We start from the raw sequence: 113,518 nt of genomic DNA, 5'->3' as shown, positions 1-113,518 counted from the left end.
TGGCGTCATTTAACAGCTGGAACGGCAAGCGGGTGCATGGTGATCACTACCTGCTGACCGAAGTATTAAAACAGCAAATGGGCTTTGACGGCTTTGTTATAAGTGACTGGAACGCGCATAAATTTGTTGATGGCTGCGATTTAGAGCAATGCGCCGCGGCCTTTAATGCCGGCGTAGACGTAATGATGGTGCCCGAGCACTTTGAAGCCTTTTACCACAACACCGTGCAACAGGTAAAAGACGGTGTTATTACAACCGCAAGGCTTGATGATGCAGTACGGCGGTTTTTGCGTGCCAAAATACGCTGGGGCGTATTTACGCGTGGCAAACCCTCAAGCCGGCCGGAATCGTTAAAGCCAGAGTGGTTTAATGCGCCTGCACATCGTGAACTGGCCCGGGAAGCGGTAAGAAAATCGCTGGTACTGCTGAAAAACAATAATAATATTCTGCCTGTTTCGCCAAAAAGCCGGGTACTGATTGCCGGTGACGGCGCCGACAATATTGCCAAGCAAGCCGGTGGCTGGAGTGTGTCCTGGCAGGGTACAGATAACACTAATGCTGATTTTCCTAACGCTACGTAAGTTTATGCCGGCTTACGCCAGCAAATTGAAGCCGCCGGTGGTACGGTAGAACTCAGCGAAGACGGCAAATACAGCAGCAAGCCAGATGTGGCCATAGTGGTTATTGGCGAAGAGCCCTATGCAGAATGGTTTGGCGATATTCAGTTGCTGGAATATCAGCATGGCAATAAGCGCGATTTAGCGCTGCTGCAACGCTTAAAGCAGCAGAATATTCCTGTGGTAACAGTGTTTCTAAGCGGCCGGCCGCTGTGGGTAAATAAAGAACTGAACGCTTCTGATGCTTTTGTCGCAGCCTGGTTACCCGGCTCGGAAGGGCAGGGTATTGCCGATGTGTTACTGAGAGATAGCAAAGGCAACATCCAGCATGACTTTAGCGGCAAGCTTAGCTTTTCCTGGCCGAAGTATGATGATCAATACCTGCTTAATGTCAAAGATGCGCAGTATGAGCCGTTGTTTGCTTATGGCTACGGCCTTACCTATGCCGACAAGACTATGCTGGCGCAACTTTCAGAAGTGACCCGCGCAGCGCCAAAACAACACAGCGGCGAACAGCTGCCGTTGTTTGTCAGAAACCTGGCCGACGGTTTGGCGTGGGCATTATCAGACAGCACAACAGGGCAAAAAACGGTTAATACGTCGTCAGCGGTGAGTGGCGATGGTAAAAGTTTATCGATGCAGTCCGTTAACTTAGCCTATCAGGAAGATGGCCGTAAGTTTGTCTGGCAAACTGAGGGTGGCAATGCCAGTACCAGCGCAACAGCCAGCCTGAAATACACCGCGCCGCAGCCATTATCCGCGCTTGCAGACAGTAAATTTATGCAGATGAGTATCCGCCTTGATCAAACACCCTCTGCAGATGTCAGCATAGCGCTGATGTGTCAGCAGTCATCATGCCTGCGCTCAGAATCGCTGCTGCCGCTTTTATCTGGCCTTAGCCGTGGCCAATGGCATACTATCGCTTTGCCGCTGTACTGCGAAGGTGCCAGGGCACCGCAAGTAGCAGAAGATGCCATGCGGTTAAGCACAACACAGCCGTTTAGCCTGGCCCTGGCAGATATAGCGCTGGTGACTGCCGTTACCGAAGCAACACAGGTACTTGACTGCGCGCAGTAATCAGGGTGATATCGTGCCTGGTAATAACAGGCACGGCACAATATTTAGCGCTAAGCCTAAGGCAGTGAAGTGATCCTGAACTAAGTGATAGTGAAGTGAAAGTAACTTGATAAAGTTAGAATCAAAAACACAGCTGTTCTGGTTATGCCAATATTGTGGTTGGGTAGCTTATGCTGTGCTTACCGAACTGATGATTAAAATGCCCGGCCAGGAGCCGTGGGCAATTCATCTGCCTCATCTTTTGCTGGATACCTGCTGCGGTTTTTTTATTACCCTGCTGTTAAGGCGGCTATATGCCTGGTTCAGGCAGGAACCGGCCGGTGTAAGCGTTTGCTTGCATATTATCTGTTTACTGGCGGCGTCACTGCTGTGGACCCAGTTTAAATGGCATACATTGCAGTGGTTTTATGGCAGTTGGTGGCAGCCAATGACCTGGTTCGACTTTGGCACCTGGACCTCGGCCTCGCTAACCATGCTGGCAACCTGGACTGCCGGTTACTATGGTATAAAAATCTATCTGGATAATGCTGAGCAAAAGCATAAAGCGGCAGAAGCGCTGCATCTGGCAAAAGAGTCACAGCTTAAAATGTTGCGCTACCAGCTCAACCCGCATTTTATGTTTAACAGTATCAATGCTATTTGTACCCTTATTCTTAAACAGCACAACGCCAATGCGGTAACTATGCTGGAAAAACTCTGTGACTTTTTGCGCTACAGTTTATACACCGATCCGCTGGCAAAAATCACGGTACAGGAAGAAATTGCGCTGTTGCAAACCTATATTGATATTGAACAGTGCCGTTTTCAAAGTGAACTTAATGTACAGATCAGTGCAGACAAAGGCTGCAATTCTGCGCTGATGCCATCTTTACTACTGCAGCCGCTGGTTGAAAATGCCTTGAAACACGGTATTGGCAACAAGAACAATATTGCTATTGCTGTTAATTTTAGCTGTGACGACAGCCGGTTACATATCAGAGTTAGTGATAGCGGTACTGGTTTTAATCTGGCAGAGCCGGCCTCGCGTGGCATTGGTATGAAAAATTGTCAGGACAGACTACAACTGATCTACCCCGGCTCGAGTTGTTTTAAGCTGGGCAATGATGAAAAGGGTGGTGCCTGGATCTGTATGTCAATTCCGCTGGAGACGCTTGAGAGCCTTTGATGAAACCACTGAAAACCTTGCTGGTAGATGACGAATACAGTGCTATCGAAGGGCTGGCCATCAGGCTGGCCGCCTTTTCGCAGATCTCCATCATCGGGCATGCCTGTAGTGTTGATGAGGCCATGGCATTGATCAGTGAATCTGCACCGGATTTGATTTTTCTCGATATTGAAATGCCCGGTAAATCGGGTTTTGAGCTGATTAAACAGCTGCAGCCGGAATCGTGCCCGGCGATTATTTTTGTTACGGCGTTTCATCAATATGCCGTTAAGGCGTTTGAAGTACGGGCACTGGATTATTTGCTTAAACCGGTAAAAAAAGAGCGTTTGGCAGAAGCTATTGCCCGGGTATCATCCAGGTTGGATAGCCCGGCCAATAAGCAGCATATGTTGGAAGTACGCGACATCTTGCTAAATGGTGACACCGCCCGGCTGACTGAGCCTGGCAGTGCATACCGCATTGAGCAGGAAAAACTGGTGATCCAGGACGGCCATCACCCGGCGCAATTGATCCCCTATGCCGATATCTTATGGATAGATGCCGCTGGCGACTATATGTGTGTGCACACCCGGGATGATACCTTTGTGATGCGGGCCAGATTAAAAAGCCTGATCAATGACGTGCTGCCCGATGGCTTTTTGCGTATTCATAAATCAACCATTGTTAACCTGCAACATGTCGCCAGGCTCGAACCGTTAATCAATTCAGAGTACAACCTGACGTTAGTGAACAGTAAATCGCTGAAAGTCAGCAGAACTTACAGCAGGCAGCTAAAGCTCAGTTTGTCTGGCGATAAAGCCGGTTGAGTTGAAGGGAATGCATTACCGGTAGTGCTAACCTGCATAGATAAATCAAACACGCTAAAACTAAAACGCCGCTTAACGGTAATAGCTGAGCGGCGTTTTTTATTTGAATTTATCGGTGCGTGCTACATTTTTTGTCTGGTAACATCAGCCTGTTATGTTAACCGGATGATTGTTGTTTAGAACCAGGTTTCCAGTTCCAGGCCGATAACCCGTGGCGCATCCAACGGTGCATAGAACAGCCCGTCGTTGCCAAATGCCAGGTTTTCAATAGCTAAACCACTGGCTTTTCGCTCATTGGTCAGGTTTTCACCAAACAGCCGTAGCGCAAATTTATTGCCGACGTAGCCTAATTGTAAGCCTAACTTGGTTGTTGCCGCCTGACGGATATCGCCCCTGGCACGTAGCGATGTTTCGCCGGTAAAGCCAACTTCGGTACGTACATAAATGCCGTTGAACCATTGGTAACGTAGTGCCAGGCCGCCATCATATTCCGGTACAAACTGGATGGGCTGATGGCGCACGTTAAGTGTCTCATCCACTTGTAAATCCCGGTATTTGGCGTCGACATAACCTATATGGGCATCCAGTGAAAATGCACTGCTGACTTGCCAATGTCCTTCCAGCTCCAGCCCTTTACTACGGATGGATGCATCTGAACCAATAAAGTCTGAACTGACGGGACGACCTTGTTTATCGGTAGCGATTTGTATTTCCTGCCAATTGTCTGAATTTATGTAAAAAACCGCGCCGGACAGGCGCATTTTTCGATCTGCTGAGCGCCATTTAAAACCGAGTTCACGGCTCCATAAAGTTTCGCTGTCGTAAGAAATAATGTCGTCATCGGCCACCCCTTGCTGCATGGCGACGAGGTTAAAGCCTCCGGGAATATAGCCGCGTGCAGCCGAAGCATGTACGGCCAGGTTGTCTGTCAGTTTGTAATGAAATGCCAGCCGCGGTAGCAAAATATCGTAGGTTTTAGCTAACTGCGCTTCAGGGTATACGACAACTGAGCCAAAGCCTAAATCGAGGGTGCCGGCTTGCTGTACGGTACTGCGTTTGGCCTGATCATAGCGCAAGCCAGCCGTGATGCGTAATTTTGTTGACGCATAGAAATTAGCAGAACCAAATAAACCGAAGTCTTCACTTTTTTTGCGCTGAACCGGTGCAGCAATATAAGCGTTAAGATCGCCCGGGCCAATAAAGGTGGCTTTAATATTGTCGTTTGTTGCCTGGTAATACGAGGCGCCTACCATGTAATCAAAGCTGTCGCTCAGCAAAGAGCTAAAACGAGCTTCAACATTATTAAACGTTTCGTCATTAGCTTCCCGTCCTGCTACGGCGGGGGTGGCAGTCAGGTCAAAGTCGAGGCCTTTATGATCTTTTTCTACCTGCCGGTGAGACGTCGCCAAATCCCATGCACCGTATGCCGCTTGATAGGTAGCACTGAGCCCGGCAACAAACTGCTGTTCGGTAAAATACTTAGGTGCATCTTCGAAGTAGGTCCAGTTATCTGCTAAGCGTCCATCGTTAAACCTGTCGGCATAGAGTTTGTTATATAACGACAGATTAAGCGGAACGTATTGCTGGCCGAAAATACCTGGCGCATCCAGATCCAGCCAGTAGGCGAGGGCATTAACTGTTAACCTGTCGTTAGGGGTCCAGCGTAATCGGCCTTGCAGATAGTGTTCGGTGAATTCGCCGGTTTCGCCGGTAGAGGTTGCTTTATTTTTTAAGTAGGCATCCTCGCGGGCTAAGGTAAAAGCAATTGATCCTGTCAGAGTGCCTGGCAACAGTGAGCCGCTAAGGGCGCCGTCGGTTTCAATACTGTTACCGGACGGAAAGTGCGTGCCTGTGATGCGGATATTGCCTTCAGTTGTTTCAGTTGGCGGTTTGGTGGTCACCAGAATTAACCCTGATTCGGTATTGGCACCGTAGAGTGTTGCCTGCGGCCCGCGCAGCACTTCAACCGATTCGATCTGGTTGAGTACGGAATTGCTCAGTTCCCTGAAAGGGATGCCATCAATATAAACGGCGGCGCGGTTAACGATAAAGGGATTTGACTCTACGCCACGTACGGTAATAAAAATACTACCCCGCTGACCAAACTCAGCGAATTGAACGTTGGGCACCAGATCGTCAATACGGCTGAAATCCCGCAAACGTGCCTGATCAATCGCCGTAATGCCCAGTACGGTAACTGAGGCGTCGCTATCCTGGAGTTCGGTATTGCGTTTGGTGGCTGTAACGACTATCCGTTCGACTTCATCGGTTGTCGTGTTTTCTGATGTGCTGTCATCTGCCCAGGCAAGCGGACCATAGCACAGGAGGAGCGACGCAGAGCAGGCGCCTTGCAGTACGTGTTTAAGCATGATATTCCCTAAATAGGTAAGCGCGGTTATTAATTAGAATTATTTCTGTATTATCCTGACAGCTAAAAAGGGCGCCACTCCAAAACCGGTAGATGCTCCATAGCTGACAAAGTGTTATGGTATATCATTGCAATTTGTAATCAGGGCGCCGGAACAGTAATGCTCAAACGTGACATTGATAGCTATGGCGAGCATGCTGCTCAAATCTTCAGCAGCAGTGACGACTCAACCTTGTTGGTTCGTTCTGCATTCAAAACATTTGAAGGCGAAATCCCTGCCAGCCCCTATCTTCGGATAGGCTTAAATCTCAATGGTGGCGGCCTGCTTAAGCAAAGAATTGGGGCAACGTGGATCGAAAAAACATGGCGCCGGGGAGCCATCACGGTATGGTCTCCTCAACCCTGTTACGCTATATGCCCTTCGGTAGAGATGCTCGGGCTTGCGCTAAACCTTGAGGCATGGTGCCGGGATTGCACTGCGGAACAGTTAAGCATAGCGCCCCTGCAAATTATTAATGATGATTTGGTCTCAGCGATACTGATGGCGCTGTGGCGTAGCGCGCAAATCTATGGTGTATCCACAGTGTTTTTTGAACAGGGTGTGGGGCAAATCCTGGACCGGCTTTTCGCTAAAAATTCACCACCCCCTGCGCTGCAGAAGCGGCGGCCTTTAACGAAAAGAGCTTTAGTCCGCGTTGAGGAATTGGTTAAAGGCAGACTGCAAGCCGGCATTAGTGTGGCGCAAATGGCCGGGTTGCTACAAATGGATGAGACCAGCTTTGCTAAATCTTTCGCCTGTTCTACCGGCTTGACTCCCTTTGCCTATATTACTGCACAAAGAATGGAACAGGCTCAGGCGCTGCTGAAGCGTGGTGTTAGTGTCACCGATGTAGCAACCGCGGTAGGTTATGCCAATCCCAGTAAATTTGCAGCAGCATTTCGCCGTTACGTTGGTATAGCGCCAAGTGTCTGGCGAAAGATGAGCAATTAAAGCGGCGACCTTGTCGCTAATGTGTGCTTTGAAGTGTGTTGACATAGTTATGCAAGGAAAACGATGTCAGGAATTATCACTCCGGTTATTCCATAGCGGGCTGCGCCAATGCTTCCGTGCCTGGCGCTTTAGTTAATTTATTCCTGCAAGCTATTGGCAACTACCGCAACACAGTTGGCGATCATCATCCTTTGCGGCGTGGGTGGGTTGCACAAACAAAATATGGTTCTCCAGCAAAATATGCTGCATTAAATCTTCTTTCAGCTCTTTTAAGCCAATGTACAGTGCGGTCCAGGTATTGCAAGCATCTGCCGGCAACGTGATGTCATTGGTCAGTTGGTCAAGTTTTTCCAGCGCATCGCCATGTTGCAGGTGTTCTTCCTCCATCACACTGATGGGCCCTGCCGGATAAATACCGCCGGCCAGCATCGGAAACAGAATTTGCTCTTCTTTCATCATATGGCTTTCTAATTCCTGATACATATCGCCCAGATGATCGGCCAGGCCTGTCGGGCACTGCGGGTCCAGCGCATGAACATGTTCAACTCTGCGCGCTAACCGACACAGCTCAGGCAGCTGCTGGCGATGCCGCTGATGAAAGCGGGTTAAAATATGTTCGATAAGCTGTTTTACCGGTACTGTGCGCCAATCGATATGCTCAGTGGGTTGCTGCTGCAATGTTTGCAATGCATTCACCACAGCGTCTGCCGGCAACTGCCGTTTGGCCAGGGCTTCGCGCAGGCTAAGTTGGCCGCCACAACAAAAATCCAGTTTGTACTGATGAAATACGGCGGTAGCGCCGGCTACGGAAGTGGCGATCTGGCCTAAAGATTGATCCAATAATGACATAGGTACTCCTGACTAAGTAATTAACATGCCGGGCAAAGCTCCCGTCTGGTTATAAATGGCAAGAGTCAGGCCAAAACTACCACCTTTGATTTATATGGCTTTATTTACAGCTATGGTAAATTGAACCCAGCTAAATCAGGGTTAAAATAACCCAAGGGTCATAACTACCATGTTGGAAGAAAGTTTAATTGCAGATTTGGTGACAGATCTGCCGGCAGCTGTGCGCTTACAGCGTTTAGTCAGCACGTTACGCAATCATTTTGGCTGTGGTGCTGTAGGGTTGCTTAAACTTGAGCACGACATATTAAAGCCGGTGGCTTTACATGGATTAGTGCGCGAAGCACTTGGGCGCCGGTTTATGGTTAGCCAGCATCCGCGGCTGGCTGCTATTTTAGCCAGTCGCAATCCGGTGCGGTTTGAGCCTGACTGCGGCTTGCCGGACCCCTACGATGGTTTATTGGCAGAGCAGCCGGGCCAGGCGCTGCCGGTGCACGATTGTATGGGCATAGCCCTGTACATTGAAGGCCGTTGCTGGGGGGTATTAACGCTGGATGCGTTAGAAGCCGGTAGTTTTTCGGCGGCAGCTGTATTTGAACTGCAGCGTTATAGCTTGCTGGTCGAGGCGGCGGTGCGTACCACTGAGCTGGAGCAGGCTAACCGGGCACTGCGGCTGAATCATCAGGCCGACGAACAGCAATTTGAACCGGCTGCCAAGCTGCGCTATGAACTGATTGGCCAGAGTAAAGTACTGCAGCAAATTTTGCAGGAACTTACCGTAGTGGCAAATTCTGACTTGCCGGTATTGCTGTTGGGCGAAACCGGGGTGGGTAAAGAGCTGTTTGCCCGGCATTTGCACCGCAGTTCAGCCCGGGCAAGTAACCCGATGATTTACCTCAATTGTGCAGCGTTGCCGGAAAGCCTGGCGGAAAGCGAATTGTTTGGTCATAACAAGGGCGCTTTTTCCGGCGCGCACAGTGAACGGGCGGGGCGGTTTGAAGCGGCTGATGGTGGCACTTTGTTTCTGGATGAAGTGGGTGAGCTGCCGCTGTTGGTGCAGGCTAAACTGCTGCGTGTTTTACAAAACGGTGAAATTCAGCGGCTGGGATCTGATAAAACGCGACTGGTGAATGTGCGCCTGGTTGCCGCCACTAACCGTGATTTGAAGCAACAGGTTAAAAGTGGTGAGTTTCGCGCCGATTTATATCACCGTCTGTCGGTCTATCCTTTACCCATCCCGCCTTTACGTGAACGGCGCGATGATATTCCGCTGTTGGCCGGGCATTTTTTAGAGCTGAACCGCAGCCGGCTTGGGCTCAGAGCCCTGCGTTTAGCGCCGGCTGCTGAGCTGGCATTGCTAAGCTATGACTGGCCCGGTAATGTGCGTGAGCTGGAGCATGTTATCAGCCGCGCGGCAATTAAAGCATTAAGCCAGGGGGCGGCACGCAGCGATATTGTCACACTGGGCGCTGAGCTATTGGATATTGACAGCGTAGCGCTAGCAGAGCATCACACGGCGCTGAATAACCCGGTGCAGCATAATGCGGCTATTACACTTAAGCAGGCCGTTAACCAACTGCAGCGGCATATGATACACCAGGCATTAACGCAGCATGAGGGTAGCTGGTCACAGGCCGCAAGACAGTTAGAGCTGGATCCGAGCAACCTGCATAAACTGGCTCAGCGGCTGGGGTTGAAATAATGTGGCATATTACTAAGCTGTTTTTTTGGCGGCTGTTAGCATTAACAAGTTTAATTTTGGGGCTGATCGGTATTCCTTTACCCGGTTTGCCAACGGTACCCTTTATTCTGCTGAGTGCCTGGTCGGCCGGTAAAGGTTGGCCGGCTTTAGAGCAGTGGCTGCTGGCACATTCGCGGTTGGGCCCACCGGTATTAGCCTGGCGCGCCCATGGTATAGTGCCGCGGCGCGCTAAATATCTGGCCGGCGGCATGATGACACTGAGCGCCATACTGATTCAATTCTCAGCTGCTCCGGTAGTACTTAAGTTGTTGTTACCGCTGTTTTTGCTGTTGGTAGCATGCTGGTTGTGGCGCAGGCCTGAACAAATAACACAGGATAACAAGCATGACTAAGCCGTTTAGCCCGCCTCCGCGGAACACGCTTGCACTGAATCAGCAGCAAGCTATGCGCTACAGCCGCCAGCTAATGCTCCCGGCAATGGACTTTCGTGGGCAGGAAGCGTTGCTTGCCAGCAAGGTGCTACTGGTAGGTATGGGTGGGCTCGGCTGCGCCGCCGCACCTTATCTGGTGGCCAGTGGGATCGGCAGTATTACTCTGGTAGATGATGACAATATTGACCGCAGTAACTTACAACGGCAGATCCTGTATCGCGAGGCTGATATCGGGGAAAGTAAAGTACAGCAAGCTGCAGCGAGCTTACAGGCGCTAAACTCTGACATAGCCATTAACGCTTTGCAGCAGCGCTTGACTGCCGATGACTTAGCGCAGCTGGTACCGCAGTTTTCACTGGTACTGGATTGCACCGATAACCTCGCCACCCGCAATGCCATTAACGCCGCTTGCGTGCACGCCAAAGTGCCGCTGGTATCCGGTGCTGCTATCCGCTTTGAAGGCCAGGTCGCCAGTTTTAGTATGCAGGGCGACGGCGCTTGTTATCACTGTTTAAGCCAATTGTTTGGCGAGCAGCAGTTAACCTGTATGGAAGCCGGCATTTTAAGCCCGGTAGTAGGGGTTATCGGCAGCATGCAGGCGCTGGAAGCGGTAAAAATTCTTGCCGGAGTCGGTACGCCGTTATACGGCAAATTACAGCTGTTTGATGCGTTAACCGGCAAATGGCAGCAGTTTAGTTTAAACAAAGATCCGCTATGTAGTGTCTGTGGTTAAATGGTGTTTAAGATACATAGTTTTATAAGGACACGCTGCATTTACAATTGACAGGTTTTTTCTTTCAGTAAGACATTAAGGATGTCGTGGTTCAGTGAATAGTCTACCGGCAGGTCGATAACATGCACGCCGGCAGTGCTCAGGCAGCTGTTCAGAATGTGTTTAAAATGTTCATCATTCCCGATGCGGTAACCTTTAGCACCAAAACTTTGCGCATAGCTGACAAAATCCGGGTTATTGTACTCCAGGCCAAAATTGGCAAAGCCCATATCTTGCTGTTTCCACTTGATCATACCGTAGGCATTGTCGTTCAGGATGATCACCACCAGGTTCAGCTGCAGACGAACTGCGGTTTCTAACTCCTGTGAGTTCATCATAAAACCACCATCACCACATACCGCGACTACCTGGGTTTGAGGCTGCAGCATTTTAGCCACCATTGCACCGGGCAGGCCTGCACCCATTGACGCCAGTGCATTATCCAGCAGCATGGTATTGGCTGAGTAACATTTGTAGTTACGGGCAAACCATAATTTGTAGATGCCGTTATCGAGGCTGACAATGGCATTATCGTCCAGGCGCTGACGCAGCAGATGCACCAGCCGTTGCGGCAACATCGGAAACCGGCTGTCAACAGCGTAGGTGGCCAGATGCTGCTCCAGTTCTGTTTTGATGCGGCTGAAATAGGAAAAATCCCAACGCTGCTTGTTTTGGATAAGTTTCGCCAGTTGTGCTACAGAGAAGGCGATATCGCCAACCACATTAAGCTGCGGAAAATACACCGCATCTACAGCAGCCGGTAAGAAGTTGACATGAATAACCTGCTTGCCGCCATGCTGCATAAAAAACGGCGGTTTCTCCACCACATCGTGGCCAACATTAATAACCAGATCCGATTTAGCAATGGCGCAGTGCAAAAAATCGTGGTCAGACAAGGCCGCCGAACCGAGGTACAACGGGTGGCGCTCATCGACCACGCCTTTGCCCATCTGAGTGGTAAAAAAGGGAATGCCGGTAGCGTCAACAAAGGTGGTCAGCGCCTGACAGACACTTTTGCGGTTAGCTCCGGCGCCAATCAGCAGCAGCGGGCGTTTGGCGGCCTCTATCATGGCTGCTGCTTTGTCCAGTACCTCTTTTGCCGCATGAGGGCGCTGATGGCCAACCACGGGGTAGATGGTGTCTGCGCATTGCTCTGCGGCAATGTCTTCCGGTAATTCCAGATGCACCGCTCCTGGCCTTTCTTCGATGGCCAGCCGGAATGCTTCGCGTACCAGCGGGGCAATGGTATTGCCATTAACAATCTGTTTGCTGAATTTGGTGACTGGACGCATTAAATCCACTACATCGAGGATTTGAAACTGACCTTGCTTACTGGTCTTAATCGGTTTTTGGCCGGTAATCATTAACATTGGCATAGCGCCCAACTGGGCAAAGGCGGCAGGCGTAACCAAGTTGGTGGCGCCGGGGCCAAGGGTAGCTAAACAAACACCAGGCTGGCCGGTTAAACGACCATAGGTAGCGGCCATAAAGCCAGCGCCTTGCTCATGCCGGGTAAGCACGAAGTGGATACTGGAGTTTTTTAGTGAATTGAGAAAATCGAGATTTTCTTCACCCGGAACACCAAAAATAAATTTAACGCCTTCATTTTCCAGTGTTTTTACAAATAAGTCAGATGCTTTCATAGTAGTCTTCCTAATGTAACGGATTTAAAGGACGTCGATATGGGTTTCGTTTGTACAATCAGACGCACTGCTTCACAGTAGCCCTTTCACGGCACATTGCAACAGTATCATTTTAGGGTAAATTTCAGCGGTAGATAAAAAATAATCCCAACGCCGGCTTCACGCTGATTGCCGCCGGGCAAATACGCGCGAACAATGGCGCCGGAACAATAAGTGAGATCAGGCTGGTTTGCCCGGCTGTCCAAGGATATCGCTATGCACCATTTGCAGCAGCTTATAGGCATCGGTTAAACCGCAGTTTTCGTGGTCGCGTTTTTTATAGCCCTGTGAGGTTAGCTCTATATGCCAGGTGGGTACTACGTTTACGGTGGCGAGGGTTTGCTTTACGCAGTTAAGCGGGCAGCCATCTACGGCCAGAATAGGCCGACCGGACTGCGCAACTTTTACCAGCTGTTTTACCTGGCCGCCAACACCGGCAATACAGGACATTTGTGCCGAGCCTTCCCGATCCAGTACCACGGCCAGATCGTTGGCAAGTTGCGCCACGTTAGAGCAGCCAGAGCAGGAGTATACCAGCGGTTTGTTATCGTAATCGATGTTCATTTTTTGTTCCGTCATAGCAAGAGCATTCACCCAGTGTAAAAGCCATGACGGGTTGCGGCTTGATATAAATCAAAGCCGCGGCAGGCTTACCTCTTCAGAGGTAAGGTCACATTAACCTGGCCGGCCGTCTGGCCTTGGCGTGGTTAGCACCGGAAAATACACCAGTACGTATAGTCCATACGCCAGCACCCAGCCGCCTATGCCTAGCCATAGCCATTGCATAGTCTGGGCCGGCCACAGCCAGATTAATACCGTGCGGCTGATGGCTGCAGCCAGTACCAGTAAAAACGCCAGCGACATAATACGGTGCGGTTTGAGCATACGGCCGCTGTGGCCTAATGATACCCGCGCCATCATGCTTAAAATCATGCTGCCCATGGCACCGGCGGTTAACGCGTGCAGCGCTATGCTGTTGCTGATATTTACCCCGGCGTAGCGTGCGCTGTATAGCGCTAACCCCAGCGGTATACACCAGTACGCCAGATGCAGCGACCACAGTAGCGGCACTTTAACCGTAAGCCAGATTTTCCAGCGCAGGCAGCGCAGGGCAGTTAGCAGGGCACTTAAGGCAAATAAGCTGCTGATAGCCAGTGGCGGCAGGTATTTGTTCAGGGCAAAAAAGTGCAGTACAAATATCAGCCATAAAGAACCCAGCGCAGCGCGGTCGAGCCAGACCATGGCTTCAACCTTTTTAGTTTGGGTGCCATTGGCGGTAAACATCGGCAGCACCCGGCCACCGACTATCGCCATCAGCAGCGTAACCAACCAGATGGCGTTTTGGCTGCCCAGCTGCATTAAATCATAGCGATTGTAGGCCACACCGATATACATCAGTGCGTTACAGGCGGTCAGCAGCAACAGCAGCGGTATAAAAAACAGGTTGCGCTGCTGGCCGGTTTTAATCAGAGGTATGGCTAACAATACCGCGCACACCGGCAGAAAGCTTAAATCCACTGCGGCCACCAGATACAGTGGTAAACCCTGGCCAAACAACAACAGCAGACGGGCGCTTAACCACAACAGGCTGATAAACAGCAGGCTTTTACCATGCGGCGCGCGCAGCCCGGTCCAGTTTTGCACCGCGGTCAGTAAAAAACCGATCACAATAGCGGCAACAAAACCAAACAACATTTCATGGCTGTGCCAGAACAGTACATTGGCAAAGGGCTTTAGCTGAATATGGCCGGCCAGAGCCAGGCCCCACAGCAGCATAGCAATGGCACTAAAGGCCGCGCCAAATAAAAACATCGGCCGAAACGCCTGGCGCAACAGTGGCAACAGCTTTTGCTCGGTTGCCAGATCAGTAATTTGCATGGTTTATCCTTAGCTTAAAGAGGTTGATCCTCATCGCGTAAAAAATTCTCTGTACGTGCCTGAGCCAGCTTTTGCTGGTATTGCGCGGCCTGGTTGGCAAAAAACATGGTGATCATGCACAGCGCCAGTACGCTGTATAAAATCATAAAACAGCCGGTGACAATCCCCAGAACATCCTGCGCCACACCAAACAGCACCGGTAGCGTACAGCCCCCGAGGGCACCTATCGCTGCAACAAAGCCACCGGCGCTGCCCATATGGTGCGGGTAATAATCGTGGATCACTTTATACACACTGGCGCGGCCAAAACCCTGGGCCACGCCGATAATAAAAATCAGCAGTGTAAACCACCAGACATTGAGGCCAATCTCCAACTGCACATCTTTTTCCAGGCCATGCACAATCAAGGTAGTAGGTGGGTAGCTAAGAAAGAACAAACACACAAGGCATACCCAGAATACGCTCCAGTTTACTGCGCGGCCACCGTAGCGATCAGCAAACCAGCCGCCCAATGCCCTTACCATGCTTGAGGTGGCGACAAAAAACAGTGTAAACGCCATAGCTTGTTGTGCATTCATGGCATAGGCCTGCATATAGTATTGTGGCAGCCACAACAGCAGCGCTAAAAAACTGCCAAACACAAAGTAGTAGTACAGGGAAAAACGCCAGATACGTGCATCTGATACCAGTGTACGCAGGCTAAGCGCTGCGGCCTGAGTGTAAGCCTGAGCAGGCTCTGCCGGTGACAACAGGGCAAACAGCAGTGCGATCAGTAACATACCTGCAGCATACAGCGGCCCCACCCACTGCCAGCCAAGGTAGGTTACCGCCAGCGGCACCAGCACAAAGGTAATGGCAACACCGGCATTGCCCACGCCAAATAAACCCAGCGCCCGGCCCTGGCGGCTTGAGGCAAACCATACGCTGACATAGCGCACCCCAAAGGTAAAAGACACACCGCTGATACCAAACCAGAGCCCAAGCCATAAATAGCCGCTGTAGCTGTTTACCAGCGGCAGCAGTAACAGCGCCGGTATGACTGCCAGCATCTGGTACAGCCATAAGCGCCGGCTACTGACACGGTCTGCCAGTATGCCAAGCGGCACCCGCAGTAAGGCGCCGCTTAATATAGGTGCCGCCAGCAGTATGCCGTATTGTGTAGCGTTAAGCGCCAGTTGCTGTTGTAACGCTATGCCCATTACGGCGTATAAGGTCCAGACCGAAAAGCAGGCGGCAAAGGCCAGCGTGGCCAGCAGTAGCGCCCGGTTAGCCCGCGGCAGCGTGGCCTGTGCCAGCGTGGTGGGAGTAGTATGCTCCATCGCAAAATATCCGCTAATCAGTATTACAGCTTAGTGTAACGCCAAAGCTAATTGCTGCTGCAGCGCAGAGGGCGTACCTCTGACGCGCTGACTAAGGCGGGGCGGGGCAGGTTATTACGCCAAAGTGGGTAGTGGCTGCTGAAATGCCGTGCCATGGCGGCGGTCGCCGGTCTACCTATAAGTTGGTATCTGTTTGTTTTATAGTAAGAAACTGGCGGTTCGGCTTTGTTTTATATCAATGATTTTGCCGCTTCAGCTCTCTACACTTGGCGCAGTTTATCTGTTAATCCTATGGAGAGTATTATGGCTGGACCTGCTTTAGCTACTGCAAGCGGCAGTAGGTTAAACCTGCTGAATTTCGCTGAGCAAAAAGTAAAAATGCTGCACCTGACCTGGTTTGCCTTCTTTTTAACTTTTGTTATCTGGTTTGCCCATGCGCCGTTGCTGATTCATATTAAAGACGCCCTGGCACTGACCGATGCTCAGGTTAAAGCCCTGTTGATCTTAAACGTGGCGATAACCATCCCGGCACGTATTGTTGTGGGTATGCTGGTCGACCGTTATGGCCCGCGTATTATGTATTCCCTGTTGTTGTTTATCTCAGCACTGCTGTGTATTGGTTTTGCCTTTGCGCAAACTTACGATGCACTGGCATTGTTTCGTTTTTTACTCGGTTTTGTCGGAGCTGGTTTTGTCGTCGGTATCCGCCTGGTAGGCGAGTGGTTTCCGCATCATCAGGTGGGCACTGCTGAAGGTATCTATGGTGGTTGGGGAAACTTTGGCTCCGCCGCTGCAGCCATGACGTTACCGGCGCTGGCGCTGGCTTATGGCGGCGCTGATGGTTGGCGCTATGCTATCGGTACTGTCGGTGTGATCAGCGCAGTGTATGCGCTGGTATTTTACAAATATGCCCGTAATACCCCTAAAGGCTCGGTGTATTTTAAGCCGAAAAAAACCGGGGCTATGGTGGTATCCAGTTGGGGCGCTTTGTGGGGCTTAATCTTAATGAATATCCCTATGCATCTGGCGCTAGGCATGCTGGCCTGGCGTTTGTCACCGGCCGGGGTTAACCTGTTCACCACCGATATGATGTATGCGTTATGGGGCGTGCTGTTGTTGCTATTTATCGTGCAAACCCAGCAAACCTGGCGCATTAATGCTGAGCATTTACGTGCCGGAGTACCGGAGGCGGATAAATACAGCTTTAAGCAGGTGGGGATATTAAATATTGCCTACTTTGCTACCTTTGGCTCTGAGCTGGCAGTGGTGTCGATGCTGCCATTGTACTTTCTGGAAACCTTCGAAGGTTTAAGTGCGGTGAAAGCCGGGTTACTGGCGTCGGGTTTTGCCTTTATGAACCTGGTATCGCGGCCAATGGGCGGCTGGTTTTCTGATAAATTTGGCCGGCGCAAAAGTATGCTGATCTTAATTGGCGGTTTAGCGGCCGGTTATTTCCTGATGGGCCTGATGGACAGCCACTGGTGGATCCCGCTGGCAGTATTGGCCACCATGGCGTGTAGCTTCTTCGTCCAGGCCGGTGAAGGTGCGGTGTTTGCTATAGTGCCGCTGATAAAGCGCAGCATGACCGGGCAAATTGCCGGCATGGCCGGGGCTTACGGTAATGTGGGGGCAGTGGTGTATTTAACGGTACTGAGTTATGTCAGTTACAGTATGTTCTTCTACGTCATTGCCGCCTCTGCCCTGGTGGGCCTGGTTGCGGTCATGTTTTTGGACGACCCGAAAGGCCATATTACCGAAGTAGGAGAAGACGGTACTGTGCACCGGATTAATGTTGGTTAATGTTACTACTGCCGGAAAAAGGACTAACAAGTGAGCGGATCTGAATTGCAACTTCGCTACAGCCATCTCTGTGAGGCGGGTATTAAGCCCGCCAACGAGGATGCGGTGGTAGTCAATGTGGCTCAAGATCCGCACTTGTTAACCTACAAAGGCGCCTGTTTTGCCCTGGCCGATGGCGTCAGCACGGCTGAGGCCGGCCAGCAGGCCAGTGAGCGCGCGGTAAGCCGGTTTTGCCGCGAATACAGCCAGACGCCGGACAGCTGGTCGGTGGCCTACAGCGCCACACAGTTGCTGGCCACCATTAATAATGAGCTGTACGAGCTGAGCCATCAGTTTGTCCACAACCAGAAAGGTTATCTGACCACCTTTACCGCGCTGATTATTAAATCGCAAACGGCGCATTTTTTTCATATTGGCGATAGCCGGCTGTACCACTGGCGTGACGGTGTATTGGTGCAACTTAGCCAGGATCACACCACGGTATTATCCGGGCAGCGTCAGTTTCTTGGCCGGGCGCTGGGCATGGATGCACGGGTTGAGCTGCAGCAGGGTAGCCAGAGTTTACGCCCCGGTGACAGGTTTTTGCTGTGCTCTGACGGCATATCCGATTTTATCAGTGCCGACGAGCTGCAGCGTGCGCTATCAAACGCGGCTGATTTAAACCTGACGGCCGCACAATTAAAGCAGCAGGCTTTGGCGCAGGGCAGTGATGATAATCTCAGCCTGATCCTGGTAGAAGTAACAAGGTTACCGCAGCAAAGCCTGGATGATTTAAACCAACATCTTACCCGGTTGCCGTTTCCGCCGGCGTTAAGCGTGGGCATGAAGCTGGACGGCTATAAAGTGCTGAGCGAGCTGTTTGCCAGCAGCCGCAGCCACTTATATTTGGTAGAAGATGAGGCAAGCGGCCGGCATTTGGTATTAAAATGCCCGTCGCTGAATTACGATGACGATGTCTTATATATCGACCGTTTTATTCGTGAAGAGTGGATTGGCCTGCGCATTGAATCTGATTATGTAGTCAAGGTAGTACGGCAAACCCGGCCCCGCAGCTTTTTGTATTACTTAATGGAATATCTGCCGGGCCAAAGTTTAGAGCAGTGGTTCGAGCGCCAACCTAAGCCGTTAAAGCCGGCACTAGCCATTAAGCTGGTAAAACAAATTGCTGAAGGTTTAACCGCGTTTCATCGCATGGGGGCTATTCATCAGGATTTAAAACCCGGTAATATTATTTACCTTGCTGACGGCCGCTTAAAAATTGTCGACTTTGGTTCGGTGTATGTGGCTGGCCTGGCCGAAATATACAGCCCGCTGCAGCATGAGGCTGCGCTGGGCACGGCAGCGTATTCGGATCCGCACTATTTACTCGGGCATAACTCCGGCGTGCAGGGTGACATTTACGCTCTGGCCACCATTGCCTACGAGCTGTTCAGCGGTGGCCATTTACCCTATGGCAATGCAGTAGAAGAATGCCGCACCGCAGCCGATTACGATAAACTGCGCTATCGCAGTGCCAGTCAGTTTAATCCGGTTATTCCCACCTGGTTTGACCGTGCCTTGCAAAAGGGCGTTAGCCTGGATTTATCGCAGCGCTACCAGAGCATTAACCAACTACTGACGGACTTACAGCAACCGAATCCTGAGTTTTTGCACGAAGAGGTGAAGCAGGAGCATAGAACCAATCCGCTGTTATTCTGGCAACTGCTTTCCGGCTTCTGGTTTATTACCTTATTGCTGGTAGTGTGGTTGTTTTTGCTGCGGCGTTAAGTTGTGCTCTAATGAACTTGCTGCGCTGTCTGGAATCAGATTAGTGTGCTAGGATGTCGCTATATTTACAGTACAGAGGTGATTATGTATCCAGCTGTAAGAACTGTTCGGAAACATCAAAGAAAATCTGAGTTAGATGATAACAAAACCCTGATGGATATTGGCGTTCGAGCATCACGTACTGCGGTGCAACAAGCTTTGGATGCAGGAGTGTCTATTACTTTTGTTGAAAATGGTGAGATGGTGAAATTGGACGCTGGCAACAAAAAAACTTTCTTAAAGCGTGTTACCGTTAAACCTGAGCTAAAACTCAGAGATTTACTTTGCCAAAATTGAGATTGATTGCCGGGCCTAATGGCTCGGGCAAAACAACTTTAACAACACAGTTAAGAGAGCGTTATGCTGTTCGTCTTGGGCAGTATCTTAATCCTGATGATATTGCAAAGCATATTAATTTAACTGAATTGTTGCAGCAATTTTCTAATTCAAAGAACATTGATTTATCAGAAGGTAATACCTATCAAGCTGCTAAGCTAGCGCAACAAATTGCACTTGGTCTTCGTGAGGATTGGATCAGAGATCAGTTGTCTTTTAGCTATGAGTCAGTAATGAGTCACGAGAGCCATCTTGATTTCTTCCAGCGTGCCAATACTGCCGGATATAAAGCCTATCTTTATTACGTGTGTACGTCGGATCCTGAGGTAAATGTTGCCAGGGTTGAGCAGCGGGTTGAACTCGGCGGGCATAGTGTACCCAGAGATAAAATCGTTCAAAGATACGAGAGAAGTCTCAAGCTACTACCTGAAATGGCACGAGCATCGCGCAGAAGCTATTTCTTTGATAATTCCACCCGACAATTAACCTTTATTGCTGAAGTTACACCAGATGGTTACCTTGATATCGTAGAGAAGAACTTTGATCGTGCTCAGCCACTCTGGTTTGCTGAAAGTGTAATTAAACACTGGGCTCGCGATAAAATCCGTCTCAGTAAAGTTTAATATCAGCTTTTCGGCCTGAACGCTTTAATCACCGCCTCATTGCACTGCAAATAAGGCCCGTTCATTAAATCGATGCAGTAAGGCACGGCCGGAAACACCGCATCTAAACACTGGCGAATGGCTTTGGGCTTACCCGGCAGGTTGATAATTAAACTGCTGCCGCGCAAGCCGGCGGTTTGACGTGACAATATGGCCGTTGGTACATATTTTAACGATTCAGTGCGCATCAGCTCGCCAAAGCCGGGCATCATTCGGTCACACACCGCTTCGGTGGCCTCCGGCGTAACGTCGCGTTTGGCCGGGCCGGTACCACCTGTGGTGACAATTAAACAGCAGCCTTGGTCATCACAGAGCTCGCGTAGCGTTTGCTCAATTAACGGCTGTTCATCAGGGATCAGCCGGTATTCGCTTTGCCAATCGCTGGTTAAATAGTCGTTTAAAGTATCGATAATAGCTTTACCGGATAAGTCTTCATAGACGCCTGCACTGGCGCGGTCGCTTACCGTTACTATACCGATTTTAGCAATTTGCCTGGTCATTATTATTCCTGTTGTTGCATTGGGGCGTAATCATACGCCCCTACGGTGGTGTTACGCCGATCGATTTTTATCAGCCGGTTGCCATACCGGCCAGATTCAGCCAGTAGCCGTTGCTATCGGTTGCAGCCAGCGGTTGTGGTGCTGTGCCGTTGATGTTGGCTTTAAACTTTGTCAGCCAGTCAAAGGTGCCTTGTGGTTGTGGGCTTAACCGTACTATATCCACCATGCCTTGCATAGCCGGTAACTGATTAATCAGGTTATAACGGCTGCCGGACTGCGTTTGAATACCGTTTAGCACAAAAACAGCAGTGCCATCCTGGCTGGTTGCCTGGCGCCCCTGGGGGTAGTTAATACAGCACAGCTCACACTGATCTTTACTGCGGTTTTCCGAGCGGGCAGTAAAACAGCGGCCACTCCATGCCAGCGGCAAATGGCCAAAGCCGAATACCTCGGTTTCAAAGCAATCGCGGATATCGCTGATAACACCCTGGCTTAGCAGCGTATCCAGCCAGTGCTGTGATAACTCTACCGGCATTACCCAACGTGTTAGCCCCATCGCAACCAAGTGGCGTAAGCTGTGCTGGTTGTAGCAGTTTATTGCGGCGCCGGCGACAAACGGCAGGTTATGTTGCTGCAGCATGCTAATGGCGCCAACATCATTGGCCTCAACTAAAAACTCACCGTTATCAACATACTTACGTAACTCCCGCAGCTCACCGGGTGCCTCATATAAGGTCATTGACGACAAGCACACTTGTTTGCTGGCTTCGCGCAGCATCTGTGCCAGCGCCATATAGTCATCAAATTTCAGCTCACGCCTTTTGCTGCATACCGTTTCCCCCAGATAAACAATATCTACCGTTGAATCAGCGGCGTCGCGGTAAAACTGCTGCATCTGCGCTTTTGGCCAAAAGTACAGCACAGGCCCCAGAGAAAATTTCATCAGATTATTTCCATTTACGATGATAAGCACCGAGTGTGGTTTGGCTGCCTTCTGCCAAGCCTGCCAGCACCTGTTGCCACTGCTGTTGCACGCTAAAGCGCTGCGGATCAGCCATTACTGCATCAATGGCAGCGCGCCACACTTGAGTAATTTGCGTGACATAAGCCGGGCTGCGCTGGCGTCCTTCAATTTTTAACGACTTAATGCCTTCGGCATAAAGTTGTGGCAGCAAATCCAGGGTGTTTAAACTGGTGGGTTCTTCCAGCGCATGATAAGTGTCTGCGCCAACGTTAAAACGGCCTTTGCACAAGGTCGGGTAGCCGGCAGTTTCGTTTGGTGCAAAGCGATCAATTAATATGCCGTTTAAGCGCGATTCCAGCGTGCCGTTATTATCCTGCCACTGCACAAAAGCCGCCGGTGAGCAGGCGCCAGCGGTGTTGGGCGACTGGCCAGTCATGTAGGAGCTTAAATAACAGCGGCCTTCGGCCATAATGCACAGGCTGCCAAAGGCAAACACCTCCAGGTCAATATCACAGCTTTTTGCCAATGCCCGCACTTGTTGCATTGATAACACCCGCGGTAATACCACACGGCTGATGCCAAACTGGCGGTAAAAATTAATCGCGGCGGCATTGGTGGCGGAGGCCTGCACCGACAAATGCCGCTCTATCTTAGGATAGCGCCCGGCGGCATAGGCCAGCACGGCGATGTCAGCCAGGATCAACACATCGGCACCGGCATTGGCTGCAATATCGACGGCTTGTTGCCAGCGCTGATAGTTATCCGGGTGCGCAAAAGTATTAATGGCTACATGCAGTTTTTTGCCGTGCTGGTGCACAAAGCGCGCAGCTTCTTTTAGCCTGGCTTCGTCAAAATTCAGCCCGGCAAAATGGCGGGCATTGGTATCATCTTTTAAGCCGATATACACGGCATCGGCGCCATGTTCGATGGCCGCCTTTAACGCCGGCATACTGCCGGCGGGGCAGAGCAGCTCCATTTTTACTTCCCTTGCTTAACTTTTTTTACCTTGGCTACCTCCGACAGGGAATAGCCAAATGTGGTTGTGCTGTGGTTTTATTATAGGGCCGGAGACGATAGGAATGCTTATATATGTTTGATATTAAAAGAGTTAACTCTAAGTTGGTAGCGGTTCTACCTACAATGCTGCGCCGGCTTACCCGCTGTGCGCCAAAAGCCGCGCAGACCAGCATGTTACAGTTGGCGTTAAACCGGTTTTTCTATCCGGAACTAAGCACGGGCGAGCTGAGTTTTTTGCAGGATAAGAGCGTGGTGGTAAGTGTGGCAGATATTGCGCTGGAGTTTGGTATCAGCCTTAACGGTAAGCAGTTGCAAGTGCAGTTGCAACCGGCACAACAGGACTTGTTGTTAAAAGCTGAGCTGGCCGATTTTATCGCCATGATCAGTAACCAGGTAGACCCGGATACGCTGTTTTTCCGCCGCCGGCTGCAAATGCTTGGCGATACAGAGCTTGGCCTGTACTGCAAAAACCTGCTCGACAGCATAGGACCGGAGCGTTTACCGCTACCTTTAACGCGCGGCCTGCAATGGCTGGCACAACAACAAGGGGCCGCTGCGTTAGCAGATACCAAGCCCGCGGTGGAACAACGTTAGGCCGGCACTTAGCCAGTCTGCCGGTGGCCTGAGGCAATAACAGAGGTAAAGATGCACACAATTAAATGGGACCCTAAATTAATCAGTAAGTACAATATTAATGGCCCGCGTTATACCTCTTATCCTACTGCACTTTCACTAAGTACAGATTTTGATCTGGGGCTGCTCCAAAGTGCAATAAACCAAAGCCCCGATGAGCTGAGCCTGTACCTGCATATCCCGTTTTGCCATAAGCTGTGTTACTACTGTGGCTGTAATAAAGTCATTACCCGACACCAGCATAAAGCCGATACCTATCTTGATGCCTTAGCAGAAGAGATGGCGTTGTATGCGCCACTGTTAGATAGCAAACGTATTAATCAGCTGCATTTGGGCGGCGGCACCCCCACTTTTTTGACTGAAGTGCAACTTAGCCGTTTAATGGCGCTGTTGCATAAGTTTTTTACGATTAATGCTGATGCTGAAATCAGCATTGAAATAGACCCGCGCAGTTGCAGTGATGACAAGCTGCGTCACCTGAGTACTTTGGGTTTTAACCGCGTTAGCTTTGGCGTGCAGGATTTAGATGAAAAAGTGCAGATTGCCATTAACCGCGTGCAGGACACTGATCTTATCCGTCATCAGGTGCAGCTTAGCCGTGAGCTGGGCTTTAGCTCAATTAATCTGGATTTAATTTACGGCCTGCCATTTCAACAGCCGGCCAGCTTTGGTGAAACCGTTGATGAAATTATCCGGCTTAATCCGCACCGTATTTCGCTGTTTAGCTATGCCCATATCCCGGATCGTTTTGCTGCGCAGCGCAAAATAGATAACAGCAGTTTGCCGGATGCACCGCTAAAGCTGGAGCTGATGCAACTGGCTATCAACCGTTTTGTCGCGGCCGGTTATCAGTTTATCGGTATGGACCACTTTGCCAGACCGGATGACGCGCTGGCCAAAGCACAGCAGGCCGGCAAACTGCAGCGCAATTTTCAGGGTTATACCACCGCAGGCCAGGATGCATTGATTGGCTTGGGCGTATCCAGTATCAGCCAGGTAAGCGGCGTGCTGTGGCAAAACAGCAAAGATTTACCAGCGTATTATGCAGCCATAAATAAAACGCAGCTGCCGATTGAGCGCGGCTTTAGCTTAAATGCAGATGACAAACTACGGGCGGCCTTAATCAGCCAGTTAATTTGCCATTTTGCGCTGGATACAGAAACATTTAGCCGCCAATGGCGTATTACTGGTTTCTGGCAATATTTTGTTGAAGCATTGGCGCGACTGCAACCATTTATGGAAGACGGTTTGGTTGAGGTATACGCTGAGCGCATTAAAGTAACCGATGCCGGCCGGCTGTGGGTGCGCAGTATCTGTGCCTGCTTTGATGCTTACCTAACCCAGGGCCAACAGCGCTATTCAAAAGTGGTGTAATTAAAGTGTATTAGAGTACTTTCACTGTCAATACTCGAAAGAGTTTGACACTGTCAATATTGTGTTATGCTCGACTTTGCCAGAGTTCGTGATTTATTGAGTTTATGTCTGACCTTCAACCGAACACGTTACTAGCCGAAGCCATTTCAGCCATTAACACTATACGTTTTACATCCACTCTTATGCAGCTTTTAGGTGGAGTATGCAGTTTTGATAGTGCAGTAATATTGGGCTACAGCTCGGGTAAACATCCTGTATATCTTTATGATTCACTTGAAAGCAGCCGACATTTATTGTTCCAATGTTATCTCACAAGCACTTTTCAGCAAGATCCATTTTATCATCAGCTGCTTACCCGGCAGCATGGTATTTTTAGCTTGTCGCAGGTTACAGATAAGCATGAGCATAAGGATTATTTGCGCAAGTTCTATGCAGAAACTGGCTGGAAGGATGAGCTATGTTTAGCGATTAATATTGGCCCAGGACGAGATGTACTGATCTTTCTCGGCGTTACCGACATCAACAACCGTTTTACAGCAAACCATATTGCTCTTCTAGAGCGATATTTCCCTGTTTTAAAGGTTTTATGCCAACAACATTGGCAGCAGGCCGCTTTTAATCTGGCGCAACCCCTTGATGAAGTAGTCATCTGCCATACAACCATGCGGCATTATTTGGATGAGTCACTGCAAACATTTGCGCAGGCAGTACTGACTAAACGTGAGCAGCAAATAGCGAGCCTGCTGGTACAGGGAGCCGACAGTACTGAAATCGCCGGGCAACTTGGTTTATCGGTTGGTACGGTTAAAAATCATCGCAAGAAAATCTATGCCCAATTACATATCAAATCGATTAGCGAGCTGTTCCAGTTATTCATCAATCACCTGTTAACGCATTCCTTCGACTAATTACAAAAACTATCCCTAAAGGGACATAGGCACATTCTGGTCATCTGCTTTAGTGTGTCTGTCAGTCACTACAAAGCAGGAGATATTGTGAGTAATACACTGATGGATGATCTAGAGCATCGTGGTTTAATTGCCCAAGCGACGGATATCGTTGCTATAAGAACCTTATTAACAACATCGCAAACGGTGTACTGCGGCTTTGACCCCACAGCAGGCAGTTTGCATATCGGGCACTTAGTCCCGCTGTTGCTTTTAAAGCGATTTAAGGATGCCGGGCATCAGGCTATCGCCTTGCTGGGTGGCGCTACTGGTATGATTGGTGACCCGAGTTTTAAAGCGGCAGAGCGCAGTTTAAATAGTACCACGACAGTAGATGGCTGGGTGCAGGATTTATCCGCGCAAATCCAGAGGCTGATGCAAGCAAAACTGAAAACACCCATGTTGCTGATTAATAATGCAGACTGGTTACAACAGGTAAGCGTGATCAACTTCTTTCGCGATGTCGGTAAACACTTTTCTGTTAACAGCCTGCTTAACCGTGAATCCGTTAAGCAACGTTTGAAGCGACCTGAGCAAGGTATTTCTTTTACTGAATTCAGTTACAGTTTACTTCAGGCTTATGATTTTTCCGAACTTAACCAGCGCTTTGCTTGTCGCCTGCAAATTGGCGGTAATGATCAGTGGGGTAATATTGTCAGTGGGATCGACTTTACACGCCGCATTAGTGGCAACGAGGTGTTTGGTTTAACTCTGCCGTTGATTACCAAAGCGGATGGCACTAAGTTTGGTAAAACTGAAAGTGGTACTGTTTGGCTGGATGCGACTAAGACATCACCATACGCTTTTTACCAGTTTTGGCTAAATACCGCTGATGCTGATGTATATCGTTTTTTGCGCTACTACACCTTTTTAAGCTGTGAGGACATAGCCCGCATCGAAGATGAGGATAAGGCCAGAAAAAGTAAGCCTCAAGCGCAACATGTTTTGGCCGAAGAGCTGACCCACTTTGTTCATGGTGAGACCGGATTAGCCAGTGCACGGCGGATCAGTGAGGCACTGTTTAGTGGAGAAGTTAAGCAGTTACAACTAAGTGAGTTGCAGCAGTTGGAATTGGATGGCTTACCTACGCAGGAAATATGCAGTCAGGATTTGCTTGAAGCTTTGATAAAAGCAGGCTTAGCGTCGTCAAAACGGGCAGCGCGTGAGTTTCTGGCAAGTGACGCGATCCGTGTAAATGGTGACAAAGTCGCGGCCGATCAGAACAATTTGGGATTTGCGCTGTTTGATCAGTATTGGCTGTTACAAAGAGGAAAAAAACACTTTGTATTACTTAAACGGGCTCAGCCATAGTCCCGAAATAATAGGCATCGCAGCGGATAGCTAAACCCTATACCACTGCTTAGTGGCGTTGTTAATACAACGCCACTAATTCACCGGCTTTATTAAAGGTAAGAAAATCGGCAATCATGCCGCCCTGAATTTTTTCCATCATCATCTTAAGCGGCTGGGTGGCTTCATCGCTGTTTGGCGCAAAACCACCGCGGCCGCCAAGGGCTGAAACAAAGGCGATATCCCAGTCGACGCCGGTAGTGGTTGATTCCGCTACCAGGTTGGCGAAATCGTTTACCTCGTCCGGCAGTTTATCCACGCACAACACCGGTGCCAAAGCACCACCCTGGCCTTGTTCAAAGTTGTGTTTTTGCGTATCGGTATAGCCATTTGGCAGCTCGGCCTTGGCAAATACAAACAATAACCGCTGAGGTTCATCTTGCATTGCGGCTGCTTGAATTAAGTCGGGGTAGGATGCAATATTCATATTCAAAGCTCAGTAACAATTTTCCCCAGTGTAACAAAGTTATTTACCGATTATATTAACTATAGGGTAGTACTTAACTAACCACAAAGGGGTAATTACCTTTGCCTGCTCGGCGGTTAGGTATTTTTTACCTAAAATAAGAGTACTTTTCACCATGGAGTTTTGTTTATGAGGCGTTTTATCCGCAATTTGGCTATCAGCCGAAAATTGATGTTATTACTTCTATTACCGGCGTTAGCAGCATTGTGGCTGGCGGGCGGCAGACTAACAACCAGTTGGCAACAGGTAGAGCTCGCCCGGCATATCACTAGTTCAATAGAAGCTTCTGTGACCATGAATGAATTGGTGGGAGCTTTGCAAGCCGAACGCGGCGCCAGTGGGGTGTTTCTGGCCAGCTCCGGTAAGCGTTTTGCCGAGCGGTTGGCTCAGTTACGCCAACAAAGTGATCGGCAGTTGCAGGCATTTATGGCATTGCGTTTACCACAGTTACAACCTTTACAGCAACAGTTGCAGCAGTTATCAGAACTGCGCCGGCAGATTGACCAATTAGCTATGACCAACGCCATATCAGCTGAGCGATATACGGCACTAATTACAGCAATGATAGCGTTAAACCACCAGTTGGAAGTAGACGTACAGCATCGTGAAATGGCCAGACAGCTGGCAACATTAAACCAGTTTATTGAAATGAAAGAACGCGCGGGGCGTGAGCGTGCCATTTTGGGCTTGGTATTTAGCCAAGGTAGTTTTACCGGCGAATTGCTGGCACGCTTTAGCAATAATCTGGGAACTTACAATGCCTATGCGGAAAACTTCTTACGCATGGTTAGCCCGGAGCAACAACTGCACTGGCAGCAGGTAATACAGCATAATAGCTTTGCTGAGGTGGCACGGTTGCAGCAACTGGCGTTTAATACTGCCTTGGGGGAAGCGTTGAACATAGATGACGGCCAGTGGTTTGATATATCTAGCAGCCGACTGGCTCAGATGGGGGAGTTTGAACAGAGCTTAAGCCGGGATATTGCAGCAGCAGCAGAGCAGCTAAATCAGCAAGCGACACGGCAGTTATGGCTTCTTGTAACGGTATTACTGTTGATCGCGGCTGTGTTGGTAATAGTCGCAATGATTACAGTGCGGAGTATCGCGTCTGCCGTACATAGCATAGAAGGCACCATTGCTGCGCTGGCTCAACGCGATCTTACAGCACGCAGTCACTATCAGGGTACAGACGAGTTTGGCCGCATTGCGCACAGTACCAATAGTATGGCGCAGGAGCTGCAACGCATTATTAATGACATCGGTGCTGCAACGGTACAAGTGGCAACGGCGGCAGAGCAATCGTCAGCAGTAACGTTACAAACCAGCAAAGGTGTGCAACAGCAACAACAGGACACCGAGATGGTAGCGACGGCTATGCACGAAATGAGTGCCACTGTGCGGGATGTTGCCAGTAGCACAGCAGAAGCGGCTGAGTTATCTGAGTCGGTGCAGGCAGGTGCGACGCAAGGTCAGGCTAAACTGGAGCAGAGCATAACCCTTATTAACCGTTTGTCAGCACAGGTAGACAGTACGGCTAGAGTGATTGATAAAGTAAAACATGATAGCGATGCCATTACATCGGTACTGGATGTCATACGTGGCATAGCCGAACAAACTAACTTGCTGGCGCTTAATGCTGCCATTGAAGCGGCCCGCGCCGGTGAACAGGGGCGGGGCTTTGCGGTAGTGGCAGACGAAGTTCGCACACTGGCACAGCGTACAGCCCAATCAACCGGCGATATTCAGCGCATGATAGAAGGATTGCAGCAGGGCGCTCAGCAGGCTACAGATGCAATGCGCTTAAGCCTGAGTCAGGCGCAGGAGGGTAGTGATAAAGTCGCAGAAACCGGCACCATACTGGCCGGTGTGTTAAGCGGTATTAGTGGGATAAACGATAAAAATATGCAAATAGCTTCTGCCGCTGAGCAGCAAAGTACTGTTGCCGACGAAATTAACCAGAAAGTACTGAGTATCAGCGATGTTGCCGTGCAAACCAGTGCCGGGGCTGAGCAAACTGCCAGCACCAGCCGCGAACTGGCGCGTTTGGCTGAGCAATTGCAGGCGTTAGTTGGCCGTTTTAAACTTGCCTGATCAGGCCAGCTTGCTGTTAAACAGCGCAGCGATAAGGTCGGACTGGGTAATTATACCAACCAGCTGTTGCTGCGTATTTAGCACCGGAATATGGTGCAGGCCCTGATCTGATAGCATAGGTACCAAGGCGACGATGTGGTCATCTTCATATGCCACGCTAAGGTTGCTGACCATAATCTCCGCTACCTTGCGCTTGTACTGCTTATTGTGGCGGTTTTTCAACAGCAACTCATTAACATGGCGTAACAGCCCCCAGTAATGTGGCACCTGCAAGTTTTTCAGAAAATCTACAGTCGACACGACACCCAGCAGTTGCTGCTCTGTGTCGGTTACTGGCAGGATGCTGATTTTATGCTTGCGCAGCAGCTGCCACGCAGAGGCTACGGCGCTGTTGGGCCCCACGGTAATAAGATCGCGGGACATAATATCACGACAGCGTATCTCACCGCTTTTGCGTTGATAAGCATTAAGCTGTGCATGATGATATAGCCGCTCTAAATCCTGCTCGCTGATATCCACTACGGTATCAAAACTGTTTAACGCACTGAGTAAGTCTTCCGGTTGCAAGCCCAGCCGTTTTAGTGGCGATGCATCCTGGTGCAAATGTACCGGATCATATTTCTGCGTCGGTTTTTGCATGCCGTGTTTAAGCCAGAGTTTCTGCAATACCAGCGCCACCGCCAGCAACACAAACACATTCAGTGCCACCGGATACAGTAAAAACTCATAGCCTAGTACCTGATCGGTAGACGCAATAACTGGTACCAGAGCAGTGGCGCCGCCAGGCGGGTGCATACATTCAAAGATATACATAACAAACAGCACTATGCCGATAGTAACCGCGGCCATCAGGGCTAAATCGGTAAACAGATGCGAGCAGAGCAGACCAACGGTGGCGGAGATAAGATGGCCAGCAGCAAATGACCAGGGCTTCGCCAGTGGGCTGTTAGGTAAGCCGAACAACAACACGGCCGAGGCGCCCATTGAGGCCAGTAGTACAATACTACCGGCCGTATCAGCCAATTGCAGGCTGACCCAGGTCACAATAAATAAGGCGACAAAGGCCGACAGTGCTACCTTTAACCGTTGAGTTAGTGGAATGGCCGACAACTGCTGGCTGTCCCGTTTAATCAGGCCCAGTTGTGCCAGTACGGCAGTAAACAGGTTTTTGGCTTGGTGTTGCAAGGTTAAATCCGCTAGTTGCACCAAAGGGGGGCAATTATAGGGAGTTAACAACAAAAAAGACACCGCTATAAACAACGGTGTCTTTGTGCAGAAGTAATTTAGCTAAGCTGTTGCAACGGCTGCCGGGCAGCTTTGCTGTCAAACACGCCTTTTACCACCTGCCAGCTTACTGCTAAGGCGCCGATGATAAAGATCACATCACCGACAGTGCGCACCCAGCGCAACGTTTTCAGGACGTCGCTTTGCATAAAGGCTTCACTGCGGGCATACCATAAACCTTCGGTGGCGCTGGCGTAAAACTGAATAAAACCAATCGGCAGCAAGCTGGTAAATAGCATCAGCACCAAGCCGCCGTTCATCCACCAAAACGCTGTTTTCATCAGTTTTTCATCAAACACCAGTTGGGGCCGGATATAGCGCAGGATCAATAAACAAAAGCCCAGCGCCAGGAAGCCATAGACACCAAACAGCGCGGCATGGGCATGGGTTGGCGTAGTGTTTAATCCCTGCAGGTAATACAACGCAATAGGCGGGTTGATCATAAAACCAAATACGCCGGCGCCGAGCATATTCCAAAATGCCACCGCGACAAAAAACATAAGCGGCCATTTAATATCGCCCATCCACGGCGCTTTGCTTTTTAAACGCCAGTTTTCCCAAGCTTCATAACCCAGTACCACCAGTGGCACTACTTCCAACGCACTAAAGGTCGCGCCCACTGCCATTACCGGTGTGGTGGTGCCGGAGAAATACAGATGGTGGAAGGTACCTGGTATACCGCCCAGCATAAATAACGATGCCGAGGCTAAGCTGGCACTGGTGGCCACACTGCGCGATACCAGCCCCATGCTGTGGAAAATAAACGCCAGCGATACAGTGGCGAACACTTCAAAGAAGCCTTCAACCCACAGGTGAACCACCCACCAGCGCCAGTATTCCATTACCGATAAATGCGTACGTTCGCCGTAAAACAGGCCGGCGCCATAGAATAAACCGACACAAATTACCGAGGCGGCAAACAGTGCCAGCAGATTTTTGTCTCCCGGTGCTTTAAAGGCCGGTACCACTGCCCGCAGCATCAGCAACAACCAGAACAATACGCCAACGTATTTAATAATTTGCCAGAAGCGGCCAATATCAATGTACTCATAGCCTTGATGGCCAAACCAGAAGCTGTATTGCTGCGGCATAATTTGCATAATGGCAAAGTAGTTACCGGCAAAAGAGCCGGCAACCAGCACCACTAAAGCCCAAAACAGGATATCCACGCCCAGCTTCTGGTATTTCGGATCTTTACCGCCGTTAATAATCGGGGCTAAAAACAAGCCGGCGGCTAAAAAGCCGGTGGCTATCCAGAACATCGCCGCCTGAATATGCCAGGTACGCGCCAGGCTGTAAGGCAGCCATTCGGTGGTGTTCAGGCCATAAAAACCATCGCCCTCTACCGTGTAGTGTGCAGTAAAACCGCCCAGCATTACCTGCAGTGTAAACAAAGCCACCACCACCAGAATATACTTACCCAGTGACTTTTGTGACGGCGTAAGTTTAAGCCGGGCAATAGGGTCATGCCTGGGTACTTCGGGTTCCTCTTCGTCGTGTTGGCGTAAAAACGCCCAGCCCCAGATCAGGCCGCCGACACCGGCGATCAGTAAAATAATACTCACCAAAGACCAGATCAGGTTCTCGGCGGTAGGGCGATTGTCAATTAACGGCTCATGCGGCCAGTTATTGGTGTAGGTGGCGCTATCGGGGTGACGTTCTGTACTGGCAGCCCAGGCGGTCCAGAAGAAAAACTGTGTCATTTCCTGCCGGCGGCTTAAGGAGGGCAGGGTATTATTTTTCATTGCATAGTTGGCGCGGGTTTGCGCCAGCTCAGCAGTATCGCCAAATAAAGCAATATAGTGCTCAGCCGTTTGTGCAATAGCTTGCGCCCGTCTGTCGCTTAGTTGCAGCGTATCGCTGGTTTTGTCATAGCTATTCGTGCGATAGGCCTGCTTTAGGGCAAACTTAAGCGCATGCTGCTGCGTGGCGTTTAGCTCGTCATAGCGTTGGCCATGCTCGTCCTGTGCGGCCAGCTCCAGCCAGGCCATCAGCTCGCGGTGCAGCCAGTCGGCGGTCCAGTCCGGCGCCTGATACGCACCATGGCCCCAGATAGAGCCCAGCTGCATACCGCCAACCGACTGCCAGGCGGTCTGGCCGTTTAAAATGGTCTCGTTAGTCATCAGCACCCGGCCTTGCTGATCAACTACCTGCGCCGGAATGGGCGGTGCCGAGCGATACACCTCGGCGCCAAAATAGCCCAGTACTGAAAAGGTAATGGCTAAAATACCGATTAACAGCCACCAGAGTTTACGATATCCGGCCATACAGCCCCCTTACATCATTGTTATTGCGCCCAAGTGTCATACTTCACTCCTGTTTTCTTATTAAGCGGGCTTTACCCGCCCGGTTAAGCATTACAAGAAATAAGCCAATGATTAAGTTATTGTTATTTATTGTAATTTTGAAATTTATGCTTGCGGGTGGGTGTTTTCAACCTGAGCAGGATGGGGTGGGATCTACCCGTTGGGTAATAAATACCCATGCTGTTTGCCGCGCAGTATTTTCTACCTCTTTGGCGATATAGGCTTAGCGGCAAAGTTGCTTTAAGGTAATGCGCAGCAAAAGCACAGAGGTAGGGCGATATGGAATATTATTTACAGGTAAAACAGTTACATATGTTTTGTGCTTATTTAAGCGCCGGCTTGTTTACTGGCAGGTTGCTGCTGGATATAGCCGGAAAACCCGGCTGGCGGCAAAGCCCGGCGCGTTACTTACCGCATATTAACGACAGCCTGTTATTGACGCTGGCATTCACCTTGCTGGCAATAGGGCCCTGGCAGCCCTTTGTGCACCAGTGGCTTGGGTTTAAAATTTTACTGCTGTTGGGCTATATCGCCTTTGGTATCGGCGCGTTAAAGCAGCGCTTACGCATGCCGGTGCGCATGGTTTGTGCTTTAATAGCGCTGACAAATCTGGCGGGTATTTTTTACCTGGCACGGTTTAAACCGCTGTTGTTTATCTGATGCCATGATTACCTCTTCATAACTGAGGGAAGTGTAGGGGCACCCTTTCTTTCGCCAACAGGTGCCCCAGAATTAATTAACCTGCTTTAAGCGCTGCGTTTTTCCTTAAGGCTGCTTTGTTCCCTCTGATAATGCCGCAAGCTGTGTTCCTGCCGGCGACCGCTGCTAAAAGCCGATACCCGTTTTAAATAGCCGATTACCCGGGTGCCGTAGTCAATATCTTTACTGCCGCAGGCCGGGCAGGCGCACAGTGTACGCTTGTCGATGGCTTCGCAGCTGTTGCAGATGGTAATTTTTACGTTGACACAAAAGTAGTTGCAGCCGGTATGGGCAGCAATATTCAACAGGTTAACGTAGCCGGCCTGATCCAGTTTTTCTGCCAGATTTAAATGCAGTGCCGAACCGCCATCGAGGTAATCTAACAATTGCCGGCCATGCAGCTGAAATTTATCCAGCGTATTGCTGTGCTCATCCTCTACCACATAGAAATACGAGTTATAGCAATCGCGCGGTACAAAGTAGCCATCTTCGCGATCCCACTTGGCATTTTTTACGCCGAGGTTTTCCGCCGGCACAAATTCGGTGTTAAACATATAGCCATATTCGGCCTTAGCGGCTTTATTAGCATCAAAAATGACTTTTAACTGCTGTTGCACAAAATTGATGTACTCAGGGTTATTGCCGGCGGTTAAGCCTTGCGATTCAGCAGCCTCGACCATGCCGTTAATACCAATGGTTAAAAACTGTTTATCCAGGCTGATAAAACCCGCGTCGTATACGGTGAGTAAGCCGGCAGCTTTGTACTCTTCCATTAATTTACGGTACGCCACCTGATACTTATGAATTTTGGCCACTTCCACAGCGAGGTCGCGGCCATCCTGTATTAAGCGGTTCATATTAAGCGTAATAACGTTGATGGAGCCGGTAGCGACACCGCCGGCACCGAGTGAATACGAGAAGGTATTGTCGCTGATTTCACTGCGTAACCGGCAGCAGCTGGCTAAGGAGTCAGCGTTTTCTGATTGATAAATAAAGAACGAATTACCCGCCGCCATTTCACGGGCGATGTCGTTGGCAAAGGCCGCGTCTTTACATTTACCCTTGTCGGTCAGCATCGCTACGGTGACCACCGGAAAGGTCAGTACGGTTTTTTCCCGCTCTTTATTAAACCACTGCAAAAAAAACTGCTGCAGTGCAGACACCGACTGCCACTCTGGTTTGACAAAATCCGGAAACACAAAGTTGCCAAACATGCTGTCGAAGTAGTGCTGGTCGTATATTGAGATATTCCAAAACACACTTTGATAACCGCGGGCAGCCGCCGGCTGGTTTAGCGCATACACTACATGCTGCAGGTGGTTGGCAATTTGCTTGGTATGAGTTTGCAGATAATTATCGCCGTAATCTTTACGGGCAAAGTAATCAAAGTAAGTTAAAAACTCTACTGTGGCCACAGCACCGGCAAACTGGCTGGATACGGCAAACACAAAGTTAACGAAACAGCCGCAGAACGATTCTAAATGCTTGGGTGCCTGCGATTCGCCACCGAGCCTGGTTAAGCCATCGCGTAAAAACGGATACATGGTTACCGACACACAGTACGGCTTTAAGCTGGTTTCGTCGTGCACATAAATTTCATGCTCAGTGATTTGGCGCAGGTATTCCGCCGCCAGTTCCGCGCCAAACAGTGTGCTGATCTTATTGCTGACTAAGGCCCGGTTTACCTGAATAAAATGATCTTTCATCAGTTCCGCTTCTAAGGTGGCGATATTTTTCTGGGTGACGTTAGCATTGGCATCCAGTTTGGAGCCATCGGCCGCATTATTAGCGTGCAGATAGCTTTCGATAAAACTGAGTTTTTGTTGTAGTTGCTGCAAGTTTAGCGCGTGCATAGTGTATCCCTTTGTCATTATTGGATAAAAAGCGGATTCAGGCATTGGCCTGTGCGTAAGTCGGTAAAAACCTGGTTGGTGTCCGGGCTGTTAAGGCCGCCACGTTCTGCCAGCCAGCGGCCGGTTTTCAGGTAAGTCAGCTGTTGTTTCAGTGCCGGGTTGACATCGTCCAACCCGGTATATAAACAGCTATTCAGGCCGGCACGACGTACCATAATTAACAGTGGCAGTAGCGTTTGCGGTTGCCATTCGCCGCCTAAAAACAGTACACAGCTAATCAGGTCCTGATACGTCTGCAGCCGTTGTTGCAGATAGCTGCTGGTTAGCGCTGTACCTTGCCCGCTATGCCAGCTGTAACTGCTGTGGCAGCCTTTGCAGCCCAGCGGACAGCCGGCGATGGTATAAGCCAGTGATACTTCGCCCGGCACTTCCTGAAAGGCAATGTGTTCATCAGTAAATCTAAGCATTTAACCCTCTATATAGTGTTTTATATTTAAATTTGCACTAGATGTTGTGGTTTAGCTTAGCGCTAAGCCCGGAGCAAAGTTTGATCTGGATCATGTTTTTGCAGTTGTGAAAACATCAGCCTGGTGGCAGGGCGCAGTTTTACTGCAGTTATTACCCCATCGGGAGTAAGACGCCGCGCGGGCAGAGTGGCATAGCAAATAAAAAAACCGCCCACTGAAAACCAGGGGCGGTACAGAGGAGCCAACATGCAGTATTGGCCAAGGTGGAGCTATGAGAGAAGAAAAACTTAACGATGGCTACAACTGGTAGCTGAGCATCAACCAGACTTTAGTCGTGTTCACTGCCAGGGTATCAGCGTTGTAATGTGCCAGTTTCAGTAAGGCAGATAATTGCTTATTCACAGCGTAGCTGGCGCTGGCATTCCATTCATCGCCGTATTTGCTGCTACCGGCATCACTGTCAAAGCGATGATACGCCAGCGTTAGTGCCACATCCTTTAGTTTGGTATTGGCTTGCAGCCAGTTATCCCGCAGGCCACTATTGGGGGTAGTTAAAAACATATCGGCAAAGCCGGAAAACGCATGCAGGGTGGCCAGCGGCGTTTGAAAGGCGCTTTGGCCATCACCGGCTAAACGCTCCTGGCCAGCTTCCAGCGTTACGCTATCCAGCGCCCAGCTCAGGCTTAAACGGTGGTAGTGATGGCTGAAACTTAACGGCGCATTATGTGCATCGTCTTGTTTAGCCAGCGCTAACTGCCAGCTAAGCTTAGCTCCGCTGTTAAGCTGGCCCTGATAATCTGCGCCAACGGTGCGGCTGCTGCGTGCTGCCCAGTTATCAAAATCAAAGTCATAGCCAAAAGCAGCCAGCTGATGCGCCGGGTTTAGCTGCCATTGCAGTAGTGCCGTATTGAAGCTGCCGTGTTGATCGGCAGCGGGGCCTTTGGGGCCAAATACCCGGTTAACGTTGTAGTAATGGCCCAGCTCAGCGCTAAAGTTGCTGGCAAATGTTTGTTGCAGGCGGTAGCCATCCAGGGTTTGCTCATTCTGACGCCAGCCAACACCGCCTAAAAAGCGTTGGTTTAGTTGATTAACCAACTGGCGGCCGGCACTAAAGGTGGTGCCGCTGTCGTTCTGATAGCGCAGCAGGGCCTGATTAATATCGGTGCCTTTAGGGTCGGCCACCACGCTGTAATCTGTTTTGCCATTTACTGTGCTGTTGTAATTGTCGTTACCCACCAGGCTGACATTATCAACCTGCAGTAAGGCGCTGACACCATAGGCTTTACCGGTATTAACGCTTAAGCGGCTACGCAGGGTAGAGGCAAAGGCATCATCAAGCTGATTGTCCTGGTCGACATATTCCAGCCGGTAGCGAAAATGTGCTGACACACTGCTTTGTGTCAATGCTTGCCCCAGCTGCTCGCTGGCGCTGTTAGCCTGTGCAGGTGATGATGCGGCGGCAGATAACGCGAAAGTGATGGCAAAAGGTAAAGCAGAAACGGGTGTTTTCATTGCGGGCTTCCTGACAAAAGACGACGGGAAGATCCTAACGCGGAATAGAGTTTTTTATAATTATATTAAATGGTTACCTACCATTCGGTACGCGGTTGCCGTTATTGGTATGGTGGCGGTACTCTGGCTATCAAGTTATTTCAGCACCGGTTCATCCTGCTGCCGCCAAACTCAGGCGGTGTTTACCCAAAGATGGAGCCTGCTATGAGAACAGGTATCAAGAAAACATTGTTAGTTGCAACCTTGCTGACGTTGCCAGCATGGCCAATAAGTGCTCATCAGGGTAGTTATGAGCCCGCAGAAAGGGTAGTGCAGGATGTCGTGGTGTTTACTATGCAACGGGCTGCACAAGAACTGTTGCGTGTGTCGCGGATAGATCCGGTATATCAGGGGTACAGTCGGCATTATGTTAACCGGCAACCCGCGCCACGGCTGGATGAACGCAGTCGTCAGCAATTACGCAAGCTTGCCGCAGACCACCAGCGCAAATTAGCCGGGTTTGAACGTGAGCTCGATCGTGAACTGGATAAACTGGCAAATGAGTATCGGCGTGACAGCAAAAAGGGCAAAGGACATAAGCGCGCCAAAGCCCGTGAGAAATTTCAGCGCAAGGTGGATCAGGCGTATGAGCGGTTTATTGTTAACACCGAGCGCCAACATGATCGCTTTGATCAGCAGCGGGAACGTATCTTAAGTGACGCCTATGCTTATCACAGCCGCCGCTATTAGTGATACAAAGAGGCCGCGACGAGCAGGGCGCAAATATGCGCCCTGCCACTAGCGTTACTGCATTAAAGGTGACGCCGACAGGTTAAAGTCGTAGCCTTCAATGTCTGCAGCAACTATCAGCGTATGAATATATTGTGCTACCGCTTTGCGCCGCACTTTCTCGTTCAGGTATTCGGCTATTTTTTGTTGTACGGCACTAAACGGCAATAGCTTACCCGGCACTTTGCGGGCAATAAACACGATATGAAAACCGTAACGGCTTTCGATACCCTGCGGCAGTAAGCCTGGCTCAGCACTGAATATTTGCCGTTCAAACTCGGGCACTGTCTGGCCACGGCTGATTTGGCCCAGGCTGCCGCCGGTTTCTTTTGACGGGCAGGCCGAGTAGCGTTTAGCCAGCTCAGCCAGGCGGTCGCCTTGTTGCAGTTGCAGGATTAATTGCTCGGATAGTATTTTGGCTTCTACCCTGGCTTTATCATCCTCCGGTGCCGCGGGCAGCAGAATATGGCTGACTTCGAGCAGCGGCGAGCTGGCAAAACGCTGCGGGTTCAGCTTGTAGTATTGTAAGCATTCTTCTTCAGATGCGGTGGGGATCGGCAGTTCGCGACTGAACAGTGCATCAAGAAAGTCATCATCGCTGGCGCTATTCAGCTCGCTTTTAACGCTCAGACCCAGCGTTTTGGCGCGTTGACGTAATAATTCACCGATGATCAGCGATTCAGCGGCTTTAAGCGTAGCCGCGCGTTTGCTGGCGGCCGGGTGGTATTGTACTTCGGCCATAATGGCCGCTTCGCTGATACTGGCATTGTTTACTTGTATCATTTTGAACCTCTGTTATCTGGTGCTGGGTAGCGTGCCGCCAGGCTGCTTTAAGCCGGTATTGCACGCAAAGACGCCGTAAATTCGTCCCTGGAGGCTTCTCTCCGGCATCCATGCCGGAGACGCTTTGCTTAGCAATATCGGCTCGCTGCGAGGCAGGTCAACCGTTCTTGCCAGGCCCGGGTTGGAACCTCGATAGCGCAGCCACAGAGTGTCTGAGCGCAGCGAGTTGCTGTGGCGAGCACAGCGAGTGTTGCAACCGTCAGGGCCCGAAACCAAATCGCTGTTCGCGTCCTTTAACGTACAAAACGCTGGCGTACTATCTGGTGCTGGCGGCGCACGTACTGCACCGGCACACTTAGCATGTGTACCAGGCGGCTAAACGGAAACACCACAAACAGCGTCATACCAAGGAAAACGTGCAGTTTAAAAATCCAGTGCACGCCGCTAATAGCCTCTGCTGCAGCTAAGCTGTTAAAGGTAACGGTGTTTTGCGCCCAGGCCATCAGTTTTAGCATCTCGGCACCATCTAAATGGCCCATTGATACGGTAATACTCAGCAAGCCCAAAATCAGCTGTGCGTAGAGTAAAAACAGAATAGCAATGTCCATCGGGTTGCTGGTGGCGCGGATGCGTGGGTTAAACAAGCGACGTTTAATCAGGATTGTCAGGCCGTAAAAGCAGATTAAGCCAAATAAACCACCGGCGCCAATGGCGATAAGTTGCTTCATCTGGGTGGTAATACCAAACAGGTACCAAATTTCTTTTGGCATCAGTAAACCAAAGAAATGGCCTAAAAAGATACCCAGTACGCCAATGTGAAAAGCAATACTGCCTTTACGCAGCTGTTTGCTTTCCAGTAGCTGGCTGGAGCTGGTTTTCCAGCTGTATTGCTCTCTGTCGTAGCGGATCCAGCTGCCAATCACCATAATGGCGATGGCAATGTAGGGGTAAATGCCAAAGGCAAACAGATTTAAGTGTGCCATGTTAATGCTCCTTTACGCGCGCTTTGCTGCGGCTGCTTTATAAAGTTGTTGCCCGGCTTCTTCACTGCCCAGCAGCTCAGTGCTAAGCGGAATAAACTGATCGCGGCGCTGGCCATCGGTCGGTTTATTGCCACTGCCGCAGGCTGAATTAGCTTGCTCGTTACCGATAAAGCTAACCATTTCCTCTTCCCAGACTTTATCCAGCGCTTTGGGTGTGTCGTCGCGCTGCTCGCCGGCAATTTGCGCTTTAATATCGGCTAAATCGACGTCAGCCTCCGACAGCGCCACCAGGGTGGCAAAAATACCGGCGTAGTCTGACTCACGCTGCTGCAGACGGCACAGCAGTACGGCCAATACCGGTGCGATTTCTTCCAGGCCAATTTGCGCGTTTTGTTCGCCCTGGGTCGATAAAAACTCCAGGTAAAGCGGCAGGTAGTCTGGTAGCTCTTTTACGCCGATATCCAGCCCGGCTTCGCGGTATTGCGCCAGCAGGTTCACCATGGCCTGGCCGCGGTCGCGCGACTCACCATGAATATGCTCAAATATCAGCAAGGACAGTGAGCGACCGCGCTCGAACAGGCCATCGTATTCTGATTGCCAGTCCATCAGCTCACCACTGCAGCGCGCTGTAATAAAAGCATTTAGCTGCTGCTTAAGCTCTGCCGCGATAGCGGCATCGGCCACTATCGCCAGCAATTCAGCTTTGGCATCGATTAACGGCTGCTTCGGGTAGTCCAGCAGTAAGGACAATAGTTGTAGTATTGGCATGCTTGTTGTTGACATCGTATTTAGTCCTTAATCTCAACCGGGATAACCTGACGCACACCTTTGGCTTTAGTGCCAAACAGGTTGACGCCGTTATTGCCATCGCCACAGCCATTACCAAAACTAAAACCACAGCTCGATTTTAAGTCGTAGGCGTTTTCGGCATAGGCGCGGTGACTGGTTGGTATAACAAAGCGGTCTTCATAGTTTGCCAGTGCCATATAGCGGTACATTTCTTCTACCTGCACTGGCGTTAAGCCCACTTGTTTTAACACCTCGGCATCTTCTACACCGTCTACCTGCTGCGCGCGTTTAAAGGCGCGCATGGCTATCATCCGCTCCAGCGCCCGCACCACCGGTGCTTCATCACCGGCTGTCAGCATGTTGGCCAGGTAACGCAGCGGAATACGCAGCGATTTCAGATCCGGAATTTCACCGTTCATGCCAACATGGCCGGCTTGTACCGCGCTTTGGATTGGTGACAATGGCGGCACATACCAGACCATTGGCAGGGTGCGGTATTCCGGGTGCAGTGGCAGGGCCACTTTCCACTCCATCGCCATCATATAAACCGGTGAGCGCTGGGCAGCTTTAATCCAGTTATCGCTGATGCCTTCGGCGCGGGCTGCGGCAATTACTGCCGGATCGTTCGGATCAAGGAAGATATCCAGCTGCGCCTGATATAAGTCTTTCTCGTTTGGCGTATTGGCCGCCACTTCAATTTTATCGGCGTCATACAGCAGCACGCCTAAGTAGCGGATGCGGCCAACACAGGTTTCCGAGCAGACTGTCGGCTGGCCGGCTTCAATGCGCGGGAAGCAGAAAGTACATTTTTCAGATTTCCCGGTTTTCCAGTTGTAATAGATTTTTTTGTACGGGCAGGCCGATACACACATGCGCCAGCCGCGGCATTTGTCCTGATCAATCAGCACTATGCCATCTTCCTCGCGCTTATAAATGGCGCCGGAAGGGCAGGCTGCCACGCAGGCGGGGTTTAAGCAGTGCTCACATAAACGTGGCAGGTACATCATAAAAGTCTTTTCAAACTGACCGTAGATGTCCTTTTGTACCACTTCGTTAAAGTTCTGGTCGACTTTGCGTTTGGCAAATTCGGTACCGAGAATTTCTTCCCAGTTTGGGCCCCATTCAATTTTTTCCATCCGCTGGCCGCTAATAAGCGAGCGCGGCCGTGCTACCGGCTGGTGTTTGGTATCGCCAACATTGTGTAAATGCTGGTAGTCAAAATCGAACGGCTCGTAGTAGTCGTCAATTTCCGGTAAGTCGGGGTTGGCGAAAATATTCGCCAGAATGCGGCGTTTACCGCCGATTTTCAGCTCCAGCTTGCCGCTTTTATTGCGTACCCAGCCGCCGTTCCATTTTTGCTGGTTTTCCCACTCTTTGGGAAAACCAATGCCGGGCTTGGTTTCAACGTTGTTAAACCAGGCGTACTCGACGCCTTCACGCGAGGTCCAGACATTTTTACAAGTGATGGAGCAAGTGTGGCAACCTATGCACTTGTCTAAATTCAGCACCATGCCTATTTGGGCTCTGACTTTCATGTTACTTACTCCAACCTTATTTAGTATCTAACCAGTCAACGTTGTGCATTTTGCGCACGACAACGAATTCATCGCGGTTACAGCCAACGGTGCCGTAGTAGTTAAAGCCGTAGGATTGCTGGGCATAGCCACCGATCATATGCGTCGGTTTCATTACAGCGCGGGTAACCGAGTTATGAATACCACCGCGGGTGCCGGTAAGCTCACTGCCCGGAACGTTTACAATGCGCTCCTGAGCGTGGTACATCATGCTCATGCCTTCCGGTACCCGTTGTGACACGACAGCACGGGCGGCGATGGCGCCGTTAACGTTAAAGATTTCAATCCAGTCGTTATCTTCAATACCGGCTGCGGCAGCGTCGGTTTCACTTAACCAGACGATAGGGCCGCCGCGCGACAGCGTTAGCATTAACAGGTTGTCCGAGTAAGTACTGTGGATACCCCATTTCTGGTGCGGCGTGATCCAGTTCAGTACCACTTCTTTATTGCCGTTCGGTTTTTTATTCAGCACCGGCTGCACGGTTTTTAAGTTAATTGGCGGCTTGTAGCTGCACAGCTGCTCGCCAAAATCGCGCATCCACTCGTGATCCTGATAAAACTGCTGACGGCCGGTAATGGTGCGCCATGGGATCAGCTCGTGTACGTTGGTGTAGCCGGCGTTGTAGGATACATGCTCATCTTCCAGACCTGACCAGGTTGGCGAGCTGATGATCTTACGTGGCTGGGCGACGATATCGTTAAAGCGGATTTTCTCGTCTTCTTTGGGCAGCGCCAAATGGGTGTGGTCACGGCCGGTAATTTTGCCCAGCGCTTCCCAGGCTTTAACCGCGACATGGCCATTGGTTTCTGGCGCCAGGGACAAAATCATCTCGCAGGCGTCGATGGCGCTGTCAATTTTTGCCATACCTTTGTTAGCACCTTCATCGGTATGCACCCGGTTAAGTTTTTTCAGGAAGCTGACTTCCTCTTTAGTGTCCCAGCCGATACCTTTGCCGCCGTTGCCGATTTTTTCCAGTAGTGGCCCAATCGAGGTAAAGCGGGCATAGGTATTAGGGTAGTCACGCTCGACAATATTAATGTGCGGCATGGTCACGCCCGGTATCGCATCGCATTCGCCTTTCCACCAGGCTTTAACGCCATACGGCTGGGCTAGCTCGGCCGGTGTATCGTGGTGCATTGGCGTGGTGACCACATCGGTTTCAACGCCTAAGTGGCCGACGGAAGCTTTGGAAAACGCCTTAGCGATGCCTTTGAATATCTCCCAGTCGCTGCGCGCTTCCCATACCGGGTCAATGGCGGCCGTTAACGGGTGAATAAACGGATGCATGTCCGACGTATTCATGTCGTCTTTTTCATACCAGGTGGCGGTAGGCAGCACGATGTCGGAGTACAGACAGGTGGTGGACATCCTAAAATCCAGCGTTACCCATAAGTCGACCTTGCCTTCGGCACCCTTGTCAGTCCACTCGATATCCTGCGGCTTCTTACCACCGAACTCGCCTAAGTCTTTACCGAGCAAACCATGTTTGGTGCCCAAAAAGTGCTTCAGCATATATTCGTGGCCTTTACCGCTGGAGCCCAGCAGGTTAGAGCGCCAGATAAACATATTACGCGGGAAGTTTTGCGGGCTGTCGGGCTGCTCGCAGGCAAACTTAATGCTGCGATCTTTCAGCTGCTGCAGCACATAGTCTTTTAGCTCAACACCGGCGGTTTTGGCTTTCGCCGCCAGCCCCAGCGGGTTCACGCCCAGTTGTGGTGCTGATGGCAACCAACCCATCCGTTCGGCGCGGGCGTTAAAATCGACGATACTGCCGCTCCACTTTTCTTTGTTCGCCAGCGGAGATACCACTTCGGTCATATCCAGCTTTTCATAGCGCCACTGGCTGGAGTGGTTGTAGAAGAACGAAGTACCGTTCATATGACGCGGTGGGCGCTGCCAGTCCAGTGCAAACGCCAGCGGGGTCCAGCCGGTTTGTGGCCGCAGTTTTTCCTGGCCAACATAGTGCGCCCAGCCGCCGCCGCTTTGGCCGATACAGCCGCACATCATTAACATGTTAATTAAACCGCGGTAGTTCATGTCCATGTGGTACCAGTGGTTTAATGCGGCACCGACAATTACCATAGAACGGCCGCGGGTTTTATCGGCGTTACGGGCAAATTCACGCGCTACCCGAATCACATCTTCCGGGTTAACACCGGTAATCGGCTGCTGCCAACCCGGGGTATAAGGCACGTTGTCTAAGTAGGATTTAGCCCGGCTGTCATCACCAATGCCGTTATCTACGCCATAGTGCGCCAGCATTAAGTCAAATACGGTGGCAACCAGTGCAGTGCTGCCATCGGCCAGTTCGACGCGTTTGGCCGGAATTTTACGAAGTTGTACTTCGTCATGCGCGGTGTGCTGGAAGTATTTGTACTCGTGCGGTGCGCCGCCAAAGTACGGGAAGGCCACCTCGACCAGTTCGTCGCGGTTGTCTTTTAGCGATAACTGTAAGTCGATTTCGCCGTCTTTATCTTTTTGCTCCAGGTTCCATTTGCCGGCCTGGCCCCAGCGATAACCAATGGCACCATTGGGGCTGGTTAAGCGGCCATCACTGTTAATGGCAATGGTTTTCCAGTCCGGGTTATTGTCTTCACCCAGGTTGTTCACTAAATCGGCGGCGCGTAAAAACCGGCCCTGTGTCAGATGTTTGTCACCTTGCTCCAGCATTACCAGCATCGGCATATCGGTGGTGCGTTTTACATAGTCGGTAAAATACGCACTTGGATTATCGACATGGAATTCTTTTAAAATGACATGGCCAAAGGCCATCGCCAAAGCGGCATCAGTACCCTGGCGCGGAGCTAACCAGGTGTCACCAAATTTAGACGCTTCTGAGTAATCCGAGGTAATAACGCAGGTTTTGGTGCCTTTGTAGCGTACTTCGGTTAAAAAGTGTGCGTCGGGAGTACGGGTTTGCGGCACGTTAGAGCCCCAAACAATAATGTAATTTGAGTTATACCAGTCGGCCGATTCAGGCACGTCGGTTTGCTCACCCCACACCTGCGGTGAAGCCGGTGGTAAGTCGCAGTACCAGTCGTAGAAGCTTAAGCAGTTACCGCCAATCAGTGATAAATAACGCGCGCCGGCGGCGTAAGACACCATCGACATCGCCGGAATAGGCGAGAAGCCGGTAACCCGGTCCGGGCCATAGGTTTTAGTGGTGTACACGTTAGAGGCGGCAATCAGCTCGTTTACTTCATCCCAACTAGCGCGGACAAAACCGCCCAAACCGCGGCGCTCTTTGTAGCTTTTTGCTTTTACCGGATCGGTAACAATAGATTCCCAGGCTTTAACCGGGTCTTTATGCACTGCTTTGGCTTCGCGCCACAGTTTCATTAACTGCTGGCGTACCTTAGGGTATTTTAAGCGGTTAGCGCTGTAAATGTACCAGGAGTAACTGGCGCCGCGCGGGCAGCCGCGTGGTTCATGGTTTGGTAAATCCGGCCGGGTGCGCGGATAGTCTGTTTGCTGGGTTTCCCAGGTCACCAGACCGTCTTTAACATAAATTTTCCAGCTGCATGAGCCGGTGCAATTTACGCCGTGGGTAGAGCGCACAATTTTATCGTGCTGCCAGCGCTGGCGGTAACCCTGTTCCCAGCTTCTGTCTTCGTTGGTGGTGACACCGTGGCCATCGGCGAACGGGGTTTTGCGGGTTGTAAAAAACCGCAGTTTGTCGAGTAGGTGACTCATGGTTTACTCCTGGTCTTGTCCTGCATGAACAGACATCTTGCTTTTCTGGTATGCACACTATAGAAACAACGCTGTGATGATGCTTGATTTGGATCAAGCCAGCCAGAGCACTAAATTGCTGATAAAAAACCCAAATACCCACAAGGTGGTAGTGTGGGTAACGCCGTTATCGCCGACAATACGCCAACTTCTACCCACTCCTGTAAGAGGCAGGCAGCTGCGGCGTAGGTAGCAAGGAAAAGGGGGTAGCTCGATTGTGCCAATAGTTTTGGCGTCAAAGCGGCGCAGCGGCAAATATGCAGATATGCTTAGGTAGTAAAGTAAGCGGAGTGATTATGCGACAGTTTTCAATCGTTACCCGGATTAACATCGCCCTGGCCTGCATCGTCACGCTGGCTATCGGTACCATGCTGGCGTCGTACTGGTTGTCGGATAAAACCGATAATGATGCGCATGCGGTAAACGTGGCAGGTTCGCTGCGGATGCAAAGCTATCGGATGGCATGGCTGACCCTGCAGCAAGACCAGCAGCAGCTGCAGGCTGCTCAGGCGCAGTTTAATCAAAGCTGGCAGCATCCGGTATTTAAGCGCTTTATGCATAACGACACTATAGTGTCGCAGTTTGAAGCGGCCAGACAGCATTGGCTGCAACTGGAGCCGCAACTGACACAGTCTCTACTCAGTCCGCAGCAAACTGCGCAGGCGCTCTCTGAGCAAATTGTGCTGCTGGAGCAACTGGTACTGTACATTCAGCAGGATGCAGAGCAAAAGGTACGTAGTTTTCGCACCCTGCAACTGGTGGCGTTGCTGGCAACGGTATTGTTGTCGGCCATTGTTATATATTGGCTGAAGGTTATGGTGCAGCAGCCGCTGGAAGCGCTGACTCAGGGGGCCAAACGCGTGGCGATGGGCGATTTTACCCACCGCCTGAGCATTGAAAACAACGACGAGCTGGGTACGCTGGCGCACAGCTTTAACAAAATGAACGATTCTATTGCCTACATGTATGGCAATCTGGAGCAGCGGGTAGAGCAGCAAACCGAGGCGCTTAAACATACCAATACCACGTTGCGCTTTTTATATAACACCGCTCAGCGCATCAGTGAGCGTGTGCCGGAATATGCCGACTTTAATCACATTGTTACTGAGCTAAAAGCGGTGGTTAAAGTAGATGATCTGGAGCTTTGCCTGTTTACCGAAGAAGGCGATAAACCCTATATGCAGCTGCTGCCGGGTGACGAAGACAGCGCCCCCTGTATTGCCGTGAGCTGTGGCGACTGTTTAAGCCAGCCTCAGACAACCGGCTGTAATACTGAGCAGTACAACTACCTGTTGCAGCGTGAGCAGAAAAAGTACGGTGTATTGGTAGCACGGGTAGCGCCGGGCCAGCCACTGGCGCGCTGGCAACAGCAGCTGTTAACGTCGGTGGCCGATCAGCTGGCACTGGCATTGAGTTCCAAATCAGAAGAGGAGCAACTGCGTCGGCTGGCATTGATGCAAGAGCGCACTGTGATAGCGCGTGAACTGCATGACTCGCTGGCCCAGGCATTGTCGTATCTGAAAATTCAGGTTACCCGCTTAAATAAAGCTACGCAAAAAGACGATAAGGCCATTATTGCCGATGTATCCTCTGAGTTAAAGCAAGGGCTGGATGCTGCCTACCGGCAACTGCGCGAGCTTTTGACCACCTTCCGGCTAAAAGTAGATGGTGCCGGCCTGTTTAGTGCACTGCAAACCACAGTAAAGCAGTTGACCGAACAGTCTGATTTACAGATCCGGCTGGATTATCAGTTAGCGAATGTACCGCTGGCACCGCATGAAGAGATCCATCTGCTGCAAATTATCCGTGAAGCCAGCCAGAATGCTGTGCACCATAGTCAGGGCACTGAGCTGTTGATCAGCCTGCATCACAGCAGCGACGGGATCCGTCTGGCAGTAGAAGATAATGGTATTGGTATACCGGCGTCGGCAGAAAAGCTAAACCATTATGGGTTGGCTATTATGCAGGAGCGCAGTAAACACCTGGGTGGGCAAATCGTAATTAAACCGCGCAGCAGCGGCGGCACCGGTGTGTATTTTAGTTTTACACCGGAATACCTGTTACAGCAGCAAACCGCGTAACAGTGCGTTACTGCGTGCCCCTATTGTATAGGGTCTAGTTAAATGAACACTGAGTAATGTTAGGGATCAGATTGGATCCAAGTGGATTAAGTGGGATCGTAAAGTTGGCCAAAGCTAGGAATTGCAAGGGACTCAAGGGTTTTAAAACTTGGGTCCCTTTTTTATTTAAAGCGTTTTTTAAAATCAGCAGGTTTGAGCAATGAATTTAAAAAGTGCTGATTTGGCCTAGTAAATTGAGCACTGACTTACCGCGTTGGAATACCCTTTAAACCCCGTTTAAACTTTAAATTAATCGCCCAAGTCTTTCGCTATATGGACCACTTGCCCGACGACTTGAAAGTTGTACTGCTCGTGCTTTGGTATATCGTAAGCGCTGTAAAAACTATTGTCGCTTATTAAGCGCCAGGTGCCCAGCACGCTTTGGTAGCGCTTCACAAATAACTCGTCACCGTTTCTGAAAATGTAGATGTGGCCGTCTGCCGGAGTGTTGCGGCCCAGGTGAACGACAAGGGTGTCATTGCTGTGAATGGTTGGCTCCATGCTATCGCCTTTGGCCCACACTATCGCTAACTCATGTTCATTGAAGCCCCTGTACTTCAACCACTTGCGCCTAAATGCCAAATGCCTTACCGGGTTCAGCTGGTCTGGATTTAACGAGCCATGCCCCGCTGATACTTGAATTCTGTAGCCAGGTATTAAAGCAAACTCCTCCAGAAAATCAGAAACAATAGGTATGGATGAATAAGGCTGAGGCGCTTCGTTAATCTGGTCTGCATTGTCACCCAGCAAGCTTCGCTGTGTGTCAGCCGGCAGCAAGCTTATGTGGTATTCCATTGCCTTTGTGCCTCTGCGCTTCCTGCATAGGTGCTCTTTGCCAGCTGCCAAATCCTTTAAATGGTCTCTGGTCCATCTATCGGATGTGGGGAAACTTCCATGCCCTGCCAATTCGGATGCAATAAACCACATCGACCGTTTCATGCCGCCACCAACGGATGCTTGATCCGTTTCTGCCAAACCTGCGTCCGATTCTTTTAACTCTTTGTTTTCACTGTCATTAGTCATTTTTAAATCCAAGGCTTTGAAAAATAGTAACGGATGCCATGGCAAATAAATCATCCGTTGCTATTGACCGATTCATCCATTTGATCAATTATGTAGTTACTAAGTAAAGCAACTTATAAGGGTTACTAAGTTGAGTAATGAATCAGTCTCTCAAAAAAGCGAACAATATGGAAGAGATTGGCATCGGGCCGACATCATTGCTGCGTTAAAAAAACGCGGTTTGTCCGTTCGTCAGCTATCAAGGGACGCAGGGTTAAGCGAAAACACACTGGCTAATGCACTGCGTTCGCCGTGGCCTAAAGGTGAAGAAATTATTGCAACGGCTATAGATATGAAACCCGAAGAGGTTTGGCCCAGCCGTTACAAAGCATTGCGCGCAGCGAGTTAAGGAGGAATTCGTATGTGGCTATTAGCGAGTGAATTAGCAGGCGTTGTTGGCTTGCCGGGATCTGACAGAAATGTGCGCGAGCAATTAAAAAAACTGGCCAGTGAAAATCCGGAACTGGCACGCAAAAGACAAGGGACGAAAGGGACTGAATACCACATCAGCTTATTACCCTCTGCAACACAAACCGCGCTCTACAAAATTAAAGGCCAGATAAAAGTTGGCGAACAGCTGGTAACTATCCCACAAAAGAAAGCGCGTGAAACCTATTGCAGCGAAGCGCTTTGGGCGCGCTGGAACAAGAACAACCACGCCGCTAAAGAGAAAGCACAACAAGCCTTGCTGGCCGTAAAAGCCGTGTTTGCATTAAAGCGTAATGGCGTCAGTTTGATGGATGCCTATGACTCTGTATGTGCGCAATACAATGTAGCGCTTAGCACGCTGCGCCGTCATTGCGCCATGGTCAAAGGTTACGACGAAGCCGACTGGGCACCAGCGCTGCTGCCTAAACATTTTGAAGCGTCACAATCCAAAAAGAAAAACCAGTTTGCGTTTATTACGCCGCAAGCGTGGGAGCTGTTTAAAGCCGACTACCTCAGCCTGGAACAACCAGCCATGACAGTAAGCTACGAGCGTTTACTGGATGCCGCCAAAGGTAAAGGCTGGGAGATACCCAGTTTAAAAAGCCTGGCACGGCGCATGGCCCACGAAGTACCGGCACAGCAATTGGTGCTACTGCGTGAAGGTGAGCACGCCTTGCACCAGCTTTACCCGCCACAAGAACGCACAGTCGAAGGCATCCATGCCATGGAGTGGTTGAACGGCGATGGCTACCAACACAACGTGTTTGTGAAGTGGTTTAACGGCGAAATTCTGCGCCCTAAAACATGGTTCTGGCAGGACATTCGTAGCCGCAAAATCGTGGGTTGGCGCTGTGATATCAGCGAGAACACCGACAGTATCCGCTTGTCGCTGATGGATGTATTTGCAAAGTATGGTGTGCCTAAAGAAATCACCATAGATAACACCCGCGCCGCCGCCAACAAGTGGATGACCGGCGGTGTACCAAACCGGTACCGCTTCAAAGTTAAAGAAGATGATCCGTTAGGCATCATCCCGATGATGGGCATTAACCTGCATTGGTCCAGCGTGATCTTTGGCAAGGGCCACGGCCAGGCCAAACCGATAGAGCGTACCTTTGGCGTGGGTGGCCTTGAAGAATACATCGACAAACACCCTATATGCCGTGGCGCTTACACAGGCCCTAACCCAATGGCAAAGCCAGACAACTACGGCAGCAAAGCCATAGCTGCAGAAGAGTTTTTACAGGCCATTGCCAAGGGTGTTGAAATGTTCAATGCCAAAGCCAACCGCGATACCGAAATTTGCAAAGGCTTTATGAGCTTTGACCAAGCATTTAATGCCAGTTACGAAACCGCTGAAATACGCAAAGCCACCACCGCACAACTGCAGTTAATGATGCTGCAAGCCGAAGCCGTAACTGTGTCGAAGCACGGCACCATAGTGCTTGATGCAGGCGGCAGTTTAAAGGGCCGCAAAAACCGCTACTTCAACGACACCATGATGAACTATGTCGGGCAGAAACTGGTGGCGCGTTTTGACCCGCTAAAGCTGCATGACGCGGTAGAGATTTACGCCCTGAACGGTGTGCATATTTGCACTGCTGAATGCCTAGAAAAAGTGGGCTTTGGTGACACCCAGGCAGCGCGTGAAACCAAGCGTAAACGCACTCAGTTTACCAAGGCAAACAAGCTGGCTGCACAAGCCAAAGTCAGTATCGACTCGCTTGAGCTGGCCGCCATGATGCGCCCTGTTGAAGAAGAAGTTATCCCTGAAAGCAAAGTGGTAATGATGATGCGCCCGGCTGTACGGGGCAACACCGCAACAGCCATTGCCTACGACCATGACCAACTGGCCAACCCCGAGAACGAACACAAAGCAGAGTGCGCCGCCAACTTCAGCGAAAGCGTGGCTTACCTGCGCGAGCTAAAACAGAAAAACCGTATTTAAACCCTATTTGAAACAGCAATAACAAGGACTAATGATGACCAATGTACACAGCCTAGCGAAGGCAGAAAGCCAGCAAACTGAAGTGATTATGCGTGTGACCACATTGATTAGCGCTAAGCGCGTTACGTCAGGGCAAGTTGCACAAGAAATCAGTGTATCGCCCTCCACACTCAGCCAGGTATTGAACGGTTTATACAAAGCCGACCCGTCAAAAATTATTGAAAAGTTAGAAAGCTGGTTGCGTCTGCGTGAACAACGCGACGCCAACCCCAGCACAGACCCTGGCTTTGTAATGACACCAACAGCCAAGCTGATTATGGACGACCTAACGTATGCCCAAATCACTGAATCTATCGTGGTTATTTACGGTGCATCCGGCGTAGGCAAAAGCAAAACACTGGACGAATACCAGCGCACCAACAACAACGTGTGGAAAGTAACCGCCAGCCCAAGCCGCAGCAGCCTTACTGAGTGCCTGTACGAAATTGCTATGGAGCTTGGCATGGAGCAAGCGCCCCGCACCAAAGGGCCACTGGCCCGGGTAATACGCCAGCGCCTTAAAGGCAGCGAAGGCTTGGTAATTGTGGATGAAGCCGATCACCTGGATTACCCCACGCTGGAAGAGCTGCGCATCCTGCAGGAAGAAACCGGCATAGGCATGGCGCTGGTGGGCAACAACAAAGTGTACACCCAGCTAACCGGTGGCCGCCGCAATGAAGACTTTGCCCGGCTGTTTAGCCGCATCGCCAAAAAGCGCGGCATTCACAAAACCAAAGTAACAGACGTGCGCGCCATTGCCGAAGCCTGGAACGTGGGCGGCGGCAGTGAAATGAACGTGATGATCCAAATTAGCGAGCGCCCCGGTGGCCTGCGCCTACTCACCAAAACAATAAAGCTGGCGGCCATGTTTGCCAAAGGCGCGTTGATCACAGAGCAATTGCTACGCACTGCACTTGCTGAACTAGAAACCAACGATTGAGGCAAGCAGCAATGAAAGCAGAAAACATCGTCGACAAACAAAACGTGCAACTAATGCTGCGCCAGCAAGGCTGCCAAGTGCTGCGCGTTACTTCACGCAAAACACGGGCCGTTATCGAAATACAACAGCCATCACCGCAGCTGCAGAAAATCGCAGCAGCATTTACTGAAAACGTGAACGGCCAGCAGCGCCAGGCGTTTTATGCCCAAGTGCGAAGCTGTGTAGTGCATTGGCACCAGGAGGCTCAGGCATGAACCAGCACGAAAGAAAAGCCACAGAGGCTGAGTTGGCAAGGCTGCGTGCCAGACAGCAGCAATATCTGACTAATGCAGCTAGTAAAGGCGCTCCGCTGTATGCCCTGTTTTGCCCTAGCTGCAATGCTACGCAATTAACCACCGCTGCCCAGGCAGACGAATTAACCGCCATTTGCTCCTGTTGCGCCGCCATTTTTGGCGTTCGCAATAGCAGCATTAAAGCAACCCTGTGCCTGTTTGAGCCAGGCATTAAACCTGAATTTAGAGCGTGAGGCAGATATGAGCAATTCAACTACATCAGCACAACAAGCCGCAGTGGCAGCAGCACCAGCCAAGCCGGTAATCCCAACGCCGGAAGGCTATTGGAAAGATGCCAAAGGCAAGCTTACCCACGAATCGTTGGTTCGCCCCATCGACAAAGAGCGGGATAAGTTGGTTAAAGAATTATTCAATAGCTCTCTGGCCGTAAGTGCATGCCTGGCTGAATTTAAAAAGCGCGCCTTTGGTGATATTGAAGCCTTTGTTGCTTTATCGCTTGAGCAGTACCAGGTGGATATTGGCGGCAAGAAAGGCAACGTCACGCTGTATAGCTACGACGGTAAGTACAAAATCATCCGTGCCATTCAGGATTCAGTGAAATTTGATGAACGTATTCTGGCAGCCAAAGAGCTGATTTATCAGTGCGTCACTGAATGGACAGAAGGCGCACGGCCAGAAGCGAAAGCCATCATTGACCACGCCTTCAAAACCGACAACGACGGCAACCTGAGCGTGTCCCGCATCTTGTCACTGCGCAAACTGGACATTAAAGACCCACGCTGGATCCAGGCTATGGATGCCATTAGCGAATCACTGCAAGTGGTTAGCAGCAAAGCCTATGTGCGGGTGTATGAGCGCATCGGTGAAACGGATATGTACCGTCAAGTTCCACTGGATTTAGCGGCGGTGTCGTTATGAGCGCCATCACTGCAATGCCAACCGAAGAGCAAATCCGCGTTGAAATCGCGGTAGCTACCAGCCTGGAAGAAAAGTACGGCACTAACGAACCAACCAAAACCTACGAGCAAGGCGTTGCTGACGCCTTGCTGTGGGTGCTTGGTGGCCAGAAGCCATTCACAGTTGGGGGTAATCAGCCGGTTCGGAGCAAACAATACGAGAACGTTTTACAGCTGTGTGAAGCCGGTGAGGTTGTAGCGCAAAAAGTTGTGGAGCCAGATGTCAGCAGCATCGCGCTACTGGATGCGCAATACGACAACGAGCGCTTAATCCGGTTAGCCAGCGAGTCTCCATCATTGGCGCAAATGGTACGCAATGCTCTGGCAGAAATGGACGAGTACGGCGATCAGCATTTTGCTATTTGGCTGGGCAGCTTTATGGAAGACCGGCCAAAAACGCAGGTTCAGCTTCTGATAACCCAGCATCCGCAATTCACCATAGACGAGGATTAAGCCATGAGCCAACAGAAGCCAGTGAGCTTAATCACTAAAGAGCAATGGGCTGCTATTGAAAAGGAAATGGCGGGTGGCTGGGTGAGTATCAGATTCAGCTATCAAGGGCACGAAATTGGTGTTAGCCGTGAGCGTAAAAGCGAGTCAACAACAGTGCTGGTTGTTTATATAGATGGCGTTATCAAAGGCAGCTGGGCTTGCCGTACTGATAAAAAACCAGACGACATGCCAGAGTTTTTACCGCAGGTGTGGAGCAAAAAAACACTCAGTGTATATACACCTAAAAAAATTGCTGAAATTGAAAAGAACTTTGGTAAGCGTGACGCAAAAAAATACTTTCCGAACCTGCATGCAAAGACGGAAATATTTCTACCTTACTTCTCAAAAGCCTCAGTGCTGTGCCGCCAGTTTAAAAAACTTGAAGGCTTAGAGCTGACCCAAGCTTTGTTTCTGAAAACGCCAGAGACAGAACCCAGTTGATTAAGCGAAACGCCCTGCAGTTTGGGGCGTCTGCCAGTGGTGGTTCACTGGTACTGATGAGCAGCCACTATGCAAAAACCAACTGAGTTTGAAATGGCAACGGCTGAGCAATTAGCAACAGCGCGTGGCCACAGCAAGCCTACGGCTGCAGACACAGAGGATGCTAAGGCATTAGTAGAATCTTGGAATACAAAGCGCCTGCAGCTTGGCCTGCAGCCTTGGGAATAACCGGAGTAATTATGTTAGAGACAGCAGAACGTTTAATTATCAGTGAGATTGGCGACTTTATTGCCAGCTTAGGCCATCCGGGAGAACCGGAAACGCCAGAGCAGATGCAGGCTGAATTAATGGCACGGGTACAGCGTGTATTTGCGGACGTTAGACTGCAGACAGGTACTGATATTGAGCGACAAGATGAAATCGTCGCAATCAAAATTAGGACCATTAAGGAGTTTGAAAAGTTCTTAGACGACACCTTCCCAAACGAGGGCGTTAATTACGCCACTTACGGTTATTGCATTGAACAGTTCCCCAAGATGCTGCTTGAGCAAGCTAAGGCAGGTGCGTGATGCCACTTAAAAAAGATGAAAGAAAACAGAAGTACAGCATCATTATGGGCCTAATGCTTAAAGGCGAAAACAAGAAAGCTTTTGACGAGTTAGCTTGCATGTGTGGCGAGGATACCGGGCTATTTGTTTTGGTAGATTACGATAAGGCTGTCAGTGAAAACCAACTACGCCAGCAAGCCAAGGCAGGTGCCGAATGACCTATATCACAGAAAAGGCCCGGCGTTCCGGCGTTACAGCTGCTGCTGAACAGCGGCGAACCCTGATTAGCATGATCCACATCGCACGCACCCAGCTGGGTATGGATGAAGACAGCTACCGCGCAAACCTTGCGCACTACGCAAAGGGCAAGACCAGCTGCAGCCAGCTAACAGTGCCAGAGCTTTTTACAGTGCTTGAAGCGTTTAAAGACTTGGGTTTTAAACCAACAGCTAATAAGCGTTTAAGCCCACGCACGGCAGATGGCCCGAAGGGCGAGCGCAGTGCTATACGCGCCCTGTGGATTTTTATGCACCGCGCCGGCTTTATTGAAGACGGCAGTGAAGCGGCCCTAAACGCCTGGGTGCAACGCATGACAGCGGCGGCTAACGATGGCACCGGCATTGCCGAGGTGCAGTGGTTACGCGGTGAGGATGCGGCCAGAACCCTTAACAGCTTAAAGCGCTGGGCGCGCCGCTGCTTGTTTGAAAACCTTAAAAAGCGCGGCTACCAGCCTGATCCGAAAGACAGCTACAAAGAGTTGCTGCAACGCTGGGAGCGCATTAACGGGGCCATGCTATGAAATTAAGCCGCTGCCCTGTTTGCCATTCAAATATCCACCTGGATCAACTGGTGGCCGACGATGCTGGCCGCCAGTTGCTGGGCCAGTTTGCGCGTATGAATTACAAGCTGGGTGGCAATATGGTGGCGTATCTGGCGCTGTTCCGGCCAACCAAACAAGACCTAAGCAACAGCAAGGCACTTAGCCTGGTGCAGGAAGCTCTGGCACTAACCAGCAACCACAATGCTTTGGCCGAAGCGCTGGAGCAAACCGTGGCCAGCCTGCAGCAAAACCGCATAAACGGTAACGGCAAACAGCTAACCAACCACAACTACCTGCGCAAAGTGCTTACCACCCGCCTTGGGCAGATAGCCGCTGAAACACCGGCAGGCAGTACCATTGAGTACAAAGCGCAAACCGTAACTAACCCCGAGGAAGACCGCCGCCTGTTTGAAGCGCACATGCTAAAACTGGGTGGCCGCATTATTGAGGTGAACCATGAGTGAGCATAATGCAGCAGACGATACCGGCGATTTCTTTGGTTATGACAATGTCAGCTTAGATGACGTTGAGCGCATAGCCGAAGATGAAGAGTCGCAGCGCTGGCCAGAAGCAATGCGGCAGATTTACGCCATGTTTAAAAACGAACTTGAAACGCATGGTGCCGACACTAAAATTGCTATCGCGTTGCTGAATCGCATTTGCCGCGAGTTCGGCGGCGTGCAGCTGTATCTGCCACGGGGCCGCCAGTTAGAAGCGGAGATTATGAACCTGTCCATCTGGCAGGAGTTTAAGGGCGACAACGTTGAGGAGCTGTCACGCAAGTACGACAAAAGCATGCAGCATATCTATCGGGTTGTTGCTAAGATGCGCAAGCGAGAAGTGAAAAACAGACAACCGGATTTGTTTTAAGGAAAGGTTTATGAAGAAGTTAATGTTGATTGCAGCCCTGATTTCATCACCGATAATGGCAGGCGAAAGTGATTGGGCTCAAACTGATCAGCCTAATGTGTATACCTCATTGGATATCGTGAGCGGTAAATTAAGCGCTATGATAAAAACCTACAAGGATGGTAGTTTGAGGTTCGGCTTATTTCTACCCTATGAGAAATGTTATGTGGCTGAGTCTTACACTGAACCATTTGCAAGCTTGATAGTTGTCGGTGGACATCATGATTTTAAGTTGCAGTGCCTTGGTAAAAATAAGGCTGTCGTTTACTCGGATGATGCTGTAAATGTCGAAATTATTAATGCTCTGATTAAAGACGGTAATGTTTGTTTAACCATTGAAGAAGCTGGCGATTCAGTGAAAATGTGTTTCTCAGGCAAAGGTGTTAAAGAATTAAAAGAACTCGCTCGCGTCAAATAGAACAACCCGCGTTAATTAATCCAGCCCCTAAATAAAAAGCACAATTCGATTAATATACTTAATCAGGTTGTGCTTTTATGCTTTCCGGCTCTCACGCTGCTTTACCACCGGCCAGTTACCCATTTGCTACGGCAGGATATACGCCTGAGTTCTGCCATGCTGTGCGCTTTGTGCTTATTGAAGAAGGCGCACTTAATGCAGCTGGCATACCTTATCCAAACTTAGGTTATGTTAACGACCCCAAAGACGTCGGTGGCGAAACCAAAGGCGGCATTAGCAAGCGCGCTTTTCCTGCGTTGGATATCTCGTCTTTATCGCTGGATAAAATAGTCTCTGTTTACCACACCTACTATTGGAAACCTGCCTACTGCCAGCAATGGGCCGGGCCTGTTGCGCTGTACACCTTCGACGCCGCTGTACAGCATGGCGTAACCAATGCACTTTTAATGCTGCAGGAAATTGCCGGTACTAAAGCCGATGGCAAGATTGGCCCTTTATCCCGCGCTGCTATCCACGGTACTGATGTTGAATATCTGTGTGCACGCTATGGCCTGCGCCGTGCACGTTTTTATGCCCGTATTCTGCTGAAGAACACAACGCAAGGCCGCTTCATTGAGGGCTGGCATAACCGCTTAGTTAGCCTGACCAATGCCGCGTGGGAGATTTACTAATGGGCAGGAACTGGGACTACTCGAAAGCCCAGGGGCGCGCAAAGCGCCTTAGTGCTGAATTGCATTCTCACAACACGGGCCAGCCCGTTCCTGCTCACCCTCCGCTGTTTAGCCACTGCGCCACCATGCAGGCTTATTTTGCTGCTGGCTGGAATAACGTCACTGAGGGCGATATCCGCTTGCATATCTATGTTAATCAAACTGCGGTGCCCGGCGGCACCGACAATCTATCTAAATTCAGGAGTTTAAAACAATGTCTCTTTCAATAATTTTAGGGGCCGCAAAGCTTGCTATGGAGGTTGGCCCGGCGGCCATCCGTGGCATATCGGCCATGTTCGGTGGTAGTGAAACTGCCGAAAAAGTGGCCGGTATGGTCGAGCAAGTGGATAGCGCCTTGGGCATGAGCAGTGCGCAAAAGGAAATGGCGCTTACCCGCGAAATGCAAAAGCTACCGCCAGAAGGCATCGTTGAGCTGGAGCGTATTAAAGTCGAAATGGAAAAGGAAATAACCCGCCGCCAGGAGCTACAGCTTGGCGATAAACAGGCTGAGCACCACGAAACGCAAGAGACCATTCGGGCAGGCGATAAAGCCGAAGACCCGTACATCAGAACTACCCGGCCTAACATGGCGCGTAAGTCAATGTGGGCAACGTTTGTGTACTGCTTTTTGATGGAAGGCTTAAAAGCGTTTGGCTTCGGCACTGGTGTTGATGTTTACGTTGCAATTTTTCTTTCTACCCCGGCCTGGGCTTACATGGGTTTGCGTACCCTGGACGGCTTTGCCCCTCACCCCAAAGGCAGTGGCGCCAAAGTTACAGGTGCATTGGCTGGCCTTGTTAAGGGGCGTCAATGACAGACCTGTTTGATCGCGCCTCAGATGTAGAGCAGGCGTTTAGAGACAATGCCCTTGCACGACAGTTGGATCAAGTTACAGAGCAACCGCTGACAGACAAGCAAGGTGCCCGCTGTTGCGTTGAATGTAGTGAAGAAATCCCGTTACCACGTTTAGCTGCAGTACCTCACGCCGTGCGTTGTATTGGCTGCCAGGCAATTAAGGAGGCGCGCTAATGGAGTGGCTTAAAGCTTACTGGCCCATGCTGTGGGCGGCAATGAGTACTGCAGGCATGGTGATATTAGCGCTGCTATCCAAGACCTACGCCAGGCGTGAAGACCTGGCAAAAGTTGAAAAGAAAGTTGACCAGCTGCAAGCCCATGTAGACAGCTTGCCAACCCAGACGCAAATCACTGAGTTGCTGGTTGCGCTGGAGCGCACCAAAGGAAGTGTAGAAACGCTGGAAGAGAAAATCCGGCCCGTTCAACACCTGGCACAACTGCTATTAGAACAGCGTTTGAAGGATGATAAATAGGGGTTTATATGTCATTTAAAACATTATTAACGGAAGACCAGCGCCTTGTGATCCTGCGCTCTTTGCGTGAGATGCAGGGCTTTGAGGCTAACGAGTCCATTCTGGATTCATGCCTGGAAGCGTATGGCCACAACGTTAGCCGCGACCAGGTGCGCACCCATTTAGCCTGGCTGGCAGAGCAGGATCTAATTACGTTGCGCACGTTGTCTGACTACCAAATAGCCCGCCTGACTGGCCGTGGTGACGATGTAGCCACTGGCCAAGCCACTGTGCCGGGTGTTAAACGCCCACGGGCTTAAGGGGGCGTTATGCAATTATCAGGTAGTCGTAAGTCCAAAGTTAACCTGCTGCCGCAGGTTATCCGCGATCAGCTGCATGCGTTTATCCGCAGTGGCGATATGCATCAAACCGATATCCGTGAAGCTATCAATCAAATGATTGAAGAGGCTGGCTTGCCCGAAGACGCCAAGCTAAGCCGCACCGGATTAAACCGCTATGCCCAAAAGTTTGAAGGTGTGGGTGAGCGCATCCGGCAGTCACGCGAAGTGGCAGAGGTATGGATCAGCAAGCTAGGCCAGGCTCCAACCTCAGACGTGGGCAAGTTGCTGCAGGAGTTCGTGCGCACCATGGCGTTTGAAACCAGCATGAAGCTGATGGACGAAGCCGCCGAAGATGGCGCTGAACCTATATCACCTAAAGCGCTGGGGCAGCTGGCCTTGGTGGTGCAACGCATTGAAGCGGCGTCTATGTCGAGCCTTAAAGTAGAGAAAGAAATCCGTAGTGCCTTTGCGATTGAGGTGGCGGATAAGACTGAAAAAATTGTTAAGACTGCCGGTTTAACCGCAGAAACTGCCGCTGATATTAAGCGTCAGATCTTAGGTATTGCGAAATGACTTCCGTTGCTCAGGCAGAAAATGAACTTCGTAATCAGTCTGCCTCGGCAATTGTTGACGGGCAGTTTGATAAAGACGAAGTTCTGTTACCTTATCAAAAACGTTGGATAGCAGATCAGTCCCAACTAAAGATTGCTGAGAAAAGTCGCCGCACAGGGCTTACGTGGGCCGAAGCTGCAGACGCTGCCTTAAATGGATCTATGTCGGCCAGTGCTGGTGGCTGCGATACATTCTATGTAGGCACTACAAAAGACATGGCCAGAGAGTTTATCGATGCCTGTGCTATGTGGGCAAAAGCATATAACCTGGCAGCGGGTGAAGTTGATGAAGAAGTCTTAGCTGATGAAGATAAGGATATCCTGGTCTATGTAATTAATTTTGCATCAGGGTTCAAGGTCAAAGCACTTAGCTCTAACCCTGCCAACTTACGTGGTATGCAGGGTAACGTTGTTATTGATGAAGGCTCTATTCAAAAAGACTTAGCAGCCCTGCTTAAAGCGGCTATGGCATTAACCATGTGGGGCAGCCGTGTCCGCATCATCTCCACACACAATGGTATTGATAACCTTTTTAATACTCTGATCACTGACAGTCGTGCTGGTAAAAAGCGTTTTAGTGTTCACCGCATTGATATCGAATTGGCTATCGAAGAAGGTCTGTTCAAGCGTATCTGCCAGGTCACAAAGAAAGAATGGAGTCAGGCCGCTCAGGATGAATGGTTAAGCAATCTTTTGCGCGATACAGCCACCGAAGAAGATGCGCTTGAAGAATACTACTGCGTACCGAAGAACGGCGGCGGTGCTTATATCAGCCGTGGCCTGCGTGAACGTGCCGCAATACTTAACGCACCTATCCTGAGATTCACCGGCACCACAGCATTTAACGAAGCCAGTGAGCATGCCCGCATTGGCGAGATGCAAGAGTGGCTGGAGCAGCATGTAGTGCCAGAGCTGAACAAGCTGCCACCGGATTTACGGCACGCCCTGGGCGAAGACTTTGCGCGTAGCGGTGACTTAACGGTATTCGCCCCCATCACTGTTGAAAACGATACAAAGCGCACCGTACCGTTTTTAGTTGAGCTGAAGAACGTACCGTTTAAACAGCAAGAACAGGCGCTTTACTTCATCTGTGACCGGCTGCCACGGCGTGATGGTATTTACCTGGACGCACGCGGCAACGGCCAGTACTTAGCTGAGCAAGCCCGTTACAAGTACGGTGCCGAAGTGGTTGAGGTCATGCTGTCTGTGGCGTTCTACCGCGAGAACATGCCGCGCTTTAAAGCCATGTTTGAAGACAACGAACTGCTGTTACCCAAGCATGAAGACGTGATCACCGACTTAGGCCAGATCCAAATATTCAGAGGCGTGCCTGGTATTGATGACAGCCGCACAGTTGGCAGCGATGGTAACAAAAGACACGGCGACAGCGCTGTGGCTATATTCCTCGCCGTGCTGGCATCTAAGGCAGATATAACCCGCTACGAACTGCACACCATTAAGGCGCATGGGGATGAATCTCACCGCCGCTTCCTTGGTACCGCCGCCGACAACAACCGATTTGATGATATGCCGCAGCATGACTTGCGCGGCAGAGGGATAAGACTATGAGTGCAATCTTAGATGCCAATGGCAAGCCATTTAAAATAGAGCCCGGCGTAATGGCAGAAGATATTGCCAGGGCCTACACCACCGGGGTGCGTAATCCGCGCCCGGCCAGTGTGGCGTCAACACTAACACCACAAAGGCTGGCAGGTATTCTGCGCAGTGTAATCGACGGCAACGATCCTGAAGCCTATATGACGCTGGCAGAAGAAATTGAAGAGCGCGACTTGCATTACTCCGCCCAGCTGCGCACCCGCAAGCTGGCGGTGGCTGCCATTGCGCCAACCGTTGAAGCGGCCAGTGATGACGCCAATGACCTGCTGATGGCAGAGCGTGCACGGGAGATCATGAATGATGACCAAATACCCGAGCTGTTCTTTGATTTACTGGATGGCCTGGGTAAGGGTTTAGCATTGGTGCAAATTCTGTGGGACACCAAATCCACCCCATGGAAACCGCAGGATTACAAATGGGTAGACCCGCGCTACCTGCGTCAGGATCAAGAGACCCTGCAGCAAATTCTGCTGATTAGTGAAGATGCGCCAACCGGTGCCCCACTGGAACCCTACAAGTTTATCTTACATACACCGCGCTCTAAGTCGGGCAGCGTGTGGCGCAATGGTTTAGCGCGGCTTGTGGCTGTGATGTACATGCTTAAGTCATTTACCATCCGCGACTGGTGGGCCTTTGCCGAGGTATTTGGCATTCCGGTGCGCATTGGTAAGTACGGGGCCAACGCCAGCACTGATGATATCAGCACCTTGATTAATGCCATTAGCCGTATTGCCTCAGATGCGGGGGCAGTAATCCCTGAGTCGATGAAGATTGAACTGATTGAAACAGCCAAGGGCAATGGCGGTAATACGCTGTTTGAGAACATGGCGCGCTGGTGTGATGAGCAAGTGTCAAAAGCGGTGCTTGGCCAAACCATGACTGCAGATAATGGTAGCTCACAATCGCAGGCGACGGTGCACAACGAAGTGCGTATTGACATTGCAAAGTGGGATGCGCGGCAGCTTGAATCGTCAGTCAATGAATATTTAATCAAGCCGTATATCATTTTAAACTGGGGTGTTCAGCAACGTTATCCGAAAGTGCGGATTAAGGTGCCAGAGCCGGAAGACTTAAAGATGCTGGTAGAGAGCATCACGCCATTGATTGACCGGGGACTGAAAGTATCAGCCTCAGAAATGGCAGACAAGTTCGGTTTAAGCCTGGTTGAAGACGGTGAAGAAACGTTGCAGCCTCTGCAGTCGGTTGCTATGCAAGGGTATCCTATTGCGACGAACCGCCGTATAGCCATTAACCGTGTGATGAGTACCGCAGATGCAGACGCCGAAATTGACGCACTAATCAACGAGGCTATGAGCGAATGGGAGCAAGTGGCTGAAGAATTTATGAACCCGATTACTGAGCTGGCAAATAAGTCTGCCAGTTATGAAGAGTTCGCTGCAGGTTTACCGGCCTTGCAAGAGCAGCTCGGAGCTGAGCAGTTTATCGCGCAGATGGCACAGTATATGTTTCAGTTGCGGGGTTTAGGAGACAACCAGGATGGCTGAAACTCTGGTCCCAAAAGAAGCGCTGGACTGGTTCAGGCGCAAAGGCATTAAGCCGGGCTTCGATTACCGCGATGTGTGGAAAGAAGAACAGGCCAATGCGTTTACTGTGGCAAAGATGCTTAACGCTGATTTGTTAGTAGACGTTAAGCAAATCGTGCAGGATGCCATTGCAAGTGGCCAAACGTTTGAGCAGTTTCGCAATACCCTTAAGCCCTTGCTGGTAAAGTCTGGTTGGTGGGGTGTGCAGACAATGCAGGACCCATTAACCGAAGAAACAAAGCTGGTGCAACTGGGCAGTGAAGGCCGTATAAAAACCATTTATAAAACCAATATGCGCACCGCCAGAAGTGCAGGCCAGTGGGAGCGTATCCAGAGAACCAAGCGCACAATGCCCTACTTGCTGTATCAGCTGGGGCCAAGTGAGCAGCATAGGGTGGACCATGCGAAGTGGAAGAACACCTTATTACCCGCCGATGATCCATGGTGGGATGTGCACATGACACCAAACGGCTGGGGCTGCAAGTGCTGGATCCGGCAGGTATCGCAATACGAGGCCGACAAGTTGATTGCATCCGGCAAGGTGTCAACCTCTGCACCCGCAAGTAAAGACCGGCAGTGGATAAACCGGCGCACTGGTGAAGTGGAAGTGCTACCGCAAGGCATTGAGCCTGGTTGGAACTATAACCCGGGCAAAGGGCGTGAAAATATGCTGGCCGGGGATCTGGCGGCAAAAGAAGCCCGAATGCGCCAAACGCTCTCTGACGGGTTATAAGGATCTACCTGTCATAAAGTTACCGGCAAAAATGTTTAAACGAATACAGCAGGATTTAAACAGGGTTTAAACAAGGTTTGTTATGATACTTTAGCCTGGTTTGCCGCCACGGGCTTGCCAGGCTGATTTTTTAAGGTAGTCTCTACTGCCTGAACCGGCGCTTTTGCCGCCGTTGCCAAACCGCACCACCTTCCTCATAAGCACTTATCGCCAACCCGCATATTGAGCAATTGACGTTATTTATCGTCAGTTGCTTTTTTTATGCATGCTGAACTCCGTGAACTGATTTTTACGATATTCCACATACCAACCCGACTACAGGAGGTTGCTATGTAACCCTTTACCGGAGTTCCTAAGTGACAATAAAACAGCAGTCAGTCAAAACCATAACTGCGCTTTGCTTCAACATGATGCCGATGGAAGCCGATGCTACAGGCATTTGGCTGCCGATGGTGCCAGCCGGCCCATTTCAGGGGCTTGATGGCCGTTCATGGATGAACAACAACCCTGAAGCTGTCGTGGCCCGCTTTGTTAAAAAGCGCCCATTCGACATGGAGCATTCAACGCATATCAAAGCGCCCCAGGGCGAACCGGCTCCGGCCTATGGTTGGATTACCAAAGTTGAAAACCGCGAGGGTGAAATCTGGGCTTTTGTGGAATGGAATGTTGAAGGCGCTGAAGTTCTTGAAAAGAAGAAGTATGCCTTTTACTCACCCTCGTTTTCTTATGACCCAACGGGTCAGGTGCTGGCATTAGTCAGTGCCGCTTTAACCAATGATCCAAATTTAAATGTACCCGCCCTTAACCGTAAAACAGAGGACAACCCAATGAAGCTGCACCCGCTCATTGTTGCGGCACTCGGCATTGCCGCAGAAGCAACAGAAGAACAGGCCGTTGTGGCAATTAACGCGCTTAAGCAAGACAAAGATATTGCCCTTAACCGCGCTAACCAGCCTGACTTAAACAAGTTCGTACCGATTGAAACCCACACCGTGGCGCTTAATCGTGCGAGCACAGCAGAGGCTGAGCTTAAAGCCATTGCTGATAAAGAAATTGATGCACTGGTGCAAACCGCCATTACCGAAGGCAAGGTTGCGCCGGCTAACAAAGATATGTTTGTCAGCATGTGCCGTGCTGAAGGTGGTATCGAGCAGTTTAAAAAGTTCGTCGGTACCGCGCCTGCTATTGCCACCAATAGCCAGACGAAACAGCCTGTCGATACCAACGGCAAGCCCGTGCTTGAAGAGCATGAAATTGCTATGTGCCGCAAAATGCACGTGACTCAGGAAGAGTACATTGCGGCTAAACAACAACTTAACCTGGGAGCTAAATAATGGCGACTGAAGCGCAGGTGCTTGAAGCACTACAGGCCACTATGTCAGCGGCTTATACCCGTGGCTTAACTGCTGCGAAACCACAATGGTCAATGATTGCCACCGAAGTGCCAAGCACAGGTGCAGCCAACTTTTACGGCTGGTTAAAAGACTTGCCCGGCATTGTGGAATGGACTGGCGCCCGCCAGCTGGCCGATATGGGCAAGCATGGCTATTCCATCGAAAACAAAACCTTTGAAAGCTCTATCTCGGTGTCACGTGACAACGTTGATGATGACCAGATTGGTCACTACAGCGTGGTGGCACAGAACTATGGCGACCAGGTGGCTTACTTCCCTGACACCCTGTGTTATCCAATCCTGGCTGCGGGCTTTAGCACGCTGTGTTTTGACGGCCAGAACTACTTTGACACCGACCATCCGTTAGAAACCACCCCGGCCACTACATTCTCCAACGTGGTGGGTGATCCTTCTACTGACACAGGCGAGCCGTGGTTCCTGATTGATGACACCAAGGTGCTGAAGCCGGTTGTGTTCCAGAACCGCCGGCCATTCGTGTTTAAAAACATGAACCCTAACGAAGAATACACCTGGTTTAACAACAAGTATGCCGCTGGTGTAGATGGTCGTTGCAACGTGGGCTTCTCGTTTCCTCAACTTGCCATTGGCTCTAAGGCCGCATTGACGAAAGCCAACTATGAAGCCGCCAAGAAACAATTGCAGAAGATGAAAAAGGTAGACGGTACGCCAATCGGTGTTCGCCCCACTAAGTTAATTGTGGGACCTGAAAATGAAGCTGCCGCGAAGGCGTTGATTTCAATGATGCTCGTTGATGGTGGCAATACCAACATCTATTACAACGATGTTGAAATTGTCGTTTCTTCTCTGATTACTGCGTAAGCCACTGCCATTCATTGGTATCAGGAATGGCGATGTTACGGCATCGCCATTTTTAAAAGGAGTTCAACGTGAGTGAAAGCCAAAACAAAACCCGCCGCACTGGCTCAAGGGCAAAGCTCCCAGCAAGTGCTGCAGCAGCAAAAACAGTGGCAAAGGATCCTGCCGTCCAAACAGCGCAAGCCGAACAGGACGCGGCAGCACTGAAAGCAAAGGCCGAACAGGACGCGGCAACACTAAAAGCGAAGGCTGATTTAGATGCCTTAGCTCAGGGTGGCACGGCTGGTTCAGTTCCCACTATTAAGGAAGGTAAAAATGATGTGGATAAATCGGAAAGTAAAGATGGTGTTGATGGCGCTGGCCATGACGCTATTGCCATTGTGGGTGCTTTTACGGCCCGTTCTAAGGCAGCCGCTGGCTTTTGGCGCTCCGGCGTGCAGTTCCATCGTCTCAAAGAAACATTGGTGCTTGTGGTTGAGCAAGAGCCGGATGCGGCTGCGGCAGTTTCTGCGCCGGATCATGAGGCAGAGCTTGTGGTGTATCTCACTGCTGAAAAGGCAAAGCGCGTGCACCGCGAACCTAACCTGGTCATAGAAGATATTGACCTTGAAGACCTGATTGATCCGGCTGGCGTTATCAACCCGGACAGCAGCGAATAGTAAGGCGGCGGTGATGGCTATTTATGCAACAAAGCAGGACTTGATAGACCGTGATAACTCCATGCTCTGGAACGTCGCTATCGACAGAGAAACCGGCGAGTTAAACGATACCTATATCAATAACGCACTAGAGCAGGCAGACGACGAAATAAATTCGTTTATGACCCGCTACGTGCTGCCCCTGCCAACTGTGCCGGGCATGCTGAATAAGCTGGCTGTCACCATCGCCTTTTACTGGTTAGCAGACCGTGATCAGCAGGCCACCAACTTGCTGGAAGAGCGCTACAAAATGGCGCTCACTACGTTAAGAGAAATCGGCACGGGCAAGCGTGACTTAGGTTTGCCTGTGGCCGATAAGCCTGCTGAAAGCAGCCTGGGCAAAGTTGAATTAGTCCAGGACAACGAGCGGTTGTTTACCCGCAACAGCTTGCGGGGCGTTCTGTAATGTCAATTAGTGTGCAGGTTAGCGGAGTACAGGAACTACAGCGCTATAACCAGCTGCTGGAAACGCTGGGCGACCCTAAGCACAAAGAAGAATTGTTAGACGCGCTTGGCGGCATTGTTGAAAGCCAGACGCGGCGGCGCATTGCCGATGAAAAAACATCACCCGACGGCAGCCCCTGGGCGGAATGGAGCAGTGCCTATGCAAAGACCCGGCACGGTAATCAGTCTTTGCTGCAGGGTGATGGGGACCTGCTCGATTCGATTCAGTACGTGGTGCAAAGAAACCAAGTACGTGTTGGTTCCCCGCTGGCCTACGCGCCAACGATTCAGGACGGCTTTAGCGGTGTGGTACAGGTAGATGCACACACGCGCTTAATTAAACAAGCCTTTGGTAAGGCATTGGCGTTTCCGGTGTATCAGTCGGTGGGTGCATTTAGCCGGCTGATGAATATGCCAGCGCGTGAGTTCTTAGGTTTAAGCACAGACAACCAGCAAGAGATTTATGCAGTGCTGGGTAACTTTTGGGGCGGGCTGATCCAATGATAAGACCAGATTTTGTTGTAACCGGATCAACGGTGTGGGCCTGTGAACAAATTGTCGCCTACCTCAAGCCAGAGCTTGAAGGCAGTGAGCAGCAGATTGACCGGGTGCAAACTGTTGAGCGCCACATTGGCAAGTTTGACACCCCGGCAGACGTGAAGCGCTGGATAGCAAACCGTGATGGCGGCATTCGGATTGCTGCTCTGCGTGTGCCTAAGTACGAAAGCATTGGCAATCGCATTGTCGGCACCGTGAACTTTGTGGCCTATGTGTTTACAACCGACCAGTTTGGCTATCAGAAAGACTCTCGCGCCGAAGTGATCGCAGGCAAGTTAGCCGGTTTTTTATTGCGCCGTAACGCTTTGCCAAGTGCCTATAGCCGGGCCGATGCAGTGCGCGGTGACAACCTGTACAGCGATAAGGTTGACGAACTGGGCCTTGCTGTGTGGTCAGTGAGTTGGACACAGCAGTGGTACCTGGACGTTGAGCTGGACCCTGCAACGCTGGATGACTTTTTGCGCTTTGGCCTTAAAGCTCAGTTGGCCGAAGGTGCGCCAGAGCTGGAAGGTGTTGTAGATATGCCGCAGTAACCAGGTAAATAACAGTCTCAGTAACGGGATGAAAACAGGAAATAACTATGTTGATCCACATCAAACCCAAAAAAGCAGTGGTGCCAGTGCGTAAGCCAAGTGGTGAATACCTGGCAGAGGCTGGCGAAAAAGTAGAGCGTTCATCCTTTTGGGTGCGCCGCCTGAATGAAGGCGATGTAATTGAATTTAAAGCAACGGCTAAAGCGCCGGCTAAAGCCGATAAAGGAGCATAAATATGGCACTCGGTAGCATTCCTAACGATATTAAAGTCCCTCTCGTTTATATCGAGATTGACAACTCTAACGCGCTATCGGGTACGCCTGCTTTAGCGCAAAAGGTTTTGGTGATCGGCCAGCAGTTGTCCACAGGTAGCGCAACAGCGTTAACGCTGAACCGTATTACCAACAGCGACAGCCAAATGGACGCGCTGTATGGCTATGGCTCTATGATGTCGCGCATGCTGAAGGCCTTCCGCCAATCAAACGACTACACCGATGTGTATGCGCTGGGCGTTGCGGACCTTGACGCAGGTACGGCGGCAAAAGGTGAAATTACAGTGGCTGCAGCCAGTGCGAAAGCCGGTGTAATTGCATTGCTGATTGCCGGTGAGTCGGTGCAGGTGGGCGTTAATGATGCAGATACAACGGCCACTATTGCCACAGCGGTGATTGCCAAAATTAATGCCAACAAAAACCTGCCGGTGACAGCAGCACTTAAAGCGGCCACCACTGAAACGGTTGAGTTAACCTGCAAGTGGAAAGGCTCTACAGGTAACGATATTGATGTACGTTACAACTACTACGATGGCGAAGTGTTGCCAACTGGTGTCACCCTGACCCTGGTCGATATGGCAGGCGGCGCTGGCACACCGGATATGGATGCGGTAATCGCAGCAGTACCTAACGAATGGTACAACCATATTGTGATGCCTTATAACGACACCCAAAGCCTGAACACGCTGCGGGATGAGCTTGTGACTCGCTGGGGTCCGCTCAAGATGATTGAAGGCATTGCTTACACAGCGTTCCGGGGCACCTTTGCTGAGACGGGTGCATTTGGTGTAGCACGTAACGATTACCTGTTTACATGCATGGGTACCAACAAAGCGCCTCACTCGCCTTTTGAGTTTGCTGCCGCCTATGCCGGCCAGGCATCGTACTCGCTTGGTATTGATCCGGCTCGCCCATTACAAACTCTGGTAATGACCGGCCTGCTGCCGCCGGCTAAAGAACTGCAGTGGGATATGACAGAGCGCAACCTGCTGCTGGGCGATGGCATTGCTACCTATATGGTTACGCCAGGCGGCGAAGTGGCCATTGAACGTGAAGTATCTATGTACCGGGAGAATGCCTTTGGTGACCCGGATCCAAGCTATCTGGATATCACCACGCCTGCAACTCTGGGCTATTTGCGGTATTCACTGCGCACTATGGTGACGAACCGTTTCCCACGCCACAAGCTGGCCAATGATGATGTGTTAAACCGGCTTGATCCGGGCCAGCCAGTTGTTACGCCTAAAGTTATGCGCAACGCCATGTTAGAGCTGGCCAACAATGATTGGGTACCTAAGGGCCTGATGGAAGACTTTGACGGCTTTAAAACCACGCTGAACGTGTACCGGGATTCCAGTGATCAGAACCGGCTTAACTGCGTGTTCAACCCCAACATTGTTAATCAGTTCCGCATCTTTGCCGCGCTGATGCAGTTCAAACTTTAATTAGGAGTATAAGCCCATGGGACAAATCCTTGGTGAAGTGGTTATTCGTGCCAACAGCAAACAGCTGAAAACGAAAAAAGGATCAACCTTAAACCCCGGCGGTTACACCCGCACCCCGCACGTTGGGCCGGGTCGTGTTTGGGGCCAGTCGAATGAGTACACAGTGCCCACTATTGCCGTGGTAATTGCTGCTGATGAAGACGTGGACGTGCTGGAAATCAATAGCATCACAAATGCCACACTCACCTGGGAAGGTGACAACGGTGTCGATTATATGATGACGGATTGCGCGCCACAGGCCCCGTTTACTATTTCAGACTCCGGCGATGTTACCGGCACATTCCAGGGCAATAAGGTAGAGCGTATCTAATGGCCGTCATGACTTTTGAATTAACGCATGGCCTTAAGGTGGGTGAGAAAACCCACCTTGAGGTGGGCCTTAAGGAGCTTACATCCGGTGACTACATAGACGCCCAAATTGCTGCTGAAAAAGTAATAGTGCAGGACGGTAAAGCAGTGGCTTATACCAGTGATGTGCTGTACGGGCTGGAGTTGCTGGTACGCCAGGTGGAATACATTGGTGCCGTGCAAGGGCCGGTTAGCGTTAAAGAGCTGCGTAAGTTGCACCAGGAAGATTTTAAGTTATTGCAAGAAAAGGCGTCCGAACTTGACCAATTGATAGCGAAGGAGCTGGAGAACCGGGGGCGACCTTAAGGCGCTGGCGGTAATTTGCGAGGACCTGCAGTTAGCTATCGGGTCCCGCATTCCGTTCAGCGCATCCAGTGCCATGCCACTGCGCCGCCTTGTCCGCACCTACAGAAAGTTAAGAGAGTTAATCCATGGCCCAGCAACTTAAAACCGACATTATCTTAAACCTTGCTGGCAACCTTGCCGCTAAAGCCCGCCAGTATGGCGCCTCTATGAGTGACTTTGCCAAGAAAAACGAAACGGCAATGACCATGGTTAGACGCTCCGCAGCAGCAGCCGGGCGCGGTATTGACACCTTAGGCAATCGTTACGTGGGGGTTGCTGCGGCTTTTGCCACAGGTGCCACTGTGCGCAATATCGGCAACTTCTCTGAACAAATGACCCGCCTGGGCACGAATGCAAAGCTGACTGACGAACAGGTTGCCATGCTAAAAGGCAATATTCTTGAGCTGGCCAACCAACCAGACATCCGCGTTGATACCACTCAATTCACTGCTGCAATAGATGAGCTGATGGGTAAGACCGGAGACTTTGAGTTTGTGAATGACAACCTGGAGAACATGGGTTTATTCATGCAGGCGTTTGGGGCCGATGCTAAATCCAGCGGGGCTTTGTTTGCTCAGTTCCGTGAAAAAGGTATCAGAGACGCGAAGGAGGTAATGAACACCATTGATGATTTATACAGCCAGTTTGCTATAGGCAGTGTAAACGTCAAAGATTTAGCGTCTATTTCAGAACAGCTGTTTGCTACCTACCAGGGCAAAGGCCCTGCGGCCATCACCCAAATGTCGTCGTTAGTGCAGCTGTTTGCCAAAGCCAAGGGCAATGCTAATGAATCGCTGACCTCTATTCAGGGGGTGTTTGCTGCATTTAATGACAAAACAAAAGTGGAGTTTTTGGACAAGCAAGGCATCGCAGTATTTAAAGCCGGCACTAAAGAGATGCGCGAGCCGGTTGAGTTGCTATTAGAGATTTTAGATAAAGCTAAAAATGATCCGATGAAATTAGGTGATGTGTTCGACCAGTCATCATTGCAGGGTCTGGCGGCTTTATATTCGCAAGAGAACAAAGACCTGTTACTTCAGATGAATAAATCGACAGGTGAATACGGTGAAACCCAAAAAGCTGCAGCGAAGAATGCAGCGGAATTTAATAATGCCGTGCAGTCTTTATATACCTCATTTAATAAATTTGCCGAAAGCCGGTTGTCGCAACCTATCAGAGATATCGCTGATGCTATCAACAGCGTGGATGATGAAACCATAGATAACTGGCTGAAATGGGGCGAAGCCGCTCTGTGGGTAGTAGGTGGTTTAGTGGCAGCCAAAAAGGCTGTCGATGTTTATTCGTGGGGGAAGAATGCGTTTGGCGGTAAAGGTAAGCAAGGCGGAGGTGGCCAGGGCGGCTTTGCTGATATGGGCGTGATGCCTGTTTATGTCGTTAACATGGGCGCTGGCGGTATGGGTGGCGCAGCTGGTATCGACATTACTGATGCCATGGATGGTAATAAGAAACCCAACAAAAGCAAATGGGGTAAAGTAGGATCCACAGCGGTAGCTTTGGGAACCGTAGGTTATGCAGCAAGCGTGATTTATGAAAACCCTGACGATTATTTACCATTCAATGTTAGTCGTAAATCCGAAAGAGATCCCTCAATGGCCAACTTTGAAGCCCCCGGCTTGTTAGATGTCGTTGACGAGTTTCGGAGTTTTCGTAAGTGGGCTAAAGCCACCACGTTATCTGACGTGTTACCCAGTGTGTTTGGTGATGAAAAAATTAAAGATGTGTCTGTCAGGGAGCACCGATCTGAAAACATAAGCACCGATGTATCGCCCATGTTAAATGGCCTGACCGGAATGCTTAACCTGAAGCTGGATTTGTCAGACAGCAGACCAAAACTCACCGCGACCAAAACTCCGCCTGGCATCCTTATCGACCCTGACACAGGTGCTAATTAACGTGACTATTAAAGGGCTTGCAAATGGCATTTGAAGACCGTTTAACCGCCTCGTTCAGGGGCGTTGAATTTTTACTTGAAGAGGCCGATGGCGAAAGTGGCCGCCGGGCCATCCCCCATGCTTACCCCAAAAAGGAAGTAGGCTACACCGAAGACAACGGCAAGGTGCTTACCCAGGAGCGCATTAGTGGCCGTGTGGTGGGTGAAGATTACCTTGCTCAGTTAAAGGCCATTCTTGAAGCGCTAAACAAACCCGGCCCAGGTGAATTAATTCATCCGTGGTTTGGTATTCGCAAAGTACAGGTTGGCAAGGTCAGCCATAAGTTAATTAACCGCGTTGATGGCACGGCGACAATTAATTTTGAAGTGTATGAAGTGGGTGAAAACCTGTTTCCTAACTCCAAATCAGACACCGCCACCCAAGTTAAAAGCGAAGCCGAAAAGACAAAAGATGCAGTCAATACAGCCTTTGCTGATGAGTTTGATATCAGCACCCTGGATGGCATGGGCGATATGGTAGACGCCTTCTTAGATGATTTGGACGAGCTAACACGCGGCTTACCCTCGTTACCTGATGACCTGCGCCAGTGGACTGACCGGCTCATGCGCACTAAAGATTCAGTTGGCAAGCTATTGGCCTACCCTGGTGAATTGGCCCGTGAAGCCATGGGGCTGCTGGAAGACATTAAAGGCGTGGTTAAAGACCCCATACGTGCACTGGATGTTTATCAGAACGTGCAAAACCGCTGGAGTGGTATGCGTGCCGAGCTGGGGGCAACAGGTGGTTTGTCGCGCAACATATCAAGCGCTGGTGGTATGGCAGGTTCGGTGCCTAAGCTGGCCAACCCGTCAAAAAACGCCGCTATCCAGGCGAATGCGCAAGCATTTAAAACCCTGACGTTAAATAGCGCCATTGTGGCCAGCTGCTCTGCGTTAGGCGAAGCCGAGATTGTAAAAAAACTGGATGATGAACCCCAGCTGGTTGAGAGCCTGTCAGGCGCAGAGCGCAACGCGATATTAACGGGGCAGCAATTGAAAAGCCTGGGCTACGGTATTGCGGATCAGTTAGCACTTTATGCAGCAGCTGCAGTTGAGTCGAACCGGTCTGCAGTATGGAGACAGATGCGGGCCTTAAGGCAAGCCGTATTGGCTGACACTCGGGCGCGGGCAGAACTGTTACCCCAGGTAAGTATTTATAAGCCCAAAGAGAGTGTGCCGGTTGCTTTGGTGGCATGGCAGCAAACGGGTAATACAGAGCGGCGCGACAGCATAGTGCTGCGCAACGGCTTTAAGAACCCGGCCTTTGTTTTACCAACAGATACGGTTGAGGTGATCGGCTAATGGAAGAAATTGTATTAAAAGCTGGCGGTCAAATTTACCAGGGCTGGACCAAGGTTGGAGTAACCCGATCACTTGATGCGATGTCGGGTAGCTTTGACCTTGAGCTGACATGGAAGTGGCAAGGCAGTGAGCAGCAGTATAAGAAGTTTGTGGAGCCTATCCGGCAAGGCCAGGCGTGCACTGTAGATATTGGCGGTGAACGTGTTATCACTGGTTATGTGGATGATTGGGTGCCAAGTTACGACGAAACGACAGTGACGATTAGCGTCAGTGGCCGCGACAAAACAGCCGACCTGGTGGATTGCTCTATCGACTACCCCAGTGGCCAGTTCAACAATCAGACACTGACGCAGATTGCTGATGTGGTGTGTAAGCCCTTTGGTATTAAGGTGATCGTAAATGCTGACGTGGGCGAGCCATTCCAGCGCATCCAAATCGAACAAGGTGAAACCCCGCACGAACTATTATCTCGCCTGGCTAAACAGCGTGGCGTGCTGTTAACCAGCGATACCTTTGGCAATTTGGTGATCACCCGAGCCAGCAAAGAAAAGGCCGGTGCTTCGTTGATATTGGGCGAGAACATCAAAGCAGCGCGTGGCCGCTTCAGTTGGCGCCAACGCTTTAGCAATTTCACAGTTAAAGCTGCAGGTGCTGCCCACGGCAACTGGGACACTGCACCAATATCTGCTGTTGGAGGCATTAAAGCCGATGTGAAAGACAGTGAGATTAGCCGTTATCGTCCGATGATTATTGTCAACGAAGAGATCACTACCGCAGAGGGTGCCGCCAGGCGCGGCCAGTGGGAACGCCAGCGCAGCATAGGTAAATCCAACACTGCTGAATATACGGTGACAGGCTGGCGCATACCGCAGACGGGCAAGCTTTGGAATATCAATACCATTGTCCCGGTGATTGACGAAATCCTTGAGCTGGATGAAGAAATGCTGATTTTATCTATTATGTTCACCGAGGATGATGCCGGACGTTTAGCGGTAATTAGTGTGGTGCGCCCTGACGCAATGGACATACCGGCGCAAATAGTAAAAGACACTAAACTAGGTGGTGGCCAATGGTAAGTGAGCGCTACATTGACCGCCTGCTGGCACCCATTAAGCGCCGCATTACAGGCATGTTAACCCGGGCAGTTGTCAGCGGCATTGTTGAAGACCTGCAGCGCCAGAACCTGCAGGTGAAGATGCATGCTGATGAGTCAGCAGACAACATTGAGCGCTTTCAGAACTATGGCATTAGTTCGTTCCCGCCAGAAGGGTCTGAAGCCATTGTTGCGGCCCTGGGCGGCTCATTGTCTGGTTTGGTGGCCATAGCAGTAGAAGATAAAAAATGCAGGCCCCAGGGTGAAATTGGTGATGTTTTTCTATACCATCTTGAAGGTCATAAAATCCGCTTAACAAAAGACGGTAAGATCATCCTTACTGCGACAGACGTCATTTTTGAAATCACTAATACTTTCAGCATTGCAGCAACTGACGTTATTTTCGATGTCAGCAACTCATTCACTATTATCTCGCCAGAGACATTAATCCAAGGCCCTCTGCACGTCACTGGTGACATATCAACAGACCTCAGTATTGAAGCCGCCGGAACCATTACCTCAGCCGATGTTGTAACGGGTTCTGATTTAAGTGCTAACGGCATTTCATACTTAGGGCATGTTCACAAAGACGCAGAAGACAGGCCGACTACAACACCAGAGTAGGTTCGATATGAGCGCCATCGTGTTTGACATGATGAACAATGCAGGTTTGATTATCGAGGGTGCTGATATCGGCGAGATATCCACCCTCGCTTTGATCTCGTTGTTTACCGATGCCCGCGCTGATGAATCTGACACCGTGCCAGATGGCTCTACTGACTTACGAGGTTGGCCTGGTGACTCGTTTTATTCAGAGCCATGGGGCTCTAAATTGTGGTTGCTCTACCGCGAAAAAATGACCACGGATTTACGCAATAAAGCTGTTAAGTATGCAGAAGATGCACTGGCCTGGATGCTGCGTGATAACGGTGAAGGTGTTGTTGCTAAAAGCGTGCAAGTAACAGGCTCTATCCCAAAGTTTCAAACTCTGGCGCTGAATGTTGTGATCACTAAACCTGATGATGAAGTGATTTCTTTTACTGTATCAAGACGATGGGAGACGCAAAGTGCCGTTTAATGTACCCACGCTAAGAGCGCTGGTTGAAGGCGGGTTAATCGACATTGAAGCCTCGCTGGATACTATTTTACCAAAGTTTGGTATTGAGCAGGCCCTGAACGCGGCGGTAAGTGGCAGCCTGCGCGACTTGTATGATTATCAAAGCTGGATTGTACGCCAGGTTATCCCATCGTCTGAATCTGAAGACCAAACCATTATTGATACCGCCCGCTATGAAGGCGTGATCCAGAAGCTGGCCAGTTCAGCCATAGGTCCGGTTACTTTTACTGGTAGTTCAGCAATTCCGGTGGACACGGTAATGACGCATGCTGATGGCCGCCTATATCGTGTGACGCTCTCTAATGCGCCGTCTGGCGGTAATGTAGTCGTACAGGTTGAGGCTGAAGTTCCGGGCGCAGCGGGTAACCTGTTAGCTGGTGAAAGCTTAACCTTAGTTTCTACTGTGCCAGGTATTCAACCCAATGGCCAAAGCGGCGGCATTGCTGGCGGTGCTGACTTAGAACCTGTGGCGCAAGTGCTTGAGCGCTTATTGTTTCGCAAACGCAACCCGCCAATGGGCGGCGCTGTGCATGACTATGTTGGCTGGTGTCGCGAAGTGCCGGGCGTTGCTCGTGCCTGGGCAGTCGATAATTATCAAGGGCCAGCTACTGTTGGTTATGCGTTTGTGTTTGATTCACGCCCAGATATTTTACCTACTTACGTGGACCAGGTAGCGATGGCTGACTATATCTATCGCCACAAGGATCCAGCCACTGGCGCAGATGTGGGACGGCCAGGCGGTATTGAGGCTGTTTATATTCCGCTGACGCTAAAAACCACTGCCTTAAGCATCACCTTATTTCCCGACAGTCCTGAGCTACGGCAAAGCGTGCAATCCAGTATTAAAGGCTATTTCAATACGCTTGGCCCAGGCTCTACCTTGCTATTAAGTGCCGTACGCACAGCTATTGGCTCAACTCTGGGCGTTAGTGACTATTTGCTTAATTTGAGCGCTGATGTAGCAGCAGCAGACACAGAGTTACATGCATTAGGAGTCATTACGTGGCTCATTCCGTAGCGCAGTGGACTAACGCTATATTGGCTCAAATGCCACGTGGGCTCTTGTGGCAACGAGCAACATCGTTAGACCTTTATAAATATGCCCAAGGCTATGCGCAAAGATTAGAAAACGCTGAGGCCAGTGCTGACAGCCTACTGTTTGAAATGCGTCCTGAATCTACCCTGCAGTTGCTGGATGAATGGGAAGAGTATTTAGGTTTACCAGAGTGCACTCCAGAAACCGTGTCCAGCATTGAGTATCGACGTTATGCAGTGGTTGAAAAGTATCATCGCAAAGGTGGTCTGCAGGCGTGGAATATCCAGAAGTTTGCTACTGATTTGGGCTTTACCGTGGAAGTGGTTGAAACATTCCCGCACCACTGTTTGCGCTCATGTACTTATCCGCTTTGGGAGCAGAAGTACCGGTACATATTAAGGGTAACAGTTTACGGCATTCCAGGGGCTTACATGACATGTTTAGACAATGTGTTAACCCCATTGCTAACGTCTGATGCCAGAGTTCTGGAGTGTACTCTTCAGCGTTACAAGTTGGGTGGTTTGTATTACGAGTTTTACTACGCCGTTTAGGCATTTCTTAATAACAAAGCCGTTTTAAACGGCGTTCAAAATAGTTTCGATTAGGAGTTTATATGCATCCGTTACGCAATGGTTCGCAAGCAACAGCTCGTCCCGCCGCAAAGCCATTAAGCGGTACGCCAGGCTGGTTCACTGAATCAGGCGAGAACAATGCCCCGAGTTATCCTGGAGCGGATTGGTTTAACCATGCAATTGCTGAATTTCTGAATATGTTGGCAAGTGCTGGTATTGAATTCGATGCGACAAAGGATGATCACTGGGCTCGTGCTTTAGGTTTTTTTGACGAAAAGATCGAAAGTCATATTGAATCACCCACTGCCCATAAATTGGGCGCCATTACCAGAGAAATTAGAAGCGGAATGGAATCAAACCCAGTTAGTGCTGAGCAAAGCATGGACTGGCATGGTGTGTTTGTTGAAGAATTTCGAAAGCCAGACGATCTTTATGACTCAGATGTGATAAATCGGGCGTTAGATTACATCCGCAACCTGCCGTTCACCGGCACAAAGCTGATATTTCAGCCGCGGCGCAGTTACCGGTTTGCTCACACCTGTTGGTTAACCAATATCCACGACTGCCACATTGATTTAAACGGCGCGACTATGCGCCGGGTAAACGGTGTAGATACGTCTTCAACGCTGACAACCGCGCTTACAGTTGCAGGAGGCACCACGTTTACTTTAGCAGCGGTGCCGGCCAACTGGCGCGTTGGTGATGCAGTAACGGCATTTACAGACGACACAGATTTACACACCAGCCAGGACCCGCGCTTAATAACAGATATAAATGGCAACAATGTCACTATTGCCGGCCCGTTTTCGTTTAAAGCTGATAGCGCTGGGCCAGGTGTAGCAATAACCACTTTGCCGGTAGGTACCCGCATAGCAAAAGCATACCAGGCGTTTAGCTCAGAGCCATTGCTTGCTGCAGTAAACCGCCGTGTGTTCATTACCAACGGCAAATTTGATGGCAATAAATTTAACCAGTTTAATGCTTCATGGCGTTTTATCCCTGAACTGTACTTGCAGGGTAACGGCGGGCTGATACAAGACTGCCATTTCTACAATATGGTGTCAGAAACAATAGTGGGGCATGGATTCGACGTAGTGCATAACGTGTTTGAGGATATCGGCGGATCTTGTTATCACCTTTCGGTGCATGACGATGCAATTGCGCAAAGCGGCTTTGGCTTCTTTACGCGCAATACATGTAAGCGCACAAACTTAGCCACAAATGCCAAGGTGGGCCACGCCGAAGGTTTAATCACATTCAGCTGGGGCGCAGGAAACTTGATTGTTTCAGACAACAACTGTGAAGACGGATCAGAGGGGTTTTTAGGTGCGTTTAGCAGCTCAGTGGGGGCAATGGCAGACAGACTGCTAATAGCCAGCGGGAACATAGTTAAACGGTTCCCGTTCATAATAGCAGGCGTAACACCTGACGTTGATGGGGTTAATATAACAGGCAACGTTTTTGACGATTGCGGCGCGAATGATAACCCTGAAAATTTAGGCCCGTACTGGTTAAATCGCCGGGCATCTTGTAATTTCAGTGGCAACGTATTGGCGGGTAATACAGTTGCAGAGCAATGGTCTAAATCAGACAAATTGCTAATTGGCAATGATAAATTTACTGGCTCAGCTCGTTTAAGCCCAACAGTACCGGCGCACATTAAGCAGGGGATAAGTGGTTACAACGTGGCTATTCCAGCCGACATAATGACCGTGCTGGAATCAGATTTAAATGCGTTTTTGGCATTCTTGACACCTGCAGGGAAGGTGTCTGGTTTGGCATTTCATACACCAGGGGGAAACTCGGCAGGTAGCGCGTTAATAGCATGGGGTTCAACAGAGAAAGTACTATCGCTAGGTTCAAACGAATCCGGCGGAAAAACTACCATAAGAGCAGGAGGATATAACAAAAAACTTACTGCGCAAGATGATGGCGTTCAAATAGAATCAATGACAGATGGCGGCAACCAATATTTCTATTTGGGTGATTCTGAAGTTAATGGTACGTGGCGTTTCAGATTGACAGGAGGAAACTTAGAGTTTCAAAAGCGGGTTGCCGGTACATATCAAACGAAAAGCACAATTAGCGGCGCATAGTCTTTACAATAATACTAGAGCAAAGCCTAGCATTCTGAGCAGTAGTGCAAATGCTCAAAATACTAGGCTTTGCTGCTTATTGTTTGCGGCGCGCTACATCCGTCCAATAATTTGCGGCAATGGAATCATTATGTGCCCCTTTAACCTCACTCTCGTAATGCTTTTTTAGGGTATCTTCGTTCAGGTAATGCAGAAACTGCTCTTGGCCGTAAATTTTGCTGTTTGCCAAATTAATGAGGGTGGTGTAGTCGTTAAACCCTTCACCAAACCATTGATGATCAAAACTCGCCTTACCCAACATCATTTTTAACCCTACCCAAGTATGGGCGGTTTCGTGTGCTGTTACATACTTTTCCCAAGTATCAAATGCTCTTCCCAGCTTCATTACAAAGCCGTTTCTGATCCCAAAGCCACCTGCTCCTATTTCTTTTTGATTATTTTGCAGTGCCGATACGGCTAAAAAATAGAATGGAAAATCGGTATCGTTCCAAAACCTGTGGATGCTCGGGAAATAGCTTTCGAAAAAAGGGCTGAGACTGCCCTGCAAGTCATTGCCATACCTATCTTCTTTCGTAGTCACACTGTAATAGGGAATCCCCATAACATTGTATTCCCTAACATCTATATTGTCCCCCATAACAAAGTACACCATTTCGGAAACTTGGTTGTAATCGGCTGAAAGCTTTTCCAATGGATCCCTTTGAGATGGAACAATGGAATTGAAATAGTTGAAGTTTTCGGGATGATCACGCCATATGAAGGATACCAATGGGTTACTTTCATCGGTTATTTCCAAAGTAAATTGCTTATTTACCAACGTTAATAATCCTTTAGTGATAACTGGCCTGAACAGTTCCGTTTGAGATATTACCGTTGGCTGATTCTTGTTAAACGAGCCGTCTATTTCATAGCGGATCTGGTGTTTTTTAGCCCCGTTGTGATGTACGGTGATCTGTCTGGTCGCATGGTCAATCTTGACTACTTCGGGCTGAGTAACACGAATATTTTTGATGACGTTAAATATATCATTCTGTCCGCCAAAACTAGGGTCTCCGAATACAAATACAGTACTGTCCTTTTGGGATGCAGAATATGTCAGTTCGACCTTCAGTGTTGAGTTGTCTCCGTTCCAGCTGAGCACATAATCCATATAGGGTTTTTGTTGCGCATAAGCATGGACACCAAGAGTGGACAGAAGAAAGAATATTAAATAAATTGTTTTCATCTTGATAAGCCTTATGAACTAATTTTTATAAAGTCGTCTGTACTAAATTGCTGTTCCTAAAGGTAGATCCCCCATGGAAGGGAACGCAGTGTAATTTCTGCGAGCAGAGCAATCGCCAAAAAGAATGCATCGATAACCATACTGAGTATAAGCAGAATAACATCAATCAAATCTGGAAATATTATGCCTATGTATAGGTCCATTCGATGCTCTGTTGAAGTAAAGTGATAGCCGTAGCAATTAGGTTTTTCATGCATAAATTCGAGATTTATCATGGCAGATATAGGTGGGGTTTATGGGTAAAAACAGACTGGAAGCCCTGTTTGACGGCGTGCTTGCTATTGTTATCACTATTATGGTGTTGGAAATGCGCAGCCCGGCCGGACACAGCATTGAGGCATTGTGGCCTATGGCGCCGGTGATATTCAGTTATGTGATGAGTTTTATCTACCTGGGTATTTACTGGAACAACCATCATCACATGTTGTACGTCTGTGACAAAGTGACGGGCTCTATTCTTTGGGCCAATCTGCACCTGTTATTCTGGTTGTCTTTAATCCCATTCACTACCGCATGGATGGGGGAAAGCCGCTTCTCAGCTCAGCCGGTAGCGTTGTATGGCTTTGTCTTGCTAATGGCTTCTTTAGCTTATTGGATACTGGAATACAGAATTATTGTATCGCAGGGCGAGCAATCGAGGTTGAAATACGCGGTAGGAAAGGATTGGAAAGGTCGCTTATCTATGCTGTGTTATTTGTCAGGTATACTGTTCTCATTTGTTTCTCAGTGGTTGGCTTTAGCGCTTTACATCGGCATTGCCATACTCTGGTTGATCCCAGACCAGCGCATAGAGCGCAGTCTGAGACATGATACTAACGGCTAAATACTCCGAAACCTCAGCGACTTCTGGCCTGAGTTATATGCAAACGTTCAGTAATCCGAACCAGATCGGTAATTGATTTGGTTTGCATTTTTTCCATTATCTGCCTTTTATGCACTTTTATGGTAATTTCACTCACTTCCAGTTCTGCCGCAATTTGTTTGATCAACAAACCGCCAATAATAAACTCTAGCACCTGTTGCTCACGTGGAGTCAGCAAGTTGTATCGGGCGGTTAGCTCGCATTGCGTAATACGCTGTTGCAGATTAGCTTGATCGGATTCTAACGCGTCAGCCACCGCAGACAACAACGTTTCAGGACAAACAGGTTTGGTGAGAAACTCCCTTGCGCCTGACTTCATCGCCTGCACACTCATCGGGATAGAGCCAAAACCGGTGATAAAAATCACCGGCATTCTTACTTCAATACTGGCCAGCTTTTTAATAATATCCATACCTGTCGTATCTGGCATTTGCATATCCAGCAACAAGCACGCTGGCGTGTCGGGCATCGGGCTATTAAAAAAATCTTTACCTGATGCAAAAGCACGTACAGTATAACAGGCTGACTGCAGCAGCCTGACCAAGGCAACACGTATTGGCTCCTCATCTTCGACAACGATCACTAAGCCGCTCATTTGTTTTCTCCGGGTAAGCGCTATACCTTTAGTCTTTGACTAAAGGTATAGCGAATGAAAATATGCTACCTACAGGCTGACGTAGCACTGCAGATAGTTCGCCGCCATGCATCTCGACAATAGAATGGCAAATAGCCAGCCCCATGCCCATACCATCTTTTTTAGTAGTATAGAAGGCATCAAACAAATGATCTTTTATCTCATCGCTAATTCCTGGCCCGGTGTCTTCAACCTGGATAAAAATAACCTGATCTTCTTTTGTAAAAGTAGAGATAGTTAATACCCTTGGCCTGTTACTGATTTCGCTCATCGCTTCTATGGCATTCATCACCAGGTTTAACATAACCTGTTGTAATTGCACCATATCACCACGAATTTGTGACAACTTTGCATCCAGATGCAGTTCTAATGATACGTTGCGCCGTTCAATTTCGCGGCGGGCAATGGCCACAATACACTTCAGCACATCATGTATATCCAGCTTACTTAGCAGTGCTTTGGTATTTTTAGTCAAGGTTCGCAGGCTCTGTACAATTTGTCCTGCTCTTTGCCCTTCGGTTGCTATAGACTGCAAACTGGCACTGACTTGTTGCAAGTCGGGCTCGGCGCGGTGCAGCCAGCGCAAGCCCGCGCCGGCATTGGCAACAATAGACATTAAAGGCTGATTAATTTCATGAGCAATAGACGATGTTAATTGTCCTATGGTAGTGATCCTGCACACTCTGGCTAAATCGTCCTGTGCGACACGTAACGCATTCTCCGCAGCGCGCCTTGCCGTCACATCATTTACTGTGCCAACGTAATCAACGAGTTTGTCGGAGTCAAATACAGGACACCCTTGTCCTGTCAGGTATAAAACACTGCCATCGGCTTTAAGAACACGGTATTCCACATTGATGGCTGTTTCCTTTTGTACTGCGTAACGGATCCGGTCTAATACAGACTTTTTATCCTCAGGGTGAATACAGGCGGCAAAATCAGCAAATGAAATAGTGCGACGCTGGGGGTCTAAATCCAAGATGTTACAAAACTCTTCAGAGCACACTAAAGTGTTGTTATGTAGCTCCCAGCGCCAGCTACCCGTTCTGCTGATTTGCTCACCCAAAGCTAACGATGTATCGGCCAGTCGCAATGCGCGCTCCAGCTTTAGCCGCTGCTGGTTCACTTCATCAATAGCATTTTGTAAACGGGCAGCTTCTATCGTTGTTGCCGCATGAGCTGTCAGAAGCGTCAGTACATTGAGGTACTCATCACTGAACAGCTTGTCATGTTCCCATAGTTCAATGTAGAAAACTGCAATTAACTGATTTTGTTTGATTATTGGCAGGCAAATAGCAGTTGAGACGGAAAAACGCTGAAAGTAAGGGTCAAGATCATAAGGTGTGCTTTGCTGGCCAACGTTGGCATACAACAGTTTTTTTGTCTGGATAGCGCTACTAATAAATGACTTGGGTAGGTCATCCCAATTGGCTTCACAATGCACATGCTCAACCATGACACCGTTCGTGTTAGTTTGTGCCCTGGCTTCCAGTATCAGGCTATCGCCTTGTGATTTAATCAGGAATACCCGCTGTGCGCCGGCATGTTTAATAATAATGGTTAACAGCGCTTGTAATAACGTTGCATAATCTGCAGCTTCAGAGATGGCTTTGGATGCGTTGAGCAGAACAGATAAATGCTGGTTACTGGCATCATCAGAAATTTGCAGTTTTTTAGCCTTCATTAAGCACCAATGTATAGGCTGCTGCGCCAATACTGCGGGAGCTGCTAGTTACGATTGTGAGCGTCCTATTGGGATTATTCAAGTTTTCTTCCCTCCATCTTGGTTATTGCTCGGGTTTAAAAGGCTCGCACAGAGAAGTCGAGATAATAAAGCGAGAGCAACAGCTATCGCTGACTTTAATACTATAGCGGGAGGTGAAAAATGGTGCGTCGCAGTAATTGCTGTCACGTTGCAGATCTTGCGGAATAGTCGCCAATCTGCCTGAAAGGGCAGTGCGTTCTTGAAGGCATATTGGCTATACTAAAAATATTGATTTCTCAATTAGCGCTTAATTTGCGCATGGCTCGCCGAAACACCTTATTTGAGCGTGTGATGGCGTTTGCAGGAAGCACCGCAATGATCGAACCTGACAAACTTTCTTTCACCCAATGGTACTGCGAGGGCCAAAAAGCTTCCTATCTGCGAGCGAGGAAGGCTCCGGGGGGCATCCTCGATCTGATCGAGATTGCACGGCCAGCCGGGGATATGTCTCGTCCGGCGGTACCAGAGCTTGTTTTGTATCAGGACCAGATAGGTGGCGGCTGTGTCCGGGGCGACGCAGGTGGCGGAGCTTTTGATGTCAGGAGCGAGAAGGGGTCTCTCTACCTGGCAGCACCGAACTTTGCCAATACGGTCATCGCCAGCACCAATCATAAGCTACACAGCTTATCGTTCCCCGTGGCGCACTGGCAAAGCTTGCTCGACGAAGCGGCCGGCGGTGGGGTATCGTGGGAAAATTTACGACTCTACAGAGGCTCATTTAACTCGCCGGTTATCCAATCAACGCTACGGAGACTGTGGGTGTTGTCTGAAGAAGAGGGGGCGCCGTCACGTCTGTTAGCTCGGGCCGCAGGTTGCGAAATATTGGCCGAGCTGTGTCTGTTAAGTGGGGTACCATTCGATTCTGCAAATGGCGGCCTTGCTCCGAGGACAACACTGCGTTGTCAGGAATTGATGCGCGCGCGGTTGTCAGAAGACATCAGCCTGGACGAGCTAGCCGCGGAGGCGCAGCTGTCACCTTATCATTTCGCACGGATGTTCAAGCAAAGCGTTGGTGTACCCCCCCGTGTCTACTTCACGCAATTACGGATGGAGAAAGCCTGCGAGCTTCTTGCACTAACGGACCTTCCCATCACGGAGATAGCCTTTAAAATTGGCTACTCATCCAGCCAAGTACTTGCCAGGGTGTTCTTTAAATATCAGCACATGAGCCCGTCCGACTATCGTCGGGCGTTCCGTGCACCGTTTTGCTTTAGCACCTAATGTTGTTTTTTGTCCTGCTCTTATGAACGAACCTACCGATTTGTCATTCACCCAATGGCACCGCATGGGCGAACAGGCATCCTATGTGCGGACGAGCAAATCCCCTGGCGGGATCCTTGATTTGCTTGAAGTGGCGCGACCGGCTGGGGATATGTCTCGCCCTGCCGTAACAGATATTGTCTTATTTGAGGACTTACTTGGCGGTAGTCGTGTCAGGGGCGACCTTGGAGGGGGGCGCTTTGATGTGAGGAGCAAGAAAGGCGACCTTGCTCTTGCTGCGCCAAACTTCGCCGCTACTGTTATGAACGACGCTAACCATCAGCTTCGCAGCCTGGCGTTTCCTGTGATGCAATGGCAAAGCGTGCTCGACGAAGCAGCCGATGGCCGGTTCTCGTTAGAGAGTTTCTGTATCTACGGACGTGTGTTTGATTCACCGGCCATCCGAAGGGTGGTCGGGAACCTGTGGGCTATTTGTAAAGAGGAAGGCGCGCCGTCGCGCCTGCTGGCGCGTGCTGCTGGCTGCGAGATTTTTGCTGAGCTTTGTCGCCTGGGTGGAGCCCCGTTTGCGCCGACAAGGGGCGGCCTTGCTCCGAGGACAACCCTGCGTTGTCAGGAATTGATGCGCGCGCGGTTGTCAGAAGACATCAGCCTGGACGAGCTAGCCGCGGAGGCGCAGTTGTCACCTTATCATTTCGCACGGATGTTCAAGCAAAGCGTTGGTGTACCCCCCCGTGTCTACTTCACGCAATTACGGATGGAAAAAGCCTGCGAGCTTCTTGCTTTAACGAACCTTCCGATTACGGAAATCGCCTTTAAAGTTGGCTACTCGTCCAGCCAGGTACTTGCCAGGGTGTTCTTTAAATATCAGCACATGAGCCTGTCTGATTATCGTCGGGCGGTTCGGAGACTGTCTTGCCTCTAGCACCCCGTGCGCTGCTAAGGTAAAGCTATGGCGTTCAGTGTATCGTCTATGGTTCTGAGCAACAGTTCTACATCCACAGGTTTTGATAGAAATAGAACGGCTCCGGCACGGGCGATACGCAGTTGAGTATTCAGACCCGCATTACCTGAGATAAACGCAGTAGGAATATTCACTTCAGCAGCACGTAACCGTTCAAACAACTCAATACCACTAATACCCTTTAGCTTCACGTCAAGCACCATAAAACTGATCTCACGCAGAGCGTTGCTTTGCAATACGGCTTCGGCTGATTCAAACAACAGCGTCTTATAATTAACTGAACGTAATAAGTTCCCTAACGCAGCCCGGACTGAAAAATCATCATCAACAATTGCAATCTGAGCTCTTGTACCATCAAGTTTCTGCATATGACTCCTATTACTTCCTATACTCCTGAACGAGCATGGATCCTTGTGAGTCCGAAGCCTTGAGTTGATTGTTGTTATTCAGCGTCGGCCGAATTAATCAGGTATCAGACATTGTCTTTGGGACTGGTGTCTTTTTCTGTTTCGTTATTCGTGGTTAATGTACTTGGCGTTCCGGTTATTTTAGGGACACATTCTGTTTTTAACCATAGCATAGTCAAAGGCTGGCCTACGATCAATTTTTTAAATACTGGCACAACTTGTTCACCAATCAGCATGCCTAGCAGGCCCAGCAAGGCGATAACTGGCGGAGCGGGCGAACGCACTTGCAACAAGGAATAAATAATACCAACCAGCAAACCGACGCCGAGCGACAGTAGATATAATTTCATACAAGACTCCATTGAAATGAGTGCCTGAGAAACCCGCGTTATGCAGTTCTATCGAACACAAAACCCCAAATAGGACACTGTGCCTCATTAGTTGATAATCCCGCCTTTGCAGTGCACCAAAGGCGGGATTATCAGGCAAACAGTAAAATTATTTAGTGGCAGCTACAGGAGAAAGCGTTTCGTGAGTTCCGACTGCGCGTTGTGGCGCTTTATGCACCATAGTGTAGGCGTAATCCACTCCCATACCGTAAGCGCCAGAATGCTCTTTAACGAGGGTCATAACAGCATCATAGCTATCTTTATGGGCCCAATCACGTTGCCATTCTAATAACACTTGCTGCCAGGTCACAGGAACAACACCGGCCTGAACCATGCGCTGCATTGCGTAATCATGAGCATCTTTGCTTGTGCCGCCAGACGCGTCTGCAACCATATAAATTTCATAGTCACCTTCAAGCATGGCACACAATGCAAAAGTAGTATTACAAACCTCAGTCCATAAACCTGCGACAACAACTTTCTTTTTACCATTTTTGGCTAAAGCATCACGCACTTTTTGATCGTCCCAAGAGTTCATCGAGGTTCGCTCTAAAATTGGTTTACCCGGAAATACATCCAATAACTCAGGATAGGTGTAGCCAGAGAAACCTTGTGTTTCTACTGTGGTGATAGTAGTTGGGATATTGAAAACTTTTGCTGCTTTAGCCAAACCTACCGTGTTATTTTTCAGGACTTGTCGGTCTATAGACTGCACGCCGAAAGCCATTTGCGGCTGGTGATCGATAAAAATTAGCTGACAGTTTTGTGGGGTCAGTACTTCAAGTTTAGGATTTGCCACGATTAAATTCCTTATATTAGGTCGATTTCGATACGGTTAGATACCGGTAATGAACCTGATTGATAAGCCTATTGCTGCAAACACAACTTCGGAACGAAGACGTGATTGCACAGTAAAATGTTGTAAAGGCCTAACGCGTTTACATGCGTAATCGCTATAAGGCTGATACATCGTTAGTCTGAATAAATCGTCAGAGCTGCTCACATAGTAGAAGTGCTTTGTGCCGTTAACCATTATCCGTATGTATAGCTATGCAAATTAGTGATTCTTTACCAAACTTCTAACGTCAGAAAATCTTAATCGCCCATGAACTGCCACTTACACTGCAAGTGGGCACGATACTAACAATACCGGAGTCTCACTAATGGACACGTCTTTAAACCAGGATCTTATTTTGATCAATGGCCACTTCCATACTATGGATAAAGAGCAACCAAAAGCTACCGCAGTACTTATTCGCAAAGGTAAATTTGTGGAAGTGGGCGCAACAGCTGACTTGCTACGCCATCAAAATGAACAAAGCCGGGTAATTGACCTGAAAAATCATACCGTAATTCCGGGGTTAAATGACTCGCACATACACCTGATCCGAGGCGGTCTAAACTATAATCTTGAGTTACGTTGGGAAGGCGTGCCTTCAGTCGCAGATGCACTTAGCATGCTTCGTAATCAAGCGGATCGTACACCTCATCCTCAATGGGTAAGGGTAGTGGGTGGCTGGAATGAGTTTCAGTTTGCTGAAAAACGTATGCCAACGTTAGATGAAATTAACAAAGCTGCACCAGAGACGCCGGTTTTTTTGTTGCACCTCTATGACCGGGCATTATTAAACCGCGCCGCGTTAAAAGCTGTCGGTTACACCAAAGATACCCCAAACCCGCCTGGCGGCGAGATTCAACGGGATGCCAGAGGCAATCCAACAGGGATGTTAATTGCGCGCCCCAATGCGATGATCCTCTATGCAACATTAGCAAAAGGGCCAACGCTACCACTGTCACATCAAATTAATTCGACCAGGCAGTTTATGCGTGAACTTAATCGTTTGGGTGTTACCAGCGTAATTGATGCTGGTGGTGGCTTTCAGAATTATCCAGATGATTATCAAGTGGTAGATCGACTGGCAAAAGATGACCAACTGACTGTCCGCATAGCCTATAACCTGTTTACGCAAAACAAAGGCAAAGAGCTGGAAGACTTCCAAAGGTGGACTAAAACGGTAACTCCAGGGCAGGGGGACGACTTTTACCGTCATAACGGTGCAGGTGAAATGTTGGTGTTTTCTGCCGCGGACTTTGAAGATTTTGTCGAACCCAGACCTGACCTGGCTGATGACATGGAGCAACAGCTAGAGCCCGTTGTCCGTCATTTGGTAGAGAACCGCTGGCCTTTCCGTTTACATGCCACTTATAACGAATCTATCAGCCGTATGTTAGATGTATTTGAGAAAGTGAACAAAGACACGCCATTTAATGGCTTGCGTTGGTTATTTGATCATGCCGAAACCATTACAGAGAAAAACATTGAGCGGGTGCGTGCTTTAGGCGGTGGTATTGCTATTCAGCACCGTATGGCGTTCCAGGGTGAATATTTTGTCCAGCGTTATGGTCAGCAGGCGGCACAGAACACTCCTCCGGTGGCAAAAATGTTAGAAATGGGGGTGCCTGTTGGTGGTGGTACCGATGCTACCCGGGTGGCCAGCTACAACCCATGGACAGCGCTGTATTGGTTAGTGTCTGGTAAAACAGTAGGCGGCATGCCGTTGCAGCTGGATAAAGACTGTTTGCCCCGCGATACCGCATTAGAACTATGGACCGCTGGCAGTGCGTGGTTTTCTGGTGAAACGGATAAAAAAGGCAGAATTAAAGCAGGGCAACTGGCTGATTTAGTGGTTTTAGAATCTGACTTTTTTACCGTGCCGGAAGAAGAGATTAAAGGCATAGAGTCCGTGATGACGGTAGTCGATGGCAAAGTAGTCTACGCCGCTGGCGATTTCTCTGGTCACGGTCCTGCGCCTATTCCGGTGATCCCTGAATGGTCGCCGGTGGCTATGTATCCCGGGCATGCCAGAGTGCATCCGCAGATGAACAACGTGCCGCATCAGTGTGCAGGTTCCTGTGGTGTGCATGGCCATTCACATGATGTGGCCCGCCGCTCAACTATGCCGGTGTCGGATCATAACTCGTTTTGGGGTGTGTTAGGTTGCAGCTGTTTTGCGTTCTAAGGACAGGAGGAACAAATGAAACTAACTCCCCCAGCTTTATACAACAGCCTGGCACAGATTGATAAAAAAGGCTCAATATTATGAATATCGAATCTCAGCATCGCTTTCAGGCCATCAGCCTGGGTTTTCTGGCCGGCTATGTTAATACCTTAGGTTTTGTCGCTTTGTTTGGTTTGATGACAGCCCTTGTTACCGGTAACTTTATACTGATAGGGGCGAGTTTAGTCAGTGAATCCAGCTCCGGTGTGCTGATTAAGTTTTTAGCTTTTCCGGCTTTTATTGTGGGCATAGCGGCCATTCGTATTATCACTATTTGGCTCGACAGTAGACATCAGCAAAATTTGCAAATCCAGCTGACTGTTTTGCTGCAGCTCGTTTTGCTGGTTGCATTCATGGTAACAGGCTTGTATGCCTCTCCTATCGGTAAGGAGCAAACTACAGCAGCTATTATCTGTGGCATGTTTGGGGCTGCTGCAATGGGCGCGCACAGTGCTTACACCCGTTTGTTGTTACCTCATCTGGCACCAACATCGATGATGACAGGTAATGTTACGCAAATAGTGCTGGATGCGATGGAGCTGATTTTAGGAAAAGGTGATACGGCCACTAAAGTAAGAATGTCTAAATCTTTATGGACTATAGCAGCGTTTGCTACCGGTGCTATAGTCGCTGGCTTTTGCTACGTAGCCTTGAGTTTCTGGGCGTTATTGGTGCCTATTGGCATCCTGGTATGGCTATTACGCAAAGAACATTATTGCAACCTTGAGGCGCCGCAAGTTTGATGCATTAAGGAAAAAGGTAGCGATATCGCTCAACGCCAGATAATGAGGTTTGTGATAGCGCTTCCTTGATCCTGTCGAGATGCTGCGACGCATTCTTGCTGACATAAAGCACAATCGGCAGCTTATGCTTTGACAGAACTTTCGCATTCCTGAAAACACCCCCAGCCTCGGCTTCATATTTATAACGCGGGATGATAATGTAATCTAATCTGTTTGCTCTGAGCATCACATCAATCTGACGATAATCATTTACTTCAAATGCTGTAGCATTGACAGTACTTGCAATCTCTTTTTGGGCATCAGCCCCTCTGAGGTAAGAGATTGTTTTGCGCCCCAGAGGCGCTTCTGTTTCCATACTTACTAAGTAAAACTCAGCACAATACAGCTCAATGGTATGTGCGTGTTCCATCAGTCGCTTATTCGCTAATGCAACGAGAATCGGGGATTTGCCATTCTCAAACATGTTTAACGCCCTAGGATAGGGGAAAGCTTGAACAGTGCCGGTTCCTTCATCTATGACGTCAACGACGACCTGGGTATACTCTGTGTTAATGCATTTAACATTGTCTGTGGGCTGACAACCGAAAGGAGGGAGGTCTATAACCGGGTAAACTGTGTTTACAGGATGGGCAGAAAAAGAGAAGCAAAAAAGCATCAATGCCAGAGTGCTGGCCAGCATTTTTGAGTTATTGGACATATTTTCCATTAAATACCTTAGTAATACTGCATATATAACTACTACTTCACAATGCTTGTTTGGTTACAGGGTAGATGCCAAATGCCATTTGTGGTTGTTCAACAATGAAAAGGTTATATATTACTCGTTGCGTAAGGCTTTCACCGGATCAGTCTGCAGTACCCGACGCAGTGGAATAAAGCTGCAGAGTAAGGCGGCAAACGTCAGTACTGTCAGTACTGTCAGTACGGCGGCCATCAACCAAGCTTCTATATCGCGCCACAGCAGTGGTGAGTTTGCGCATTAATTTCTGCCTTGTTAGAGGATAAAAATAGTAAACCAAGCGCCACAGCCCCGAAACTATGCTTATGTATAGGTCTCATTTTCCAGGGTAGTGGTTAAGATAATATGCACAGAGATAACTATTAAGCCGACAGCACTTAAAGCTTTATCAGCTGGTTAAGGAGTAAAGCTATGAACAAAGTAACGCTTAAACAATGGCATATGTTCCAGGCGGTCGTAAAGTATGGCGGCTTTGCTCAGGCTAGTGAAAAAATTTTCAAGAGTACATCTTCAGTTCATCACTCAGTAAATAAACTAGAGGAGATGCTGAATGTAAGTTTACTGAAGGTAGAAGGCCGAAAAACGCGATTGACGTCGCATGGCAAGAAAATACTCTGTCTTGTAGAAAAGCTATTATCCGATGCTTGTAACCTTGAAACCTACGTTGCTGGTTTAACAAGTCTGCAAGATGCAAACATTAAAATTGCTGTTGATGAATTATTCCCGATTGGCATTCTAAGAAGTGTGCTGCAATCAACAAGCAACGAACTCTCGTTGAAGCAGCTTGAGATCACTCAAGTATCAACAGCATCTTTTGACGACGAATATCATTCAGATGTTGTTTTATCAGTACTTAATTCGGCGGCGTCTGGATTCGCGGTAAAAAGTGTGGTCAGCGTACGTTATGTGGCGGTTGTTGGCACGAAAAACTCAGCTTTCGATAGCACTAATGTCGTCTCGGCGAATACATTGAATAAGCACATTGAGATCACGGTTGATCGGAATGCTGCAAGCAGTTCGGTAGATTCATCCATCAATAACAGTTGCTGGAAAGTTGATAAATTGAGCTCAGCCATTGAGTTAGTCTGTGAGGGAATTGGCTATGCCTGGTTACCCTATCCTGACGTGCAACACTTAATTGCTGAAGGTAAATTGCGCAAAATTGTCTTTTTCGATCAACCAAACATCCGTGAAATCGATTTTTACCTCAACGTGAGGCAAGACTTTAGTTTGAAGCCAGGTGTTGAGAGTATTGTCCATCATTTTAAAAGCTTCGACTCAAGCCATAAGTTTGAGCCTATGGCACTCTCTGAAGAGCGGGCATTGTAAATGTTATCGCGTAGCCGGCGTTAAAAACGCCACAAATAGAAAAACAGGCAGCTTAAAAACAAAAAACGCCCCTCAAAGAGGGGCGTTTTTTGTTTGAATTTATTGGTGCGTCCTAGTGGACTCGAACCACCGACCCCCACCATGTCAAGGTGGTGCTCTAACCAGCTGAGCTAAGGACGCACACTTTAAGTTGCAGGCCAAAGCTTAGCTTGGCAGACAACGGCGGCTATGTTATTGCGCCGCCGGGGCAATGGCAAGTGTTTTTCTGCTAACACTGTGTGTTTGGTGTATTTTTCACCGTATCGGCAGCTTACTGCTGTGCGGTAAGTTTAAGCGGGCATTGGCTGTTCAGCGTTTGCCACCATTTTACATGGTGGCTTAGTTCGGTGCGCATATCCAGATAAGTTTGCTCAAAGCGCAAGGTGAGCGGGGTGTGAAGATCAGTGTGTTGATACAGCTGTTGCAATAAAGGCCACAACTGCTGCTGATAGCGGCTTAGCTCGCTGGTGTACAGCTGTACTTCAGCAACAAAATACTTACTAAACACATTGGCTAAAATATGCAGCTGCTCACTGTCACGCTGCTGAGGGCACAGCGCTGACGGTGCTTTAGCTTCGCTAAGCCGGTTAAGTTGTGCCAACTGATGGCTGGCAGTACGTAAGCTGTATTGCAGCCGGGCGATAAAGTTATAGCGGTACAGCAGCTGTAGTTGTTGTTCAATATCAATCTGGCTGGCAGCCTGCCAGTTTTGCTCCGCTATAAACTGCTGCAGCTGATTAAGTTCGGTTAATGCTTGCCAGGTTTCGCTAAAGCCGGGCGCTGCTTTTAGCGGCAGGGCTTTGCGTATCCCCAGCAGTTCTTTGCGCAGTGTATCGTCGGTTAGCAGCATATTGTTAAAGGCAATATCAATGCTGTGTTGTTTTTGCTGATACACGTGCTGCAACTGATTTAGCAGTGTGGTGTTGTCCCAGCTTTGCTCAAGGCAGCGTTGTAATTGGCTGAGAAAACGCAGTTCATAACTTAGCTGCTTGCTGGCGTTGTACACTTTACCTAAGCTGCTGTTACGCTCACCAATTAAGGTGTCAAGGCTGCAGCGACGTGTAGCATAGGCGTCGGTAAGGTCCAACCGTATATCCGGCAGCGGTTGTTTTAAATCGCGTTGTGCTGCCATGGCAGCAGCATCGGGTAGGGCGGTATTTTTCTGCGATATATCCAGCACCCGCTCCAGGCGCTGTTGGTAGTTTTGCAGCGCTTTATCACCATTGTAATCTGTACAGGCTACAAGGCTACACACCAGCACTGGCAACAGCCATCGCGTCATAAATTAAACCACCTTATACTCTAATCTGCTTTTTGCTCTAATTTTAGTAAAGTGCGTTTTAAGATAATAGCCAGCAGCACTGCTGCGACGCTTAAACCGACAATAATACCAATCCAGAAGCCGTGAGCACCCATTGCCGGTACCAGCCAGTTGGTTAATCCCAGTACGGCACCCAGGCCAAAACCGATTGGCCAGTAAGCAATAAAGGTAATAAAAAATACCGGTTTGGTCACTTTCATACCGCGCAGCGCGCAAGCAGACACCGCTTTTTTCAGCTCCATAATGCTTTGCTGGCCCACCAGGTGGCCAACACGGATAGTGGTTGCCATACCCAATGACAATGGTAATGGGTGCCACGATCCGTGAAATATAAGTAGCATGTTGCCCAGTGTGTTCGGCATCACGGTTGTCATGATTTTGCTTACGATACTATCATTTTCTGGGCATTGTATAAGATTTTAGTTAGTTTCTACAAAGGGTTGCCGTTAAATTAACAGTATGCTAGCTTTGTTTCCGGTTTATGGGCAGATTTTGGATTGCGTTTCGCAATCAGTGAAAAAAATGTCCGAAAGGATTGCCTCTACAATGATATGTACACCATGTCTGACAATCTCTTGTCAACGCGAAGGAGTGCCCATAAACCACTTTTAAACAGGGACGAGTAATGCAGAAAATTGAGGCATTAAGAAAAATAACAACAAAGCCAGAGCTTGCTGCTCTTCTGGGTATAAAAGCGTCAGTTCTGACGTATGCTCTCTATATAGTTAAACCTCAAAATCAGTACATTCAGTTCAAGATCAAAAAAAAGAACGGCGGTGAAAGACTGATAAGCGCTCCCACCGATAAACTAAAATCAATTCAATCTGCTCTTTCTGATTTGTTGCTTGACTGCCTAGATGAAATTTATAAAAGTAAATTTCCCGACTCCGAAATAGCTAAGCAAAAGCTCAAGCATTCAAAAGTTCTTAAAATTAAGATCGGAAGCGCAAAAAATAAACAACCTTCGCTATCTCATGGTTTTGAGCGAAATAGGTCGATCATTACAAATGCAATAATGCATATTGGTAAAAAGAATGTCTTGAATATTGACCTCGAAGATTTTTTTGGAAGCTTTAATTTTGGACGAATACGCGGTTTTTTTATAAAAAACGAGAATTTCAAACTCGATTCTAATATTGCAACGGTAATAGCCCATATAGCGTGTTGTAACAAAGAACTGCCTCAAGGAAGCCCTTGCTCCCCCGTAATTACGAATTTAATAGCACATTCGCTAGACATTCGATTAGCTGCGCTGGCAAAAAAGCATTCGTGTACGTATACACGTTACGCAGACGACATTACCTTTTCAACTAGAGAAGACACATTCCCTGAAAGTGTTATGCGGCAAGAGGGCGGTGGGTATATAGCAGGTAAAAAGCTTCGCTCTGAGATCAGAAGGGCTGGCTTCTCGATAAAAGAAAGTAAGACCAGAATTCAGTATGCAGATTCTCGACAAGACGTTACTGGACTGATCGTAAACCAAAAGCCAAATGTCAAACGAGAATACTGGCGAACTGTCAGAGCACAATGTAACAGCTTATTTAAAACCGGAAAGTTCGTTGAAGTAGCTGGTGAAGAGCAGACTGTCGGCAACATCAATGTTCTTGAGGGAAGGCTTAACTTTATAGATCAACTTGATCACTACAATAGACTGAGGCAAAAACCTGCTCTAGACCCGAATTATCATCTCAAGCGTGATGCATTAGTACAACAAAAGAAGGCAAAGCAAAGAAGTCATTTGTTAAACAGTAGGGAGAAGGTTTTTAGCAAATTTCTTTTTTACCGTTACTTTTATGCCTTCGATAAACCTTTAATCTTAACTGAAGGCAAAACGGACAATACCTATCTGAAATCTGCGATCTGGAAGCTTGCTGCACATTACCCAAAACTTGCTAAGGCGAAATCTAATACCTCTGCGTATGAGTTGTTATTAAGATTTTTTAATTATACCGAGCGGACGAATTTTTTATTGGAACTTGCTGGTGGTGGCGATTATTTTAAAGATTTTGCATCTGGCTATGCCGAAAACTATAAAAAATACAAAGCGCCAAGACCAGAGCATCCAGTGATTATTATTGTCGATAACGATTCTGGGCCAAAAGATTTGGTTAACCTTATAGCCACTAAAAAAATTGGAAGTATCTATCCAACTAACCCTGCTCATTCTAATGTTGATGTAAGAAATTCAGATTTTGTACACCTATTCCACAATTTGTACATTATTCTAACACCTCTTTCAGCTGGTTCTTCCAGCTCAGATATCGAGCTTTTATTTAAAGACGTAGACCGGCTTAGACTTTATAAAGGAAAAAGCTTTAACACAGCAACTAAAAGGGATAATAGTAAAGATTTAAGTAAAGAAGCTTTCGCCACTCACATTGTTTCTGCTCAAAAAAATATTGTGAATTTCGATGGGTTTAAAGAACTTCTTGATCGAGTGGTTAGTGTAATTAATCATTACGACTCAGTTAAGTAGTTGAATATTGGCTTATATTCGGCAGTGCTGGCATTGGTTAATTAACTTTTTTGATTTGAAATTTTTTCAATGACTGTTCAGATAGGGGGATTCTGCTCTGGCTGTTTTAATCTCAAGAGCATGTGGTGTTAAAGGCGAAACTGTAAAAATAGGTGACCTTACCGAAGCACAACGTGGCCTTGCTTGTCGTTGTACGTGTTTTTGCTGCGGAAAACCACTGGTAGCGAGGTTTTGTGTTGATAAAGATAACCATTTTTCACATAGGCCCGGTGATGAGCGTGACTGTAAATACGCGCTGGAAACAGAAATTCACATTCGAGCAAAAGAGTTAATAGCCCAAGAGATGAAGGTTCTTATGCCTGCAACTTTTGAGCGAAGAATACCACAAAAATACATTACTCTTAATTTAGATAATGTACGCCTTGAAAATATGCACCTTGGTCGAATACCAGATCTTATTGTGACTTCTGATGGCTATGAGTATTTTATAGAGATAGCTGTTACACATTTTTGTGATGCCTCAAAAAAAGCTTTTTATATAAAAAATAAATTGTCTTGTATAGAAATCAACCTTTCGAAGCTGAAAAATCAAACAGATTTGGAACCGCTGATTAGACGGAAATTATTTGAAGAGCCTGACGGTGATAACAAATGGGTTTCGTTAAATCCATTATCAAAAATTGGCACTCAAATGGTGAATGAGTTGCGCGCAGAGGTTAATAAACTCAACAAAGATGCGTCTGATGCTGAATCAAGACTCAAAACAGCTGCTAATTATTACAACTCAATGGTCGATAAGACAGCAAAACTGGATTATAAGCTTGGTAAACAGAGGTCAGATATTAAATCCTTGTCACTCGTAGGCCCTGCTGCATCTCAATTGCGACAAATTAAGGAGCAAGTTGCAGAAAAAAACCTTCAGCTAAATAATATTGCTGAAAAGTTAGAGGCTTTCTCGAATGACAAGGCTGAGCTTTTGGCCTATTTATATGAGATTGAGGGAAAAGAGAAGGAGTTACAAATCAAACTATCCATGGCTTCTGAGGAGAGGGAAAAGCTATTGGCTGAAATTCAAGAGCGTGAACATCTCCTGGAGGCGAGGCAGCAAAAAGCCGCAGAGATGCTTGACTATGTTAATTCTATTGAGTCTAAACTGGCTAGATTCGGATTATCCCTTGAAAACGCACAAGAAGTTGCTGAATTACACAGCAAGAAAGATCTAATGGAATACAGCTTGCAGGTAAAGCTGCAGCAAAATGAAGAGCTTATTAAGCAACGTTTCAATGTCGAGAGCCAGAAACTATCCGAATTGCAAAAAAAATCAGATGACTTGGAGAACAGAATTAAACAGCAATTGGGGGTGTTAGACTTTTATAAAAAGGAAGCGGTTACAGCCCAACGGAATAATAAAAACTAAATTTAGTTCTAACGAGTTTAAAAAGCCAACTTAGCCGTCGGTTTTATTTTTCCTATTTTCACTAAAGGCTTACCAATGTCGAAAGAAAGAAATTCTAAAAATAAATTCCCTCTTAATAATGCTGAATATATAGAGTCTATAAATAAGCAACTATCTTGGGTTGAGGATGACAGGAATGGTTTCAGTTCTCAAAATTTAACTTTGAAGGAATATGTTAGAAAGATATATTTAGCCTTATCTGAAAATGAATTTTCCAAGGAAAAACGTAAAAAGGGTAATGAAGATATCGATTTTTTTAGTCGTATCTCTTGCGGAATTATTGGTATTTTTTTAACTGTTTCCGCTAGAAATATAGCAGATAATTATCTTTGGATAAGTGAATCTTTCCTGTTCTACTTAGGAATGACTCTACTGACGATATTTTTAGTTATTAGTTTAGAAAGGGTTTCATTGGTTAAGGCTCTCTGGGAATATAGTTTCGTTAAGTTCTCCGCTTCGATAGGTTTCGCAGGTTTATTACTTTATTGCAATTCAGAGTCATCAAGTGTTATAAATAGCATTTTTGGTGTGGACGCTTCGGTTTTTGTTTATTCTAAATCTATTCTCACTGGGCTTTTACTACTTAAAATATTAAGTCCAATATTTTGGGTTGTGGTTGCTTCTTCTTTGATTCAGTTTGTCGTTTTTTTTCTTTATCTGCGTAAAGATAAGGTTTTAGGTAGACAATTTTTATATGCTGTAAGCGCATTTTTGCTGTCAGGATACTTTTTAAATGTCATAAGCAACTCCTTATCTGATAACGAATTAGAATTTAAGGCTTATAAATTAGCTCATTACTTAGATTTTAATGAAAAAATTTACTGCTTGGATAAACTCCCTAACATTGAACGAGTTGTTGGAGTCTATCTTAGCCCGTCGAATGACGTAGTTTTACTTGATAATAAATTGGAAATTGAAGAAAGCGCTAAGAGTTTTATGCATCGTAGTTTTATTGATTATGGAATTGAAATACCTGAGGAATTTCACGTTATAAACTGCCAAAAAATAAATTGATTTATTTATCTAAGTAGTTGAACTGGAACTAACATGTAACTTTGTTAAACTCCTTTTCAACACAATATGATAACATAAGTGCTGCAACCGTTAAACCAACAATGATGCCTATCCAAAAACCATGTACACCCATAGCAGGGACTATGTAGTCCGTTAGTCCAAGCACGTACCCCAAACCAAATCCAACCGACCAATAGGCAATAAAGGTGATAAAAAAGGTTGGTTTGGTGATCTTCATACCGCGCAGGATTGACGCGCAAATTACCTGTACCGAGTCTGTAATCTGATAAATACACGCTAACAACAGCAGAGAAGACGCCAGCGCAATGACTTCGGGATTACCTGTATACAGCGATGCAATTTGCTCTATTAATAGAAATGTGAGCGTTGCGGTTATGGCAGATACCACGATACCGGGAATGATTGCTGTACTAACGGCTTTCCTTAGTTCACTAAGGCTGCTGACCGTTAAGATGTCCGCATCGTACTCTTCTGAACGGCCTCATAGTCTAACCTGCTTGCAGTTCTAACTTAAGCAAAGTGCGTTTTAAAATAATAGCTAACAATACGGCAGCCACGCTTAAGCCGGCAATAATACCAATCCAGAAACCGTGCGCACCCATCGCCGGTACCAACCAATTTGTTAACCCCAATACGGCACCCAAGCCAAAACCGATTGGCCAGTAGGCAATAAAGGTAATAAAAAATACCGGCTTGGTTACTTTCATACCGCGTAGCGCACAGGCAGACACCACCTGAATAGCATCGGATACCTGATAAAAACAGGCCAGAATAAGTAACGACGCGGCAAGGGCAATAACAGTAGGCTCGGGCGAATACAATGCAGCTATGCTGCCTCTGAGGATAAAGGTCAGGCTGGCGATAACAAAAGACATCATTACGGCCAGTATTATGGCGGTAGACACGGCTTTTTTCAGCTCAGTAAGGCTTTGCTGACCCACCAGATGACCCACACGGATAGTGGTTGCCATACCTAACGACAGTGGCAGCATAAACACTATACCACTGTAGTTTTGGGCGATTTGATGACCCGCCACCATAATAGGGCCCAGGTGCACTATGGCCAGCGGAATACAGGCAAACAGAGTGACTTCAAAAAAGATAGAAAACGCAATAGGGGTGCCGATACAGACAATTTGCCAAATATCTTTAAGGTGAACCCGGTAACTGGCGGGGTGGGTGCGGTAGCGTTTAGTTGTACGGCTAAACCAGCCGTAGATTAAAATGGCAACAAACATGGCTAAAAACACCAGCGCCGTAGCGATACCACAGCCCGCACCACCCAGTGCCGGCATGCCCAGCTTGCCGTAAATAAATATATAGTTGGCCGGAATATTAACCAGAATACCGACAAAGCTGATCCACATGCTGGCTTTGGTATTGCCGATCCCTTCAAACATACTACGCAGTACCATATAGCCTGCGGCCGGGAATAAGCCAAAGCTGACGTAATACAGATAATCCAGCGATTTTTGCCGCAGGGTTTCATCCATATTTAACAGGTCAATCGGCACGTGCACATACAACATCACGATAAACAGGGCCGCTGCCAGTGCCATTGCTAAATACATGGCCTGCAAGGTGAAATGGGTAACCGGCTTGGTTTGTTTGCTACCGTAATACTGCGCCACTATTGGTGTTAAGGCCAGCAGCAAACCCTGCATGGTCATCACCACCGGAAACCATAAACCGGATGCCACTGCGATGGCGGCCATATCGACGGCGCTATAACGGCCGGCCATTACAGTGTCGACAAAGTACATTAAGGTTTGTGTCAGCTGTGCCAGTACTATGGGGCCGGAAAGTTTTAGTATGGTTCTGGCTTCGAAGCGGGAAAAAGGTAACATAGTAGGTCTGTTGTATCAGCAGCGTGTAATGGCGCGCAATGTAGCACAAATGAGGACTTATGTTTACCGGAATAGTTCAAACTAAAGCAGAGTTAACGGCCATTCGTGACGACACAGCATTTCGTCAGTTAACCTTGCAACCAGGTGCTGCGCACCTGGAAAACCTGAGCCGTGGCGCCAGTATTGCCATAAACGGCGTTTGTTTAACCGTAACCGATTTTGACAGCAAGGCCGGTTGGGTTTGCTTTGATGTGATAGCTGAAACCTTAAGTAAAACCAACCTTGGCCGGTTAAACGTGGGCGAAGCGGTGAATTTTGAGCGCTCGTTAAGCTTTGGCAGTGAATTGGGTGGCCATATTGTTTCCGGCCATATCCAAACTACAGCAACGATAACGGCTTTGGAGAAAAGCGCCAATAACTGCTCGGTGCGCCTGACACTGGCGCCGGACTATATGCGTTATATTCTCAGCAAAGGCTTTATTACGGTAGAAGGTTGCAGCTTAACCGTAGGCGAAACCTATACCGATGGCTTTAGTTTGTATTTGATCCCGGAAACACTGGCTATTACCACGCTAGGGCAAAAGCAAGTGGGTGATATAGTGAATATTGAACTGGATCAGCAAACACAAACCATAGTGCAAACGGTAGAGCGCATTATGGCCGAACGATTTTCGTCAGCAAAAACTTAATAATACTGCTCATCATCGGCGTCAATAAACAGCTGCACACTGTGGTGCAGCTCGTCTTTATGTACCCGCACATGGATAGGGTTGCAGCAGTTGCTGCAATCTTCAATGTAATCCTGATCTTCGTCGGTAACTTCTACACTTAAATGCATAGGGTGGCCGCAAAATGGGCATTCAATAGTTTTTTGCAACAAGCTCATAGCACTTCCTCCGGCCGGTTTAGCCTGTTAAGTATCAGGCTTTATGGGCATTACTTAAACTGCGTCCACCATCCACCGTAATGATATGCCCGGTGATATAAGGTGCTTTTAGCAAAAATAACAGCGTTTGGGCGATATCGGTTGCTGTACCCAACTGCTGCAACGGAATTTGCGCCAGTATGGCCTCTTTGTCGTGCTGTTTTAGCGCAACCGATTGTTCACCTGGCCATAAAATGGCACCTGGCGCTATACCGTTGACTCTGATCGCCGGCGCCAGTTCAAGCGCCAGTGCTTTTGTCATCATTAGCAATGCAGCCTTTGCCATACAGTAAATACTGTGGCCAGCTAAAGGTTTGCTTGCATGAATGTCGACCATATTAACAATAGCACCATTATGGCGCGCCAGCTCAGAAGCCAGTGCCTGGCTTAAAAAATACGGTGCCTTAACATTAGAGCCAAATAAATCCTGCCATTGTGCGGCATTTGCTGCCTCTACCGGGGTGGGGTAAAAACTGGATGCGTTGTTTACCAGCACATCCAGCCGGCCAAAACAGGCTACGGCTTGCTTTGCCAACTGCGGCCAGCAGGCCTCTTGCAATAAGTCAGCCTGTATCACGGCCGCACTGTCTGGGCGTTGCAGGTTCAGTTGCAGTGCCAGAGTATCAGCCTCCGGGCGTGAGCGATTGCAGTGTATTATGACGCGGTAATCATTAGCGTGCAGAGTTTCGATCATTTTCCGGCCAAGCCGTTTGGCGCTGCCGGTGATCAGCGCCACGGGTTGCTGGGCAATTTGCATAAATAGCTTTCCGTAATGTCAGGTACTGCTTTGGCTTTATAATAACCAGTTGCAATAAATTTAGTGGAATAACTGCTTAATCATCTCCTGTGCCTGCACCAGATAGGCACCCCGAAATAAATAAGCATGGTTCAGTATATGATACAGATTATAAAGATCTTTACGATCATTGTAAGCCTCATCCAGCGGATAATGCTGTTGATAACTGTGATAAAAATCGTCCGGAAAACGGCCAAACAACGTGCTGTAAGCCAGATCAGTTTCTCTGTCACCGAAATAGCAGGCCGGGTCAAATACTGCTGCTGTGTCACCGGTAAAACCAACATTACCGCGCCATAAATCGCCATGCAATAAACTTGGCGCAGGTTGATGATGATGCAGGCGTTGCCGGCATTGTTCTACCAACTGGTCGATATTGCCAAAACCGAAGCCTTGCTCCAGCAGTAACTGCAAAAGCCAACCGAGACGCTGCTCAGAGAAAAAGCTGCTCCAGTTTGCCTGCCATTTATTCGGCTGCGGTGTACTGCCAAGCATGTTGTCCCAGTCAAAACCATACATCGCCTGATCATGTTGCTTATGCAGTTGCGCCAGCTGCCGGGCCAGATCACGCCAGCCATTTGTGGTTTCGCCGCTCAGAGGTAAATACTCTAATACCAAAAAGGCTTTATCTATGGTTTGGCCAGAGCAAATCAGCTTTGGCACCCTAATGCTGTGGCTTTGCTGCAAAGCTTGTAAGCTAAGCGCTTCTGTTTCAAACTGCTCCAGTTGCTCACGCTGATTAATTTTGACAAAAAAATGCTGCCCCTGGCCACTGATATGCCAGGCAAGGTTAATACTGCCACCCGTTAACTGGCTTTTCTGTTCAATCTGAAAACCGATATCTAATTCACTGTTAATATGCTCAGCAATTGCCTGCCACATGTGTTGCCTCCGTATGCGCTTAATGTGAAGTATGGCTGATAAAGCAGAAAGATCACTGATCGATAGCTGATGTTGCGAGTATATAGATATCGACCTTAAGCAGTTGGCTTATTGCTGACAGTGGACGATAGTCTTATACCCCCTATACTTAAGCAACAGGTAATATTGTCTGAGCCTTTGCTTAGCAATGAAACGGTAGTGTGTTGTTATATTACCCCTAAGGTGGAGAAGTTCATGAGGCAACAAAGTAGTAGTGGCGTCAGTACTGAACAGGACATACAGAGTTTATTTGCCGCACAGCCGATATTTGATCGCAATAACAACAGGGTCGCAGTGGAATTACTATACCGCAGTGACAACGGTGTCACGGCTCTTGAGCTGGGTGATAATTTGGCAACTACAGAGCTGATTTATAACTTGTGCAGTAGTGTTTCGACACAAATTGAGCAGTACAAGGCACCTGTGTTTATTAATGTTTGTGCCGATTTTTTGGCATCTGGCAGCTTTTTACCTTTAGAGGCTGATAAAGTTGTAATCGAGTTAGTTGAACGTATAGCACCCACTGCAGAGTTTATTGCTCACGTTACTGCTTTCAAACAGCGGGGCTTCAGGTTTGCTTTGGATGATTTTGAATTTACCGCTGATTGGGAACCACTTATTGCCCTTGCAGACATTATAAAAGTAGATATTCTGCAACACAGTTATGCTGAGGTGAAACAGCAAATACATCGGCTGCGGGGGTACAAGTTAACCTGGCTGGCTGAGCGGGTTGAAACACCAGAGCAACTGGAGCAGTGCAAAGCGCTGGGTTTTAGTTTATTTCAGGGGTATTTTCTTGCGCGTCCGGAGGTGATAACTGGCAAAAAAATACCCCCTACAGCGCTTAAAATAGCAGAGCTTATTAATAATTTATTTCAGGCAGAGCCTGACATCAATAAGTTATCAGTGCAGCTTGCCGATGAACCAGCTCTGGTAATGGGCATGCTACGTATTGCTAATAGCCCCTTATATCGTAAGACGCGCGAAGTTAGCTCAGTAAAAGAGCTGACTATGCGGCTAGGGCTTGACCTTGCCAGAAAGTGGATCCTGATGTTTTCAATATTAAACCGCTGCTGCCCTGCAGCTGCCGGCTTGGTGTTGACCAGAGCTTACACCGCGCAGCAACTGGCCGTGTTGTGGCATGCCGACAATGCAAAACAAAACCAGTTCTTTCTCACGGCGATTTTGTATGGTGTTGATATTTTGTTTGGTGTTGCACCAACAGAGTTTGTTAACCAATTAAATGTGTCTGACGAAATTAAGCACGCTATTTGTCAGCATCGTGGTGAAGCTGCTGCCGCTATCGAGATGATCAAAAACATTGAAAAAGCATATTCAATGAAAAGTAGTACTGGTGATATCGCTGATGAGTATTTTGTTATTTATAACCAGCAACAACATCGGATACAGGACAAGTTTGCTAATTTTAGCCGGTAGTATTTGTTGATTAGTTCCAGCTAACACCTTTAAGCCCTTTCTTACAACTGCTACTATAGCGCTGCTTTTTTGTCGGCTGCCGTGCCCGGTTTAGCAGATGGCTTCTTGTATAGGCCATTAACTGCTTTGCTGCACTGCGGCTTTAGCCACGTTATTTAACATGTGACCCTTGGTATGGGCCACCACTGTATAAGGATTTATCATGCCAGTTATTACTCTGCCAGATGGCAGCCAGCGCGCTTTTGATCATGCTGTTTCAGTTATGGATGTTGCCAAAGACATCGGCCCGGGTTTAGCCAAAGCCACCATCGCCGGTAAGGTGAATGGCCAACTAGTTGATGCCTGTGATCCCATTACGACAGATTCAACCTTAAGCATTATTACCAGCAAAGATCAGGACGGCCTGGAAATTATCCGCCACTCCTGCGCGCACTTATTAGGCCATGCCATTAAGCAGCTGTGGCCGAATGTAAAAATGGCCATCGGTCCGGTAATAGATAACGGTTTTTACTATGACGTTGATTTAGACCAGCCGATCAGCAGCGACGATTTAGCTAAGTTGGAAGAGCGTATGCTGCAACTGGCAAAAACCGAATACGACGTAATTAAGAAAAAAGTAAGCTGGCAAGAAGCGGTAGATACCTTTACAGCCCGTGGTGAGAGCTACAAGCTGGAAATCCTTGAGCAAAACGTTAGCCGGGATGACCAGCCTGGTTTGTATCACCACGAAGAATATATTGATATGTGCCGTGGCCCGCATGTGCCGAATATGCGCTTTTGCCAGCACTTTAAAATTATGAAAGTTGCCGGTGCCTACTGGCGCGGCGATGCGAAAAACAAAATGCTGCAGCGGATATACGGCACTGCCTGGGCTGATAAAAAGCAGCTGGCGGCGTATTTACTGCAGTTAGAAGAAGCCGAAAAGCGCGATCACCGTAAAATTGGTAAGGCGCTGGGCTTATTTCACTGGCAGGAAGAGGCACCGGGTATGGTGTTCTGGCACAACGATGGCTGGACTATCTTTCGTGAGCTGGAAAGCTTTGTGCGTGAAAAGCTAGGCGAGTACGACTACGACGAAGTAAAAGGCCCGCTAATGATGGACCGCGTGCTGTGGGAGAAATCCGGCCACTGGGAAAAGTACGCCGATAATATGTTTACTACCCAGTCAGAGCATCGCGAGTACGCCATTAAGCCAATGAACTGCCCGGGCCACGTGCAAATTTTTAATCAGGGCTTAAAGTCGTACCGCGATTTACCGCTTAGGATGGCCGAGTTTGGTTGTTGTCACCGTAACGAGCCCTCAGGTGGCTTACACGGTTTAATGCGCGTACGCGGCTTTACCCAGGACGATGCGCATATCTTCTGTACCGAAGATCAGGTGCAGGCCGAGGTGACCAAATGTATCCAGATGGTGTTTGACACCTACAGTACTTTTGGCTTTAAAAACGTCGCTGTAAAACTGTCTACACGGCCGGCACAGCGTATCGGTACTGACGAGATGTGGGACCGTGCTGAGCAAGGCCTGACAGAAGCGTTAAAAGCCAATGATATCGCCTATGATTTACAGCCGGGCGAGGGCGCGTTTTACGGCCCTAAAATTGAATTTACCCTGCATGACTGTTTAGGCCGCGCCTGGCAGTGTGGTACTGTGCAGTTAGACTTTGCGTTGCCGGGCCGTTTAGGTGCCACTTTTGTGGCTGAAAGTGGCGAGAAGCAAACGCCGGTAATGATCCACCGTGCTATTTTGGGTTCAATTGAGCGTTTTATCGGTATTTTAATTGAAGAATATGCCGGTTTATTTCCTGCATGGTTGGCACCGACTCAGGTGGTGGTGATGAACATTACCGATAATCAGGCCGAATATGTACAGAATTTAGTAAAAACTTTCAAATCTCACGGTATTAGAGTCATAAGTGACTTGAGAAATGAGAAGATAGGCTTTAAAATTCGCGAGCACACGCTTAAGCGCATTCCTTACCTTGTTGTCGTTGGTGATAAAGAAATGGAAGCCGGTGATATTGCACTGAGAACGCGCAAGGGTGAAGATTTGGGTAAAATGTCGGTTGCAGCCTTTGTAGAAAAGCTGACAACAGAAATTAAAACCCGGGTTTGAACCAAATTAAGCGTATAAGATTAATTTTCGGAGGAACATACTATTAAAGTAGGAAAGAAAACATTACCTGCAAACCGTCCTAACAGGATCAATGAAGAAATTAACCTGCCAGAGGTACGGTTAATTGGTATTGAAGGTGAGCAGCTGGGTGTAGTAAGTATTGCTGAAGCCATTCGTTTGGCCGAGGAAGGCGGTGCAGATTTAGTAGAGATCAGCCCGACAGCCGAACCGCCAGTATGTAAGTTGATGGACTACGGTAAGTTCCTGTTTGAAAAGAGTAAAGCTCTGAAAGAGCAGAAGAAGAAGCAAAAACAGATCCAGATTAAGGAAATAAAATTCCGGCCTGGAACTGATGAAGGCGATTACCAGGTAAAACTACGCAACCTGCGTCGCTTCATTGAAGAGGGTGACAAAGCTAAAGTAACGCTGCGCTATCGTGGTCGTGAAATGGCGCATCTTGACATTGGTATTGATATGTTAAATCGGATTAAAGAAGATTTATCAGACATTGCCTTGTGCGAATCTTTCCCTTCACGGGTGGAAGGTCGCCAGATGATCATGATGCTGGCCCCAAATAAGAAGTAATAGGTGCTTTCAAGTGTAACCCCGCACTGCAAAGTGTGGGGTTAACGCCTTATTATTCGTTGTAACTTAACAATGCGAGTTTTTAACTATGCCAAAGATGAAAACCAATAAAGGTGCTGCGAAGCGTTTCAAAAAAACCGCTTCTGGTAGCTTTAAACGTAAGCAATCACACCTTCGCCACATTCTGACGAAGAAGACCTCTAAGCGTAAGCGTCAGTTAGGTCCAAAAACCTTAGTCGCTAAAGTAGACATTGCCGGCTTAGTCCGTTGCATGCCGTACGCATAATTAATTAGGAGTCTGACATGCCAAGAGTTAAACGTGGTGTAACGGCGCGTGCGCGTCATAAGAAGGTGTTAAACCAGGCCAAAGGTTACTACGGTGCCCGCAGTCGTGTTTATCGTGTTGCTTTCCAAGCCGTTATTAAAGCCGGCCAATATGCTTACCGTGACCGTCGTCAACGTAAGCGTCAGTTCCGTCAACTGTGGATCGCGCGTATCAACGCTGCGTCACGTATGAATGGTTTGTCTTATAGTCGTTTCATTGATGGCCTGAAAAAAGCCTCTGTGGAAATCGACCGTAAGATTTTAGCTGACATCGCGGTATTCGATAAAGCAGCCTTTACTGCTTTAGTGAGCAAAGCGAAACAAGCCTTAGCAGCGTAATTTACGCCGCAATAAAAAGCCACCGCAAGGTGGCTTTTTTTATGTCTGCGCTGGAGCAAACTGCGCGGATAAAAGTCAGTTGCTGCGGTTAGTTAACCGCAGGCTTAAACTGCAAAATAAGCTGGTTATTTTTAAACAACTGTAATTTATCGCCATTTACTTCAGCACGGTCGGCCGATTGCAGTGACTGGGTAAACTGTTGTTCCAGCTCACTACTTTCAGCACAGAATTTACGTGTGCTTACCAGCGGTTGTACTGTTAACTGATTAGAGCGCTGCTTGTAGTTACCGTTAAAGTTATTGCAGCCGGCAAAACCATATAAGCGGTCGTTCTGGTCAAAAATTACCCTGACGTTAAGCTGTTGCGGTACATAACGGTCGGTCAGTTTTTCTGCACGCCAAACAATACCCTGCATTTTGCCAGGTTGGATCTGATCGGGGCAGGTGGCGCCTGGCCAGAATTGTTCAAATTTATCAATAAACAGCGTATTGGCCTGATCGTCCTGGCCTCTGCGGCCTACTAAGGTGGCAATAACGGCATTGCCGTTGAAACGGGCGTCCTGTTGATACTGGCGCATTACCGGTAAGTGGTGCTGGGTATTGGCCACATTTAAGCTGTCGCCACTGCGGCAACTGGTAAAGGTGGCTTGATTATTACTCAGCATATATAAGCCAAGCATAGCCTGGCGGGTATCCAGTTTTTTAAATTCGGCGGCACGCTGCAACTGATACTGTTGATTAGCGCTGATAGGTTTGCCGCTTAAATCCAGCATGGTTAATTGCCGGTTAGATAAAAAATGAAAGGCTGGCAGGGTTTGCTGCTGATTAACCAGATGCAGGCTACGGTTTTCCAGTAACCAGATCCCTTTTACCAGATTAACCTGATTCCGTTCCAGATACTCCTGGCGTACCTCAAAACGGCCATCGCGGTACAGGTTAATATGATAGCTGATCCCCGGGCAATCAGCGCACGGCAGGGTGCCGCTGAATGTCATATCACTATCAACAAAGATATGCTCAAAATCGGTGGCTACAGACTCTGCTGTATCGGAATTTTCTATTACTACATCTTCAGGCTCTGACACCACGACAGGTTGTGGTGGCACCTTTAGAGTAGTAGTGTCTGCAGGTCGCTCAGACGGTAAATGGCTACAGGCGGACAGCAGCAGTGCGGTAACTAATAAACGCTTTTTCATCTGGGGTTCCAGGTTAATATTTTCGCCATTATAACGGAATTCAGGCCGTGTATTAACAGCTATTTCAACTGACAATTCAGTGCTCTAACCGCAAGCTGAATATACTGTGCCGCTGATTGTGGATCTTCCTGCATAAAGCAGTGGCCGCCGCTGACTTGTTCAACACTGACAGCGGCATTACGTTTTTGCCATTTACGCAGTGATTTAGCGATAAAGTCATAACTTTTATCACCGTAAATTACATGTACCGGCGGGCACTGCTGTGCCAGTTGCTGCCAGAGTTTATGCGGGTATGAGGCAAAAATATCCGCTTCGCGCTGTGGTAAACATTTTAAACTCAGGCCGTGCTCTGACGGCTTTAGCGCATGATCGATATAGGCAGCCAGTGCATCGGGATGCCAGTTGGCGAACATACCGCGATTATTCAGGTAATTTAGTGCGGTATCTCTGTCCGGCCAGTGCTGGCGGCGGCGCAGTGCCGCTTTGGCCAGCGGGTTTTTATGGTATAGCCGTACACCGTTTAATGTACTCATTACCGTTAGCATACCGGGGGTAAATAACACCGGGTCAAGCAAGACGGCACCGGTAAAGGGACTAGGGGCAACTGTGTGGATTAACGCTGTTAAAATGCCACCAAAGCTGTGACCAACACCGTATACCGGTACATCGGGATAGACATTTTTATGTGCCAGCCAGGCTTCGGCTGCCAGTTCCGCGCTTTTATTCCAGCCGACAAAAGCGCCGCCGTGATCGCTGTCGCCATGACCCTGAGCATCCGATAAAAACAAGTCATAATCCGCTGCCAGTAGTTGCAGCATGGGTTGATACATCCGGCTGCAAAAACCATTACCATGCAATATATGCAATACCGGCTTGCCGCTGGCTTCGCTGCGATAGCCGCGCAGGGTAAAGCCTTGGCGGGTGTGATAAGACCAGGGTATTAACTGCACTGGGTTGTCCTCATTTGGTACCAAACAGTTTATCACCGGCATCACCTAAGCCGGGCAGTATATAGCCGTGCTCGTTCAGGCAACGGTCAACCGCAGCGGTGTACAGCTCGACATCCGGATGCGCCAGGCGCAGTGCTGCAATACCTTCGGGCGCGGCTACCAATACCAGCGCTTTAATATGGTTGGCACCATGTTGTTTTAACAAATCAATAGTGGCGATCAGTGAGCCGCCGGTAGCCAGCATAGGGTCAACCACTATCGCCAGGCGTTGCCCGAGATCGGACGCCAGTTTTTGAAAATACGGTACCGGTTGCAGGGTTTTCTCATCGCGATAAATACCCACCACACTGATGCGGGCGCTGGGTAACAGCTCCAGTACACCATCGAGCATGCCCAGGCCTGCGCGCAGTATCGGCACTATCGTAACTTTTTTGCCCTGAATTTGCTCAATCTGAACCGGGCCGCTCCAACTGTCGATAGTAACGGTTTCTGTGGCTAAGTCCTTTGTGGCTTCGTAGGTTAGCAGGCTACCCAGTTCTGCCGCCAGCTGGCGAAATTGCTTGGTACTGATATCTGCAGCGCGTAGCAGGCCAATTTTATGTTTTACCAGCGGGTGGCTAACTTCGGTTAGTTTCATGTATTAAATCCTCTTTTTATCGCAGCTAAGCATAACGCAAGCGGCTTTTTCTTGCAGTTTGGCCTGAAGCATTATACAAACGGCAAGCAAAATTAAATCAAAGTCGCAGGGACAATAATGCACGTTAAATTACCACGTTTTGTACTGGCACTGTGTTTACTATTCGGAGGCAGCAATATGCTTAATGCTAAGCAACTGGAGTTAGAGCGCTTATTTGCTGATCCGGCATTAAGCGGTGCCACACCACGCTCATTAAGCATGGCGCCGGATGGCAGCAGGGTAACCTACCTTAAAGGCAAGGCCGGGGACGCTAACCGGCTGGATTTATGGCAATACCATATTAAAGAAGGCAAACACAGCCTGTTGGTTGACGCCGACAGCTTAATCAGTGGCGCTGAAACCTTATCTGATGAAGAAAAAGCCCGCCGCGAGCGCATGCGCTTATTTGCCTCGGGTATTATCAGTTACAGCTGGTCAAAAAACAGCGATGCCTTGTTATTTCCGCTAAACGGTGATTTGTACTACTACGAATTACGCAGCAAAAGCGCAAAAAAACTCACCGATACCAGCGAGTTTGAAACCGATGCTACGATTTCGCCTACCGGGCGTTATGTGGCCTTTATCCGTAATCAGAACCTGTTTGTGCTGGAAATTGCCAGCGGCAAAGAAACACAGCTAACCTCTGACGGTGGCGGCGATATTAAAAACGGCATGGCAGAATTTGTTGCCCAGGAAGAAATGGGCCGTATGACCGGCTATTGGTGGGCACCGGATGACAGCAAAATTGCCTTTACCCGTACCGATGAAAGCGGTGTGGCTGAAGTAGTACGCAATGAGATTTATGCCGACGAAATAAAACTGTTTAACCAGCGCTATCCTTATACCGGCACCGCCAATGCCAAAATTCAGCTGGGTGTGGTAGCACTCAAAGACGGCAGCGTGAACTGGATTTCACACGGTGATGACGAAGATATCTACTTACCGCGGGTTGACTGGACC

General features: G+C 48.9%; 117 protein-coding genes, 1 tRNA gene, 1 other RNA gene and 1 pseudogene (2 of these 120 only partly in view). 81 read left to right on the top strand and 39 right to left on the bottom strand.

Annotation, left to right across the window (positions count from 1 at the left end; all coding sequences use genetic code 11):
- From BLW68_RS21370 to BLW68_RS05680, 5 genes and pseudogenes are all read left to right on the top strand, one after another.
- A protein-coding gene (locus tag BLW68_RS21370) for a glycoside hydrolase family 3 protein (protein WP_245728277.1) crosses the window boundary here: on the top strand, nt 1-581 show its 3' end. It extends 862 nt beyond the left edge of the window; only the last 581 of its 1,443 coding nucleotides appear in the window; its start codon lies beyond the left edge, outside the window; its stop codon occupies nt 579-581.
- A gap of 18 nt (nt 582-599) precedes the next feature.
- Nucleotides 600-1,049: pseudogene (locus BLW68_RS21555) on the top strand (glycoside hydrolase family 3 protein); the annotation flags it as partial.
- Between the two features lie 24 nt (nt 1,050-1,073).
- Complete coding sequence (locus BLW68_RS21550; protein WP_281246195.1) at nt 1,074-1,694, top strand: putative glycoside hydrolase; 621 nt, start codon at nt 1,074-1,076, stop codon at nt 1,692-1,694.
- Between the two features lie 106 nt (nt 1,695-1,800).
- Complete coding sequence (locus tag BLW68_RS05685) at nt 1,801-2,859, top strand: sensor histidine kinase (RefSeq protein ID WP_177172162.1); 1,059 nt, start codon at nt 1,801-1,803, stop codon at nt 2,857-2,859.
- Nucleotides 2,859-3,665, top strand: a complete 807-nt coding sequence (locus tag BLW68_RS05680; RefSeq protein WP_092791168.1) for a LytR/AlgR family response regulator transcription factor — start codon at nt 2,859-2,861, stop codon at nt 3,663-3,665. The genes BLW68_RS05685 and BLW68_RS05680 overlap by 1 nt, the downstream gene beginning before the upstream one ends.
- A 176-nt stretch (nt 3,666-3,841) precedes the next feature.
- On the opposite strand, the gene BLW68_RS05675 is transcribed toward BLW68_RS05680, so the two are convergent.
- On the bottom strand, nt 3,842-6,034 hold the full coding sequence (locus BLW68_RS05675; protein WP_092791166.1) for a TonB-dependent receptor: 2,193 nt from the start codon (nt 6,032-6,034) through the stop codon (nt 3,842-3,844).
- A gap of 159 nt (nt 6,035-6,193) precedes the next feature.
- Between BLW68_RS05675 and BLW68_RS05670 the strand changes: the two genes are divergently transcribed.
- Nucleotides 6,194-7,024: a helix-turn-helix transcriptional regulator gene (locus BLW68_RS05670; protein WP_092791164.1), complete on the top strand. Its 831-nt coding sequence runs from the start codon at nt 6,194-6,196 to the stop codon at nt 7,022-7,024.
- Nucleotides 7,025-7,174: 150 nt separating this feature from the next.
- On the opposite strand, the gene ytfE is transcribed toward BLW68_RS05670, so the two are convergent.
- The gene (gene ytfE, locus BLW68_RS05665) at nt 7,175-7,873 is read right to left on the bottom strand and encodes an iron-sulfur cluster repair protein YtfE (RefSeq protein WP_092791162.1); all 699 of its coding nucleotides are present in this window, start codon (nt 7,871-7,873) and stop codon (nt 7,175-7,177) included.
- Nucleotides 7,874-8,042: 169 nt separating this feature from the next.
- Here ytfE and norR point away from each other — a divergent pair, with 169 nt between their 5' ends.
- Genes norR through BLW68_RS05650 form a run of 3 tightly spaced genes read left to right on the top strand, consistent with a single transcriptional unit; the run spans nt 8,043 to nt 10,736 of the window.
- Complete coding sequence (gene norR, locus BLW68_RS05660) at nt 8,043-9,572, top strand: nitric oxide reductase transcriptional regulator NorR (RefSeq protein WP_092791160.1); 1,530 nt, start codon at nt 8,043-8,045, stop codon at nt 9,570-9,572.
- Nucleotides 9,572-9,964 (top strand): YbaN family protein, encoded by a 393-nt coding sequence (locus BLW68_RS05655; RefSeq protein WP_092791158.1) that lies wholly within the window; start codon nt 9,572-9,574, stop codon nt 9,962-9,964. Before norR ends, BLW68_RS05655 begins: the two co-directional genes overlap by 1 nt.
- The gene (locus BLW68_RS05650) at nt 9,957-10,736 is read left to right on the top strand and encodes a HesA/MoeB/ThiF family protein (protein WP_092791156.1); all 780 of its coding nucleotides are present in this window, start codon (nt 9,957-9,959) and stop codon (nt 10,734-10,736) included. The genes BLW68_RS05655 and BLW68_RS05650 overlap by 8 nt, the downstream gene beginning before the upstream one ends.
- Nucleotides 10,737-10,777: 41 nt before the next feature.
- Here the strand turns inward: BLW68_RS05650 and BLW68_RS05645 are convergent, their stop codons facing one another.
- The 4 genes from BLW68_RS05645 to BLW68_RS05630 all read right to left on the bottom strand — a co-directional run bounded on the left by BLW68_RS05645 (nt 10,778) and on the right by BLW68_RS05630 (nt 15,654).
- Nucleotides 10,778-12,418 (bottom strand): acetolactate synthase large subunit, encoded by a 1,641-nt coding sequence (locus BLW68_RS05645; RefSeq protein WP_092791154.1) that lies wholly within the window; start codon nt 12,416-12,418, stop codon nt 10,778-10,780.
- Between the two features lie 219 nt (nt 12,419-12,637).
- Nucleotides 12,638-13,021 (bottom strand): putative zinc-binding protein, encoded by a 384-nt coding sequence (locus tag BLW68_RS05640; protein WP_092791152.1) that lies wholly within the window; start codon nt 13,019-13,021, stop codon nt 12,638-12,640.
- Nucleotides 13,022-13,132: 111 nt separating this feature from the next.
- Entirely contained in the window at nt 13,133-14,335 is a 1,203-nt protein-coding gene (locus BLW68_RS05635; RefSeq protein WP_092791150.1) for an NnrS family protein, read from the bottom strand.
- A gap of 14 nt (nt 14,336-14,349) precedes the next feature.
- Entirely contained in the window at nt 14,350-15,654 is a 1,305-nt protein-coding gene (locus BLW68_RS05630; protein ID WP_092791148.1) for an MFS transporter, read from the bottom strand.
- 303 nt (nt 15,655-15,957) lie between these two features.
- Here BLW68_RS05630 and BLW68_RS05625 point away from each other — a divergent pair, with 303 nt between their 5' ends.
- The 4 genes from BLW68_RS05625 (at nt 15,958) to BLW68_RS05610 (ending at nt 20,219) form a co-directional block, all read left to right on the top strand.
- Nucleotides 15,958-17,454 carry a NarK family nitrate/nitrite MFS transporter gene (locus BLW68_RS05625; RefSeq protein WP_092791146.1) on the top strand — a complete coding sequence of 499 codons (1,497 nt, stop codon included), beginning with the start codon at nt 15,958-15,960 and terminating at the stop codon, nt 17,452-17,454.
- Between the two features lie 30 nt (nt 17,455-17,484).
- A complete protein-coding gene (locus BLW68_RS05620; RefSeq protein WP_092791144.1) occupies nt 17,485-19,221 on the top strand; it encodes a bifunctional protein-serine/threonine kinase/phosphatase in 1,737 nt (578 codons plus the stop codon).
- 84 nt (nt 19,222-19,305) lie between these two features.
- Nucleotides 19,306-19,557, top strand: a complete 252-nt coding sequence (locus BLW68_RS05615; protein WP_092791142.1) for a hypothetical protein — start codon at nt 19,306-19,308, stop codon at nt 19,555-19,557.
- Nucleotides 19,545-20,219 (top strand): ATPase, encoded by a 675-nt coding sequence (locus BLW68_RS05610; RefSeq protein ID WP_092791140.1) that lies wholly within the window; start codon nt 19,545-19,547, stop codon nt 20,217-20,219. The genes BLW68_RS05615 and BLW68_RS05610 overlap by 13 nt, the downstream gene beginning before the upstream one ends.
- Nucleotides 20,220-20,221: 2 nt before the next feature.
- Here BLW68_RS05610 and mog read toward each other — a convergent pair whose 3' ends face one another.
- From mog to ubiU, 3 genes are all read right to left on the bottom strand, one after another.
- Nucleotides 20,222-20,758: a molybdopterin adenylyltransferase gene (gene mog, locus BLW68_RS05605; RefSeq protein ID WP_092791138.1), complete on the bottom strand. Its 537-nt coding sequence runs from the start codon at nt 20,756-20,758 to the stop codon at nt 20,222-20,224.
- Between the two features lie 70 nt (nt 20,759-20,828).
- Nucleotides 20,829-21,701, bottom strand: a complete 873-nt coding sequence (locus BLW68_RS05600; protein ID WP_092791136.1) for a U32 family peptidase — start codon at nt 21,699-21,701, stop codon at nt 20,829-20,831.
- A 4-nt stretch (nt 21,702-21,705) separates the two neighbouring features.
- Nucleotides 21,706-22,698 (bottom strand): ubiquinone anaerobic biosynthesis protein UbiU, encoded by a 993-nt coding sequence (ubiU, locus tag BLW68_RS05595; RefSeq protein ID WP_092791134.1) that lies wholly within the window; start codon nt 22,696-22,698, stop codon nt 21,706-21,708.
- A 113-nt stretch (nt 22,699-22,811) separates the two neighbouring features.
- Here ubiU and ubiT point away from each other — a divergent pair, with 113 nt between their 5' ends.
- The 4 genes from ubiT (at nt 22,812) to tyrS (ending at nt 27,004) form a co-directional block, all read left to right on the top strand.
- Complete coding sequence (ubiT, locus tag BLW68_RS05590; protein ID WP_092791132.1) at nt 22,812-23,333, top strand: ubiquinone anaerobic biosynthesis accessory factor UbiT; 522 nt, start codon at nt 22,812-22,814, stop codon at nt 23,331-23,333.
- 51 nt (nt 23,334-23,384) lie between these two features.
- Complete coding sequence (gene hemN / locus BLW68_RS05585; protein ID WP_092791130.1) at nt 23,385-24,746, top strand: oxygen-independent coproporphyrinogen III oxidase; 1,362 nt, start codon at nt 23,385-23,387, stop codon at nt 24,744-24,746.
- Between the two features lie 104 nt (nt 24,747-24,850).
- Nucleotides 24,851-25,654, top strand: coding sequence for a helix-turn-helix transcriptional regulator (locus BLW68_RS05580; RefSeq protein ID WP_218141310.1), 804 nt, complete (start codon nt 24,851-24,853; stop codon nt 25,652-25,654).
- A gap of 87 nt (nt 25,655-25,741) precedes the next feature.
- Nucleotides 25,742-27,004, top strand: coding sequence for a tyrosine--tRNA ligase (gene tyrS / locus BLW68_RS05575; protein ID WP_218141309.1), 1,263 nt, complete (start codon nt 25,742-25,744; stop codon nt 27,002-27,004).
- A 61-nt stretch (nt 27,005-27,065) separates the two neighbouring features.
- Here the strand turns inward: tyrS and BLW68_RS05570 are convergent, their stop codons facing one another.
- A complete protein-coding gene (locus BLW68_RS05570) occupies nt 27,066-27,428 on the bottom strand; it encodes a ribonucleotide reductase subunit alpha (protein ID WP_245728276.1) in 363 nt (120 codons plus the stop codon).
- Nucleotides 27,429-27,680: 252 nt separating this feature from the next.
- Between BLW68_RS05570 and BLW68_RS05565 the strand changes: the two genes are divergently transcribed.
- A complete protein-coding gene (locus tag BLW68_RS05565) occupies nt 27,681-29,600 on the top strand; it encodes a methyl-accepting chemotaxis protein (RefSeq protein ID WP_245728275.1) in 1,920 nt (639 codons plus the stop codon).
- Here BLW68_RS05565 and BLW68_RS05560 read toward each other — a convergent pair whose 3' ends face one another.
- Complete coding sequence (locus BLW68_RS05560; RefSeq protein WP_245728274.1) at nt 29,601-30,785, bottom strand: HPP family protein; 1,185 nt, start codon at nt 30,783-30,785, stop codon at nt 29,601-29,603.
- 98 nt (nt 30,786-30,883) lie between these two features.
- Complete coding sequence (locus BLW68_RS05555) at nt 30,884-33,151, bottom strand: nitric-oxide reductase large subunit (RefSeq protein ID WP_092791120.1); 2,268 nt, start codon at nt 33,149-33,151, stop codon at nt 30,884-30,886.
- 318 nt (nt 33,152-33,469) lie between these two features.
- On the opposite strand from BLW68_RS05555, the gene BLW68_RS05550 reads away from it, so the two are divergent.
- Nucleotides 33,470-33,850: a SirB2 family protein gene (locus BLW68_RS05550; protein WP_092791118.1), complete on the top strand. Its 381-nt coding sequence runs from the start codon at nt 33,470-33,472 to the stop codon at nt 33,848-33,850.
- 86 nt (nt 33,851-33,936) lie between these two features.
- Here BLW68_RS05550 and nrdD read toward each other — a convergent pair whose 3' ends face one another.
- From nrdD to BLW68_RS05530, 3 genes are all read right to left on the bottom strand, one after another.
- Entirely contained in the window at nt 33,937-35,742 is a 1,806-nt protein-coding gene (nrdD, locus tag BLW68_RS05545) for an anaerobic ribonucleoside-triphosphate reductase (RefSeq protein WP_092791116.1), read from the bottom strand.
- A gap of 17 nt (nt 35,743-35,759) precedes the next feature.
- A complete protein-coding gene (gene nrdG / locus BLW68_RS05540) occupies nt 35,760-36,209 on the bottom strand; it encodes an anaerobic ribonucleoside-triphosphate reductase activating protein (protein WP_092791114.1) in 450 nt (149 codons plus the stop codon).
- A 297-nt stretch (nt 36,210-36,506) separates the two neighbouring features.
- Complete coding sequence (locus BLW68_RS05530) at nt 36,507-37,721, bottom strand: hypothetical protein (protein WP_092791110.1); 1,215 nt, start codon at nt 37,719-37,721, stop codon at nt 36,507-36,509.
- 204 nt (nt 37,722-37,925) lie between these two features.
- Between BLW68_RS05530 and BLW68_RS05525 the strand changes: the two genes are divergently transcribed.
- The gene (locus BLW68_RS05525) at nt 37,926-38,450 is read left to right on the top strand and encodes a hypothetical protein (protein ID WP_218141308.1); all 525 of its coding nucleotides are present in this window, start codon (nt 37,926-37,928) and stop codon (nt 38,448-38,450) included.
- Between the two features lie 54 nt (nt 38,451-38,504).
- Here the strand turns inward: BLW68_RS05525 and BLW68_RS05520 are convergent, their stop codons facing one another.
- From BLW68_RS05520 to BLW68_RS05500, 5 genes are all read right to left on the bottom strand, one after another.
- Nucleotides 38,505-39,272 carry a peptidylprolyl isomerase gene (locus BLW68_RS05520; RefSeq protein WP_092791108.1) on the bottom strand — a complete coding sequence of 256 codons (768 nt, stop codon included), beginning with the start codon at nt 39,270-39,272 and terminating at the stop codon, nt 38,505-38,507.
- A gap of 293 nt (nt 39,273-39,565) precedes the next feature.
- The gene (gene narI / locus BLW68_RS05515) at nt 39,566-40,255 is read right to left on the bottom strand and encodes a respiratory nitrate reductase subunit gamma (RefSeq protein ID WP_092791106.1); all 690 of its coding nucleotides are present in this window, start codon (nt 40,253-40,255) and stop codon (nt 39,566-39,568) included.
- 12 nt (nt 40,256-40,267) lie between these two features.
- Nucleotides 40,268-41,038, bottom strand: coding sequence for a nitrate reductase molybdenum cofactor assembly chaperone (gene narJ, locus BLW68_RS05510; RefSeq protein ID WP_245728273.1), 771 nt, complete (start codon nt 41,036-41,038; stop codon nt 40,268-40,270).
- 5 nt (nt 41,039-41,043) lie between these two features.
- Entirely contained in the window at nt 41,044-42,579 is a 1,536-nt protein-coding gene (gene narH, locus BLW68_RS05505) for a nitrate reductase subunit beta (RefSeq protein WP_092791102.1), read from the bottom strand.
- 16 nt (nt 42,580-42,595) lie between these two features.
- Nucleotides 42,596-46,312, bottom strand: a complete 3,717-nt coding sequence (locus BLW68_RS05500; RefSeq protein WP_092791100.1) for a nitrate reductase subunit alpha — start codon at nt 46,310-46,312, stop codon at nt 42,596-42,598.
- Nucleotides 46,313-46,647: 335 nt separating this feature from the next.
- On the opposite strand from BLW68_RS05500, the gene BLW68_RS05490 reads away from it, so the two are divergent.
- On the top strand, nt 46,648-48,432 hold the full coding sequence (locus BLW68_RS05490) for a type IV pili methyl-accepting chemotaxis transducer N-terminal domain-containing protein (protein WP_092791473.1): 1,785 nt from the start codon (nt 46,648-46,650) through the stop codon (nt 48,430-48,432).
- A gap of 288 nt (nt 48,433-48,720) precedes the next feature.
- On the opposite strand, the gene BLW68_RS05485 is transcribed toward BLW68_RS05490, so the two are convergent.
- On the bottom strand, nt 48,721-49,494 hold the full coding sequence (locus BLW68_RS05485) for a S24 family peptidase (RefSeq protein ID WP_218141307.1): 774 nt from the start codon (nt 49,492-49,494) through the stop codon (nt 48,721-48,723).
- Nucleotides 49,495-49,624: 130 nt separating this feature from the next.
- Here BLW68_RS05485 and BLW68_RS05480 point away from each other — a divergent pair, with 130 nt between their 5' ends.
- The 44 genes from BLW68_RS05480 to BLW68_RS21065 all read left to right on the top strand — a co-directional run bounded on the left by BLW68_RS05480 (nt 49,625) and on the right by BLW68_RS21065 (nt 80,729).
- Complete coding sequence (locus BLW68_RS05480; protein WP_092791095.1) at nt 49,625-49,882, top strand: helix-turn-helix domain-containing protein; 258 nt, start codon at nt 49,625-49,627, stop codon at nt 49,880-49,882.
- A 12-nt stretch (nt 49,883-49,894) separates the two neighbouring features.
- Nucleotides 49,895-51,910, top strand: a complete 2,016-nt coding sequence (locus tag BLW68_RS05475; protein ID WP_092791093.1) for a transposase domain-containing protein — start codon at nt 49,895-49,897, stop codon at nt 51,908-51,910.
- 34 nt (nt 51,911-51,944) lie between these two features.
- Entirely contained in the window at nt 51,945-52,889 is a 945-nt protein-coding gene (locus tag BLW68_RS05470) for an AAA family ATPase (protein ID WP_092791091.1), read from the top strand.
- An 11-nt stretch (nt 52,890-52,900) separates the two neighbouring features.
- The gene (locus tag BLW68_RS05465) at nt 52,901-53,143 is read left to right on the top strand and encodes a hypothetical protein (protein ID WP_092791089.1); all 243 of its coding nucleotides are present in this window, start codon (nt 52,901-52,903) and stop codon (nt 53,141-53,143) included.
- Entirely contained in the window at nt 53,140-53,415 is a 276-nt protein-coding gene (locus BLW68_RS05460; RefSeq protein WP_092791087.1) for a hypothetical protein, read from the top strand. Before BLW68_RS05465 ends, BLW68_RS05460 begins: the two co-directional genes overlap by 4 nt.
- Nucleotides 53,416-53,422: 7 nt before the next feature.
- Nucleotides 53,423-54,100 (top strand): DUF3164 family protein, encoded by a 678-nt coding sequence (locus BLW68_RS05455; protein ID WP_092791085.1) that lies wholly within the window; start codon nt 53,423-53,425, stop codon nt 54,098-54,100.
- Nucleotides 54,097-54,591, top strand: a complete 495-nt coding sequence (locus BLW68_RS05450) for a hypothetical protein (RefSeq protein ID WP_092791083.1) — start codon at nt 54,097-54,099, stop codon at nt 54,589-54,591. Before BLW68_RS05455 ends, BLW68_RS05450 begins: the two co-directional genes overlap by 4 nt.
- A gap of 3 nt (nt 54,592-54,594) precedes the next feature.
- Nucleotides 54,595-55,071, top strand: a complete 477-nt coding sequence (locus tag BLW68_RS05445; RefSeq protein ID WP_092791081.1) for a hypothetical protein — start codon at nt 54,595-54,597, stop codon at nt 55,069-55,071.
- A gap of 2 nt (nt 55,072-55,073) precedes the next feature.
- An RNA gene (locus BLW68_RS05440) (hammerhead ribozyme type II) lies at nt 55,074-55,141 on the top strand.
- On the top strand, nt 55,141-55,299 hold the full coding sequence (locus tag BLW68_RS21070) for a hypothetical protein (protein WP_177172161.1): 159 nt from the start codon (nt 55,141-55,143) through the stop codon (nt 55,297-55,299). The genes BLW68_RS05440 and BLW68_RS21070 overlap by 1 nt, the downstream gene beginning before the upstream one ends.
- Nucleotides 55,300-55,310: 11 nt before the next feature.
- A complete protein-coding gene (locus BLW68_RS05435) occupies nt 55,311-55,640 on the top strand; it encodes a hypothetical protein (protein ID WP_092791078.1) in 330 nt (109 codons plus the stop codon).
- The gene (locus BLW68_RS05430; protein WP_092791076.1) at nt 55,640-55,837 is read left to right on the top strand and encodes a hypothetical protein; all 198 of its coding nucleotides are present in this window, start codon (nt 55,640-55,642) and stop codon (nt 55,835-55,837) included. The genes BLW68_RS05435 and BLW68_RS05430 overlap by 1 nt, the downstream gene beginning before the upstream one ends.
- The gene (locus tag BLW68_RS05425; RefSeq protein ID WP_092791074.1) at nt 55,834-56,418 is read left to right on the top strand and encodes a gp16 family protein; all 585 of its coding nucleotides are present in this window, start codon (nt 55,834-55,836) and stop codon (nt 56,416-56,418) included. The genes BLW68_RS05430 and BLW68_RS05425 overlap by 4 nt, the downstream gene beginning before the upstream one ends.
- The gene (locus BLW68_RS05420; protein WP_092791072.1) at nt 56,415-56,903 is read left to right on the top strand and encodes a hypothetical protein; all 489 of its coding nucleotides are present in this window, start codon (nt 56,415-56,417) and stop codon (nt 56,901-56,903) included. Before BLW68_RS05425 ends, BLW68_RS05420 begins: the two co-directional genes overlap by 4 nt.
- Nucleotides 56,896-57,309: a Mor transcription activator family protein gene (locus BLW68_RS05415; RefSeq protein WP_092791070.1), complete on the top strand. Its 414-nt coding sequence runs from the start codon at nt 56,896-56,898 to the stop codon at nt 57,307-57,309. Before BLW68_RS05420 ends, BLW68_RS05415 begins: the two co-directional genes overlap by 8 nt.
- Nucleotides 57,310-57,319: 10 nt before the next feature.
- Nucleotides 57,320-57,766 carry a hypothetical protein gene (locus BLW68_RS05410; RefSeq protein ID WP_092791068.1) on the top strand — a complete coding sequence of 149 codons (447 nt, stop codon included), beginning with the start codon at nt 57,320-57,322 and terminating at the stop codon, nt 57,764-57,766.
- A 77-nt stretch (nt 57,767-57,843) separates the two neighbouring features.
- Nucleotides 57,844-58,437, top strand: a complete 594-nt coding sequence (locus BLW68_RS05405; protein ID WP_092791066.1) for a glycoside hydrolase family 108 protein — start codon at nt 57,844-57,846, stop codon at nt 58,435-58,437.
- Nucleotides 58,437-58,706 carry a hypothetical protein gene (locus tag BLW68_RS05400; RefSeq protein ID WP_092791064.1) on the top strand — a complete coding sequence of 90 codons (270 nt, stop codon included), beginning with the start codon at nt 58,437-58,439 and terminating at the stop codon, nt 58,704-58,706. The genes BLW68_RS05405 and BLW68_RS05400 overlap by 1 nt, the downstream gene beginning before the upstream one ends.
- Nucleotides 58,691-59,290: a hypothetical protein gene (locus tag BLW68_RS05395; protein ID WP_092791062.1), complete on the top strand. Its 600-nt coding sequence runs from the start codon at nt 58,691-58,693 to the stop codon at nt 59,288-59,290. The genes BLW68_RS05400 and BLW68_RS05395 overlap by 16 nt, the downstream gene beginning before the upstream one ends.
- Entirely contained in the window at nt 59,287-59,505 is a 219-nt protein-coding gene (locus tag BLW68_RS05390) for a TraR/DksA family transcriptional regulator (RefSeq protein WP_092791060.1), read from the top strand. Before BLW68_RS05395 ends, BLW68_RS05390 begins: the two co-directional genes overlap by 4 nt.
- A complete protein-coding gene (locus BLW68_RS05385) occupies nt 59,505-59,804 on the top strand; it encodes a DUF2730 family protein (protein ID WP_092791058.1) in 300 nt (99 codons plus the stop codon). Before BLW68_RS05390 ends, BLW68_RS05385 begins: the two co-directional genes overlap by 1 nt.
- An 8-nt stretch (nt 59,805-59,812) precedes the next feature.
- The gene (locus BLW68_RS05380; protein WP_092791056.1) at nt 59,813-60,103 is read left to right on the top strand and encodes a VpaChn25_0724 family phage protein; all 291 of its coding nucleotides are present in this window, start codon (nt 59,813-59,815) and stop codon (nt 60,101-60,103) included.
- 9 nt (nt 60,104-60,112) lie between these two features.
- Entirely contained in the window at nt 60,113-60,697 is a 585-nt protein-coding gene (locus BLW68_RS05375) for a DUF3486 family protein (RefSeq protein WP_092791055.1), read from the top strand.
- Nucleotides 60,694-62,304, top strand: a complete 1,611-nt coding sequence (locus BLW68_RS05370; protein ID WP_092791052.1) for a terminase large subunit domain-containing protein — start codon at nt 60,694-60,696, stop codon at nt 62,302-62,304. Before BLW68_RS05375 ends, BLW68_RS05370 begins: the two co-directional genes overlap by 4 nt.
- Nucleotides 62,301-63,857: a DUF935 domain-containing protein gene (locus tag BLW68_RS05365; RefSeq protein WP_092791048.1), complete on the top strand. Its 1,557-nt coding sequence runs from the start codon at nt 62,301-62,303 to the stop codon at nt 63,855-63,857. Before BLW68_RS05370 ends, BLW68_RS05365 begins: the two co-directional genes overlap by 4 nt.
- Nucleotides 63,850-64,629 (top strand): phage head morphogenesis protein, encoded by a 780-nt coding sequence (locus tag BLW68_RS05360; RefSeq protein WP_092791046.1) that lies wholly within the window; start codon nt 63,850-63,852, stop codon nt 64,627-64,629. Before BLW68_RS05365 ends, BLW68_RS05360 begins: the two co-directional genes overlap by 8 nt.
- A gap of 356 nt (nt 64,630-64,985) precedes the next feature.
- Entirely contained in the window at nt 64,986-65,963 is a 978-nt protein-coding gene (locus BLW68_RS05355) for a phage protease (protein ID WP_218141306.1), read from the top strand.
- Nucleotides 65,963-66,862, top strand: coding sequence for a Mu-like prophage major head subunit gpT family protein (locus BLW68_RS05350; RefSeq protein WP_092791043.1), 900 nt, complete (start codon nt 65,963-65,965; stop codon nt 66,860-66,862). Before BLW68_RS05355 ends, BLW68_RS05350 begins: the two co-directional genes overlap by 1 nt.
- Before the next feature lie 68 nt (nt 66,863-66,930).
- Complete coding sequence (locus tag BLW68_RS05345; RefSeq protein WP_092791041.1) at nt 66,931-67,518, top strand: hypothetical protein; 588 nt, start codon at nt 66,931-66,933, stop codon at nt 67,516-67,518.
- A gap of 13 nt (nt 67,519-67,531) precedes the next feature.
- Nucleotides 67,532-67,963 carry a gp436 family protein gene (locus tag BLW68_RS05340; RefSeq protein ID WP_092791039.1) on the top strand — a complete coding sequence of 144 codons (432 nt, stop codon included), beginning with the start codon at nt 67,532-67,534 and terminating at the stop codon, nt 67,961-67,963.
- On the top strand, nt 67,963-68,505 hold the full coding sequence (locus BLW68_RS05335; protein ID WP_092791037.1) for a phage virion morphogenesis protein: 543 nt from the start codon (nt 67,963-67,965) through the stop codon (nt 68,503-68,505). Before BLW68_RS05340 ends, BLW68_RS05335 begins: the two co-directional genes overlap by 1 nt.
- The gene (locus BLW68_RS05330) at nt 68,502-69,092 is read left to right on the top strand and encodes a hypothetical protein (RefSeq protein ID WP_092791034.1); all 591 of its coding nucleotides are present in this window, start codon (nt 68,502-68,504) and stop codon (nt 69,090-69,092) included. Before BLW68_RS05335 ends, BLW68_RS05330 begins: the two co-directional genes overlap by 4 nt.
- Nucleotides 69,093-69,139: 47 nt before the next feature.
- Nucleotides 69,140-69,325: a DUF2635 domain-containing protein gene (locus BLW68_RS05325; RefSeq protein ID WP_092791032.1), complete on the top strand. Its 186-nt coding sequence runs from the start codon at nt 69,140-69,142 to the stop codon at nt 69,323-69,325.
- A 2-nt stretch (nt 69,326-69,327) separates the two neighbouring features.
- Entirely contained in the window at nt 69,328-70,809 is a 1,482-nt protein-coding gene (locus tag BLW68_RS05320) for a phage tail sheath subtilisin-like domain-containing protein (RefSeq protein WP_092791031.1), read from the top strand.
- A 16-nt stretch (nt 70,810-70,825) separates the two neighbouring features.
- Complete coding sequence (locus BLW68_RS05315) at nt 70,826-71,179, top strand: phage tail tube protein (RefSeq protein WP_092791029.1); 354 nt, start codon at nt 70,826-70,828, stop codon at nt 71,177-71,179.
- A complete protein-coding gene (locus BLW68_RS05310; protein WP_092791027.1) occupies nt 71,179-71,523 on the top strand; it encodes a phage tail assembly protein in 345 nt (114 codons plus the stop codon). The genes BLW68_RS05315 and BLW68_RS05310 overlap by 1 nt, the downstream gene beginning before the upstream one ends.
- 125 nt (nt 71,524-71,648) lie before the next feature.
- Nucleotides 71,649-73,475 carry a tape measure protein gene (locus BLW68_RS05305; protein WP_092791025.1) on the top strand — a complete coding sequence of 609 codons (1,827 nt, stop codon included), beginning with the start codon at nt 71,649-71,651 and terminating at the stop codon, nt 73,473-73,475.
- Between the two features lie 23 nt (nt 73,476-73,498).
- A complete protein-coding gene (locus tag BLW68_RS05300) occupies nt 73,499-74,815 on the top strand; it encodes a DNA circularization protein (RefSeq protein WP_092791023.1) in 1,317 nt (438 codons plus the stop codon).
- A complete protein-coding gene (locus tag BLW68_RS05295) occupies nt 74,815-75,891 on the top strand; it encodes a phage baseplate assembly protein (RefSeq protein WP_092791021.1) in 1,077 nt (358 codons plus the stop codon). The genes BLW68_RS05300 and BLW68_RS05295 overlap by 1 nt, the downstream gene beginning before the upstream one ends.
- Entirely contained in the window at nt 75,885-76,532 is a 648-nt protein-coding gene (locus BLW68_RS05290) for a phage baseplate assembly protein V (RefSeq protein ID WP_092791019.1), read from the top strand. The genes BLW68_RS05295 and BLW68_RS05290 overlap by 7 nt, the downstream gene beginning before the upstream one ends.
- Nucleotides 76,533-76,539: 7 nt before the next feature.
- Entirely contained in the window at nt 76,540-76,986 is a 447-nt protein-coding gene (locus tag BLW68_RS05285; RefSeq protein ID WP_092791017.1) for a phage GP46 family protein, read from the top strand.
- On the top strand, nt 76,976-78,043 hold the full coding sequence (locus BLW68_RS05280; protein ID WP_092791015.1) for a baseplate J/gp47 family protein: 1,068 nt from the start codon (nt 76,976-76,978) through the stop codon (nt 78,041-78,043). Before BLW68_RS05285 ends, BLW68_RS05280 begins: the two co-directional genes overlap by 11 nt.
- Complete coding sequence (locus BLW68_RS05275) at nt 78,028-78,612, top strand: YmfQ family protein (RefSeq protein ID WP_092791013.1); 585 nt, start codon at nt 78,028-78,030, stop codon at nt 78,610-78,612. The genes BLW68_RS05280 and BLW68_RS05275 overlap by 16 nt, the downstream gene beginning before the upstream one ends.
- Nucleotides 78,613-78,674: 62 nt before the next feature.
- Nucleotides 78,675-80,729, top strand: coding sequence for a hypothetical protein (locus BLW68_RS21065; RefSeq protein WP_177172160.1), 2,055 nt, complete (start codon nt 78,675-78,677; stop codon nt 80,727-80,729).
- A gap of 76 nt (nt 80,730-80,805) precedes the next feature.
- On the opposite strand, the gene BLW68_RS05265 is transcribed toward BLW68_RS21065, so the two are convergent.
- A complete protein-coding gene (locus BLW68_RS05265; RefSeq protein ID WP_092791011.1) occupies nt 80,806-81,954 on the bottom strand; it encodes a hypothetical protein in 1,149 nt (382 codons plus the stop codon).
- Nucleotides 81,955-82,249: 295 nt separating this feature from the next.
- Between BLW68_RS05265 and BLW68_RS05260 the strand changes: the two genes are divergently transcribed.
- A complete protein-coding gene (locus BLW68_RS05260; RefSeq protein WP_092791009.1) occupies nt 82,250-82,837 on the top strand; it encodes a TMEM175 family protein in 588 nt (195 codons plus the stop codon).
- Between the two features lie 13 nt (nt 82,838-82,850).
- On the opposite strand, the gene BLW68_RS05255 is transcribed toward BLW68_RS05260, so the two are convergent.
- Nucleotides 82,851-83,471 carry a response regulator transcription factor gene (locus BLW68_RS05255; RefSeq protein ID WP_092791007.1) on the bottom strand — a complete coding sequence of 207 codons (621 nt, stop codon included), beginning with the start codon at nt 83,469-83,471 and terminating at the stop codon, nt 82,851-82,853.
- 28 nt (nt 83,472-83,499) lie between these two features.
- Nucleotides 83,500-85,194: a GAF domain-containing sensor histidine kinase gene (locus BLW68_RS05250; protein WP_092791005.1), complete on the bottom strand. Its 1,695-nt coding sequence runs from the start codon at nt 85,192-85,194 to the stop codon at nt 83,500-83,502.
- A 396-nt stretch (nt 85,195-85,590) separates the two neighbouring features.
- Here BLW68_RS05250 and BLW68_RS05245 point away from each other — a divergent pair, with 396 nt between their 5' ends.
- Complete coding sequence (locus tag BLW68_RS05245) at nt 85,591-86,496, top strand: helix-turn-helix domain-containing protein (RefSeq protein ID WP_092791003.1); 906 nt, start codon at nt 85,591-85,593, stop codon at nt 86,494-86,496.
- Nucleotides 86,471-87,418: a helix-turn-helix domain-containing protein gene (locus BLW68_RS05240; RefSeq protein ID WP_245728272.1), complete on the top strand. Its 948-nt coding sequence runs from the start codon at nt 86,471-86,473 to the stop codon at nt 87,416-87,418. Before BLW68_RS05245 ends, BLW68_RS05240 begins: the two co-directional genes overlap by 26 nt.
- A 14-nt stretch (nt 87,419-87,432) precedes the next feature.
- Here BLW68_RS05240 and BLW68_RS05235 read toward each other — a convergent pair whose 3' ends face one another.
- The 3 genes from BLW68_RS05235 to BLW68_RS05225 form a co-directional block, all read right to left on the bottom strand.
- On the bottom strand, nt 87,433-87,825 hold the full coding sequence (locus BLW68_RS05235; RefSeq protein ID WP_092790999.1) for a response regulator transcription factor: 393 nt from the start codon (nt 87,823-87,825) through the stop codon (nt 87,433-87,435).
- A gap of 104 nt (nt 87,826-87,929) precedes the next feature.
- A complete protein-coding gene (locus tag BLW68_RS05230) occupies nt 87,930-88,214 on the bottom strand; it encodes a DUF1427 family protein (RefSeq protein WP_092790997.1) in 285 nt (94 codons plus the stop codon).
- Nucleotides 88,215-88,362: 148 nt separating this feature from the next.
- Nucleotides 88,363-89,052 carry a hydrolase gene (locus BLW68_RS05225; RefSeq protein WP_092790995.1) on the bottom strand — a complete coding sequence of 230 codons (690 nt, stop codon included), beginning with the start codon at nt 89,050-89,052 and terminating at the stop codon, nt 88,363-88,365.
- A 364-nt stretch (nt 89,053-89,416) separates the two neighbouring features.
- On the opposite strand from BLW68_RS05225, the gene BLW68_RS05220 reads away from it, so the two are divergent.
- Nucleotides 89,417-91,273, top strand: a complete 1,857-nt coding sequence (locus BLW68_RS05220) for an amidohydrolase (RefSeq protein ID WP_092790994.1) — start codon at nt 89,417-89,419, stop codon at nt 91,271-91,273.
- Between the two features lie 80 nt (nt 91,274-91,353).
- A complete protein-coding gene (locus BLW68_RS05215; RefSeq protein ID WP_092790993.1) occupies nt 91,354-92,055 on the top strand; it encodes a YoaK family protein in 702 nt (233 codons plus the stop codon).
- 4 nt (nt 92,056-92,059) lie between these two features.
- Here BLW68_RS05215 and BLW68_RS05210 read toward each other — a convergent pair whose 3' ends face one another.
- Nucleotides 92,060-92,761 (bottom strand): hypothetical protein, encoded by a 702-nt coding sequence (locus BLW68_RS05210; RefSeq protein ID WP_092790991.1) that lies wholly within the window; start codon nt 92,759-92,761, stop codon nt 92,060-92,062.
- Nucleotides 92,762-93,205: 444 nt separating this feature from the next.
- On the opposite strand from BLW68_RS05210, the gene BLW68_RS05205 reads away from it, so the two are divergent.
- Nucleotides 93,206-94,123, top strand: a complete 918-nt coding sequence (locus BLW68_RS05205) for a LysR family transcriptional regulator (protein WP_092790989.1) — start codon at nt 93,206-93,208, stop codon at nt 94,121-94,123.
- Between the two features lie 103 nt (nt 94,124-94,226).
- Here the strand turns inward: BLW68_RS05205 and BLW68_RS05200 are convergent.
- From BLW68_RS05200 to BLW68_RS05190, 3 genes are all read right to left on the bottom strand, one after another.
- A tRNA-Val gene (locus BLW68_RS05200) sits at nt 94,227-94,303 on the bottom strand.
- A gap of 130 nt (nt 94,304-94,433) precedes the next feature.
- Nucleotides 94,434-95,444, bottom strand: coding sequence for a DUF3080 family protein (locus tag BLW68_RS05195; protein ID WP_092790986.1), 1,011 nt, complete (start codon nt 95,442-95,444; stop codon nt 94,434-94,436).
- Between the two features lie 20 nt (nt 95,445-95,464).
- The gene (locus BLW68_RS05190; protein ID WP_245728271.1) at nt 95,465-95,857 is read right to left on the bottom strand and encodes an MATE family efflux transporter; all 393 of its coding nucleotides are present in this window, start codon (nt 95,855-95,857) and stop codon (nt 95,465-95,467) included.
- 251 nt (nt 95,858-96,108) lie between these two features.
- Between BLW68_RS05190 and BLW68_RS05185 the strand changes: the two genes are divergently transcribed.
- From BLW68_RS05185 to BLW68_RS05175, 3 genes are all read left to right on the top strand, one after another.
- Nucleotides 96,109-97,959, top strand: a complete 1,851-nt coding sequence (locus tag BLW68_RS05185; protein ID WP_092790984.1) for a retron Ec67 family RNA-directed DNA polymerase/endonuclease — start codon at nt 96,109-96,111, stop codon at nt 97,957-97,959.
- 355 nt (nt 97,960-98,314) lie between these two features.
- Nucleotides 98,315-99,376 (top strand): coiled-coil domain-containing protein, encoded by a 1,062-nt coding sequence (locus tag BLW68_RS05180; protein WP_143039924.1) that lies wholly within the window; start codon nt 98,315-98,317, stop codon nt 99,374-99,376.
- Between the two features lie 75 nt (nt 99,377-99,451).
- Nucleotides 99,452-100,429 carry a hypothetical protein gene (locus BLW68_RS05175; protein WP_092790980.1) on the top strand — a complete coding sequence of 326 codons (978 nt, stop codon included), beginning with the start codon at nt 99,452-99,454 and terminating at the stop codon, nt 100,427-100,429.
- Between the two features lie 28 nt (nt 100,430-100,457).
- On the opposite strand, the gene BLW68_RS21670 is transcribed toward BLW68_RS05175, so the two are convergent.
- Both BLW68_RS21670 and BLW68_RS05165 read right to left on the bottom strand, forming a co-directional pair.
- Nucleotides 100,458-100,904, bottom strand: coding sequence for an MATE family efflux transporter (locus BLW68_RS21670; protein ID WP_092790978.1), 447 nt, complete (start codon nt 100,902-100,904; stop codon nt 100,458-100,460).
- 34 nt (nt 100,905-100,938) lie between these two features.
- On the bottom strand, nt 100,939-102,297 hold the full coding sequence (locus BLW68_RS05165) for an MATE family efflux transporter (protein ID WP_092790976.1): 1,359 nt from the start codon (nt 102,295-102,297) through the stop codon (nt 100,939-100,941).
- Between the two features lie 59 nt (nt 102,298-102,356).
- Here BLW68_RS05165 and BLW68_RS05160 point away from each other — a divergent pair, with 59 nt between their 5' ends.
- Complete coding sequence (locus BLW68_RS05160) at nt 102,357-102,986, top strand: riboflavin synthase subunit alpha (protein ID WP_092790974.1); 630 nt, start codon at nt 102,357-102,359, stop codon at nt 102,984-102,986.
- Here BLW68_RS05160 and BLW68_RS05155 read toward each other — a convergent pair.
- The 3 genes from BLW68_RS05155 to BLW68_RS05145 are packed head-to-tail and all read right to left on the bottom strand — an operon-like array spanning nt 102,983 to nt 104,900.
- Nucleotides 102,983-103,183, bottom strand: a complete 201-nt coding sequence (locus BLW68_RS05155; protein ID WP_092790972.1) for a CPXCG motif-containing cysteine-rich protein — start codon at nt 103,181-103,183, stop codon at nt 102,983-102,985. The two genes, BLW68_RS05160 and BLW68_RS05155, sit on opposite strands and share 4 nt — an antisense overlap.
- Nucleotides 103,184-103,217: 34 nt before the next feature.
- Entirely contained in the window at nt 103,218-103,979 is a 762-nt protein-coding gene (locus tag BLW68_RS05150; protein ID WP_092790969.1) for a pteridine reductase, read from the bottom strand.
- Between the two features lie 60 nt (nt 103,980-104,039).
- Nucleotides 104,040-104,900, bottom strand: coding sequence for a fructosamine kinase family protein (locus tag BLW68_RS05145; RefSeq protein ID WP_092790967.1), 861 nt, complete (start codon nt 104,898-104,900; stop codon nt 104,040-104,042).
- 234 nt (nt 104,901-105,134) lie between these two features.
- Here BLW68_RS05145 and BLW68_RS05140 point away from each other — a divergent pair, with 234 nt between their 5' ends.
- The 5 genes from BLW68_RS05140 to rplT all read left to right on the top strand — a co-directional run bounded on the left by BLW68_RS05140 (nt 105,135) and on the right by rplT (nt 109,737).
- Nucleotides 105,135-106,376 (top strand): EAL and HDOD domain-containing protein, encoded by a 1,242-nt coding sequence (locus tag BLW68_RS05140; RefSeq protein ID WP_092790964.1) that lies wholly within the window; start codon nt 105,135-105,137, stop codon nt 106,374-106,376.
- 202 nt (nt 106,377-106,578) lie between these two features.
- Nucleotides 106,579-108,489: a threonine--tRNA ligase gene (gene thrS, locus BLW68_RS05135; RefSeq protein WP_092790961.1), complete on the top strand. Its 1,911-nt coding sequence runs from the start codon at nt 106,579-106,581 to the stop codon at nt 108,487-108,489.
- Nucleotides 108,490-108,531: 42 nt separating this feature from the next.
- Nucleotides 108,532-109,074 carry a translation initiation factor IF-3 gene (infC, locus tag BLW68_RS05130; RefSeq protein ID WP_092790958.1) on the top strand — a complete coding sequence of 181 codons (543 nt, stop codon included), beginning with the start codon at nt 108,532-108,534 and terminating at the stop codon, nt 109,072-109,074.
- Between the two features lie 88 nt (nt 109,075-109,162).
- Entirely contained in the window at nt 109,163-109,360 is a 198-nt protein-coding gene (gene rpmI / locus BLW68_RS05125; protein ID WP_027672243.1) for a 50S ribosomal protein L35, read from the top strand.
- Nucleotides 109,361-109,377: 17 nt separating this feature from the next.
- Nucleotides 109,378-109,737 carry a 50S ribosomal protein L20 gene (gene rplT / locus BLW68_RS05120; protein ID WP_068235207.1) on the top strand — a complete coding sequence of 120 codons (360 nt, stop codon included), beginning with the start codon at nt 109,378-109,380 and terminating at the stop codon, nt 109,735-109,737.
- An 88-nt stretch (nt 109,738-109,825) separates the two neighbouring features.
- Here the strand turns inward: rplT and BLW68_RS05115 are convergent, their stop codons facing one another.
- Genes BLW68_RS05115 through upp form a run of 3 tightly spaced genes read right to left on the bottom strand, consistent with a single transcriptional unit; the run spans nt 109,826 to nt 112,519 of the window.
- Nucleotides 109,826-110,932, bottom strand: coding sequence for an META domain-containing protein (locus BLW68_RS05115; protein ID WP_092790956.1), 1,107 nt, complete (start codon nt 110,930-110,932; stop codon nt 109,826-109,828).
- Nucleotides 110,933-110,991: 59 nt separating this feature from the next.
- Complete coding sequence (locus BLW68_RS05110) at nt 110,992-111,882, bottom strand: alpha/beta fold hydrolase (protein ID WP_092791467.1); 891 nt, start codon at nt 111,880-111,882, stop codon at nt 110,992-110,994.
- Between the two features lie 10 nt (nt 111,883-111,892).
- A complete protein-coding gene (gene upp, locus BLW68_RS05105) occupies nt 111,893-112,519 on the bottom strand; it encodes a uracil phosphoribosyltransferase (protein WP_092790954.1) in 627 nt (208 codons plus the stop codon).
- A gap of 117 nt (nt 112,520-112,636) precedes the next feature.
- Here upp and BLW68_RS05100 point away from each other — a divergent pair, with 117 nt between their 5' ends.
- On the top strand, nt 112,637-113,518 hold the start of the coding sequence (locus tag BLW68_RS05100; RefSeq protein ID WP_092790953.1) for a S9 family peptidase. It continues 1,338 nt past the right edge of the window; 882 of the gene's 2,220 nt are visible here — the first part of the coding sequence; it begins with the start codon at nt 112,637-112,639; its stop codon lies beyond the right edge, outside the window.

The sequence above is a fragment of the Rheinheimera pacifica genome, assembly GCF_900108485.1.
GTDB classification, from domain to species: domain Bacteria; phylum Pseudomonadota; class Gammaproteobacteria; order Enterobacterales; family Alteromonadaceae; genus Alishewanella; species Alishewanella pacifica.
The sequence above is the reverse complement of the archived record's forward strand: the minus strand, read 5'-3'. Positions and strand labels throughout refer to the sequence as shown.

Bases quoted from the DNA above. Each gene is read 5' to 3' on its own strand.
- BLW68_RS21550 (WP_281246195.1), top strand. From the start codon at position 1,074: ATGCTGGCGCAACTTTCAGAAGTGACCCGCGCAGCGCCAAAACAACAC.
- BLW68_RS05680 (WP_092791168.1), top strand. From the start codon at position 2,859: ATGAAACCACTGAAAACCTTGCTGGTAGATGACGAATACAGTGCTATC.
- BLW68_RS05675 (WP_092791166.1), bottom strand. From the start codon at position 6,034: ATGCTTAAACACGTACTGCAAGGCGCCTGCTCTGCGTCGCTCCTCCTG.
- BLW68_RS05670 (WP_092791164.1), top strand. From the start codon at position 6,194: ATGCTCAAACGTGACATTGATAGCTATGGCGAGCATGCTGCTCAAATC.
- ytfE (WP_092791162.1), bottom strand. From the start codon at position 7,873: ATGTCATTATTGGATCAATCTTTAGGCCAGATCGCCACTTCCGTAGCC.
- norR (WP_092791160.1), top strand. From the start codon at position 8,043: ATGTTGGAAGAAAGTTTAATTGCAGATTTGGTGACAGATCTGCCGGCA.
- BLW68_RS05655 (WP_092791158.1), top strand. From the start codon at position 9,572: ATGTGGCATATTACTAAGCTGTTTTTTTGGCGGCTGTTAGCATTAACA.
- BLW68_RS05650 (WP_092791156.1), top strand. From the start codon at position 9,957: ATGACTAAGCCGTTTAGCCCGCCTCCGCGGAACACGCTTGCACTGAAT.
- BLW68_RS05645 (WP_092791154.1), bottom strand. From the start codon at position 12,418: ATGAAAGCATCTGACTTATTTGTAAAAACACTGGAAAATGAAGGCGTT.
- BLW68_RS05640 (WP_092791152.1), bottom strand. From the start codon at position 13,021: ATGAACATCGATTACGATAACAAACCGCTGGTATACTCCTGCTCTGGC.
- BLW68_RS05635 (WP_092791150.1), bottom strand. From the start codon at position 14,335: ATGCAAATTACTGATCTGGCAACCGAGCAAAAGCTGTTGCCACTGTTG.
- BLW68_RS05630 (WP_092791148.1), bottom strand. From the start codon at position 15,654: ATGGAGCATACTACTCCCACCACGCTGGCACAGGCCACGCTGCCGCGG.
- BLW68_RS05625 (WP_092791146.1), top strand. From the start codon at position 15,958: ATGGCTGGACCTGCTTTAGCTACTGCAAGCGGCAGTAGGTTAAACCTG.
- BLW68_RS05615 (WP_092791142.1), top strand. From the start codon at position 19,306: ATGTATCCAGCTGTAAGAACTGTTCGGAAACATCAAAGAAAATCTGAG.
- mog (WP_092791138.1), bottom strand. From the start codon at position 20,758: ATGACCAGGCAAATTGCTAAAATCGGTATAGTAACGGTAAGCGACCGC.
- BLW68_RS05600 (WP_092791136.1), bottom strand. From the start codon at position 21,701: ATGAAATTTTCTCTGGGGCCTGTGCTGTACTTTTGGCCAAAAGCGCAG.
- ubiU (WP_092791134.1), bottom strand. From the start codon at position 22,698: ATGGAGCTGCTCTGCCCCGCCGGCAGTATGCCGGCGTTAAAGGCGGCC.
- ubiT (WP_092791132.1), top strand. From the start codon at position 22,812: ATGTTTGATATTAAAAGAGTTAACTCTAAGTTGGTAGCGGTTCTACCT.
- hemN (WP_092791130.1), top strand. From the start codon at position 23,385: ATGCACACAATTAAATGGGACCCTAAATTAATCAGTAAGTACAATATT.
- BLW68_RS05580 (WP_218141310.1), top strand. From the start codon at position 24,851: ATGTCTGACCTTCAACCGAACACGTTACTAGCCGAAGCCATTTCAGCC.
- BLW68_RS05570 (WP_245728276.1), bottom strand. From the start codon at position 27,428: ATGCAAGATGAACCTCAGCGGTTATTGTTTGTATTTGCCAAGGCCGAG.
- BLW68_RS05565 (WP_245728275.1), top strand. From the start codon at position 27,681: ATGTTATTACTTCTATTACCGGCGTTAGCAGCATTGTGGCTGGCGGGC.
- BLW68_RS05555 (WP_092791120.1), bottom strand. From the start codon at position 33,151: ATGGCCGGATATCGTAAACTCTGGTGGCTGTTAATCGGTATTTTAGCC.
- BLW68_RS05550 (WP_092791118.1), top strand. From the start codon at position 33,470: ATGGAATATTATTTACAGGTAAAACAGTTACATATGTTTTGTGCTTAT.
- nrdD (WP_092791116.1), bottom strand. From the start codon at position 35,742: ATGCACGCGCTAAACTTGCAGCAACTACAACAAAAACTCAGTTTTATC.
- nrdG (WP_092791114.1), bottom strand. From the start codon at position 36,209: ATGCTTAGATTTACTGATGAACACATTGCCTTTCAGGAAGTGCCGGGC.
- BLW68_RS05530 (WP_092791110.1), bottom strand. From the start codon at position 37,721: ATGAAAACACCCGTTTCTGCTTTACCTTTTGCCATCACTTTCGCGTTA.
- BLW68_RS05525 (WP_218141308.1), top strand. From the start codon at position 37,926: ATGAGAACAGGTATCAAGAAAACATTGTTAGTTGCAACCTTGCTGACG.
- BLW68_RS05520 (WP_092791108.1), bottom strand. From the start codon at position 39,272: ATGATACAAGTAAACAATGCCAGTATCAGCGAAGCGGCCATTATGGCC.
- narI (WP_092791106.1), bottom strand. From the start codon at position 40,255: ATGGCACACTTAAATCTGTTTGCCTTTGGCATTTACCCCTACATTGCC.
- narJ (WP_245728273.1), bottom strand. From the start codon at position 41,038: ATGTCAACAACAAGCATGCCAATACTACAACTATTGTCCTTACTGCTG.
- narH (WP_092791102.1), bottom strand. From the start codon at position 42,579: ATGAAAGTCAGAGCCCAAATAGGCATGGTGCTGAATTTAGACAAGTGC.
- BLW68_RS05500 (WP_092791100.1), bottom strand. From the start codon at position 46,312: ATGAGTCACCTACTCGACAAACTGCGGTTTTTTACAACCCGCAAAACC.
- BLW68_RS05490 (WP_092791473.1), top strand. From the start codon at position 46,648: ATGCGACAGTTTTCAATCGTTACCCGGATTAACATCGCCCTGGCCTGC.
- BLW68_RS05485 (WP_218141307.1), bottom strand. From the start codon at position 49,494: ATGACTAATGACAGTGAAAACAAAGAGTTAAAAGAATCGGACGCAGGT.
- BLW68_RS05475 (WP_092791093.1), top strand. From the start codon at position 49,895: ATGTGGCTATTAGCGAGTGAATTAGCAGGCGTTGTTGGCTTGCCGGGA.
- BLW68_RS05470 (WP_092791091.1), top strand. From the start codon at position 51,945: ATGACCAATGTACACAGCCTAGCGAAGGCAGAAAGCCAGCAAACTGAA.
- BLW68_RS05465 (WP_092791089.1), top strand. From the start codon at position 52,901: ATGAAAGCAGAAAACATCGTCGACAAACAAAACGTGCAACTAATGCTG.
- BLW68_RS05460 (WP_092791087.1), top strand. From the start codon at position 53,140: ATGAACCAGCACGAAAGAAAAGCCACAGAGGCTGAGTTGGCAAGGCTG.
- BLW68_RS05455 (WP_092791085.1), top strand. From the start codon at position 53,423: ATGAGCAATTCAACTACATCAGCACAACAAGCCGCAGTGGCAGCAGCA.
- BLW68_RS05450 (WP_092791083.1), top strand. From the start codon at position 54,097: ATGAGCGCCATCACTGCAATGCCAACCGAAGAGCAAATCCGCGTTGAA.
- BLW68_RS05445 (WP_092791081.1), top strand. From the start codon at position 54,595: ATGAGCCAACAGAAGCCAGTGAGCTTAATCACTAAAGAGCAATGGGCT.
- BLW68_RS21070 (WP_177172161.1), top strand. From the start codon at position 55,141: ATGCAAAAACCAACTGAGTTTGAAATGGCAACGGCTGAGCAATTAGCA.
- BLW68_RS05435 (WP_092791078.1), top strand. From the start codon at position 55,311: ATGTTAGAGACAGCAGAACGTTTAATTATCAGTGAGATTGGCGACTTT.
- BLW68_RS05430 (WP_092791076.1), top strand. From the start codon at position 55,640: ATGCCACTTAAAAAAGATGAAAGAAAACAGAAGTACAGCATCATTATG.
- BLW68_RS05425 (WP_092791074.1), top strand. From the start codon at position 55,834: ATGACCTATATCACAGAAAAGGCCCGGCGTTCCGGCGTTACAGCTGCT.
- BLW68_RS05420 (WP_092791072.1), top strand. From the start codon at position 56,415: ATGAAATTAAGCCGCTGCCCTGTTTGCCATTCAAATATCCACCTGGAT.
- BLW68_RS05415 (WP_092791070.1), top strand. From the start codon at position 56,896: ATGAGTGAGCATAATGCAGCAGACGATACCGGCGATTTCTTTGGTTAT.
- BLW68_RS05410 (WP_092791068.1), top strand. From the start codon at position 57,320: ATGAAGAAGTTAATGTTGATTGCAGCCCTGATTTCATCACCGATAATG.
- BLW68_RS05405 (WP_092791066.1), top strand. From the start codon at position 57,844: ATGCTTTCCGGCTCTCACGCTGCTTTACCACCGGCCAGTTACCCATTT.
- BLW68_RS05400 (WP_092791064.1), top strand. From the start codon at position 58,437: ATGGGCAGGAACTGGGACTACTCGAAAGCCCAGGGGCGCGCAAAGCGC.
- BLW68_RS05395 (WP_092791062.1), top strand. From the start codon at position 58,691: ATGTCTCTTTCAATAATTTTAGGGGCCGCAAAGCTTGCTATGGAGGTT.
- BLW68_RS05390 (WP_092791060.1), top strand. From the start codon at position 59,287: ATGACAGACCTGTTTGATCGCGCCTCAGATGTAGAGCAGGCGTTTAGA.
- BLW68_RS05385 (WP_092791058.1), top strand. From the start codon at position 59,505: ATGGAGTGGCTTAAAGCTTACTGGCCCATGCTGTGGGCGGCAATGAGT.
- BLW68_RS05380 (WP_092791056.1), top strand. From the start codon at position 59,813: ATGTCATTTAAAACATTATTAACGGAAGACCAGCGCCTTGTGATCCTG.
- BLW68_RS05375 (WP_092791055.1), top strand. From the start codon at position 60,113: ATGCAATTATCAGGTAGTCGTAAGTCCAAAGTTAACCTGCTGCCGCAG.
- BLW68_RS05370 (WP_092791052.1), top strand. From the start codon at position 60,694: ATGACTTCCGTTGCTCAGGCAGAAAATGAACTTCGTAATCAGTCTGCC.
- BLW68_RS05365 (WP_092791048.1), top strand. From the start codon at position 62,301: ATGAGTGCAATCTTAGATGCCAATGGCAAGCCATTTAAAATAGAGCCC.
- BLW68_RS05360 (WP_092791046.1), top strand. From the start codon at position 63,850: ATGGCTGAAACTCTGGTCCCAAAAGAAGCGCTGGACTGGTTCAGGCGC.
- BLW68_RS05350 (WP_092791043.1), top strand. From the start codon at position 65,963: ATGGCGACTGAAGCGCAGGTGCTTGAAGCACTACAGGCCACTATGTCA.
- BLW68_RS05340 (WP_092791039.1), top strand. From the start codon at position 67,532: ATGGCTATTTATGCAACAAAGCAGGACTTGATAGACCGTGATAACTCC.
- BLW68_RS05335 (WP_092791037.1), top strand. From the start codon at position 67,963: ATGTCAATTAGTGTGCAGGTTAGCGGAGTACAGGAACTACAGCGCTAT.
- BLW68_RS05330 (WP_092791034.1), top strand. From the start codon at position 68,502: ATGATAAGACCAGATTTTGTTGTAACCGGATCAACGGTGTGGGCCTGT.
- BLW68_RS05325 (WP_092791032.1), top strand. From the start codon at position 69,140: ATGTTGATCCACATCAAACCCAAAAAAGCAGTGGTGCCAGTGCGTAAG.
- BLW68_RS05320 (WP_092791031.1), top strand. From the start codon at position 69,328: ATGGCACTCGGTAGCATTCCTAACGATATTAAAGTCCCTCTCGTTTAT.
- BLW68_RS05315 (WP_092791029.1), top strand. From the start codon at position 70,826: ATGGGACAAATCCTTGGTGAAGTGGTTATTCGTGCCAACAGCAAACAG.
- BLW68_RS05310 (WP_092791027.1), top strand. From the start codon at position 71,179: ATGGCCGTCATGACTTTTGAATTAACGCATGGCCTTAAGGTGGGTGAG.
- BLW68_RS05305 (WP_092791025.1), top strand. From the start codon at position 71,649: ATGGCCCAGCAACTTAAAACCGACATTATCTTAAACCTTGCTGGCAAC.
- BLW68_RS05300 (WP_092791023.1), top strand. From the start codon at position 73,499: ATGGCATTTGAAGACCGTTTAACCGCCTCGTTCAGGGGCGTTGAATTT.
- BLW68_RS05295 (WP_092791021.1), top strand. From the start codon at position 74,815: ATGGAAGAAATTGTATTAAAAGCTGGCGGTCAAATTTACCAGGGCTGG.
- BLW68_RS05290 (WP_092791019.1), top strand. From the start codon at position 75,885: ATGGTAAGTGAGCGCTACATTGACCGCCTGCTGGCACCCATTAAGCGC.
- BLW68_RS05285 (WP_092791017.1), top strand. From the start codon at position 76,540: ATGAGCGCCATCGTGTTTGACATGATGAACAATGCAGGTTTGATTATC.
- BLW68_RS21065 (WP_177172160.1), top strand. From the start codon at position 78,675: ATGCATCCGTTACGCAATGGTTCGCAAGCAACAGCTCGTCCCGCCGCA.
- BLW68_RS05265 (WP_092791011.1), bottom strand. From the start codon at position 81,954: ATGAAAACAATTTATTTAATATTCTTTCTTCTGTCCACTCTTGGTGTC.
- BLW68_RS05260 (WP_092791009.1), top strand. From the start codon at position 82,250: ATGGGTAAAAACAGACTGGAAGCCCTGTTTGACGGCGTGCTTGCTATT.
- BLW68_RS05255 (WP_092791007.1), bottom strand. From the start codon at position 83,471: ATGAGCGGCTTAGTGATCGTTGTCGAAGATGAGGAGCCAATACGTGTT.
- BLW68_RS05250 (WP_092791005.1), bottom strand. From the start codon at position 85,194: ATGAAGGCTAAAAAACTGCAAATTTCTGATGATGCCAGTAACCAGCAT.
- BLW68_RS05245 (WP_092791003.1), top strand. From the start codon at position 85,591: ATGATCGAACCTGACAAACTTTCTTTCACCCAATGGTACTGCGAGGGC.
- BLW68_RS05235 (WP_092790999.1), bottom strand. From the start codon at position 87,825: ATGCAGAAACTTGATGGTACAAGAGCTCAGATTGCAATTGTTGATGAT.
- BLW68_RS05230 (WP_092790997.1), bottom strand. From the start codon at position 88,214: ATGAAATTATATCTACTGTCGCTCGGCGTCGGTTTGCTGGTTGGTATT.
- BLW68_RS05220 (WP_092790994.1), top strand. From the start codon at position 89,417: ATGGACACGTCTTTAAACCAGGATCTTATTTTGATCAATGGCCACTTC.
- BLW68_RS05215 (WP_092790993.1), top strand. From the start codon at position 91,354: ATGAATATCGAATCTCAGCATCGCTTTCAGGCCATCAGCCTGGGTTTT.
- BLW68_RS05210 (WP_092790991.1), bottom strand. From the start codon at position 92,761: ATGGAAAATATGTCCAATAACTCAAAAATGCTGGCCAGCACTCTGGCA.
- BLW68_RS05205 (WP_092790989.1), top strand. From the start codon at position 93,206: ATGAACAAAGTAACGCTTAAACAATGGCATATGTTCCAGGCGGTCGTA.
- BLW68_RS05195 (WP_092790986.1), bottom strand. From the start codon at position 95,444: ATGACGCGATGGCTGTTGCCAGTGCTGGTGTGTAGCCTTGTAGCCTGT.
- BLW68_RS05190 (WP_245728271.1), bottom strand. From the start codon at position 95,857: ATGACAACCGTGATGCCGAACACACTGGGCAACATGCTACTTATATTT.
- BLW68_RS05185 (WP_092790984.1), top strand. From the start codon at position 96,109: ATGCAGAAAATTGAGGCATTAAGAAAAATAACAACAAAGCCAGAGCTT.
- BLW68_RS05180 (WP_143039924.1), top strand. From the start codon at position 98,315: ATGCCTGCAACTTTTGAGCGAAGAATACCACAAAAATACATTACTCTT.
- BLW68_RS05175 (WP_092790980.1), top strand. From the start codon at position 99,452: ATGTCGAAAGAAAGAAATTCTAAAAATAAATTCCCTCTTAATAATGCT.
- BLW68_RS05165 (WP_092790976.1), bottom strand. From the start codon at position 102,297: ATGTTACCTTTTTCCCGCTTCGAAGCCAGAACCATACTAAAACTTTCC.
- BLW68_RS05160 (WP_092790974.1), top strand. From the start codon at position 102,357: ATGTTTACCGGAATAGTTCAAACTAAAGCAGAGTTAACGGCCATTCGT.
- BLW68_RS05155 (WP_092790972.1), bottom strand. From the start codon at position 103,183: ATGAGCTTGTTGCAAAAAACTATTGAATGCCCATTTTGCGGCCACCCT.
- BLW68_RS05150 (WP_092790969.1), bottom strand. From the start codon at position 103,979: ATGCAAATTGCCCAGCAACCCGTGGCGCTGATCACCGGCAGCGCCAAA.
- BLW68_RS05145 (WP_092790967.1), bottom strand. From the start codon at position 104,900: ATGTGGCAGGCAATTGCTGAGCATATTAACAGTGAATTAGATATCGGT.
- BLW68_RS05140 (WP_092790964.1), top strand. From the start codon at position 105,135: ATGAGGCAACAAAGTAGTAGTGGCGTCAGTACTGAACAGGACATACAG.
- thrS (WP_092790961.1), top strand. From the start codon at position 106,579: ATGCCAGTTATTACTCTGCCAGATGGCAGCCAGCGCGCTTTTGATCAT.
- rpmI (WP_027672243.1), top strand. From the start codon at position 109,163: ATGCCAAAGATGAAAACCAATAAAGGTGCTGCGAAGCGTTTCAAAAAA.
- rplT (WP_068235207.1), top strand. From the start codon at position 109,378: ATGCCAAGAGTTAAACGTGGTGTAACGGCGCGTGCGCGTCATAAGAAG.
- BLW68_RS05115 (WP_092790956.1), bottom strand. From the start codon at position 110,932: ATGAAAAAGCGTTTATTAGTTACCGCACTGCTGCTGTCCGCCTGTAGC.
- upp (WP_092790954.1), bottom strand. From the start codon at position 112,519: ATGAAACTAACCGAAGTTAGCCACCCGCTGGTAAAACATAAAATTGGC.